Annotated in this window: 118 protein-coding genes and 1 tRNA gene (2 of these 119 running past the window's edge); 55 read left to right on the plus strand and 64 right to left on the minus strand. The window is 60.9% G+C overall.

Features of this window, described 5'->3' with window-relative positions:
• The 9 genes from OIS53_RS08135 to OIS53_RS08175 all read left to right on the plus strand — a co-directional run.
• Positions 1 to 1,100: the 3' portion of a fumarate reductase/succinate dehydrogenase flavoprotein subunit gene (locus tag OIS53_RS08135; protein ID WP_264681899.1), read on the plus strand. Its footprint begins 835 nt before the window's first position; 1,100 of the gene's 1,935 nt are visible here — the last part of the coding sequence; the start codon falls outside the window, past its left edge; its stop codon occupies positions 1,098 to 1,100.
• A 146-nt stretch (positions 1,101 to 1,246) separates the two neighbouring features.
• Positions 1,247 to 2,002 (plus strand): succinate dehydrogenase/fumarate reductase iron-sulfur subunit, encoded by a 756-nt coding sequence (locus OIS53_RS08140; RefSeq protein ID WP_264681900.1) that lies wholly within the window; start codon positions 1,247 to 1,249, stop codon positions 2,000 to 2,002.
• 205 nt (positions 2,003 to 2,207) lie between these two features.
• The gene (locus OIS53_RS08145; protein ID WP_264681901.1) at positions 2,208 to 2,735 is read left to right on the plus strand and encodes an NADPH-dependent FMN reductase; all 528 of its coding nucleotides are present in this window, start codon (positions 2,208 to 2,210) and stop codon (positions 2,733 to 2,735) included.
• A 92-nt stretch (positions 2,736 to 2,827) separates the two neighbouring features.
• Complete coding sequence (locus OIS53_RS08150; RefSeq protein WP_264681902.1) at positions 2,828 to 3,211, plus strand: hypothetical protein; 384 nt, start codon at positions 2,828 to 2,830, stop codon at positions 3,209 to 3,211.
• Positions 3,212 to 3,348: 137 nt separating this feature from the next.
• Positions 3,349 to 4,101 (plus strand): MbnP family protein, encoded by a 753-nt coding sequence (locus OIS53_RS08155; protein WP_264681903.1) that lies wholly within the window; start codon positions 3,349 to 3,351, stop codon positions 4,099 to 4,101.
• A 10-nt stretch (positions 4,102 to 4,111) separates the two neighbouring features.
• On the plus strand, positions 4,112 to 5,167 hold the full coding sequence (locus OIS53_RS08160; protein ID WP_264681904.1) for a cytochrome-c peroxidase: 1,056 nt from the start codon (positions 4,112 to 4,114) through the stop codon (positions 5,165 to 5,167).
• Between the two features lie 41 nt (positions 5,168 to 5,208).
• Entirely contained in the window at positions 5,209 to 6,201 is a 993-nt protein-coding gene (locus OIS53_RS08165) for a hypothetical protein (protein ID WP_264681905.1), read from the plus strand.
• A 116-nt stretch (positions 6,202 to 6,317) separates the two neighbouring features.
• Entirely contained in the window at positions 6,318 to 7,424 is a 1,107-nt protein-coding gene (locus OIS53_RS08170) for a cytochrome-c peroxidase (RefSeq protein ID WP_264681906.1), read from the plus strand.
• A gap of 107 nt (positions 7,425 to 7,531) precedes the next feature.
• A complete protein-coding gene (locus tag OIS53_RS08175; protein WP_264681907.1) occupies positions 7,532 to 7,705 on the plus strand; it encodes a hypothetical protein in 174 nt (57 codons plus the stop codon).
• A gap of 87 nt (positions 7,706 to 7,792) precedes the next feature.
• Here OIS53_RS08175 and ftsZ read toward each other — a convergent pair whose 3' ends face one another.
• The 13 genes from ftsZ to mraZ all read right to left on the minus strand — a co-directional run bounded on the left by ftsZ (position 7,793) and on the right by mraZ (position 24,787).
• Entirely contained in the window at positions 7,793 to 9,301 is a 1,509-nt protein-coding gene (ftsZ, locus tag OIS53_RS08180; RefSeq protein ID WP_264681908.1) for a cell division protein FtsZ, read from the minus strand.
• Between the two features lie 117 nt (positions 9,302 to 9,418).
• A complete protein-coding gene (gene ftsA, locus OIS53_RS08185; protein ID WP_264681909.1) occupies positions 9,419 to 10,792 on the minus strand; it encodes a cell division protein FtsA in 1,374 nt (457 codons plus the stop codon).
• A gap of 83 nt (positions 10,793 to 10,875) precedes the next feature.
• The gene (locus tag OIS53_RS08190) at positions 10,876 to 11,640 is read right to left on the minus strand and encodes a cell division protein FtsQ/DivIB (RefSeq protein WP_264681910.1); all 765 of its coding nucleotides are present in this window, start codon (positions 11,638 to 11,640) and stop codon (positions 10,876 to 10,878) included.
• Complete coding sequence (locus tag OIS53_RS08195; protein ID WP_264681911.1) at positions 11,624 to 13,153, minus strand: UDP-N-acetylmuramate--L-alanine ligase; 1,530 nt, start codon at positions 13,151 to 13,153, stop codon at positions 11,624 to 11,626. Before OIS53_RS08195 ends, OIS53_RS08190 begins: the two co-directional genes overlap by 17 nt.
• A gap of 51 nt (positions 13,154 to 13,204) precedes the next feature.
• The gene (murG, locus tag OIS53_RS08200; RefSeq protein WP_264681912.1) at positions 13,205 to 14,296 is read right to left on the minus strand and encodes an undecaprenyldiphospho-muramoylpentapeptide beta-N-acetylglucosaminyltransferase; all 1,092 of its coding nucleotides are present in this window, start codon (positions 14,294 to 14,296) and stop codon (positions 13,205 to 13,207) included.
• Positions 14,297 to 14,464: 168 nt separating this feature from the next.
• Positions 14,465 to 15,646, minus strand: coding sequence for an FtsW/RodA/SpoVE family cell cycle protein (locus tag OIS53_RS08205; RefSeq protein WP_264681913.1), 1,182 nt, complete (start codon positions 15,644 to 15,646; stop codon positions 14,465 to 14,467).
• Between the two features lie 99 nt (positions 15,647 to 15,745).
• The gene (murD, locus tag OIS53_RS08210; protein ID WP_264681914.1) at positions 15,746 to 17,086 is read right to left on the minus strand and encodes a UDP-N-acetylmuramoyl-L-alanine--D-glutamate ligase; all 1,341 of its coding nucleotides are present in this window, start codon (positions 17,084 to 17,086) and stop codon (positions 15,746 to 15,748) included.
• A gap of 120 nt (positions 17,087 to 17,206) precedes the next feature.
• Positions 17,207 to 18,427 carry a phospho-N-acetylmuramoyl-pentapeptide-transferase gene (mraY, locus tag OIS53_RS08215; RefSeq protein WP_264681915.1) on the minus strand — a complete coding sequence of 407 codons (1,221 nt, stop codon included), beginning with the start codon at positions 18,425 to 18,427 and terminating at the stop codon, positions 17,207 to 17,209.
• Between the two features lie 223 nt (positions 18,428 to 18,650).
• Positions 18,651 to 20,120, minus strand: coding sequence for a UDP-N-acetylmuramoyl-L-alanyl-D-glutamate--2,6-diaminopimelate ligase (locus tag OIS53_RS08220; protein ID WP_413775191.1), 1,470 nt, complete (start codon positions 20,118 to 20,120; stop codon positions 18,651 to 18,653).
• A 66-nt stretch (positions 20,121 to 20,186) separates the two neighbouring features.
• Positions 20,187 to 22,499 carry a penicillin-binding protein gene (locus OIS53_RS08225; RefSeq protein ID WP_264681916.1) on the minus strand — a complete coding sequence of 771 codons (2,313 nt, stop codon included), beginning with the start codon at positions 22,497 to 22,499 and terminating at the stop codon, positions 20,187 to 20,189.
• Positions 22,483 to 23,223: an FtsL-like putative cell division protein gene (locus OIS53_RS08230; RefSeq protein WP_264681917.1), complete on the minus strand. Its 741-nt coding sequence runs from the start codon at positions 23,221 to 23,223 to the stop codon at positions 22,483 to 22,485. The genes OIS53_RS08225 and OIS53_RS08230 overlap by 17 nt, the downstream gene beginning before the upstream one ends.
• Positions 23,224 to 23,378: 155 nt before the next feature.
• Entirely contained in the window at positions 23,379 to 24,314 is a 936-nt protein-coding gene (gene rsmH / locus OIS53_RS08235) for a 16S rRNA (cytosine(1402)-N(4))-methyltransferase RsmH (protein ID WP_264681918.1), read from the minus strand.
• Positions 24,311 to 24,787, minus strand: a complete 477-nt coding sequence (mraZ, locus tag OIS53_RS08240; protein ID WP_264681919.1) for a division/cell wall cluster transcriptional repressor MraZ — start codon at positions 24,785 to 24,787, stop codon at positions 24,311 to 24,313. The genes rsmH and mraZ overlap by 4 nt, the downstream gene beginning before the upstream one ends.
• A 525-nt stretch (positions 24,788 to 25,312) precedes the next feature.
• Between mraZ and OIS53_RS08245 the strand changes: the two genes are divergently transcribed.
• The 5 genes from OIS53_RS08245 to OIS53_RS08265 all read left to right on the plus strand — a co-directional run bounded on the left by OIS53_RS08245 (position 25,313) and on the right by OIS53_RS08265 (position 30,798).
• Positions 25,313 to 25,909, plus strand: a complete 597-nt coding sequence (locus OIS53_RS08245; protein WP_264681920.1) for a TetR/AcrR family transcriptional regulator — start codon at positions 25,313 to 25,315, stop codon at positions 25,907 to 25,909.
• 54 nt (positions 25,910 to 25,963) lie between these two features.
• Positions 25,964 to 27,193, plus strand: coding sequence for an FAD-dependent monooxygenase (locus OIS53_RS08250; RefSeq protein ID WP_264681921.1), 1,230 nt, complete (start codon positions 25,964 to 25,966; stop codon positions 27,191 to 27,193).
• Between the two features lie 282 nt (positions 27,194 to 27,475).
• On the plus strand, positions 27,476 to 27,931 hold the full coding sequence (locus OIS53_RS08255; RefSeq protein ID WP_264681922.1) for a hypothetical protein: 456 nt from the start codon (positions 27,476 to 27,478) through the stop codon (positions 27,929 to 27,931).
• 92 nt (positions 27,932 to 28,023) lie between these two features.
• Positions 28,024 to 30,327, plus strand: a complete 2,304-nt coding sequence (locus OIS53_RS08260; protein WP_264681923.1) for a TonB-dependent receptor — start codon at positions 28,024 to 28,026, stop codon at positions 30,325 to 30,327.
• Positions 30,328 to 30,429: 102 nt separating this feature from the next.
• Positions 30,430 to 30,798, plus strand: a complete 369-nt coding sequence (locus OIS53_RS08265) for a heavy-metal-associated domain-containing protein (protein WP_264681924.1) — start codon at positions 30,430 to 30,432, stop codon at positions 30,796 to 30,798.
• Positions 30,799 to 31,032: 234 nt separating this feature from the next.
• On the opposite strand, the gene OIS53_RS08270 is transcribed toward OIS53_RS08265, so the two are convergent.
• Positions 31,033 to 31,617 (minus strand): hypothetical protein, encoded by a 585-nt coding sequence (locus tag OIS53_RS08270; protein ID WP_264681925.1) that lies wholly within the window; start codon positions 31,615 to 31,617, stop codon positions 31,033 to 31,035.
• A gap of 266 nt (positions 31,618 to 31,883) precedes the next feature.
• Between OIS53_RS08270 and OIS53_RS08275 the strand changes: the two genes are divergently transcribed.
• Positions 31,884 to 32,621: a LytR/AlgR family response regulator transcription factor gene (locus tag OIS53_RS08275; protein WP_264681926.1), complete on the plus strand. Its 738-nt coding sequence runs from the start codon at positions 31,884 to 31,886 to the stop codon at positions 32,619 to 32,621.
• 92 nt (positions 32,622 to 32,713) lie between these two features.
• On the opposite strand, the gene OIS53_RS08280 is transcribed toward OIS53_RS08275, so the two are convergent.
• The 13 genes from OIS53_RS08280 to OIS53_RS08340 all read right to left on the minus strand — a co-directional run bounded on the left by OIS53_RS08280 (position 32,714) and on the right by OIS53_RS08340 (position 47,726).
• Entirely contained in the window at positions 32,714 to 34,810 is a 2,097-nt protein-coding gene (locus OIS53_RS08280) for an ATP-binding protein (RefSeq protein WP_264681927.1), read from the minus strand.
• A gap of 157 nt (positions 34,811 to 34,967) precedes the next feature.
• Entirely contained in the window at positions 34,968 to 35,723 is a 756-nt protein-coding gene (locus OIS53_RS08285) for a fatty acid desaturase (RefSeq protein WP_264681928.1), read from the minus strand.
• An 82-nt stretch (positions 35,724 to 35,805) separates the two neighbouring features.
• A complete protein-coding gene (locus tag OIS53_RS08290) occupies positions 35,806 to 36,654 on the minus strand; it encodes a 4-hydroxy-3-methylbut-2-enyl diphosphate reductase (RefSeq protein WP_264681929.1) in 849 nt (282 codons plus the stop codon).
• A gap of 179 nt (positions 36,655 to 36,833) precedes the next feature.
• Positions 36,834 to 37,307 (minus strand): hypothetical protein, encoded by a 474-nt coding sequence (locus OIS53_RS08295; protein WP_264681930.1) that lies wholly within the window; start codon positions 37,305 to 37,307, stop codon positions 36,834 to 36,836.
• A gap of 146 nt (positions 37,308 to 37,453) precedes the next feature.
• Positions 37,454 to 38,296, minus strand: a complete 843-nt coding sequence (locus OIS53_RS08300) for a phytoene/squalene synthase family protein (protein WP_264681931.1) — start codon at positions 38,294 to 38,296, stop codon at positions 37,454 to 37,456.
• A gap of 108 nt (positions 38,297 to 38,404) precedes the next feature.
• Complete coding sequence (locus OIS53_RS08305; protein ID WP_264681932.1) at positions 38,405 to 39,874, minus strand: phytoene desaturase family protein; 1,470 nt, start codon at positions 39,872 to 39,874, stop codon at positions 38,405 to 38,407.
• A 389-nt stretch (positions 39,875 to 40,263) separates the two neighbouring features.
• Positions 40,264 to 40,779 carry a sigma-70 family RNA polymerase sigma factor gene (locus OIS53_RS08310; protein ID WP_264681933.1) on the minus strand — a complete coding sequence of 172 codons (516 nt, stop codon included), beginning with the start codon at positions 40,777 to 40,779 and terminating at the stop codon, positions 40,264 to 40,266.
• Between the two features lie 275 nt (positions 40,780 to 41,054).
• The gene (locus OIS53_RS08315) at positions 41,055 to 41,969 is read right to left on the minus strand and encodes a MerR family transcriptional regulator (protein ID WP_264681934.1); all 915 of its coding nucleotides are present in this window, start codon (positions 41,967 to 41,969) and stop codon (positions 41,055 to 41,057) included.
• A gap of 24 nt (positions 41,970 to 41,993) precedes the next feature.
• Positions 41,994 to 42,497, minus strand: coding sequence for a sterol desaturase family protein (locus OIS53_RS08320; protein ID WP_264681935.1), 504 nt, complete (start codon positions 42,495 to 42,497; stop codon positions 41,994 to 41,996).
• Positions 42,498 to 42,687: 190 nt separating this feature from the next.
• On the minus strand, positions 42,688 to 43,500 hold the full coding sequence (locus tag OIS53_RS08325; RefSeq protein ID WP_264681936.1) for an enoyl-CoA hydratase/isomerase family protein: 813 nt from the start codon (positions 43,498 to 43,500) through the stop codon (positions 42,688 to 42,690).
• Between the two features lie 176 nt (positions 43,501 to 43,676).
• Positions 43,677 to 45,914, minus strand: coding sequence for a ComEC/Rec2 family competence protein (locus OIS53_RS08330; RefSeq protein ID WP_264681937.1), 2,238 nt, complete (start codon positions 45,912 to 45,914; stop codon positions 43,677 to 43,679).
• 180 nt (positions 45,915 to 46,094) lie between these two features.
• Positions 46,095 to 46,535 (minus strand): GNAT family N-acetyltransferase, encoded by a 441-nt coding sequence (locus OIS53_RS08335; protein ID WP_264681938.1) that lies wholly within the window; start codon positions 46,533 to 46,535, stop codon positions 46,095 to 46,097.
• 84 nt (positions 46,536 to 46,619) lie between these two features.
• Positions 46,620 to 47,726 carry a PhoH family protein gene (locus tag OIS53_RS08340; RefSeq protein ID WP_264681939.1) on the minus strand — a complete coding sequence of 369 codons (1,107 nt, stop codon included), beginning with the start codon at positions 47,724 to 47,726 and terminating at the stop codon, positions 46,620 to 46,622.
• Positions 47,727 to 47,900: 174 nt separating this feature from the next.
• On the opposite strand from OIS53_RS08340, the gene OIS53_RS08345 reads away from it, so the two are divergent.
• The 8 genes from OIS53_RS08345 to OIS53_RS08380 all read left to right on the plus strand — a co-directional run bounded on the left by OIS53_RS08345 (position 47,901) and on the right by OIS53_RS08380 (position 53,926).
• Positions 47,901 to 48,680, plus strand: a complete 780-nt coding sequence (locus OIS53_RS08345) for an SAM hydrolase/SAM-dependent halogenase family protein (protein WP_264681940.1) — start codon at positions 47,901 to 47,903, stop codon at positions 48,678 to 48,680.
• Between the two features lie 94 nt (positions 48,681 to 48,774).
• The gene (locus OIS53_RS20380) at positions 48,775 to 49,248 is read left to right on the plus strand and encodes a putative quinol monooxygenase (protein ID WP_319805484.1); all 474 of its coding nucleotides are present in this window, start codon (positions 48,775 to 48,777) and stop codon (positions 49,246 to 49,248) included.
• 18 nt (positions 49,249 to 49,266) lie between these two features.
• Positions 49,267 to 49,809 carry a Fe-S protein assembly co-chaperone HscB gene (hscB, locus tag OIS53_RS08355; RefSeq protein WP_264681941.1) on the plus strand — a complete coding sequence of 181 codons (543 nt, stop codon included), beginning with the start codon at positions 49,267 to 49,269 and terminating at the stop codon, positions 49,807 to 49,809.
• A 25-nt stretch (positions 49,810 to 49,834) separates the two neighbouring features.
• Positions 49,835 to 49,916: transfer RNA gene (locus tag OIS53_RS08360), tRNA-Leu, on the plus strand.
• Between the two features lie 167 nt (positions 49,917 to 50,083).
• Positions 50,084 to 51,376 carry a site-specific integrase gene (locus tag OIS53_RS08365; protein ID WP_264681942.1) on the plus strand — a complete coding sequence of 431 codons (1,293 nt, stop codon included), beginning with the start codon at positions 50,084 to 50,086 and terminating at the stop codon, positions 51,374 to 51,376.
• 478 nt (positions 51,377 to 51,854) lie between these two features.
• Positions 51,855 to 52,373 carry a thermonuclease family protein gene (locus tag OIS53_RS08370; RefSeq protein ID WP_264681943.1) on the plus strand — a complete coding sequence of 173 codons (519 nt, stop codon included), beginning with the start codon at positions 51,855 to 51,857 and terminating at the stop codon, positions 52,371 to 52,373.
• A gap of 55 nt (positions 52,374 to 52,428) precedes the next feature.
• Positions 52,429 to 53,064: a DUF6266 family protein gene (locus tag OIS53_RS08375; protein WP_264681944.1), complete on the plus strand. Its 636-nt coding sequence runs from the start codon at positions 52,429 to 52,431 to the stop codon at positions 53,062 to 53,064.
• A 184-nt stretch (positions 53,065 to 53,248) separates the two neighbouring features.
• Positions 53,249 to 53,926 carry a hypothetical protein gene (locus tag OIS53_RS08380; protein ID WP_264681945.1) on the plus strand — a complete coding sequence of 226 codons (678 nt, stop codon included), beginning with the start codon at positions 53,249 to 53,251 and terminating at the stop codon, positions 53,924 to 53,926.
• A 110-nt stretch (positions 53,927 to 54,036) separates the two neighbouring features.
• Here OIS53_RS08380 and OIS53_RS08385 read toward each other — a convergent pair whose 3' ends face one another.
• From OIS53_RS08385 to OIS53_RS08420, 8 genes are all read right to left on the minus strand, one after another.
• Positions 54,037 to 54,693 (minus strand): PD-(D/E)XK nuclease-like domain-containing protein, encoded by a 657-nt coding sequence (locus tag OIS53_RS08385; RefSeq protein ID WP_264681946.1) that lies wholly within the window; start codon positions 54,691 to 54,693, stop codon positions 54,037 to 54,039.
• Positions 54,694 to 54,726: 33 nt separating this feature from the next.
• A complete protein-coding gene (locus OIS53_RS08390; protein WP_264681947.1) occupies positions 54,727 to 54,972 on the minus strand; it encodes a hypothetical protein in 246 nt (81 codons plus the stop codon).
• A 51-nt stretch (positions 54,973 to 55,023) separates the two neighbouring features.
• Complete coding sequence (locus tag OIS53_RS08395; RefSeq protein ID WP_264681948.1) at positions 55,024 to 55,725, minus strand: hypothetical protein; 702 nt, start codon at positions 55,723 to 55,725, stop codon at positions 55,024 to 55,026.
• A 66-nt stretch (positions 55,726 to 55,791) separates the two neighbouring features.
• Complete coding sequence (locus tag OIS53_RS08400) at positions 55,792 to 56,046, minus strand: hypothetical protein (RefSeq protein WP_264681949.1); 255 nt, start codon at positions 56,044 to 56,046, stop codon at positions 55,792 to 55,794.
• Between the two features lie 3 nt (positions 56,047 to 56,049).
• Complete coding sequence (locus tag OIS53_RS08405; protein WP_264681950.1) at positions 56,050 to 56,364, minus strand: DUF3846 domain-containing protein; 315 nt, start codon at positions 56,362 to 56,364, stop codon at positions 56,050 to 56,052.
• 50 nt (positions 56,365 to 56,414) lie between these two features.
• Complete coding sequence (locus OIS53_RS08410; RefSeq protein WP_264681951.1) at positions 56,415 to 56,714, minus strand: hypothetical protein; 300 nt, start codon at positions 56,712 to 56,714, stop codon at positions 56,415 to 56,417.
• The gene (locus OIS53_RS08415) at positions 56,701 to 56,991 is read right to left on the minus strand and encodes a hypothetical protein (RefSeq protein WP_264681952.1); all 291 of its coding nucleotides are present in this window, start codon (positions 56,989 to 56,991) and stop codon (positions 56,701 to 56,703) included. Before OIS53_RS08415 ends, OIS53_RS08410 begins: the two co-directional genes overlap by 14 nt.
• Positions 56,984 to 57,307, minus strand: coding sequence for a hypothetical protein (locus OIS53_RS08420; RefSeq protein ID WP_264681953.1), 324 nt, complete (start codon positions 57,305 to 57,307; stop codon positions 56,984 to 56,986). The genes OIS53_RS08415 and OIS53_RS08420 overlap by 8 nt, the downstream gene beginning before the upstream one ends.
• Before the next feature lie 181 nt (positions 57,308 to 57,488).
• On the opposite strand from OIS53_RS08420, the gene OIS53_RS08425 reads away from it, so the two are divergent.
• The gene (locus OIS53_RS08425; RefSeq protein WP_264681954.1) at positions 57,489 to 57,908 is read left to right on the plus strand and encodes an SLOG family protein; all 420 of its coding nucleotides are present in this window, start codon (positions 57,489 to 57,491) and stop codon (positions 57,906 to 57,908) included.
• Between the two features lie 243 nt (positions 57,909 to 58,151).
• Here OIS53_RS08425 and OIS53_RS08430 read toward each other — a convergent pair whose 3' ends face one another.
• The gene (locus OIS53_RS08430) at positions 58,152 to 59,270 is read right to left on the minus strand and encodes an IS110 family RNA-guided transposase (RefSeq protein WP_264681955.1); all 1,119 of its coding nucleotides are present in this window, start codon (positions 59,268 to 59,270) and stop codon (positions 58,152 to 58,154) included.
• A gap of 1,058 nt (positions 59,271 to 60,328) precedes the next feature.
• Positions 60,329 to 61,447, minus strand: coding sequence for an IS110 family RNA-guided transposase (locus OIS53_RS08435; protein WP_264681956.1), 1,119 nt, complete (start codon positions 61,445 to 61,447; stop codon positions 60,329 to 60,331).
• Positions 61,448 to 61,904: 457 nt separating this feature from the next.
• Here OIS53_RS08435 and OIS53_RS08440 point away from each other — a divergent pair, with 457 nt between their 5' ends.
• The 4 genes from OIS53_RS08440 to OIS53_RS08455 are packed head-to-tail and all read left to right on the plus strand — an operon-like array spanning position 61,905 to position 63,412.
• Positions 61,905 to 62,393: a M15 family metallopeptidase gene (locus OIS53_RS08440; protein WP_264681957.1), complete on the plus strand. Its 489-nt coding sequence runs from the start codon at positions 61,905 to 61,907 to the stop codon at positions 62,391 to 62,393.
• 4 nt (positions 62,394 to 62,397) lie between these two features.
• Complete coding sequence (locus OIS53_RS08445) at positions 62,398 to 62,844, plus strand: hypothetical protein (protein WP_264681958.1); 447 nt, start codon at positions 62,398 to 62,400, stop codon at positions 62,842 to 62,844.
• A 53-nt stretch (positions 62,845 to 62,897) separates the two neighbouring features.
• Positions 62,898 to 63,194, plus strand: a complete 297-nt coding sequence (locus OIS53_RS08450) for a hypothetical protein (RefSeq protein ID WP_264681959.1) — start codon at positions 62,898 to 62,900, stop codon at positions 63,192 to 63,194.
• Between the two features lie 23 nt (positions 63,195 to 63,217).
• Complete coding sequence (locus OIS53_RS08455; RefSeq protein ID WP_264681960.1) at positions 63,218 to 63,412, plus strand: hypothetical protein; 195 nt, start codon at positions 63,218 to 63,220, stop codon at positions 63,410 to 63,412.
• A gap of 68 nt (positions 63,413 to 63,480) precedes the next feature.
• Here the strand turns inward: OIS53_RS08455 and OIS53_RS08460 are convergent, their stop codons facing one another.
• The 3 genes from OIS53_RS08460 to OIS53_RS08470 all read right to left on the minus strand — a co-directional run bounded on the left by OIS53_RS08460 (position 63,481) and on the right by OIS53_RS08470 (position 65,846).
• Positions 63,481 to 64,062, minus strand: a complete 582-nt coding sequence (locus tag OIS53_RS08460) for a TlpA family protein disulfide reductase (RefSeq protein ID WP_264681961.1) — start codon at positions 64,060 to 64,062, stop codon at positions 63,481 to 63,483.
• A 294-nt stretch (positions 64,063 to 64,356) separates the two neighbouring features.
• On the minus strand, positions 64,357 to 65,136 hold the full coding sequence (locus OIS53_RS08465; RefSeq protein WP_264681962.1) for a DUF6122 family protein: 780 nt from the start codon (positions 65,134 to 65,136) through the stop codon (positions 64,357 to 64,359).
• A gap of 98 nt (positions 65,137 to 65,234) precedes the next feature.
• Positions 65,235 to 65,846, minus strand: a complete 612-nt coding sequence (locus OIS53_RS08470; RefSeq protein ID WP_264681963.1) for a DUF305 domain-containing protein — start codon at positions 65,844 to 65,846, stop codon at positions 65,235 to 65,237.
• Between the two features lie 190 nt (positions 65,847 to 66,036).
• On the opposite strand from OIS53_RS08470, the gene OIS53_RS08475 reads away from it, so the two are divergent.
• A complete protein-coding gene (locus OIS53_RS08475) occupies positions 66,037 to 66,690 on the plus strand; it encodes a hypothetical protein (RefSeq protein ID WP_264681964.1) in 654 nt (217 codons plus the stop codon).
• An 18-nt stretch (positions 66,691 to 66,708) separates the two neighbouring features.
• On the opposite strand, the gene OIS53_RS08480 is transcribed toward OIS53_RS08475, so the two are convergent.
• From OIS53_RS08480 to OIS53_RS08490, 3 genes are read right to left on the minus strand one after another with little or no spacing between them, the layout of a single operon-like run.
• Positions 66,709 to 67,353 carry a helix-turn-helix domain-containing protein gene (locus OIS53_RS08480; protein WP_264681965.1) on the minus strand — a complete coding sequence of 215 codons (645 nt, stop codon included), beginning with the start codon at positions 67,351 to 67,353 and terminating at the stop codon, positions 66,709 to 66,711.
• Positions 67,350 to 67,727 carry a cupredoxin domain-containing protein gene (locus OIS53_RS08485; protein WP_264681966.1) on the minus strand — a complete coding sequence of 126 codons (378 nt, stop codon included), beginning with the start codon at positions 67,725 to 67,727 and terminating at the stop codon, positions 67,350 to 67,352. Before OIS53_RS08485 ends, OIS53_RS08480 begins: the two co-directional genes overlap by 4 nt.
• Before the next feature lie 11 nt (positions 67,728 to 67,738).
• Positions 67,739 to 70,054 carry a heavy metal translocating P-type ATPase gene (locus tag OIS53_RS08490; protein WP_264681967.1) on the minus strand — a complete coding sequence of 772 codons (2,316 nt, stop codon included), beginning with the start codon at positions 70,052 to 70,054 and terminating at the stop codon, positions 67,739 to 67,741.
• A 368-nt stretch (positions 70,055 to 70,422) separates the two neighbouring features.
• Between OIS53_RS08490 and OIS53_RS08495 the strand changes: the two genes are divergently transcribed.
• The 16 genes from OIS53_RS08495 (at position 70,423) to OIS53_RS08570 (ending at position 85,530) form a co-directional block, all read left to right on the plus strand.
• On the plus strand, positions 70,423 to 70,875 hold the full coding sequence (locus tag OIS53_RS08495) for a hypothetical protein (protein WP_264681968.1): 453 nt from the start codon (positions 70,423 to 70,425) through the stop codon (positions 70,873 to 70,875).
• 214 nt (positions 70,876 to 71,089) lie between these two features.
• Complete coding sequence (locus tag OIS53_RS08500; protein WP_264681969.1) at positions 71,090 to 71,218, plus strand: hypothetical protein; 129 nt, start codon at positions 71,090 to 71,092, stop codon at positions 71,216 to 71,218.
• Positions 71,219 to 71,254: 36 nt separating this feature from the next.
• The gene (locus tag OIS53_RS08505) at positions 71,255 to 72,196 is read left to right on the plus strand and encodes a heavy metal-binding domain-containing protein (protein WP_264681970.1); all 942 of its coding nucleotides are present in this window, start codon (positions 71,255 to 71,257) and stop codon (positions 72,194 to 72,196) included.
• 111 nt (positions 72,197 to 72,307) lie between these two features.
• Positions 72,308 to 73,123, plus strand: coding sequence for a DUF305 domain-containing protein (locus tag OIS53_RS08510; RefSeq protein ID WP_264681971.1), 816 nt, complete (start codon positions 72,308 to 72,310; stop codon positions 73,121 to 73,123).
• A 121-nt stretch (positions 73,124 to 73,244) separates the two neighbouring features.
• Positions 73,245 to 74,468, plus strand: coding sequence for a TolC family protein (locus OIS53_RS08515; protein ID WP_264681972.1), 1,224 nt, complete (start codon positions 73,245 to 73,247; stop codon positions 74,466 to 74,468).
• Positions 74,465 to 75,100 (plus strand): hypothetical protein, encoded by a 636-nt coding sequence (locus tag OIS53_RS08520; protein ID WP_264681973.1) that lies wholly within the window; start codon positions 74,465 to 74,467, stop codon positions 75,098 to 75,100. The genes OIS53_RS08515 and OIS53_RS08520 overlap by 4 nt, the downstream gene beginning before the upstream one ends.
• The gene (locus OIS53_RS08525) at positions 75,084 to 76,220 is read left to right on the plus strand and encodes an efflux RND transporter periplasmic adaptor subunit (RefSeq protein WP_264681974.1); all 1,137 of its coding nucleotides are present in this window, start codon (positions 75,084 to 75,086) and stop codon (positions 76,218 to 76,220) included. The genes OIS53_RS08520 and OIS53_RS08525 overlap by 17 nt, the downstream gene beginning before the upstream one ends.
• 16 nt (positions 76,221 to 76,236) lie before the next feature.
• Entirely contained in the window at positions 76,237 to 76,962 is a 726-nt protein-coding gene (locus OIS53_RS08530; RefSeq protein WP_264681975.1) for a hypothetical protein, read from the plus strand.
• 48 nt (positions 76,963 to 77,010) lie between these two features.
• Positions 77,011 to 80,214: an efflux RND transporter permease subunit gene (locus tag OIS53_RS08535; RefSeq protein WP_264681976.1), complete on the plus strand. Its 3,204-nt coding sequence runs from the start codon at positions 77,011 to 77,013 to the stop codon at positions 80,212 to 80,214.
• Between the two features lie 12 nt (positions 80,215 to 80,226).
• The gene (locus OIS53_RS08540; RefSeq protein ID WP_264681977.1) at positions 80,227 to 80,850 is read left to right on the plus strand and encodes a helix-turn-helix domain-containing protein; all 624 of its coding nucleotides are present in this window, start codon (positions 80,227 to 80,229) and stop codon (positions 80,848 to 80,850) included.
• 82 nt (positions 80,851 to 80,932) lie between these two features.
• Complete coding sequence (locus OIS53_RS08545; protein WP_264681978.1) at positions 80,933 to 81,277, plus strand: four-helix bundle copper-binding protein; 345 nt, start codon at positions 80,933 to 80,935, stop codon at positions 81,275 to 81,277.
• A 179-nt stretch (positions 81,278 to 81,456) separates the two neighbouring features.
• Positions 81,457 to 81,666, plus strand: coding sequence for a heavy-metal-associated domain-containing protein (locus OIS53_RS08550; RefSeq protein WP_264681979.1), 210 nt, complete (start codon positions 81,457 to 81,459; stop codon positions 81,664 to 81,666).
• A 274-nt stretch (positions 81,667 to 81,940) separates the two neighbouring features.
• Positions 81,941 to 82,813, plus strand: a complete 873-nt coding sequence (locus OIS53_RS08555) for a hypothetical protein (protein ID WP_264681980.1) — start codon at positions 81,941 to 81,943, stop codon at positions 82,811 to 82,813.
• A 4-nt stretch (positions 82,814 to 82,817) separates the two neighbouring features.
• A complete protein-coding gene (locus OIS53_RS08560) occupies positions 82,818 to 84,179 on the plus strand; it encodes a DUF4280 domain-containing protein (protein WP_264681981.1) in 1,362 nt (453 codons plus the stop codon).
• Position 84,180: 1 nt separating this feature from the next.
• The gene (locus OIS53_RS08565; protein WP_264681982.1) at positions 84,181 to 84,840 is read left to right on the plus strand and encodes a hypothetical protein; all 660 of its coding nucleotides are present in this window, start codon (positions 84,181 to 84,183) and stop codon (positions 84,838 to 84,840) included.
• Positions 84,841 to 84,945: 105 nt separating this feature from the next.
• Entirely contained in the window at positions 84,946 to 85,530 is a 585-nt protein-coding gene (locus OIS53_RS08570) for a suppressor of fused domain protein (protein ID WP_264681983.1), read from the plus strand.
• A 267-nt stretch (positions 85,531 to 85,797) separates the two neighbouring features.
• Here OIS53_RS08570 and OIS53_RS08575 read toward each other — a convergent pair whose 3' ends face one another.
• A complete protein-coding gene (locus OIS53_RS08575; RefSeq protein WP_264681984.1) occupies positions 85,798 to 86,220 on the minus strand; it encodes a hypothetical protein in 423 nt (140 codons plus the stop codon).
• Between the two features lie 248 nt (positions 86,221 to 86,468).
• Here OIS53_RS08575 and OIS53_RS08580 point away from each other — a divergent pair, with 248 nt between their 5' ends.
• A complete protein-coding gene (locus OIS53_RS08580) occupies positions 86,469 to 86,729 on the plus strand; it encodes a hypothetical protein (RefSeq protein ID WP_264681985.1) in 261 nt (86 codons plus the stop codon).
• Between the two features lie 159 nt (positions 86,730 to 86,888).
• On the opposite strand, the gene OIS53_RS08585 is transcribed toward OIS53_RS08580, so the two are convergent.
• The 13 genes from OIS53_RS08585 to OIS53_RS08645 form a co-directional block, all read right to left on the minus strand.
• Entirely contained in the window at positions 86,889 to 87,566 is a 678-nt protein-coding gene (locus tag OIS53_RS08585; RefSeq protein ID WP_264681986.1) for an adenylate/guanylate cyclase domain-containing protein, read from the minus strand.
• A gap of 29 nt (positions 87,567 to 87,595) precedes the next feature.
• Entirely contained in the window at positions 87,596 to 88,507 is a 912-nt protein-coding gene (locus tag OIS53_RS08590) for a TIR domain-containing protein (RefSeq protein WP_264681987.1), read from the minus strand.
• Positions 88,508 to 88,562: 55 nt separating this feature from the next.
• Positions 88,563 to 91,133, minus strand: a complete 2,571-nt coding sequence (locus OIS53_RS08595) for a BsuBI/PstI family type II restriction endonuclease (protein ID WP_264681988.1) — start codon at positions 91,131 to 91,133, stop codon at positions 88,563 to 88,565.
• A 429-nt stretch (positions 91,134 to 91,562) separates the two neighbouring features.
• On the minus strand, positions 91,563 to 91,685 hold the full coding sequence (locus OIS53_RS08600; protein ID WP_264681989.1) for a hypothetical protein: 123 nt from the start codon (positions 91,683 to 91,685) through the stop codon (positions 91,563 to 91,565).
• Between the two features lie 52 nt (positions 91,686 to 91,737).
• Positions 91,738 to 92,493, minus strand: a complete 756-nt coding sequence (locus OIS53_RS08605; protein WP_264681990.1) for a DNA adenine methylase — start codon at positions 92,491 to 92,493, stop codon at positions 91,738 to 91,740.
• Positions 92,487 to 92,810, minus strand: coding sequence for a hypothetical protein (locus tag OIS53_RS08610; protein WP_264681991.1), 324 nt, complete (start codon positions 92,808 to 92,810; stop codon positions 92,487 to 92,489). The genes OIS53_RS08605 and OIS53_RS08610 overlap by 7 nt, the downstream gene beginning before the upstream one ends.
• Complete coding sequence (locus OIS53_RS08615) at positions 92,807 to 93,307, minus strand: VRR-NUC domain-containing protein (protein WP_264681992.1); 501 nt, start codon at positions 93,305 to 93,307, stop codon at positions 92,807 to 92,809. The genes OIS53_RS08610 and OIS53_RS08615 overlap by 4 nt, the downstream gene beginning before the upstream one ends.
• Positions 93,304 to 93,519, minus strand: a complete 216-nt coding sequence (locus OIS53_RS08620; RefSeq protein WP_264681993.1) for a hypothetical protein — start codon at positions 93,517 to 93,519, stop codon at positions 93,304 to 93,306. Before OIS53_RS08620 ends, OIS53_RS08615 begins: the two co-directional genes overlap by 4 nt.
• Positions 93,516 to 94,271, minus strand: a complete 756-nt coding sequence (locus OIS53_RS08625; protein ID WP_264681994.1) for a hypothetical protein — start codon at positions 94,269 to 94,271, stop codon at positions 93,516 to 93,518. Before OIS53_RS08625 ends, OIS53_RS08620 begins: the two co-directional genes overlap by 4 nt.
• A complete protein-coding gene (locus tag OIS53_RS08630; RefSeq protein ID WP_264681995.1) occupies positions 94,264 to 95,277 on the minus strand; it encodes a hypothetical protein in 1,014 nt (337 codons plus the stop codon). Before OIS53_RS08630 ends, OIS53_RS08625 begins: the two co-directional genes overlap by 8 nt.
• 12 nt (positions 95,278 to 95,289) lie before the next feature.
• Positions 95,290 to 95,910: a hypothetical protein gene (locus OIS53_RS08635; protein ID WP_264681996.1), complete on the minus strand. Its 621-nt coding sequence runs from the start codon at positions 95,908 to 95,910 to the stop codon at positions 95,290 to 95,292.
• Positions 95,907 to 96,206 (minus strand): helix-turn-helix transcriptional regulator, encoded by a 300-nt coding sequence (locus OIS53_RS08640; RefSeq protein WP_264681997.1) that lies wholly within the window; start codon positions 96,204 to 96,206, stop codon positions 95,907 to 95,909. Before OIS53_RS08640 ends, OIS53_RS08635 begins: the two co-directional genes overlap by 4 nt.
• Positions 96,206 to 96,466 (minus strand): hypothetical protein, encoded by a 261-nt coding sequence (locus OIS53_RS08645; RefSeq protein ID WP_264681998.1) that lies wholly within the window; start codon positions 96,464 to 96,466, stop codon positions 96,206 to 96,208. The genes OIS53_RS08640 and OIS53_RS08645 overlap by 1 nt, the downstream gene beginning before the upstream one ends.
• Before the next feature lie 196 nt (positions 96,467 to 96,662).
• Here OIS53_RS08645 and OIS53_RS08650 point away from each other — a divergent pair, with 196 nt between their 5' ends.
• Both OIS53_RS08650 and OIS53_RS08655 read left to right on the plus strand, forming a co-directional pair.
• Positions 96,663 to 97,430, plus strand: a complete 768-nt coding sequence (locus OIS53_RS08650) for a S24 family peptidase (RefSeq protein WP_264681999.1) — start codon at positions 96,663 to 96,665, stop codon at positions 97,428 to 97,430.
• Between the two features lie 203 nt (positions 97,431 to 97,633).
• Positions 97,634 to 98,932, plus strand: a complete 1,299-nt coding sequence (locus OIS53_RS08655; RefSeq protein WP_264682000.1) for a site-specific integrase — start codon at positions 97,634 to 97,636, stop codon at positions 98,930 to 98,932.
• A 52-nt stretch (positions 98,933 to 98,984) separates the two neighbouring features.
• Here OIS53_RS08655 and OIS53_RS08660 read toward each other — a convergent pair whose 3' ends face one another.
• Both OIS53_RS08660 and OIS53_RS08665 read right to left on the minus strand, forming a co-directional pair.
• A complete protein-coding gene (locus tag OIS53_RS08660; protein WP_264682001.1) occupies positions 98,985 to 100,106 on the minus strand; it encodes a PD-(D/E)XK nuclease family protein in 1,122 nt (373 codons plus the stop codon).
• 51 nt (positions 100,107 to 100,157) lie between these two features.
• Positions 100,158 to 101,087 carry a S24 family peptidase gene (locus OIS53_RS08665; protein ID WP_264682002.1) on the minus strand — a complete coding sequence of 310 codons (930 nt, stop codon included), beginning with the start codon at positions 101,085 to 101,087 and terminating at the stop codon, positions 100,158 to 100,160.
• Positions 101,088 to 101,189: 102 nt separating this feature from the next.
• Here OIS53_RS08665 and OIS53_RS08670 point away from each other — a divergent pair, with 102 nt between their 5' ends.
• From OIS53_RS08670 to OIS53_RS20460, 7 genes are all read left to right on the plus strand, one after another.
• Entirely contained in the window at positions 101,190 to 101,450 is a 261-nt protein-coding gene (locus tag OIS53_RS08670) for a hypothetical protein (protein WP_264682003.1), read from the plus strand.
• Positions 101,450 to 101,758, plus strand: a complete 309-nt coding sequence (locus OIS53_RS08675; protein ID WP_264682004.1) for a helix-turn-helix domain-containing protein — start codon at positions 101,450 to 101,452, stop codon at positions 101,756 to 101,758. Before OIS53_RS08670 ends, OIS53_RS08675 begins: the two co-directional genes overlap by 1 nt.
• A gap of 186 nt (positions 101,759 to 101,944) precedes the next feature.
• Positions 101,945 to 102,154 carry a hypothetical protein gene (locus tag OIS53_RS08680; RefSeq protein ID WP_264682005.1) on the plus strand — a complete coding sequence of 70 codons (210 nt, stop codon included), beginning with the start codon at positions 101,945 to 101,947 and terminating at the stop codon, positions 102,152 to 102,154.
• Entirely contained in the window at positions 102,151 to 102,750 is a 600-nt protein-coding gene (locus OIS53_RS08685; RefSeq protein ID WP_264682006.1) for a hypothetical protein, read from the plus strand. The genes OIS53_RS08680 and OIS53_RS08685 overlap by 4 nt, the downstream gene beginning before the upstream one ends.
• Positions 102,747 to 103,811: a hypothetical protein gene (locus OIS53_RS08690; RefSeq protein WP_264682007.1), complete on the plus strand. Its 1,065-nt coding sequence runs from the start codon at positions 102,747 to 102,749 to the stop codon at positions 103,809 to 103,811. The genes OIS53_RS08685 and OIS53_RS08690 overlap by 4 nt, the downstream gene beginning before the upstream one ends.
• Complete coding sequence (locus OIS53_RS08695) at positions 103,771 to 104,541, plus strand: hypothetical protein (RefSeq protein ID WP_264682008.1); 771 nt, start codon at positions 103,771 to 103,773, stop codon at positions 104,539 to 104,541. The genes OIS53_RS08690 and OIS53_RS08695 overlap by 41 nt, the downstream gene beginning before the upstream one ends.
• Before the next feature lie 2 nt (positions 104,542 to 104,543).
• Positions 104,544 to 105,335 (plus strand): DNA cytosine methyltransferase, encoded by a 792-nt coding sequence (locus tag OIS53_RS20460; RefSeq protein WP_413775183.1) that lies wholly within the window; start codon positions 104,544 to 104,546, stop codon positions 105,333 to 105,335.
• A 64-nt stretch (positions 105,336 to 105,399) separates the two neighbouring features.
• On the opposite strand, the gene OIS53_RS08705 is transcribed toward OIS53_RS20460, so the two are convergent.
• From OIS53_RS08705 to OIS53_RS08725, 5 genes are all read right to left on the minus strand, one after another.
• Positions 105,400 to 107,265 carry a DUF262 domain-containing protein gene (locus tag OIS53_RS08705; protein WP_264682010.1) on the minus strand — a complete coding sequence of 622 codons (1,866 nt, stop codon included), beginning with the start codon at positions 107,263 to 107,265 and terminating at the stop codon, positions 105,400 to 105,402.
• A gap of 50 nt (positions 107,266 to 107,315) precedes the next feature.
• Positions 107,316 to 107,615, minus strand: coding sequence for a hypothetical protein (locus OIS53_RS08710; protein WP_264682011.1), 300 nt, complete (start codon positions 107,613 to 107,615; stop codon positions 107,316 to 107,318).
• A 7-nt stretch (positions 107,616 to 107,622) separates the two neighbouring features.
• Positions 107,623 to 108,336 (minus strand): hypothetical protein, encoded by a 714-nt coding sequence (locus OIS53_RS08715; protein ID WP_264682012.1) that lies wholly within the window; start codon positions 108,334 to 108,336, stop codon positions 107,623 to 107,625.
• Between the two features lies 1 nt (position 108,337).
• Positions 108,338 to 108,784, minus strand: a complete 447-nt coding sequence (locus OIS53_RS08720; protein WP_264682013.1) for a hypothetical protein — start codon at positions 108,782 to 108,784, stop codon at positions 108,338 to 108,340.
• Positions 108,785 to 109,116: 332 nt separating this feature from the next.
• On the minus strand, positions 109,117 to 109,548 hold the 3' portion of the coding sequence (locus OIS53_RS08725; protein WP_264682014.1) for a hypothetical protein. Its footprint extends 204 nt past the window's final position; only the last 432 of its 636 coding nucleotides appear in the window; its start codon lies off the right edge, out of view; the stop codon is at positions 109,117 to 109,119.

Consider the following 109,548-nt stretch of genomic DNA (forward strand, 5'->3'; position numbering starts at 1 on the left):
AGCTGACGCTGATGTCGGAGTCTTTGCGCAACGACGGGCGCGTGTGGGTGCCCAAGACCCAGGAAATGGCTGAGCGCCTGCGCGCCGGACAAATCCGGGTGAATGATATTCCGGAAGAGGAGCGTGACTACTTCTTGGAGCGCAAGTATCCGGCCTTCGGCAACCTGGTGCCCCGCGACGTGGCGTCGCGCAATGCCAAGCAGATGTGCGACGAAGGCCGCGGCGTGGGCGGTTCGGGCCTGGCGGTGTACCTCGACTTCGAGGACGCCATCAAGCGCAATGGCGCCGAGTGGGTAAGCCAGAAGTACGGCAACCTGTTTGCCATGTACGAGAAGATTACCGGCGAAGACCCCTACCAGCAGCCCATGCGCATCTACCCGGCCGTGCACTACACCATGGGCGGCCTGTGGGTGGATTACAACCTGCAAACCACGATTCCGGGCCTGTACGCCACCGGAGAGTGCAACTTCTCCGACCACGGCGCCAACCGCCTTGGAGCTTCGGCGCTGATGCAGGGCCTGGCCGACGGCTACTTCGTGATTCCCTACACCATTGGGGATTACCTGGCCCAGACGGCTCCCACACCGGTGACCACCCAGCACCCGGCTTTCCAGCAGGCAGAGGCCGAAGTGCACGCCCGCGTGCAGCAGCTGATGAGCATCAACGGCAAGCGCACCCCGGCCGAGTTCCACAAGGCTCTGGGCCACATTATGTGGGAGTACTGCGGCATGGCTCGCAACGCCCAAGGCTTGCAGCACGCCAAGCAGGAGATTCAGAAGCTGCGCCGCGAGTTCTGGACCGACCTCAAGCTCAGCGGCACCGACCAGGAAATGAACCAGATGCTGGAAAGCGCCGGCCGCGTGGCTGACTTCCTAGAGCTGGGTGAGCTGATGATTGACGATGCCCTGCAACGCAACGAAAGCTGCGGCGGCCACTTCCGCGAGGAGTACCAGACGCCGGAAGGCGAAGCCCTGCGCGACGACGATAATTTTGCCTACGTGGCCGCCTGGGAATACCAGGGTGACAACCAGGCCGAAGCCTTGCACCGCGAAGAGTTGGTCTTTGAAAACGTGAAGCTCACGCAGCGGAGTTATAAGTAAATTTTAGACATAAGATGATGAGACATGAGAAGTGAGACGATGTTCTGACTTCCAAGAAAACATACTAGAACAACGTCTCACTTCTCACTTCTCACCGTCTCACTTCTCTCAATACAATGGCTGGAAGTAACCCCAATGCCAAACCCATGAATCTGACTTTGCGCGTGTGGCGGCAGAAAAACCGCAACACCGAAGGTCGTATCGTTGACTATCAGGTAAAGGACATTTCGCCCGACATGTCCTTTCTGGAGATGCTCGACGTGCTGAACGAAGACCTATTGCGCCGGGGCGACGACCCGGTAGTCTTCGACCACGACTGCCGCGAAGGCATCTGCGGGTCCTGCAACCTGTTCATCAACGGCCGCGCCCACGGCCCGGAGGCGGGCACTACCACCTGCCAGCTGCACATGCGCAAGTTTTCCGATGGCGACACCATCACCATCGAGCCTTGGCGCGCCAACGCCTTCCCCGTCAACAAAGACCTGAGCGTGGACCGCTCGGCCTTCGACCGGATTATCCAGGCGGGCGGCTACGTGAGCGTAAACACCGGTGGCGCCCCCGACGCCAACGAAATTCCGATTCCGAAGGAAATTGCGGACCGGGCTTTTGAGGCGGCTACCTGCATTGCCTGCGGGGCCTGCGTGGCTTCGTGCAAAAACGCTTCGGCCATGCTGTTTGTCTCGGCCAAGGTAAGCCAGCTGGCGTTGCTGCCGCAAGGCCACGTGGAGCGCAAAACCCGCGTGGAGAACATGGTAGCTCAAATGGATAAGGAAGGCTTCGGGGCCTGCACCAACATCGGCTCCTGCGCCGCGGAGTGCCCGGTGGGTATTTCCCTGGAAAACATTGCCATCCTGAACCAGGAGTTTATCCTGGCCAAGGCTACTTCCAATAACCTTGCATAAAGGAGGCTTGTTGTAGAGCTTAGAAAGGCGAAACGGCTACCCGTTTCGCCTTTTTTTATTGTCTTCTCCTTCTTCCAAGAAGCCCTACCGTACATCATCCGTTGCCGTGGCTTGGCGCCCAACATTTCCTAAGCTTCTATTTTTCTGTGCTTCGTCTGGTTGTCGAGGTCTTACTTTTCCCTTCTCTGTACTCACTTCTGCTTAGATGATAACCATCATTTCCGGCACCAACCGGCCTCGCTCCCGCGCCCGGCGCGTAGCCGACTACTATTACTCCTTGCTGGCCCAGCAGGGCGCTCCGGCCCAGGTTCTGGACTTAACCGAACTGCCCCCTGACTTCACCGCCACGGCCCTTTACGCCGACACCGGCCGCCACGACGGCTTCAACCAGCTGGCGCGTCTGGCCGAAGAAGCCGACAAGCTGGTGTTTGTGGTGCCGGAGTACAACTGCTCGTTTCCGGGGGTGCTGAAGGCTTTTATCGACGGCCTCCCCTACTCCGGCGGCATCCGCGGCAAAAAAGCGGCGCTGGTGGGTCTGGGCAGCGGCAACCAGGGTGGCATCCTGGCCCTCAATCACCTTACCGACGTGCTGATGTACCTGGGCACGGCCGTGTTGCCCCAGCGCGTGCGCCTGCCTTTCATCGACCAGCACCTCACCGAAGACGGCGACATAACTGATGCCTTGTACCGGGACTTGCTCCGGGAGCAAGCTGGGCAGCTGGTGCGGTTTTAGGCGTAAACAGGTAGATAGTTATCTGAAGCAGCCGTAGATTATATCAGATAAGCCATATCTTGCCGCGTATTTGCTTTGTTCGTGCTGTTGGTATGGCTCGCTTTACCGCTCTGTTTTTATGCCTGCTTCTGCTGCTCCAGACGTTTAGTCGGGAGCTGCTGGTGCTGCATTACCAAGCGCGGAAGGTGGAAATTACGCGGCTGTTCTGCGTCAACCAGGACAAGCCGCGGCTGCACTGCAACGGCAAGTGCCACCTGCGCAAGCAGCTGAAGAAGGCCGCTACGTCTGAAAATGGCTCCCCGGATGCCGGGCTGGCCAAGGTCAAGTACGAGGTGCTGCCTCCGGGGCCGCGCTTCGAGCCCCAGCCCATGTGGCGGCTAGGCTCCGGCCGGGCTTCTTACGCGCCCAGCGTGCAGCCGTGCTACGCCTTTTCGCCTGTGCACGGCGTTTTTCATCCTCCCGCGTCGCGGGTCTGATTCGTGCCAGAGGCGCCGCCCCGACTGAGTGGCGCCTCCTACCCCTGTGCTTCATCTGGTGCAGCAGGGTTGTCGCCTTTTCAGTACCCATTCGACTCGTTTTCAAGATGAAACTCCGCACGTTTCTTACTCAATTTTTGAGCTTCACGCTTTCCGCTGCTGCGCTTACCGCGTGTAGCGACGACAAAGACGCCACCTCCGCTACGCCCGCACCCGGCACCCTCGACATTGAGGTAAGCCACGTGGTGGGTTCGGCCCCGCTCACGCTCAACAGCAGCACGTTCTACACTACCGCCAGCGGACAGCAATTCAAGGTTTCAACCTTCAACTACTACCTGTCCAACTTCAAGCTGAAAAAGGCCGATGGCACCGAGTACGCCGCGCCGGAAAGCTACTTCCTGATCAGGGAGTCGGACCCGGCAACGAAAGCCTTCACGCTGAAAGACGTGCCGGCCGGCGACTATACCTCGCTCACGTTTACGCTGGGCGTGGACAGTGTGCGCAACGTGTCGGGGGCGCAGACCGGCGCCCTGGACCCCAGCAACGGCATGTTCTGGACCTGGAACTCCGGCTACATCTACACCAAGCTGGAAGGCTCCTCGCCCCAGGCCGGCGGCAACCAGCAGCTCGTTTTTCACATTGGCGGCTTCAAAAAGCCCAACAACACCATCCGCACCCTGTCGCCCTCGCTGAACGGGGCCGTGGTGCAGGTGCGTAATGGCCGAACGCCCACCGTTCACTTGCAGGCCGATGTGCTGAAGATGTTTACCGGCGTTACTACCATCGACTTCGCCAAGCTCTCGAACACGATGGGCGGGCCCAGTTCCGTGCTGGTAGCTGATAACCAGGCTGCTGGTATGCTCCGCGTCGACCACGTGCACGGTAACTAGCTCGGGCCGGATGTTTCGGAACCGATTGGTCTGGCTGGCCCTAGTGGGGCTGGCTGGGCCGCTGCTGGCCGCCTGCACGCCGGATGCCGACGTGGCGCCGGCCTGGGAAGTGCCGGGCGCTACTGTGCCGGTCAACTTCCCGGCGCCCGTGTACCCGGTGGATCAAAACCCGCCCACTCGGGAAGCGTTTGAGCTGGGGCGCACCTTGTTCTACGACCCGCGCCTCTCGCGCACCGGCGACATTTCGTGCGGGAGCTGTCATCAGCAGTTTGTGGCCTTTGCCCACCAGGACCACCGCCTCAGCCACGGCGTCGACAACCGCCTGAGCACCCGCAACGCACCGGCCCTGCAAAACCTGCGCTGGCGCCGGGAGCTGCTCTGGGATGGCGGTGCCAAACACCTGGAAACCATGCCGCTGGCGCCCATCACCAACCCCGTGGAGATGGATGAAACCTTGGACGGGGTGCTGGCCAAGCTCAACGCCGACCCCACGTATCAGCGCCGGTTTGAACAGGTGTTTGGCCGCAAGCCCATCGACTCGCAGCAACTGCTTAAAGCCCTGGCGCAGTTTACGGCAGCCCTCACCAGCAGCAACTCCCGCTACGACAAGCACGCCCGCCGCGAAGCCGGCGGCGAGCTGTCGGCGGCCGAGCTGCGGGGCCTAGCGGTGCTGCGCCAAAAATGCGCCTCCTGCCACGCAGGCGAGCTGTTCACCGACGAATCGTACCGCAACAACGGCCTGGACGCCGCCTTCGCGGCCGATTCGGGGCGGGCCGGCATTACGGGCCGGCCCCAGGATGTGGGGCGGTTCAAAGTACCGAGCCTGCGCAACGTGGCCCTTACGGCTCCCTACATGCACGACGGCCGCTTCCGAAACCTGCGCGAGGTGCTCGACCACTACGCGGGCGGCATGGTGGAGTCGGCGACGCTGGACGCGCAGCTGCGGCAGTCTGGTTCCCAGCCGGGCATTGCCCTGACCGAAGCCGAAAAAACTGATTTGCTGGCTTTCCTGGCCACCCTCACCGATGAGGCCTTTGTGCGCGACCCGCGCCTGGCGGAGCAGTAAGCTGCGCTAAGTGACTGGACCTCAACTACCTTCTTTTCCTCATGACTCGACTTTTCCTTACGGCGCTGCTGCTACTGGCTGGCAGCGCCGGCCGGGCCTGTGACATCTGCGGCTGCTTTATGGGCATCACGCCCTACGACAACCAGAGCAGCCTGAGCCTGATGCACCGCTACCGGGTGTTCAACGGCTACCAGCAGCACGGCCAAAGCCCGCAGTTCTTCCCCGCCGGCAGCCGCCCCTTTTTTCCGGCCCACCCTAACCGCACCGACGCCGACTTCCGCCACGCCCACAACGGCAACGCCGGCGACTTTGAAGTGTTTCGGGTGGTAGAGCTGCGGGGCAAGTATTTCCTGAGTAAGCGCGTGGAGCTGAACGCCTTCGTGCCCTACGCCATGAACTCGGCCCAGACCCACGGCCAGCAGCTGAACCTGGCCGGCCTGGGCGACGTGACCGTGTTTGGGGGCTACCACCTGATTCGGCAGATTGAGACGGCCGGGGTGCAGAGCCGCCTGGTGGTGGGCGGGGGCGTGAAGCTGCCCACTGGTGCTTACCAGCGCCGCAACGCCCTGGGCCGCCGCTACCCTACCCTTCAGCAGCCCGGTACCGGCACCACCGACGGCTTCGTGTACGCCACCTACATCGGCAGCTACCGCAGCCTGGGCCTGAGCGTGAGTTCCAGCTACCGCCGGGCCAGCCGCAACGCGCTGGAAGAAAGCCTGGCCCCCAGCACCACCACGTTTGCCAATCTGTTTTACCGCGTGGCGCTGGGTACCAACTGGCAGGTGTACCCGTCGGCGCAGTTTTTCTACGAGAAAACCAGGGGCGAAACCTTCGAGGGCCGCCTCACCGGGCAGCACGCCATGCACAACGCCCTGCTGGGTCCGGGGCTGGACCTGTACTGTAAAAACGTTTCGCTGAACACCAGCTTTCAGTTGCCCGTGTACACGGCTAGTACCAACCATCCGGCCAGCGCCGGCCGGCTGGTGCTGGCTGTCGGCTACAGCTTCAAGCAAACCAAGTACTTGTTGCATTAACCCTACCATGCCAAGCGGAACCGGGGCCTACTCCGCGGCGTTTGGCCGAAAGTACGTACCTTACCTCTGTGCTTTTCCGCAGTTTTTCTTCTCTTGCACGCCCTTGGTTCACGGCTTTGAAGCTGCTGGGAATGGCGTGCGGCGGTATGTACCTGGCGGCTTGCAACCCCAATGACCCGGACGAGCCGCAGCCAGGCCCCGATGTGGTGGCTACCACGCCCTACACGCTGACGCTGCCGGCCAATCTGCCGCAGAACGTGCAGGTGCCCGCCAACAACTCGCTGACGCAGGAAGGCGTGCAGCTGGGCCGCATGTTGTTCTACGAGCCCCTGCTGTCCCGCACCGGCACCCAGTCGTGCGGCACCTGCCACCAGCAAAGCAAGGCTTTTACTGATGGCCGGGCCCGAGCCTTGGGCGTGGACGGAGCCGAGCACCCGCGCAATACCATGTCGCTGGCCAACGTGCTGTGGGAGAAAACGCTGAACTGGGACGGCGCAGCTACCAGCCTAGAACAGCAGGCCCGCCTGCCCATCGAAAACCCGCTCGAAATGCATCAGTCGCTGGCCGAAGGGGTGCGTAAGCTCCAGCAAACCGAGCGGTATCCGCCCCTGTTCCGTAAGGCGTTCGGCTCTGCCAGTATTACAGAAGACAATGTGCTCAAAGCGCTGGCGCAGTTTGAACGCACGCTGATTTCAGCCAACTCCCGCTTCGACAAGTACATCCGCAAGGAAGGCTCCCTGACTCCCACCGAGCGGGCCGGAGCGGCGCTGTTCAACAATCATCCGGGCGAAAACGGGCTTTTCATTCGGGGCGGGGCCTGCCACCACTGTCACATCAGCGAAAACGGCTTGTTCAACTCCGACAGTTTCTTCAACAACGGACTGGACGTGAGCTTCACCGACCTGGGCCGGGCGGCCGTAACCAAGCAGGCCGCCGACCGGGGCAAGTTTCGGGCGCCCAGCTTGCGCAACATTGCCCTCACGGCCCCCTACATGCACGACGGCCGCTTTCAGACCCTGGAGCAGGTGCTCGACCACTACAACGAGCACGTGCGAACCACCAGCCCTGGCGTCGACCCCAACGTGCTGCTCTCCAACACCCCCGGCGGCACCCGGCTCGACCTCACCGCCACCGAGAAGCGTCAGCTCCTTGCTTTTCTGCACACGCTCACCGATTCTACTTTCATCACCGATAAGCGGTTTTCGGACCCGTTTAAGGAGTAGCTGATAGCGTACGGCAACGCCAGCAAAGCCATTGCGCGGCTACTGTTGCATCTTCGCAGCTCCGTTACGCAGCTGAGCGTCAAGTTGGCCGAACCTCTTCTTCTCTCATGAAACTTTCTTCTTCTCTCTGGAAGCTGCTCGTAGCCGGCCTGCTCACGGCGTGCACGGCCGCGCCTCCTGCCTCTCGCGGCCGTACTCTCAGCCCCGACCACGAAGTCGGTGAGCCCCGAAACATGCCGCCCGGCGCGCTGGATACCACTGCCGCCGATACCGTGCGCTAACAGCATAAGCCTGAAAAGCAACAAGCCGCTTCTATGACCAGAAGCGGCTTGTTTGTTGATGCGGCCAGCCTAGCTCAGTGGCTAGTGCTAGTCCACGTTGTCGTGCAGGAAGCGGTTGTCGCCCAGCAGCTCGTTGTCGTCCGAGAGGTTGAAACGGCTGATGTTCTGCTCCGACGACGGCACCACGTTTTCCAGCTTCACCTGGCGGCGCAGGTAGGCCGGGGTTTCCAGCTGGTCCTTGATGGCGTCGTTGGTCAGGCCGTTGCTCAGCTCCTGTAAGCGGCGGCGGCGCTCCTCGGCCCGGGCATCCAGGGAGGGGCGGCCCAGCGAATGGTGCGTAACGGGCGGCGTGGGCTGGGGCGCAGGCTGCTGGTACAGCACCGGGTCCGGAGCCGGCGTGGAAGGCGCCGACACCACCGGCGGCACGTAGCCCACCGGCGCCGGCGACGTTTCGAGGTCGAAGCGTACGGGCTGGGGCTCGGGTGCGGGGGGCGGGCCGAATGTGGGCACTGCGGGCGCGGCCGGCGTAGGCGGGGCATCCTGCCGGTCTTTGTCGAAGAGGTTGATTTGCGGCTCCGGGGCGGCGGGTGCCTCGGCTTCGCGGGCCACTACATTGGTAATGTTGTGCGCCTCGCGGGCAAAGCCGGTGGCAATAACCGTGACGCGGATGCTCTGGCCCAAAGTGGGGTCGATGCCGTGGCCGAAAATCACCTCGGCGTTCTGGCCAGCCTTGTCCTGGATGTACTCCGTAATTTCAGTCAGCTCATCCATCTCCAGCTCGGCCTGGTCGCCCGACATAATGCTGAGCAGGATTTTCTGAGCCCCGTGGATGTCGGTGTTGTTGAGCAGCGGCGAGGCCAGGGCCTCTTCGGCGGCCCGCTGGGCGCGGTTTTCGCCCTCGGTAATGCTGCTGCCCATTACGGCCGCGCCCGAGTCTTTCATGACGGTTTTCACGTCTTCAAAGTCCACGTTCACGTCGGCCGTTACCGTAATAATTTCGGCAATGGACTTGGCGGCCGTGCTTAGCACGTTGTCGGCTTTGGCGAAGGCCGAGCGGATGGGCAGGTTGCCGTAAATCTCGCGCAGCTTGTCGTTGAGGATGACCAGCACCGTGTCGCAGTTGTCGCTCAGCTCCTTGATGCCTTGCTCGGCCTGCTGGCGCTTTTTCTTGCCCTCGAACAGGAAAGGCGCCGTCACGATGCCTACCGTCAGGATGCCCAGCTCTTTGGCTACTTTGGCAATAACCGGGGCCGCCCCCGTACCGGTACCGCCGCCCATGCCGGCCGTGATGAACACCATCTTGGTGCCATTGCTCAGCAGCTCCCGGATTTGCTCCCGGCTTTCAATGGCCGCTTGCTTGCCCCGCTCCGGATTGGCACCGGCGCCCAGCCCTTCGGTCAGGTCGGCCCCGATTTGCAGGCGGTTGGGCACGGTGGATGAAGCCAGGGCCTGCTTGTCGGTATTGCAGATGACGAACTCCACGTCCTTGATGCCTTGGCTGAACATGTGGTTCACGGCATTGGAGCCGCCCCCACCTACGCCAATTACTTTAATGATGGACCTGGACTGCGCCGGAATATCGAAAGTAAAATTCATGAGGAGAGTCAATTAAAAATTAAAAATTGAGAATTAAAAATTGAGCAGAACCCGCTTTGCAACCCTTCCAAACCCATGCTCATTTTTTAATTTTTAATTCCCAACTTTCAATTGACGTTAATATTGTTTGTCGTCAAAGTCATCAATCAGCAACCCTTTGGTACGGCTGATAATGTCTTGGAAAAACTTGCCGGCTCCCGATGGTTTTTTAGGCTCCGGCTGCTGCGCAGGTTGTTGCGCGGTAGGCTGAGCCGGCGTGGCAGGCGTAGCGGTCCGCGCCTCGGGCGCCGGGCGGTATTGCTGCTCCGGCTCGTCCTGGCGCGGGGCCAGCCGGTCGTCGATGGAGCGGTAGCCGGCCAGCACCAGGCCCACCGTGGTAGCGTACATGGGCGACTTTACCGCTTCAATCTTGCTCTTGCCCAGGTGCTCGTTGGGGTAGCCGATGCGGGTGTCCATGCCCGTCACGTACTCGGTGAGCTGCACCAGGTTTTGCAGCTGGGAGCCGCCGCCGGTCAGCACAATACCGGCCGCCAGCTTGTCCTGGAAGCCCAGGCGCTGAATTTCGGCGTATACCAGCTCCACGATTTCCTCCATCCGGGCCTCGATAATGTAAGCCAAGTTCTTGAGGCTGATTTCCTTGGGCGCCCGGTCGCGCAGGCCTGGAATGCTCACGATTTCGTACTCGGAGGCTTCCTCGGCAATGGCCTTGCCGAACTTTACCTTGAGTTGTTCGGCCTGGTTTTGCATCACCAGGCAGCCCTGTTTAATGTCGGAGGTCACGATGTTGCCGCCGAAAGGCAGCACGGCCGCGTGCCGGATAATGCCGTCCTTGAAAATGGCTAGATCCGTAGTGCCGCCCCCAATATCAATTAGCGCAACGCCAGCCTCTTTTTCCTCCTCGCTTAGCACCGACATGCTGGAAGCCAGGGGCTCCAGAATCAGGTTGTCGATTTCCAGCCCGGCTTTCATCACGCACTTGTGAATGTTGTTGATAGCCGTGCTCTGGGCGGTGATGATGTGAAAATTGCCCTCCAGCCGCACTCCCGACATGCCCACCGGGTCCATGATACCCTCCTCGTAGTCCACCTTATAGTCCTGGGGCATGACGTGGATGATCTGGGAGCCGGGCGGCGTCACGAGGCGGTACATGTCGCTGGTGAGGCGCTCCACGTCGGCCTGGGTAATTTCGTTATCGGCCGACGCGCGCGTAATGCTGCCGTTGTGTTGCAGGCTCTTGATGTGCTGGCCGGCAATGCCCACGTTCACCACCCCGATGTTGATGCCCGACTGCTCCTCGGCCTGGCGAATGGCCTTTTTGATGGCGTCCACCGTCTTGTCGATGTTGGATACAATCCCCCGCACTACGCCCTCCGACACAGCTTTGCCCATGCCCAGAATTTCGAGTTTGCCAAACTCGTTTTTGCGCCCGACCAGCGCGCAGATTTTGGTGGTACCGATGTCGAGGCCGACTACAATTTTATCGTGTTGCATGGGAGGAGAGGAAGCGAGGGTTGCGGGTTGTTGCAGGAAGGTGAGCTTAATGCGCTATAAGGTAGCGTTTTATGCCTATAATTTTATTCGCAAATGATTTGATCTTTAAACTCTACGTTAACGCGGTGGTACGTGTCCCAGCCCAGTACTGGGGGAATTTGACGGTAAAATACCATCAGTTTTGCAAATTTTTCCGGAATATTCTCTGGAAAGCCAAATTCTACTCGTTGGTCGCCGACTTGCTGGGTAAAAGAAATTTTGCCGTTGGGCCCAATAAAAATTTCCGCTACCTGCCCGCGCCAAAACGTATTTTCGTCTACGTAGCGCAAAAATTCCAGATAGCGCCGCCCGGTGCTGTCCTGAAAAAACGCGGCCGGCAGCGGCTGCCCACCCAGCCGCGACACCGGCACCACCCGCGCCGTGAACAGCGGCGACAAGGGCAGGCGCTGCCCATCGGCGTCGAGGTAGCTGTCCTGGCGGGAGTCGGCGTGGACGAGGCGGGCAATGGGGCGGTTCTGGCGCACGTCGGCGTGCAGGTTGCCGGCCAGGTCGCGGTACACCTGGGCGTCCTTCACGAAGCTGTGCGCTTTGAGGCGGGCTTCCAGGGCTTTCAGGTTCAGGCTGGCGGGGTCGGCGCCTTCGAGGCGGTCTTCGCCCTGGCGAGTCAGCAGGGCGGTTACTTCCCGCTCGCCGATGAAGAAGTTGTTGAACTCGTTGCTGATGCGCACGATAACCCCACCCACCGGGCGGCGGGCCTGCTGCACGGCGGCAAACGCCCCCAGGCCCACTAGCAGCAGCAGGCAGGCGGTGGCAAACAGCAGGTTATTGGCTTTACGCTTCAGCTCCATTCCAGCGAATATCCAGAATATTCTTTAAACGAGGCACCAACTGGTCGATGTCTCCCGCCCCTACCGTGGCTAATACGTCAAAATTCGTATCGGTTTGGGCATTCTGCAAAATTTCTTCGCGCGTCTGTAACGACTTTTGGGGGGCAGTTATTTGGGATAAAATCAACTCCGACGTGACGCCGGGCATGGGCAGCTCCCGCGCCGGGTAGATGTCCATGAGCACCACTTCATCGGCAAGGCTCAGACTCTCAGCGAATCCGGGGGCAAAGTCGCGGGTGCGGCTGAACAGGTGGGGCTGGAAAATCACGCGCAGGCGGCGGCCCGGATACAACGCCCGCAACGACCGGAGAAAGGCCTCAATTTCGCGCGGGTGGTGGGCGTAGTCGTCCACGTACACGCGGGGCTGCTCGGGCGTGCCGGCCGTCAGGATAAACTCGAAGCGCCGCTTCACGCCGCGGTATGCCGCTACGGCCGCCCGCAGTTGCTTGGGTGTGAGGTCGTGGAGCTGGGCCACGCAGGCGGCGGCCAGCATGTTTTCCACGTTGTGGTAGCCGGGCACGGCCAGCTCCAGACCATCGACACTACCGCGCGGGCCGTGCAGGGCAAACCGGAACTGGTGGCCCTGGGCCGTGATGCCGGAAGCGTACAGCTCGGGGCCTTGCTCGGGCGTGAGGCCGTAGCGAATGACTTGCACGCCAGCCGGTGCGGCCTGAGCCACGCTGGGGTCGGCGGTGTGGTTGATGATGAGCGTACCACCGGGCTTGATCTGCTCCACAAACTGCCGAAACGACTCCACTAGCGCGTCTTTGTCGCCGTAAATGTCGAGGTGGTCGGCGTCGGTGCTCGTGACAATAGCCACGTCCGGGAACAGGGTCAGAAAGCTCCGGTCGTACTCGTCGGCTTCGACAACGACGGGGACTTGGCTGGTGGTTGGTGGTTGGTAGTTGGTGGTTGGCTGCTGATTCCGTTCAGTCAGTGAGGCTGAATTTTTAATTTTTACTTGGCTCGCGCCTTCCTGCGGCTCTTCATTTCTAATTCCCTCCTTCGGCAAAAGCAGGTTTGAGCCCAGATTTACCGAAATGCCGCCTAGGAAGGCGGCGCAGGGCACGCCGGCGTGGTGAAGCAGGTGGGCCACCATGCTGCTGGTGGTGGTTTTGCCGTGGGTGCCGGCCACGGCAATGGTGGGCCGGCCCTGCGTGAGCACGCCCAGCACCTGGCTCCGTTTGCGAATGTCGTAGCCCTGCTCCCGCAGCCAGGCCCACTCCTGGTGGTCTTTGGGAATGGCGGGCGTGAGTACCACCAGCGTATCGTCGCGGTTTTCGCGCACCTCCCGTGGAATATTCTCCACGGCATCCTCATAGTGCACGGCAATGCCTTCGGCGGCCAGCGCTTCAGTCAAGGGCGTAGGCGTTTTGTCGTAGCCGCTCACCGAGTGGCCGTTGGCCCGGAACCACCGCGCCAGCGCCGACATACCAATGCCGCCAATGCCCAGGAAGAAGACGTGCTTTTTCACCTTGTGGTAGATGTGAGAAATGGAGAGGTGAGAAACTGGAAACCGGGCGTGCTAGCTTTTTCTGATAAGAGCCAGCAGCTCGTCGACAATCGTAGCCGTGGCCTGAGGTCGGGCCAGCTGGCGGATGTTGGCGGAAAGCTGCTGCTGGCGGGCGGGGTTGCTGAGCAGGGCCAAGGCTTCGTCGTAGAGGCGAGCCGGGGCCTCCGCGTCGCGGACGAGCAGGGCGGCGTCCTGGCTGGTCAGGGCCAGGGCGTTCTTGGTTTGGTGGTCTTCGGCTACGTTGGGCGAGGGCACCAGGATGCTGGGCTTGCCCGTGAGGCACAGCTCCGACACTGACAAGGCCCCGGCCCGGCTAATCACCACGTCGGCAGCGGCGTAGGCCAGGTCCATGCGGCGCACAAACTCCAGGGCTTTCAGGTTGTCAGTGGCGAAGGGTGCGGCCTGTTTCTCAGCTTCCGGGAAGTAGGTTTTGCCGGTTTGCCAGAGCAGTTGCACGCCGGCCTCGCGAAGATGGGGCAGCGCGGCGGCCGTGGCCTGGTTGAGGGTGCGCGCCCCCAGGCTGCCCCCAATGACCAGCAGCACCGATTGGTCAGCATTCAGCCCGAAAAACGCCAGGGCTTCGGCCCGCTGCCCGTCGGCAATTTCGGTGCGCACGGGGTTGCCGGTCAGCACCAGCTTGTCGGCAGGGAAAAACTTGTCCATGCCCTCGTAGGCCACGCAGATGCGCTGCACGCGCCGGGCCAGCAGCTTATTTACCAGGCCGGCGTAGGAGTTTTGCTCCTGAATCAGGGACGGAATGCCGCGCGACGTGGCGGCCAGCAGCACCGGCGCCGAGGCGTAGCCGCCCACGCCCACCACGGCGTCGGGCCGAAACTTCTCCAGCAGCTTGCCCGCCTTGCGCACGGCCCGCATCACCTTCACCGGAAACAGCAGGTTGCGGGGCGTCAGGCTGCGTTGCAGGCCCGCTATGTCCAGGCCCACAATTGGGTAGCCGGCCTCGGGCACGCGGGTCATTTCCATGCGGCCGTTGGCGCCCACAAACAGGATGTCGGCTTCGGGGTGGCGGCGGCGGACTTCGTTAGCAATGGCCACGGCCGGAAAAATGTGCCCGCCGGTGCCCCCGCCGCTGATGATGAGTTTCATGTGGTAGTGGACCTCACCCCCTAGCCCCCTCTCCAAAAGAGAGGGGGAACTAGTTTTTAGCTTTCTAGAGCTAGAAACCGGACTTGGTGATGCGGATAGAAGAAAAGTGAGCTAGAAACTAGGAAACTAGTTCCCCCTCTCTTCTGGAGAGGGGGCTAGGGGGTGAGGTCAGGCGTATTGCGACACGCGCGGGATGCGGGGCGTGTCGTCTGGCTCCCCGGCCATGGGGCGGATTTCCCGCTCGCCACGGCTCACGGCCAGGATGATGCCGATGCTGATGCCGGTGAAGATAAGCGAGGTGCCGCCCATGCTCAGCAAAGGCAGCGGCAAGCCCGTAATCGGGCCCAGGCCCACGGCTACGCCCATGTTTACCATGGCTTGCAAGACCAAACTAAAGCTCAGCCCCGCCGACAGCAGCCCGCCGAAGGCCCCGTAGCTATTCATTACCGTTTTCAGCCCCCGGTACAAAAAGGCCAGGTACAGAAACAACACGAATACGCCGCCCACCAGGCCGTATTCTTCGATGATGATGGCGTAGATGAAGTCGGAGTACGGGTGGGGCATGATGTTGCGCTCCGTGCTCTTGCCGGGGCCTTTGCCGAACAGGCCACCGGTGGCCTCGGCAATGTAGGCGTGCTCCAGCTGAAACGGCACCGGCTTGCTTTTGTCGGTGAAGCTTTCCAGGCGCGACTGTACCGTTTTCAGGCGCTGCCCCGAGGCCAGCCCGATGCCCCCCACCACCACGCCAATGACCACCATCACGGCCATCTGCTTCAGCGGTACGCGGCCGATAAACATCAGCAGCAGGCAGGTGGCAAACAGCAGCAGAGCCGTGGAGGCGTTCGACAGGATAATCAGTCCGCAGATAATGCCCACCCAAATCATTACCGGCAGCAGCGTGGTCTTGAAGTCGTTGACGTTTTGCTGGCGGCGGCTGAGCATGGAAGCCAGGTGCGCAATCAGGGCCAGCTTGGCCAGGTCGGAGGGCTGAAAGGTTTGGTTGATGATGGGAATGGTCAGCCAGCGCGACGCATCGTTGAACGTAGTGCCCCCGAAGAAATAGGTGAACAACAGCAGCGGCACCGAGGCCAGCAGGGCGTAGAGCGAGATGCGCGAGTAGTAGCGGTAATCGATGCGGTGGGCCAGCCACATGAACAGCAGCCCCACGAAAATCAGGCCCGTGTGCTTGATGAGGAAGTACTCGGTGTTGCCGCCCATCTTCTTGTAGGCCAGCGTGCCCGTAGCCGAGTACACCACCGCAATAGAGATAAACGAAAACAGCAACACGATGCCCCACAGCACCGGGTCGCCCTTCAGGTTCTGCCGCAGCCAGTTGGTAATGGTTTCCATGAGCAGTAGGGGCGCGTTGCACGCGCCCGTAACGTTGGAGTGTACACTCAGAACGACAAATGCCGGTCGTTCTACCCGGCGGGCGCGTGCGACGCGCCCCTACAACTCAGCAACGGCCGCCGCGAATTGCCGGCCGCGGTCCTCGTAGTTTTTGAACAGGTCGAAGGAGGCGCAGGCCGGGGACAGGAGCACGACGTCGCCGGGCTGGGCCAGGGTGGCGGCGCGCTGCACGGCCTCGGTTATGCTGTGGGTTTCTTCCAGGTGCGGCACTACCGGGCCAAAGCTGGCCTTGAGTTTTTCGTTGTCGAGGCCCAGGCAAATCAGGGCTTTTACTTTCTGCTGGGCCAGGGGCAGCAGCGAGGCGTAGTCGTTGCCCTTATCGGTGCCGCCGGCTATCCAGACGATGGGCTGGCGCACGCCGTCGAGGGCAAACCAGGCCGCCTCTACGTTCGTGGCTTTGGAGTCGTTGATAAACTTGGCCCCATTCACTTCGCCCACGAGTTGCAGGCGGTGGTCGGCGTTGCGGAAGGTGCCCAGGCTCTGCTCAATCTGCTCCTTGCTCACGCCGGCCAGCCGGGCGCAGAGCACGGCGGCCAGGGTGTTCTGGCGGTTGTGCTGGCCGATGAGCACCGAGCGGGCCGTGCTGATTTCTTCCGGCGGGCAGCCCGGCAGCTCTACACGCAGCAGGTCTTCGGCGGAATAGAAGGCGCTGAGTCCGGCCCGCTCCTGGAGGCCAAAAGGCAGCCGCCGCACTAACTGGTTATCGGCCCGGAAGTAGCGCCCTATCATCTCATCATCGGCGTTGTAGACGAAGAAATTGCTGCCGTTCTGGCGGCGCATGATGCGCAGCTTGGCTTCGGCGTACTTCTGCATGGAATACTCGTACCGGTCGAGGTGGTCGGGGGTGATGTTGAGCAGCACCGACACCCAGGGTTGGAACTCGTAGGTATCGTCGAGCTGGAAAGAGCTTAGCTCCAGCACGTAGTACTCGTGCTGGTCTTCGATAATCTGCTCGGCCAGGGAGTAACCCACGTTGCCGGCCAGGCCTACGTTCAGGCCGGCTTCCTTCAGCAAATGGTAGGTGAGCAGCGTAGTGGTGGTTTTGCCGTTGGTGCCCGTAATGCCGATGCACTTGGCCTGGGTGTAGCGCCCCGCCAGCTCGATTTCGGAAATGATGGGCGTGCCTTTCTCGCGCAGGGCTTGAATCACCGGCGCCTTCTCCGGGATGCCAGGGCTTTTCACTACCTCATCGGCTTGCAGGATTTCGGCCAGCGTGTGCTGGTTTTCCTCGAAGCGGATGCCGGCAGCTTGCAGTTTCTGCTGGTATCTCTCCTGAATTGGGCTCTTGTCGGAAACGAAGACGGTGTGGCCCTTGGCCTGGGCCAGCAGCGCCGCCCCTACCCCACTCTCTGCTGCTCCTAAGATGACTATTTTAGACATGAGATTGTGAGACGTGAGAAGTGAGACAGACGACTGAAGATGAGAACAAAGAGTGGCCGACGGTCAGGCACGAACGACATTCGTCTCACTTCTCATGTCTCACAATCTCATGTCTCAGATTTAGCGCAGTTTCAAGGTTACAAGTGTCAACACTGCCAGCATAATGCCTACAATCCAGAACCGCGACACGATTTTGGACTCGTGGTAGCCGAGCTTCTGGTAGTGATGGTGCAAAGGCGACATGCGCAGCAACCGGCGGCCTTCGCCATACTTGCGCCTGGTGTATTTAAAGTATCCCACCTGCACCATCACCGAGAGGTTTTCAACTACAAAAACCCCGCATAATATCGGTATCAATAGCTCCTTGCGTACAATGAGAGCCAGCACAGTAATGATGCCGCCCAGCGCCAACGACCCCGTGTCGCCCATGAACACCTGGGCGGGATAGGAATTGTACCACAGAAAGCCCACGCAGGCCCCCACGAAGGCCGTGCAGAAAATAACCAGCTCCCCGGAATTCGGGATAAACATGATATCAAGGTAATCGGCCAGTAGGGCATTGCCGCTTACGAAGGCGAAAATGGCCAGCGTGCTGCCGATAATGGCCGAGGTGCCCGCCGCCAGCCCGTCGAGGCCATCGGTGATGTTGGCCCCATTGCTGATGGCCGTGACGAGAAAAATGACGATGGGGATGTAGAAGAAGGCGTAGTACTCATTAAAAAACTCGCCGGCCGTGGCAAACAGGTCGCCGTAGTTCAACTCGTTGTTTTTGAGGAAGGGCACTGTCGTAATCATCAGCTTCACATCCTGATACACGGTGCTGGCGTCCACGGCTGAGAATGTACCGTCGGCTAGGGCGTACTGACGCACGGTTACGTCGTTGGAGAAGAACAGCACCCAGCCCACCGTGAGGCCCAGGCCCACCTGGCCCAGCACCTTGAAGCGGCCGGCCAGCCCCTCCTTGTCCTTCTTTACTACTTTGATGTAGTCATCAATAAAGCCAATCAGTCCCAGCCACACGGTGCTAAGCAGCATGAGCACAATGTAGATGTTGTCGAGCTTGGCAAACAGCAGCACCGGCACCAGGATGGCCAGCAGAATAATCAGCCCGCCCATGGTGGGCGTGCCCTTCTTCTCCAGCTGCCCCTGCAAGCCCAGGTCGCGCACCGTCTCCCCGATTTGCAGGCGCTGGAGCTTCTGAATCAGGGGCTTGCCGAAGAACTGGGCAATGATGAGCGAGGTAACTACTGCCAGCGCCGCCCGAAACGAAATGTACTGGAACACCCCCGTGCCCGGTACATGATGTACTTTATCGAGGTAATTAAAAATGTAATACAGCATGTTGCAAGGGTCAGCAGTTGGAGGTCAGCAGGTGTCCAGGCTGCAAAGGTTTAGGATTTTTGGGGGAGGTCCAAGGTTATGTTTATGCAGATTTTGTGTATTCGGCTGAGAATCGCGGATTAAACGGATTATTCAGATTTCGCGGATTTTGGTAATTAAAGCAGCGTTATGGGATGCCGTAATCGAAATCCGCGAAATCTGAGTAATCCGTTTAATCCGCGATTCACTTACCCAGCATGTCGAACATTTCCTGTACTACCTGCTTGTCGTCAAAATCAGTTTTCACGCCCTTGATTTCCTGGTAGGCTTCGTGGCCTTTGCCGGCTACCAGCACAATGTCGCCGGGCTGGGCCAAGGCAATGGCAGTTTTGATGGCCTCGCGCCGGTCGGGGATAGTAAGCACCTTGCCCTGGTCGGCGGCGGGCACGCCGGCCTGCATCTGGGCCAGAATGTCGGTGGGGTCCTCGAAGCGGGGGTTGTCGGAAGTCAGCACGGCGCGGCTGGACAGCTGGGCGGCTAGCTTGGCCATAACCGGGCGCTTGGCGGCGTCGCGGTTGCCGCCGCAGCCCACCACGGTAATCACCTGCTGGCTGGGCTGGCGAATGTCGGCAATGGTCTGGAGCACGTTTTCGAGGGCGTCGGGGGTGTGGGCGTAGTCCACGATGCCCGTAATGCGGCCCTTCCCGGACACCACCGGCTCAAACCGACCGGGGGCCGACGTGAGGCCCGACAGCACGGTGAGCACCTCGGTGGGGTCTTCACCCAGTAGCACGGCTGCCCCGTAGATGGCCAGCAGGTTGTAGGCGTTGAACACCCCGATGAGCCGAAACTGCACCTCGCGGCCGTCTACCTCCAGGTGCAGGCCGTGCACGGCATTTTCGATGAGGCGGGCCCGGAACGTGGCCGCTCCGCGCAGGGAGTAGGTTTCGCGGCGGCCCACCACGTTTTGCAGCATCACCTGCCCGCGCTTATCGTCGGCGTTGGTGAGGGCAAAGGCCGACTTCGGCAGCTGGTCGAAGAAGCCTTTTTTGGCCTTGATGTACGCATCAAAAGTGCCGTGGTAGTCGAGGTGGTCGTGGGAAAGGTTGGTGAAGATGCCGCCCGCAAAGTGCAGGCCCGTAATGCGGTGCTGCACCACCGAGTGGGAGCTGACTTCCATAAACACGTGGGTGCAACCGGCCTTGAGCATGCGAGCCAGCAACTCGTTCAGCCGAATGGCGTCGGGCGTGGTGTGGGTGGCCGGCAGTACCTCCTCGTCAATCTGGTTCTGCACCGTGCTCAGCAGCCCGCACCGGTAGCCCAGCTCCCGGAACAGCTTGTGCAGCATGGTGGCGCAGGTGGTTTTGCCGTTGGTGCCCGTCACGCCCACCAGCCGGAGGCGGCGGGAAGGCTGGCCGTAGAACTCCGCCGCCATGCGGGCCATGGCCTCGGCCGAGTCGGGCACCTGCACATAGGTGGTGGCGGGGCTCAGCTCGGCGGGCAGGTCTTCGCAGACCACCGCGGCGGCGCCCTGCTCCACCGCCTTCGGAATGAACTGATGGCCGTCGGTGGCGGTGCCGCGCAGGGCGAAGAACACGGCGCCCGGCCCAGCCTGCCGGGAATCCAGCGTGAGGCTGGTAATGGACGCGTCGGCGGGGCCGTGCTGAGCCCGCACGGCAATGGCAGTGGTGAGGGCGGAGAGGGGAAACTGGATGTCCAAGGTGGGTTTCTCGCAGTGTTGCGCAGTGAAAAGGCGCAGTGTTTCGCAGTGTTCTAACGGTCAGGCTTTGGGCTTGGCCTTGGTTACGACGGCAGCCGAGTTGGGCGCGGCAGCTTTGGCAGCTGGCTTTTTGGGGCCGGAAGCCCCGGTTTCGGCCGGGGCTGGCGGGCCAGCGGGCTTCGGAGTGCGGCCATCAGCCAGGGTGGCCAGGCCGGGCGCGGGTGGGGCAGCCGGCACGGGGGCGGCGAGGCGGCCGCCGATGGGCTCCAGCTGCAACACCACCGTAGTGCCGCGCCGCACGGCCGAGCCGGCGGCTACCGATTGGGTTTTGACCCGGCCCGTACCCAGGGCGCGCACCCGCAGGCCGCGGTTTTCGAGCAGGAACAAGGCGTCGCGCAGGGTGAGGCCCTGCACGTTGGGCACCCGGCCGGGGCGCACGGGCATGGGGCGCAGGTTCAGGCTTTCGGCGTCGGAGTCGGCGGGCTGGGTGCGCACCCAGTCATCGGTGCCGGTGGCGCCGGTGTGGGTCACGCCCAGCTTGCTGAACACCAGGCTCAGCTCGTCCTGCATCCCGGCCTGCACCCGCGGCACCCTGGACTTGCGCACCGGGGCGCGGGCCAGCAGGGGGCGCTGCGAGGCGGCGTCGCGGGCCATGGCTTTGTCGGCCAGCTCCCGGAACACGGGCGCGGCCACGTCGGCGCCGTAGATGCGGCCATTCTTGGGCGAGTCTACCACCACAATGCAGGAGTACTTGGGGTTGTCGGCCGGGAAGTAGCCGCAGAAGCTGGTGGAATACACCTTGGTATAGGCGCCGTTCTTGAACTTCCAGGCCGTGCCGGTTTTGCCCGCCATCAGGTAGTCGGTGGTGCGGATGCCGCGGGCCGTGCCGTGCTCCACCACGCCCTCCATCATGGCTTTTACCTTGCGCAGCGTCTCGTCGGAGCAGATTTTGGGGTTGAGTACCTGGGCCTCAAACCGCTCCAGCACCTTGTCGGCCTGCTTGATTTCCTTCACGATGATGGGCTGAATCTTTACTCCGTTGTTGGCCACGGCGTTGTAGAAAGCCAGGGTTTGCAGGGGCGCCAGCTTCAGCTCGTAGCCGATGCTCATGGTGGTGAGCGAAGTGCGGCTCCAGCTTCGGTCGGTGGGGTCTTTGATGTAGGGCCGCGCCTCCCCGGCCATCTGGAAGCCCAGGGGTTTGTCGAGCCCAAACTTCTTCAGATAATCAGTGTACTTCTCGGGCGCCTTGTTGAACACCCGGTCCGTGAGCTTGGCCACCCCAATGTTCGACGACTTCTCGAACACTTGCTGCAAGGTAATACGCCCGTACGGGTGCGAGTCGGTCTTGACGGCCCCGCCGATGCGCATGGAGCCGGTGTTGCCGGTGTTGATGGTGTCGGTCAGCTCCAGGTCGGGGTCTTCCTCAAACGCCGCCATCATGGAGGCCAGCTTGAAGGTAGAGCCCGGCTCGGTGCGGCCCTGGTCGGCAATGGCGTAGTTGTAGTCTTCGCGGTACACGCCCTCGGCTACCTTGCCCAGGTTGGCCACGGCCTTGATTTCGCCGGTTTTCACCTCCATCAGAATCACTGTGCCGTACTGGGCGTTGTTGTCCAGCAGCGACTTGTACAAGGCGTTTTCGGCCACGTCCTGGAGGTTGATGTCGAGAGTGGTTTTGATGTCGTAGCCCGGCTGGGGCTTGACCTCGGTGCCGTCGTAGATGGGCTTGTTGCCGCCGGGCAGGCGCTCAAACAGGGCCTCGCCGTCCTTGCCGGCCAGGTGGCGGTTGAAGGTAAATTCCAGCCCCGCCCCGTTCTTGTCCTCATTCACGAAGCCAATGGTGCGCTGGGCTAGCCCCCCGAAGGGCCGGAACCGCTTATCTACTTTCTCGAAGATGACCCCGCCCTTGTTCTTACCGGCCCGGAAGATGGGCCACTGGGCCAGCTCCTTCTTCTCCTGATAATTGATTTGCCGGGAGTTTAGGCGAACATAGCGTGATTTTTTTTCTCTTGCCTCGTTAAGTCTGGTGAGATAGTCTAGCTTGGTCCGGTCACCGAAAAAACGGGACAGCATTAGCGCCAATGAATCAGCTTTCTGCTCAAATAGAGCTTCACTCACCACGCTCGGGTCCCAGGCCACCCGGTAGAAGGGCAGCGAGGTGGCCATGATGCTTTCGTTGTCGGAGAAGATGTTGCCGCGGGTAGCAAACACCGGCTGGTACACGATGCGGCGCTCCTGCTCCAGGGCGCTCCACTTGGCGCCTTCCTTGAACTGGATGTGGGCAATGCGCCACACCACGGCGCACGAAAACAGGCACACGCCCAGAAACGCCAGGCGGACGCGGGTAACAATGCTCTTTTTAACGTTTCCTTTCATTGCGGCGCGGGGCTGAACGATTGGAAGATGCGGCTTGCGTGGTTTCGGGTACGGCTGGCTCCCCGTTCACGTCGGTGCCGATGGGCACGGGCGGAGCGCCCACCTCAATGGAGTCGGACAGGGCCGGGCCGGCGGCGCGGCGCAGGGAGTCGGCTTTAGCGCGGGCTATCATGGCCGCCACCGAGTCGGCGGTCAGCACGGGCATGCGGTCCAGCTCGGCCTCGTCGAGGCGGCCGGCGGGCACCGTAATGCGGAAGGGCGGCGAGGAGCTTTCCACCAACCCGTAGGCCGCCACCTTGCGGGCCACCTCGCTCTGCTTGCTAGCCTCCATGTAGTCCGATTTCAGGGTGGTATAGTCGGCGCGCAGGTCTTCGGTTTCCAGCTTCAGCTTCTGAATGCTGCGGTTCATGCGCGTGGCGTAGTGCGTGTTGCCGATGTAGACCAGCGTCAGAAACATGATAAACAGCAGGTAGGGCAGAAACCGCACCGGCAGCCCCTCCCGAAACAGCCCATCTACCCGCGTGGCCCGCTCCAGCACCGAAAACACGCTCCAGGTGCTGCGCTTCGGCGGGGCCTGCCGGGGCTCCCGCGGTGGCTTGGGCGCCGGCTGCGGGGCTGGTTCCGGCTGGGGCGCGGCTACGGGCTCCACGGCTACGGGCGCAGCTTCGCGGGGCACGTTGGCGCGGGGCGGGTTGGCAGCTGGTTTTACTGTATTGAGAGCCACTGTCTTTGAATTAATAAGTAGTAATTGATAATTAATAATGAGGTGCTGACCGCCCCAGCACGGATTCTGGCAGCACACGGCCGCGTCGTCCGGCTTGGGGCCGGGCGCTGGCACTGCTGAACACAGGAGAGGCCGTAGTTCTTCATTACTAATTATTAATTCTTCATTGCGATGCGCAGCTTCGCCGAACGGGCGCGGCTGTTCAGGGCTACTTCCTCGGCCGTGGCTTCGATGGGCTTGCGAGTAAGCACCTCGAAGGGCAGGCTGGTGCGGCCAAACAGGTCTTTTTCGGCCTCGCCGTAGAACTTGCCCTTGGCCAGGAAGTTCTTCACCAGCCGGTCCTCCAGGGAGTGGTAGCTCATCACCACCAGTCGCCCACCGGGGCGCAGCACCTGGGCCGTCTGCTCCAGCATCTGCTGCAAGGCCGCCATTTCATCGTTGGCCTCAATGCGCAGGGCCTGGAATACCTGGGCCAGATACTTGTTTTCCTTGCCGCGGGGCGTGCACGGAGCAATGGCCTTTTTCAGGGCCGCAATAGTGGTAATGTTCTGCCCGCGCCGGCTAGAAACTACCGTAGCGGCTAGGGTGCGGGCATTGGTTACTTCCCCGTACATGCCGAAAATGCGGTGCAAATCGGCTTCGGAATATTCGTTGATGATGTCGGCGGCCGAGGTACCGCCCTCGTCCGGGTTCATGCGCATGTCCAGGGGCCCGTCGAAGCGGGTGCTGAAGCCGCGCTCCGGCGTATCAAACTGGTGCGAGGAAACTCCCAAATCAGCCAGCAGCCCGTCTACGGGCAGGGCGCCGCGGCGGTCCAGCTCCTGGTGCAGGTTTCGGAAGTTGCTGCGGATGAAGGTAAACTCCGGCCGGGCCAGCTTGTGGGCCTCCCGCTCGGCGTCGGCATCCTGGTCGAAGCTGTAGAGGTGGCCCTGCGGCCCCAGCCGCTCCAGAATGCGGGCCGAGTGCCCGCCCCCACCGAAGGTGACGTCCACGTAGCGGCCGTCGGGGCGCAGGTCCAGGGCCTCCAGACACTCCCGTAGCATTACGGGGCGGTGGTAGGCGGTGTCGTTGTCGTAGCTGGGGGCACTCATGCGGCCAGGGGGCTGCCGGGCCCAGGTTCGGTGGTCAGGAATTTTTGGGCCAGCTTCGAGAAGCTTTGCTGGTCTTTGATAAGGAAGTCGTCGTAGCGGGCGGGGTCCCAGATTTCGCAGCGGTTGCCCAGCCCCACGATAATGGCTTCCTTCTCGATGCCGGCGTAGCGGCGCATGGAGCCCGGCAGCATAAACCGCCCGATGGTATCCAGCTCCACCTCCGTCATGCCCCGGAAAAAGTTGCGCTGAAACTGTCGATACTCCTCATTAAACTCGTCCAGCGCCATTACCTTCTCATGAATCACCCGCCACGCAGCCCGCGGGTACAGCACCAGGCAGGGCTCAAACCCGCGCACCAGCACCAGCTGGTTGCCCGAAGCTTCGGGCAGGTTGGCCTTCACCTTCACCGGCAGCACCAGCCGACCTTTGGGGTCGAGCTTGCACTCGTATTCGCCGGAGAGCAGCAGGTTCATGGCAGGTGTGGAAAAGACAAGGCAACGGGATATAGCAAAAGTACGCATTGCTACAGAAAAGGCAACCACCTTTTACCATTTTCTACCACCTCACAAAAAGCCGTTTTTGAGCAGAGAAAAGGGTTTTTTGGAAATTCGCCTCCCGTGTAAAGGGGCAGATTGACAGAATGTCAGTTGACAATGGAATACAAGCTAAAGGCTAGTTCCTTTGCTTGGAAAGTGCGAGTTGATGGCGGTTAACTTATATATCTGGTTTCCAACTCTAGGTCGCCTCATCCCTACCCCTCTCCAAAAAAGAGAGGGACTTTAACTTTAGTATTCTAAAATTTAGAAACGGTTTTGCGGTTGCCGTAAGCACTTAAAGACACAAAGTGCCGCGTCTCTTAGCCCGGATCGTTCAGATTAACAACCAGTGTCGTCCAATGCTAAGACGTGGAATATTGCGTTTCTATACCAGCTCGAAATATTTTACTTGATCAATTAGAATAACGTAGTACATTTACATACCAAACGGTCGGTATATCAATGGATACACGAAATCATATCCTCCAGACAGCGTTGGCTCTTTTCCTTCAAAGAGGCTTTCGGGACGTGACTATGAAGGAGATGGTCGAAAGCAGTGGCCTGTCGAAAGGAGCATTTTATCACTACTTTGATAGTAAGGAGAAGGTGTTTGAAGAAGGAGTACGTGCTTTTTTCAATGCCTTCCAAATCGAGAATTACGACGCTCTCTCGGCAACCTCGCTGCAAGCGTTTTACCGCAACTGGGCCGAACGGATTGGTAAACCCGCCCGGCTGGCAACCATAGTAGGTCAGGACGACTTCAACTTTGAGGTCAACCACTACTATCTCATATTCGACGCCCTCAGACTCCTGCCTGACTTTAAGGCCGAGTTTAGCCAGCAGCAGGACCACGAACTGGCCGCATGGATAAAAATTATCCAGGTAGCGCAACGCACAGGCGAAATAAAAAGCGACATCAGCCCCCAGTGCCTCGCCAAGCTTTTCATCAGTACCGCTGACGGGGTCATTCTTCATTTACTAATCCAAAAAGGCTTGTCCAAGGTACAAAGCGAAGTATTAAAGCTCTGGGATGCTATCTACGCGCTTGTCAAAACATAATTTTTTTCTCAACTACATACCAAACGGTCGGTATGTCTCATAAACAGGTATCTCATGAACCAATCAGTTGTTATTTCGGGCGGCGGAATTGCCGGACTGGCAGCCGCCAACATGCTGCACAAGGCCGGCTATGCCGTCACCGTTCTCGAAAAAGCCCACGCATTCACGAATGCCGGCTACCTGCTCTCGCTGAAAAGCTTCGGCATTGATATCATGGGTGAGCTAGGACTGGAGGCCAATCTGGTGGCCGCTCAGGTTCCGGCAAGCTCGCTAAGCTTCCTGGATGCGAAGGGAAGACCTATCCGTAAGCTGAACATTGCCAGGCTACATCAGGAGGGGGGGCGCTCCATTCTCGTCCCCAGGGCGGGTGGTGAAGTCGATTCGCTGCACGGCTACTTCCTCGGGGTGCGCTCCATTCTCATCCCCAGGGCGACCCTTCACCGGGTGATGTACGAAGCGGTGCAAGACAAGGTGCGCGTCATTTTTGGGGCCACCGTGGAAACGGTGCAGCAAACGGCGACTTCGGTTGCCGTGACGCTTTCCAACGGCGAAACCCTCGATGCGGATTTCTTCATCATTGCCGAAGGGCTGCGGTCCGCAACCCGGAACCGATACGTTGCGAATGCCCAGGTAGAAGACTTCAACGTGTTCTACATGGGAGGCAAGCTGGCTGGCAGACACCAATTCACCCCCGGCGTAAACCGTATTTTCATGGGCGTAGGAAAAATGCTCTTTGTCTTTCCCGTAGCCGAAGATGAACTCGCCATTCAGTGCTACATCCAGAACACAGACGATGTGGCGCAGCTTCAGGCCAATGCAAAGCACCTTTTGCGGTACTCTTTCGCCGGATTTCCGGACGAGGTACGAACGCTTGTGGAGGAAATAGCAACGAGGGGCATTCTGTACGCCGATAAGATGGGCATGGTACATGCCCCGGAGCTGGCCCAGGGCCGAATCGTGCTGCTTGGCGATGCTGCCTACTGCCCCACGGCTCTGTCAGGTATGGGGGCTTCTCTATCAATCTACGGCGCCAGAGTCCTGACGCATTTTGTTGGGCAATTGCCCCATGATCTGCCCTTGGCTTTCACTCGATACAGCGCGTGGATGCAGCCGATAGTTCAGAAATTTCAGGACAACGCAAAGCAGAACGCCCGGTCGTTGCTGCCGAAGAACAATCTGCAGCTACAAGCATTCAAGTTGTTTCTGAGGCTGGCTCCTGAAGCTGTTCTGCTTAAGAAGGTGAATAATCAACTCGTGCTCAGCGACGAACAAATGCGTTTTTAGAGCAGTTTCGGGCCCGACGTACACGGAGCCCGAAATTGCTCTAGTAGCTACTTCCTCTACTTAGCACAACTGTCGCGCATTGATGGTTGATGACGGTAGAGTATCAACTATGAACTGAAGCCCTTCTCTCCCGTTTCGCGCATCAGATGGCGTAGGGGGGTGAGGCGAATCACTGCTAGAGCCGATTGAAGCACCCGGAGCTAGCAGCCAATATTCCGCACCTTTCCCCGCCGTATCCTGCACCTTCTAACGGCGGTTGGCGTTGTATCTTTGCTTCAGAAAATGAAACGCCCCTTGCTTCATCGGCTCTTTAGCGCTTGGCTGGCGCTGCTCGTCCTCACCGCCTCGGTGGGCCTGACGGTGCAGCAGCATACCTGCAGGGTAAGCGGGCGGCACACGGCGTCCATCGTGTTTGCGCCGCACGAGCACGGCTGCCCGCCGGCCCAGGCCGCTGCGTCGCACGCCACTGCGGCCGCTGGCAAAACCCAGGTAGCGGGGGCCTGCTGCGAGTTTGGGGCGCACTTCCATAAGCTGGACGCCCCCTCGGCGGAGTTGCACTGGGTGAAAGCGCCGGTACCGGTGCTGGCGCCGGTCTGGCTCGACCACACTGCCTGGCCCCAGGCTCCGGAGCCGCTGCGGCTCCTCAGCGGGGCGGCCCGCTGGCACGCCGCCGATTCCTCCCCACCGCCGCGGGCGGGCCGGGCCTTGCTCACGTTCGTGGGCGTACTCATCGTCTAGGCGGGTTCTTGTTTTCGGGCGGTTTTTCTGACCGCCGCAGGGCAGTTTGTGCTCTGCTTTCTCCCGACAAGAACCCGTAACTTTCTGACGATATGAACCTTGTATCCGGGCCCGTGCAGTGGCTGACGGCTGCCAGCCTGGTGCTGGCCAGTGCCGGCGCCGCTACGGCCCAAACCATTGACCCCTCGGTGGCGCCCGTGCGCGGGCAAGTGCTCGATGCCGCTACCAACGCGCCCGTGCCCGGCGCCGTAGTGCGCTGGCTGGGCGCCACTACTGAGGCCGTAACCACCGACAAGCAAGGCGCCTTTTCCCTGGTGCGCCCGGCAGGCACCGACCAGCGCCTCGTTGTCAACTTTCTCGGCTACCGCCCCGACACCGTGCAGGCCGCCGGCGCGGGCTACTTGCGCATCGGCCTGCAACGCTCGGCTGAGCTGAACGAGGTGAAAGTGGAGGGCCGGGCTCCCTCCTACTCCGGCCTCACGCCCACCAACACCCAGGTCATTACCAGCCGCGACCTGACCAAATCGGCCTGCTGCAACCTGGCCGAGAGCTTCGAGACCAATGCCTCGGTGGAAGTATCCACCACCGACGCCGTGTCGGGGGCCAAGCAGATTCAGCTGCTGGGCCTTGATGGGGCGTATTCTCTGCTAACCGTGGACAACCTGCCGGCTCTGCGCGGGTTGGCCACACCCTACCGCCTGGGCTACCTGGCCGGGCCCTGGATTGAGAGCATCGACATCATCAAGGGCATGGGCTCGGTGGTGAATGGCTACGAAAGCATTTCGGGCCAGGTGAACGTGCGCCTCAAGGAGCCCGACAAGGCCGACCGGCTGCTGTTCAACGCCTACGCCAACGACCTGGGCAAGTTCGACCTCAACCTGAACCTGGCTTCGCCCCTGAGCAAGAAGCTAAGCACGGCCCTGCTCCTGCACACCGACCACCTCGGCCAGCGCGTCGACCGAAACAAGGACGGCTTCCTGGACCTGCCCCTGGCCACCCAGTACAACGTGTTCAATAAGTGGAAATACGTGTCGGGCAAGAGCTTGGTGATGGAAGCCGGCCTGGGCGCCCTGCGCGAAACGCGCCAGGGCGGGCAGATGTACTACCGGGAAGGCCAGCCCCAACCGGGCCCATTCTACGGCACCACCCAGGAAACGGACCGCTACACCGGCTACGCCAAAACCTCCTACACCTGGCCCGGCCGGCCCTACCAGAGCCTGGGTTTGCTGCTCTCGGGCACCAGCCACGACTTCACTTCCCGCTACGGCCAGCGCACCTACGACGGCACCCAGCGCACGGGCCTGACTACGCTGCTGTTTCAGAGCATTCTGGGCACTACGGCCCACACCTACCGCGCCGGCCTGAGCTACCTGCACGACGACTACCGGGAGGTGTACCGCTCGGGCTTCGCGCCCGTGAACGAGACGCCGGAGCAGCGCCGGGCCCGCGAAAACCGCACCCGCCTGGAGCGCGTGCCAGGCGCCTTCGCTGAGTACACTTACCAGAACGCCCGCAACCTGACCGTGGTGGGCGGCCTGCGCCTCGACCGGCATAACCTGTACGGCTGGTTTCTGACTCCGCGCCTCAACGTGAAGTACGACCCGGCCAAGAACACCGTGCTGCGCCTGGCGGCCGGCCGCGGATTCCGCACGGCCAACCCCATTGCCGAAAACTCCGGTATGCTGGTTAGCTCCCGGCAGTTCGTCATCAGCCCCAACCTGCGGCCCGAAACGGCCTGGAACGTGGGCGGCTCGTTTACGCAGTACTTCACGGTGCTGGGCCGCCCGGCCACGTTCGTAACCGACTACTACCACACCGAGTTTCAGAACCAGGTGGTAGCCGACCCCTATTCCGAGGCCTCAGAGCTGCTGATTGACAACCTGGAGCCAGGAGGACGGTCGTTTTCGCGCAGCTTCCAGGCCGAGGTGCAGGCCGAGCCGCTGAAGGGCCTGCAAGCCAAGGCGGCCTACAAGTACCTGGACGTGCGCACCAGCTACGGCGGCGACCTGCTGCCCCGCCCGCTTACGCCCCGCCACCGCCTGTTCCTGAACCTGGCCTACGCCTCGGCCTTCGACAAGTGGCGGGCCGACCTTACGGTGCAGGGCTTCGGCGAGCGGCTTCTGGCACCCATGCCGGGCAGTAGTGGGCACCAGCACGGCACCGGCGAAAGCACCTTGCCCACGGCCCCGCGCTACGCTTTGCTCAATGCCCAGCTTACCCGCGCCTTCAAGCGGCTGGAGCTGTACGCCGGGGTCGAAAACCTGCTCAACTACCGCCAGCCTAACCCCATCATGGGCGCTTCCGACGCGTTTGGCCCCCACTTCGACGCCGCCATGGTGTGGGGCCCCACCTACGGCCGCCTCACCTACGCCGGCCTGCGCCTCACACTGCAATAAGCCGCCTGACGCTGTTGGCCCTTTAGAAACGGCACAATTCTTTCAGGCAGGCTGTTTTCGGCTTCTCTCCCTTTTCAAGTTTCCTCTTTCCTTTTTTGATTTATGAAAACCCTGTTGTCATTCCTAGCCGCGCTCTGCTTACTGCTGCCTGCTTCCGGCGCCTTTGCGCAAGGCACGCCCGCCAAAACGGGCAAGGGCACGGCGCAAGTGCAGGTGAAGACCTCGGCCGTGTGCGACATGTGCAAGGCCCGCCTCGAAAAAAGCCTGGCTTATGAAAAAGGCGTGCAGGCCGCCGTGCTCGACGTTCCCAGCCAGATGCTGACCGTCACTTTCCGCCCCGACAAAACCACGCCCGAAGCCCTGCGTACCGCCGTGCAGCGCACCGGCTACGACGCCGACACCCAGCCCGCCGACGCCCGCGCCTACGACCGGCTGCCCGAGTGCTGCAAAAAGACCAACGCCGTGCACTAAGCCTTGCCGCGCCTCGAAGCGCAGTTGGCGTTTCAGCGCCGTATACTCAGAAAGCCCGCCTCCCGGTACCAGGAGGCGGGCTTTTGAATGTCTGGCCGTTTCATGTTCAGAGTCGCACCTCCACCCCGGTTTCTTGTTACCGAAACTGCTGCAAGAAACTCCGTGAGCAGGCAGGCGCACCCGCGCAAGCCTTACGACGAGCCCTAGCTTCCGCCTATCAGCCCCTTTTCACCTCTACTCCTGAGCTGCCACTTGGCGGCCGTCCTGAGTCTGGATGGCGAATTCCAGGCTGGCGCGGAAGGTCAGGGGGCGCGACAAGCGCCGCCGGTTGGTGCCCGAAATTTCCAGCGTAAACCACTCGGCCCGCAGAAACTCCAGCAAGTTGGTGCTGCCCTGTATCTGCATAGGCACCTGAGCAGGCTGCACCTGCCGGGGTCCGAACGATGCCACGTGAATCTTGCGGCTGTTGGCTGTCAGAAAGCAGTTACCGCTTTCCAGGGCTCCTAGCGTGGGAGTGCCGCGCCCAACGCTGCGCCCTGGCTCGGGTAGCCATTCCAGTTGGGCCGAGCGGAGCAGTACGGCCGCTACATCGGGGGCGGTAAGTGCCGCCAGGCAGGGCAGCGTGCCCGGCAGCGTGGCTTCGCACAAAAAAATCAGGTCCATGCCAGGGTCGATGCGCAAATTGATGGCGCGCGTGCTTACCCCAAACGCAGTTTGTGCTGCACGGCCCAGTCCCTCGTGCTGGCTAATCGTAAGCGCCACCCCCAGTACCACCGGGGGCCGCGCTACGCTTGCCGAAGCTACGACTGGACGTTTCATGACAACCACGACAACTAAGTGAGCGAGCAGCGAAGCGCATAAGCCAGTAGAAAGTAACGGCAGCAAGGACAATACGAAGCGCTAACCCCTAGTTACAGAAGATACTTCGGGTTAAATTATCCTGTTATTAAAGTAGAGCAACCAGGGGAAAAAGTAGACCATTGGGGGCTGTAGGCTGCCGAGCATTGATTTCTTCTTATAAATAATAGCACAAATCAATTTCATCCCCTTATATTCACGCCGGCCACCTGGAACTTGTCCCCCGCATGAAGATTACGTGTCTGCTTCTCGATGACGATCCGCTAGTGCTAGACCTGCTACAGGCGTACGTAGCCATGACGGATATTTTGGACGTGAAAGCTGCTTTCACCGACCCGCTGGATGCGCATAAGTACCTGCTGGAAAACCGCGTTCAGGTGCTTTTCTCGGACGTTACCATGCCCCATCTCAGTGGCATCGACCTGGTACGCTCCCTGCAACACCCGCCGCTGGTGGTGCTGATGACGTCCTTCCCGCAGTACGCCATGGAAGGCTTCAACCTCGACGTCATCGACTTCCTGCTCAAGCCGATTTCCCTCGACCGTTTCCTGAAAGCCGTCAACAAGGTGGCGGGCATTCTGCGCACCAGCACCACCGAGCCCGACGCCCAAGCCGACGCTCTAACCGGCCGCGGCTCCTTTTTTATCCGCACCGACGCGCAGTTTGTGCGCCTGCACTACCGCGAAGTGCTCTACATTGAGGCACTGAAGGACTTCACCAAAATCAACACCGCCGACGGCCGGACTCACCTTACGCTGGTGAACCTCAAAAACCTGGAGGAGCAGTTGCCGCCGGGCCTGTTTGTGCGCACCCACCGTTCCTACCTCGTCAATGCCGCCCGCATCGAATCGGTGAGCAACTTGGAAGTGAAAGTGGGTGGGCACGCCCTGCCACTGGGCCAGACCTACCGTGAGCGGGTTACGGAGCGCATCGTCAACCGCTCCCTCATTCGGCGCCAGCACTAGCCAGCAGCCCGCGTCATCGTGAGCCTGGCTGCTGATAATGGACCGCCCTGCTGAGCTGCTATAGCCGTGGCAAGTGGTTGTTGCACATAGGCTTAGGCTCGCAGCTGCACCGGCACAGCAGCTGCCGCAGGCTCGGCAGCGGTACTGGCTGGATGTACGGCAGTTTCGGGGGCAGCCATAGGGAGGGTGAAGTGAAACGTGGTGCCTCGGCCCAGCTCACTTTCAAACCAAAGCTGCCCGCCGTTGCGGTCCACAAAGTCGCGGCAGAGGCGCAGCCCCAGGCCCGTTCCTTTTTCGCTGGCCGTGCCCAGGGTGGTATGGGGACCGGTTAGGCCCGATATGTTATCGTAGTAGGCGGGGTCAATGCCCACGCCCGTGTCGCGCACGGTTACTTGCCAGCTGCTTCCCTGCGGGGCAGCGGTTACGGTAACGGTGCCGCCGGGCGGCGTAAACTTGAGGGCATTGCTGAGCAGATTGCGCAGCACCAGGCGGGCCATGTTCACGTCGGCGCGGGCCAGCAGCGGCGTCTGCACCTGGTTGATGAGCTGAATTTCCTTGCGCTCGGCGTCGCCCAGCAGTAGCAGCAGCGTCTCTTCAATAAGCGAGTCCAGACGCACGCGCTCGGGGCGGGCCGCTCCCTCGCCCTGCATCTGCGCCGCCGACCAGTTCAGCAGGTTATCCAGCAGGTGCAGCGTGCCGTCGAGCATGCGCGTCAGCCGGGCCGAGTGCACCGCCAGTTTCTCGGGCGGCAGCGTGCCCAGGTTGAGCAAAGACAGCAGCGAGTACAGGGAGCTAAGCGGACTGCGCAAATCGTGGGAAATAATCGAAAACAGCGTGTTTTTGGTCTGATTAAGCCGGTCCAGCTCTTCCTTCTGGCGGCTGATGGCCGTGTTCTTGTGCTGGAGCAGGCGGTTGGCTCGCTGCTGCTGCTGCCGACCTCGGTACAACGCCGCCACTGCCGCCAGCAGCAGCAATGAGCCCACAGCCAGCAGATTACGCAGCTGCTTCTGCCGGTGCAAAGTGGCTTCTTGTAGCTGCCGGTCTTTCGTCAGCAGTTGTATTTCACGCTCTTTTTTCTCGGTTTCGTAGCGCGTGCGCAAATCGGCAATCTGCACGGCCCGTTGCTCGGCAAAGGCACTGTCTTGCAGGGCCGCGTGGTACGAGAGGGCCGCCAGCGCCTCATCGGGGCGGCCCTGGCGGCGGTACACGCTGGCCAGCGAGTAGTACAGGGTACTGCGCTGGGTAGGCGAAGCCGGCCGGACTTCCTCCGTAGCCTGGCGCAAATACCGCTCGGCCAACTCCGGCTGCTGCAGCGAGTCGTGCATGGCAGCTACCACGCCCAAGGTGGCGGCCCGCACCGAGGCTGGAGCAGTGTCTGGCAGCCGGCGCAACGCCCTGGTGAAGTAGCTCAGGGCGACTTCGTGGTTGCCCAGCTCCTGATACAGCTCACCAATACCGTGCAGCAGCTGGCTGGTTTGGGCATCGTCGTGCAGCTCTTCGGCTTTGGCCAGGCCCAGCTGCCGGTAGTACAGGGCCCGGCTGTGGTGGCGCTGGCGCTGGTGCGCCCGCCCAATGTAGTTGAGGGAGCCAATGGCGTTGCGCTGGTCGCCGGCAGCCTGCCACAGGGCCAAGGCCTGCTCGTGGCTGGTCTGGGCCCGCCGCCACCGATCCTGGCCGCCGTACAGCAGCCCTAGCTGCTCGTGCAGGCGCGCCTGCCCGCCGCGGTTTTGCTGAAGCCGGTACAGCTGCAAAGCCTGCTGGTATTTGCTGCGCGCCTGGCCCGTGTCGCCCTGCTGCTGCAGGGTGTGCCCAAGCCGGGCCAGCACGCCCGCCGCCGCTGCCGACGAGGGCCTGGTGAGCAACAGGGCCTGGCGGTAGTGCTTCAGGGCGGCGTGGTAGCGGCGCAAAGCCTGAGCGGCCTGCCCGGCGGCCACGTGGACCTGGTAGCGGCCGGTTGTGTCGGCAAGCGGCAGCAGGCTCAGTTGCTGCTCGGCCTGCTGCAACGCTGCCGCCGCTTGCCGGGGCGGCAACTCGGCGGGCCGTAGCATCTCGCCGAGGTAAACTGCCGGCGAGGTGCTTTTTTCCTGAGCCAGTAAAATGTTCTCCGAGCTAACTGCCCACAGCAAAGCCACCCAGAACCAACCGGGAAGCTGCCGATAAAGCCCAATTCGCAGGGGTTTTTGCCTCATTTCCAGTACAAGTATAACTTGGCTAAGTTGCCTGCATTTTTGCACTGCACATTCGTACCAATATACAAAGGTATGGATAGTCGTAAGCTAATCAGCCTCTTATACTTTATAGATTTTGGCACTGCCCCCAGAGCCGCAGCCACTTATCCGGCTATACCTAGCGGGCGGCTTGCTCGGCCAACTCCTTGGCCCGCCACAAGCGCCACCACGGCACGTAGGGCTGGTCATGGTGCTCATAGTGGTAGCCGAAAAAGTAGCAGCTACAGAATGCCCACAGATGATGCCGCAGCTGACTGCGCGACTTATACGGGTTGTGCGCCTCATGCTCGCCGCGGTGGGGCAGGTAGGTACCAAAGTAGAACAGCTGCAGGGTAGCCAGCACGGCTGGCACCATCCAGAAAGCAATGACATTGGCCTGCGGAAACCAGAGCTTCAGCAAGTTATACGTCAGGGCCATGAGCAGCACCTGGCTCACGGTCACGTAGTTCCAGGCGAAGCGCAGAAACCAGCGCAGAAAGCCAGGGTGGCGGCCGTCGTGGAAGTCGGGGTCGTCCTCGGTGCCTACGTGGCGGTGGTGGGCGTGGTGCTTGGGCAGCATCCGCGGAAACCAGTTGAAGGCAAACAGCCCGGCCGTCAGGGTGCCGATGGCGTTGTTGAGGCGCTTGTTGGCGCTGACCACGCCGTGCATGGCGTCGTGGGCCGTGATGAACAGGCCAGTGTAGAGGTGGGTTTGCAGCAGCACCAGCAAGTAGGGCCCCGGCGTGCGCCAGTCGGGCTGGTACTCAGCCAGTAAAAAGCCCAACAGTCCCGCCCAAGCCGTCAAGATAATCAGCGCCATGGCTACGCCTCTGTAGCCCAGCGGCGCGGGCTTCAGGCGTACAGAATCAGGAGCAGGCTGGGCGACTGGCCTCATGTTGTCGAATAGTCTACGAAAGGTCTGGTCGGAAGGTGGGACTGGGCGGCTGGCCTCAGCTCATCAGCTCATCAGCTCTTGGCTACAGCATCAGCAGTGCATCGCGCACCTGCTCCATCAGCCACATTGGGGTGCTGGTGGCCCCGCAGATGCCCACCGTCTGCCCCGGCTGAAACCACTCGGGCCGTAGCTCTTCTACCTTGGAAATAAAATGAGTGGCGGGGTTGGTTTCCTTGCACACCTGGTAAAGCACCTTGCCGTTGGAGCTTTTCGTGCCCGATACAAATACAATCTGGTCGAACTGGGCGGCAAACTTGCGTAGGTCTTTGTCCCGGTTGCTTACCTGGCGGCAGATGGTGTCGTTGGCATTCACCTGAAAGCCGCGCTGCTCCAGCTCGTCCTTGATGCGGTAAAACGAATCGGTGCTCTTGGTGGTCTGGCTGTAGAGGGTGATGTTGGCGGGCAGCTCGTGGCGCAGCAACTCGTCCAGGTTTTCAAACACCACGGCCTGCCCGCTGGTCTGGCCCAGCAGGCCGCGCACCTCGGCGTGCCCGTGCTTGCCGTAGATAAAAATCTGCTCCTGCTTGTCGTAGGAGGTTTTAATGCGGTTCTGGAGCTTTAGCACCACCGGGCACGAGGCGTCCACCAGCGTGAGGTTGTTTTCCAGGGCGGTTTGGTAGGTGCTGGGCGGCTCGCCGTGGGCCCGGATGAGCACGGCCTCGTTGCGCAGGCTGGCAAACTGCTCGTAGCCGATGATGCGCAGCCCCCGCTGCTCCAGGCGCTCTACCTCCTCGTCGTTGTGCACTATGTCGCCGAGGCAATACAGGTACCCCTGCTCATCGAGCAGATCCTCAGCCATTTGGATGGCATAGATAACGCCAAAGCAAAAGCCGGAATTGGGGTCGATACGGACGCTCAGGTGGTGCGGCATAACTAAGGATAAAACCGCAAACGCGGGCAGAAGGTTGTCTTCTTGACCGTCTGGCTTCAGCAAAAAGTACAGGATTTTGCGCAAACTGCCCGAACTACTGAGCTAGCCGCCGTCACAAAAAAGGCGCCTTCGTGGTCAGAAGCCGCCTCTTCAGATCAACAGAACCGCTGCGCAGTGGCCTACAGCTGCATCAGGCGCTGAGCATCGGCCTCCGACACGTGGCCGTGGTCAATCATAAACCTGCGCACCAACTGAAACGCCTCCATATCCAGGCCCGACTTAGGGTGCTTCAGTAGCGAGTTCACCAGAAACTCCCGGTCCTCCTCCACGTGCTGGCTCAGGCCCAGAAAGCTGGGAATATTGCTTTCCACGCTCAGACGCAAAAACCGGATTTCCGGGTTGTCGGCGTCCAGCTGCCCGGCTTGGTCGAACTGCTTACCGGCGTTCTGAATGTAGGCGAGCTTGTTGAACATGGAAGCGTCGCGGGCCCGGATGGCTTCGGCGGCGGCTTTGTAGGCCAGCACCACGGCATCCTGCTGCTGGTAGGCCGCCATGAGCTGGTAAAACTTTTCGCCGGCTTCTTTGCTGGCCGCCGCTTCCTGGTAGGAACGGCGCAGGTTGGCTAAGGTGTAGGGGCTAGCTTCGGCGGACACGGCAGCGAAAAAAAGGAGGTAGAAGAAAGGAGCTTCAGGCGGCGCAAGATTCGTGGACGGATACCCCCAGCCTTAAGGGGCGAGGCTGACTGGAAGAAGGTTGTTGTCCAACAGCCAGTTAGCAGGCTCCATTCCGGCCCGCCGCGTCAAATAGCCCGCAGGCGGTAGCGAAAGTACGAACCCATCAGCAAAAGCAGCTTGGTGTTATCGGGTACGCGCACCCGCTCGCCCAGGATGCGGCTGGCCGGCAGCTGCCGGATTTTGTGGAAGAGCTTAAGGTAGTACACGTAGGCCAGGTACACGCCCAGCCGCGCGGCGCGGGGCAGCTGCACAATGCCGGCGTACCCGGCCTCAAAGTCGGCCCGGATGTCGGCCTCCACCTGGCGTTTCACCGCGTCGTCGAACCGCTCGTACTGCACGCCGGGGAAGTACACGCGGCCCCGGTCTTCGTAGTCGGAGCGGATGTCGCGCAGGAAGTTGACTTTCTGGAACGCGGCCCCCAGGCGCCGGGCCGGCTCCCGCAGGCGCTGAAACAAGGCTTCGTCGCCCTCGCAAAACACGCGCAGGCACATCAGCCCCACCACTTCGGCCGAGCCGTAGATGTACTTTTCGTACAGACTCTGGTTGTAGCTCCGGTCGTCGAGGTCCATTTCCATGCTGTACAAAAAGGCGTCGATAAACTCCCGGTCGATGCGGTACAGGCGCACCACGTGCTGAAACGCGTGCAGCACGGGGTTCAGGCTAAAGCCCGTGGCCAAGGCCTCGTCGGTCTGGCGGCGGAAGTCCCGGAACAGAGCGGCCTTGTCGAGGTCGTGAAACGTGTCCACAATCTCATCGGCCCAGCGCACCCAGCCATACACGGCGTACACGGGCAGGTGAAACCGCCGGTCGAGCGTGCGGATGCCCAGCGTAAACGACGTGCTGTACCGCTTGGTAATCAGCTTGCTGCACGCCAGGCTGGTATCAGTAAAAAGGGCAACGTGGTCCATTTTTTTGAATTACTAATTAGGAATTAGTAATTAAGAATTACGTCATGCTCACGTTACAGAACAATTGACCTACTCTCTTACCAACTCTTAATTCTTAATTACTAATTATTAATTCTCCTTTTCAACCTCACTCGCTACTACCTGGCCCGAAATTAGGGAGGGCGGTACGCCGGGGCCGGGTACGGTGAGTTGGCCCGTAAAGTACAGATTTGCTACTTTCTTACTCTTCAGGGAAGGTTTCAGAATGGCAGTTTGGCGCAGGGTGTTGGCCAGGCCGTAGGCGTTGCCCTTGTAGCTGTTGTAATCCTGCACGAAGTCGTGGTGGGCGTAGCTGCGCCGGTACACCACCGCGTCGCGGATGCTGGTGCCGCAGTGCCGCTCCAGCCGGTCCATGAGCAGGTGGTAGTACCGCTCCCGCGTTTCCTCCGTATCGGGCAGGTCGGGGGCCACCGGAATCAGCAGAAACAGGTTTTCGCAGCCTTCGGGCGCCACCGAAGGATCGGTTTGGCTGGGGGCCGAGGCGTAGAACAGCGGGCGACTGGGCCACTGGGGCTGCTCATAAATCTCCTGGGCGTGCCGGGCAAAGTCCTCGTCGAAGAACAGGTTGTGGTGGCGCAGCTTGGGCAGGCGCTTGCTGATGCCCAGGTAAAACAGCAGGGACGAGGGAGCCATCGTGCGCTTGTCCCAGTAAGCTTCGTTGTAGTGGCGCCACTCGGGGGCTAGCAGGTGCTGCTCGGCGTGGTGGTAGTCGGCGCCGGCCACCACGATGTCGACGGCCCGGAAGCCCTCGGCGGTTTGCACACCGGTGGCCCGGCCGTTTTCGACCACAATCTGCTGCACGGGCACGTTGTACTCCAGCGTCACGCCTTGCTCCTGGGCCAGTGCCACCATGCCCTGCACAATGCGGTGCATGCCGCCCATAGGGTACCAGGTGCCCAGGGCCAGGTCGGCGTAGGTCATCAGGGAATACAAGGCCGGCGTGTTCTGTGGAATGGCTCCCAGAAACAAAGTCGGAAATTCGACCAGCTCCAGCAGGCGCGGGTCCTGGAAGTAGCGGCGTACGTGGGTGTGCATGCTTTGCAACACGTCGAGGCGCAGGGCATCGAGGGCCAAGCGCGGGTCGGCAAACTCCAGCAGGGAGCGGCCGGGCATGTACACGAATTTGTTGATGCCGACCTCGTACTTATAAGCCGCCTGCCGCAGAAACGCGTCGAGGCGGGCGGCGCTGCCGGGCTCGTATCGTTCAAACAGGCCGCGCAGCTCCTCCATCCGGGCCGGAATGTCCACGGCTTCGGGCCCGCGGAAAATTACCTGGTACGAGGGGTCGAGGCGCACCAGGTCGTAGTAATCGGCGACGCGCTTGCCGAAGCGGGCGAAGTACTTCTCAAACACGTCGGGCATCCAGTACCAGCTCGGGCCCATGTCGAAGGTGAAGCCCTCGGCCCGAAACACCCGCGCCCGGCCACCGGGGCCTTCATTTTTTTCCAGAATCGTGACGTGGTAGCCGCGCTGGGCCAGGCTGGTAGCCGCCGCCAGGCCGGCAAAGCCAGCCCCAATAACAAGGACGTGTTTAGGCACAGAAAAACGGTAGAAAAATGAATGTCAGCTGCTTACTCAATTTTGCTTCGGCGCCGCAGCCAGTTGCTTTACCTAGTGCAGCCCTTCCCTGCCTAGCTTTCCGAATAACATACCGTCAAACCAGCCAGAGGTTCAACAAATGAAGCGCAGATTGGGCAGATTAACTGGCTTTCACGGATGCCGACCAGTGCACGCGCGCCTCTGCTAAGGCGGTTGTAGTTGTCAGCAGTATGCACTACCCGTTTGCAACGCTAAATAATTCGTGAAATCCAGGTAATCTGCACAAGCTGTGATGAAAGACATACGGGCCGCGAACCACGCAGCCGGGTGGCTAACGTCGTCCGCGGCCCGCGATACGCCCGGGGCGGTCTGTACTCTCTCCCTATTCCCTACACGCCGGGGGCGTATGTCTGCAGCGCCTGCTTAAGCTCTTTGCGGGCGATATGAATGCGGTTTTTGACGGTGCCAATCGGAATTTGCAGCTTCTCCGCAATTTCCAGGTACTTGTAGCCGATGTAGTACATCATGAACGGTGTACGGTAGTCGGCCGACAAGCCCGCAATGGCTTCGTTGATATCGGCTACTACGAAATCCGAAGACGCTCCGTTGTGGGTAATGTAGTTTTCATCGGTATTAAAATATTGGAAATACTCAGTGCTATCAATATTACTGTTGCGCTTAGTAATCTTGTTGTAGTTGTTAATGAAGGTGTTGCGCATGATGGTGTACAACCACGCCTTCAAATTGGTGCCCGCCTTGAACTTGTCCTTGTTCAGCAGTGCCTTCAGCAAGGTTTCCTGCACCAGGTCCTTAGCATCGTCGGCGTCGCGGGTCAGGTTCATCGCCACGGGCTTCAGTGAATAGGAAATCTTTTGTACTTGGTTGGTGAATTCCAAAGAGGTCATACTGTTTAGCTTTTCGTGGCAAAAAGTTAAACAAATATACGAGGGAATCTGAAAGTCAAATAGCTGCTCACAATTTTTTTTTCAGAAAAATTTTATGGCTTCTGAACGCCCACTCGTTTATCATATAACTACTTAACCAGCAACTATTTACCAGTTGCTAGCAGGCTCATTTTAGGCTTACTTTTTGGTAGGTAGTTCACCCCGATTCAACGGCTAAGCCGGCTACCTTCCTTACGGGTGGCGGCCGGCTTAGTTAAACAAATCTGGTTACGAATTTATGAGCCGCCGGCAGTGGCCCGCGCTACAGGCCCCAGCTGGTCCAAAAGGGTCAGGAAATCAGTCATCAGCCGCATCCGCACTGCATTGGCAGGCAGCGTCAGTCCTTCCTGCTGCACCAGCGGCCCGTACAGCAGCTGCAACGGCACGGGGCAGAGCTGGTTAAGCTCAGCAATAAACTCCTGTACCCGGTCGCGCTCCGGCACGGCGGTCATCACGGTGCACAGGGCGTAGGGCTGGTAGGTTGCGCACACGCTGACCAGCTCCTGGGTAGGCAGGTTCTGGCCCAGGTACAGCACGTGGTGGCCGCGGGCGCGCAGGGCGTAGTTCATGAACAGCAAAGCCAGCTCGTGCATTTCGCCTTCGGGCAGGAACAGCACCCAGCGCCGGGCCTCCGCAGGCTGCACGGGGTCCAGGGCGTCGGTGGCGGCCAGCAGCTTCTGGCGCAGCAGGTTTGTAACCAGGTGCTCCTGAGCCGGGTTGACAGTGCCCGCCTGCCACATAATGCCGATGCGCTGTAAGAACGGGTAGGCTACGTGCAGAATGGCTGGCTCGAACCCCAGCTGCCGGATGGCCCGGCTGAGCAAGGCGCTGAGTTGCAGCTCGTTCATTTCGAGCATGGCGGCCAGCAGGCCGTTTACCTGCTGGCTGTAGTCGTGGGCATCGTCGCAGCAGGAAATAACGGCCTTCGACAGCTCCTGCTCGGTGAGGCGGGCCACCTGCGAAATCCGGTAGCCGCGGCCGCAGAGCGTAGCCACGTTGAGCAGGCGGCGCAGGTCGTCGTCGCAGTAGGTGCGGATGTTGGTGGCAGTGCGCACGGGCCGCAAGATGCCGTACCGCTGCTCCCAAATGCGAATGGTGTGTGCCTTAATCCCGGACAGCTGCTCCAGGTCGCTTATAGAAAAATTTCCCACGATAGTGCCCTTTCTCTGCTATAGTTATGGGTTGGAAGCGGTGCGGCGGGTGGGCAGCACGCGCGTGGGAGCGGGTTTACGCAGAGCCAGCGTAAAATATTTGGGCGACACCCACAGCAGCCCAAACTCCTCGGAGCCGTCGCGGCCGGTGGTGCGGTGGTGAATTTTGTGGGCCATGTTTAACGCCCGCAGGTAGGTGTTGCGCGACTTGCGCCAGAAGCGCAGCCGGCCGTGGATGAGCACGTCGTGCACAAAAAAATACACCGTACCGTAAGCAGCAATGCCGATGCCTATCCAGAAGCGGTAGTCTTTGGCGTCGGAGCCGAAGTGGATGAGCAGCATGGACAACGAGCCGTAAAACAGGAAGAAGAAGTCGTTGCGCTCGAAGTGGTGCGGGTGCCGCACGTGGTGGGAGCGGTGCAGAAACCACAGTGGCCCGTGCAGCACAAACCGGTGCATAAACCAGGCTACAAACTCCATTCCCAGAAAAGTGGCCGTCGTTACGGCTACGGCTGCCAGCGTTGTCATAGGGCTCAAACCAGCGGAGAGTTGAGAAGGTTTGGATAGGTAACGGGAGGAAAAATAAAAAAGAACGGACCTCTTCGGCGAGACGGTGCCGTTAAAACCAGCACCCCGAAGGTGGGCTTCGGCCCGCCAGAACGATTCGTGTGCTGTCGTTCTGGCGGGCCGAAGTCCACCTTCGGGGTACTGGCTCAGCTTAGTTGTCCCAGGTCAGCTTTTCCTTGTTGAGAAAAGCGGCAATGCCGCGGCGGCAGTCCTGGGAGCCGCGGGCTTCGGCATTCATGCGAGCAGCGTAGCGCAGGCTTTCTTCCAGGGGCATTTCAGGAATGCGGGCCAGCATTTCCTTGGTGGTTTCCATGCTCTGCGCCGAGTTTTCGACGCACAGGCGGCGGGCAAAGCGGTACACGTTGTCGGCCAGCTCCTCGCGGGGCACCAGGAAGTTGACCAGGCCGAAGTCGAGGGCGGTTTGGGCCGGCACCACGTCGCCGGTAAGCAGGAGCTGCTTGGTGCGGGCCTCCCCTATTTTGCGCAGCAGAAACACGCTCACAATGGCCGGCAGAAACCCGATTTTCACCTCGGTGTAACCAAACTTGGCTTCGGGCACGGCAAAGGCAAAGTCGCAGATGGTGGCCAGGCCGCAGCCGCCGGCCAGGGCGTGGCCCTGCACCTGCCCGATTACCACCTTCTTGAGGGTGTAAATCTGGTGAAAGAGCTGCATGAGGTGGGTGGAGTCGGCCAGGTTATCGGTGTAGCCAAAGTTTTGCAGCTCCTGAATGTAGCCCAGGTCGGCACCGGCGCAAAATACGTCTCCCTCGGCCCGCAGCACGACTACTTTGCAGGCTTCGTCGTTTTCGGCAAACTCAAAAGCCTGCTTCAGCTCGGTTACCACGTCGGCGCTGAGGGCGTTGCGCTTGTCGGGGCGGTTGAGGGTGATATAGCCGATGGCGTCCTGGGCCTCGTAGCGAATGTAGCGCAGGGCCTCCAGTTCCTGAGTGGGCATGTCTTCCATGGGTCGTGGACGTTGCGGTCGGTGGTCGGTTTAGGGTGCGGCCCGCGGCCTGTAGCTTGTCGGCAGCAAGAAATACGCTGGGCGCAAAGCCAAACCTAGCAAAATTGATGCTACTACTACCTGCTATAGCGCAAGCCCGCCGCCAAAGGTTCGGTGAGGCCACGTGCCGCGCTACCCTAGGGCCGGGGCCGCAGGATAAAGGCACCGCGCAGGGTTACGTCATGCGTCTGAAAACCAGCCTGCTGTAGCAGAGAATCCTGCCGGGCCACGTACCAGCTCTTGCACGAAGAATCGAACACCACCGGCGCCGCCGTGCCGAACCGGGCTGCCAGCTCCGGGGGCCGCACGCGGGCGTTGCGGCGCAGCACTACGAGGTCGGCGCCAAGGGGCTGGCGCGCGTCGTACTGAAGGCGGCCACTCACGAAGGCCACGCGCAGCCCGCGCCAGGCGGCCAGCGTGAGGCCCGGCTCCACGGGGCGCACCGGCACCGGGCTGCCGCGCCAGCCGGGGTGGTAGCCCACGCGCCGCGCCTGCCGCCGAATCAGGCCCGGCACAATGCGGTAGGTGCGCTCCGTCTCGGTGAGAGGCAGGGAATCGACGGGCACAATGTCGACGGCCGCGCCTTGCCAGAAGCCCACCACCGAGCGGCGCGGAATGCTGTAGACGATGAGCTGCTCGTCGGGGGCGAGGCGGTAGGCGGCCCACACGCGGCTGCCGGCAAACACGCCCAGCAGCGTGCACGCCACGCCCAGCCACGCCAACCGCCGCAGGGCCAGAAACGCCAGTCCGGTCACAATACACCCGAACAGCAGCCAGGTTTGCGGAGCCGTGACGTGGATGCCGGAAAGCAAGGCTCCGGGCAGGGCTTCCCCAATCCAGAAGATGTACTCATTGAACAGCAGAATCATCTTCTCAAACACCCACGCCACCCCGCGGGGTGCCCAGTCGAGCACGGAGGCCACGCCGGGCGCCCCCAGCCCTGCCAGCGCCACCACACCTTTCAGCACCAGCAGGGTTAGCCCCACATACACGGCCCCACTGGAAATAGGCACGGCCACGAGGTTGGACAGCAGAAAGCTGAGCGGGAACTGGTGAAAGTAGAACAACCCCAGCGGCAGCGTGGCTACCTGGGCCGCCAACGACAGGGCCGTAGCCTGCCAGGTTTTATCGAGGAAGACGCCGGTCCACTTCCACAAGTGCTGCACCAGCGCGGGCTGCCAGGGCCGGCGCTGGTCGAAGAAATAGTCTTTGGGGGCCAGCCAGCCGGCAATGCGGGGCTGGAGGTAGAGGATGCTGAGCACGGCCAGAAACGAGAGCTGAAACCCAACGTCGCAGAGCAGATACGGGTCGTAGCAGAGCAAGGCGAAAGCCGCGGCGGCCAGCAGGTTGAACATGGACACCTGCCGCCCCAGGGCCCGGCCCACGCTCACAAACGAAAACAGCACGGCCGCCCGTAGCACCGACGCCGACAGCCCCGTCACGAAGGCGTAGCTCCAGATAACAGCCAGCCCCAGCAACGCCGCCACCAGCCGAAACAGCCGCCCGCGCCGGCCCGGCAGCAGCCCCAGCAGCCACGTCACGGCCCCAAACAGCAGCCCCACCTGCAACCCCGACACGGCCATGATGTGAGTGGTGCCGGTGTTGGCGTAGGCCTGCCGGGTTTGCTGGTCCACGTCGTCTTTGATGCCCAGCACCAGGGCCGAGGCCAGGGCGTACTCGCGCGGAGCGCGCACGTACTCCCGAAACACACCGTCGAGCACCCAGGCGGCGCGCATGGCCACGGCCCGCAAGCGGTTGGGCGGCGCCACCGCCACCCGCCGGTACTGGTCAGGGTGCACAAACTGCTGGTGGTACACCTGATGGTACTGCAGGTAGCGGCGGTAGTCGAACTCGCCGGGGTTGAGCGGGGCCTTGCTGGGAGCCGGCGCTCCGCGCACCACCCACACGTCGCCGTACTGCGGAGCCGTCACGCCCGTTTCCCGCGGCACCGACACCCGGATACCGCCCACGGCCGGCACCCAGCGCCCCGCCACCCGCACCGCCGACACCCGCACGGTGGTGGCGTAGGTAGCGGGCCGGGTTACGGTGTAGTCGTCCACCACGGCGCGGTAAAACTCGATGCGGCTGCCGAAACGGTAGAGGTGATTAGGGGCGCGGCTTTCGGTGGCTTGCTGGGTGAGGGCAGCCCCCGCCACCAGCAACGCTAGCACCGCCAGCAGCCCGGCCGCATCGGTGGGACCGGGCGTGAGCTGCCGCGCGGCCCACAGCTGCACCCCAATAAAGACGGCTATGGCGCCCACCAGCCACGGCAGCAAGGGCGGCAACAGCTCACCAAAATACAGATGCAGCAGAATACCGCCCATGAGCGGCAGCACCAGTCGAATAAAGGCGTTAGGCGCCCACTTAATCACCATAGAAACAAGCCATGCGCAATTGGTACACTGCTATTCTTCACCCTAACCTCTCACTCGAGCAAAATAGATAAAAAATAGTACGCCGTAGCGCAAACTTCGTAGTTCGCGGGTTCTCGCATTGTTGGCGCGTCACCGTTTTAATAAACCGCCCAGGCGCAACCTATAAAGTTGTGCTACACCTCACGCCGGGCGCTGCCAGGTCATCTTGTAGTGCTGAATACCGGCCTCTTCAAACATCTCCCCTACTTTCTCAAAGCCATGCCGCTCGTAAAAGCGCACGGCGGGCAGTTGGGCGTTCAGGTACACGGTAGCGGCGGGGTGGGCGGCTTGCACGTCGTGCAGCACCGCCCGGAGCAAGGCGGCACCTGCTTGCTGGTTTCGGTACTGTTCCAGTACGGCAAACCGCTCCAGCTTTACGCCGCCGGCCGTCAGGCGCCAACGGGCAGCGCCGCAGGGCGTGCCATCGGTGGTGTGGGCCAGGTAGTGCGTGGCTCCTTCCCGGTCGAAAGCGTCATGCTCCAGTTCGGGCGGCACGTTTTGGCCTTCTACAAACACCTTCTTACGAATGGCAAAAGCCTGCTCCAGCTCGGCGGGCGTGGTGATGCGGTGGGCGGTAATCATAGCAAGAGCGGTTTTTTTGGAAAGCAAACGGCGCGGCAGCAAAGCTACCGCGCCGTTGTAAAACAGGAATGCCTAAGTCCTGACTTATTGCTCGTGGTTGACGGGCAGGGCGGACCGGCCATCGTCCTCGCGGCGGGCATCGGGGTGGCGGGCCGGGTCGTGGTAGGCCACTTCCTCCTGGCGCCGCCGGTACGAGGGTTGGTAGTCGCGGGGTGGCCGGCCAGCCTGCTCCCGCTGCTGCTGCACGTCGAACTGGTCGTAGGCCTGCACAATCTGCTTTACGAGGCGGTGGCGCACCACGTCGTCGGAGTTCATTTCCACGAAGCCAATGCCGCTGACGTTTTGCAGAATATCAAGCGCCTGAATCAGCCCCGACTTCTGCTTGGTGGGCAGGTCAATCTGGCTTCGGTCCCCGTTCACCATTACCTTGGCCGACGGTCCCATGCGAGTCAGAAACATCTTTAGCTGCGAAGGCGTGGTGTTCTGGGCCTCATCCAGCAGCACAAACGCGTTGTTAAGCGTACGGCCGCGCATGTACGCCAGCGGGGCTATTTCGATAGTTTTGTTTTCCAGGTAAAACTTGAACTTCTCCGGGGGCAGCATGTCCTCCAGAGCGTCATAAATCGGCCGCAGATAGGGGTCTACCTTTTCCTTCATGTCGCCGGGCAGGAAGCCCAGGCTTTCGCCAGCCTCCACCACGGGGCGCGAAATGATGATTTTTTTGACCTCCTTGTTCTTGAGGGCCCGCACCGCCAGCGCCACCGAAATGTAGGTTTTGCCCGTGCCGGCCGGCCCCAGGGCAAACACCAAATCGTTTTTCAGTACGGCATCCACCAGGCGCTGCTGGTTGGCGGTTTTGGCTTTGATGACGCCGCCCTTGGCCCCGAACAGAATAACGTCGGGTGAGGCCGCCATGCGCGCCTCGTCCAGCTCCTCGTCGGCCGAGGTTAGGTACTGGCTGATGGTTTTATCGGTGATTTGCCCGTACTGGTGATAGTGCTCCAGCAAGGCCGACAAGATATCGTTGATACGGCTGATGACGGGCGTCTGGCCCTGAATCTTGATTTCGTTGCCGCGCGAAATGATTTTACTGCCGGGAAAAGCCGCGGCCAGCTGGCGGATGTTCTGATTATCGGGGCCCAGGAACTCAACCAGGGACACGTTTTCTAGCGTGATGACTTTCTCGACCAATCTGTGGGAAGTTAGAGCAAAACAGAAAATGGAAGGCGCCGGGGCGTCGCCGTTGCAACCCAGAACAACAAACAACGCAAGAACGTTGCTGTTCCCGTTTCGCAGCAAAACGCCTACTTTTGCCGCCCCCACCGGGGCACTGGCAATAGTACGAAGAACTCCGAATTTCCGGCCATGGGCTTGATTACGTTTCTGTCCGACTTTGGCTACCGCGACCATTACGTGGCGGCCGTGAAGGCGCGGATTCTGCAACTGGCCCCCGCGGTGCCCGTGCTCGACATTTCCCACGGCATTGAGCCCTTTAACATTGCCCACGCCGTGCACGTGCTGGCCTCGGTGTACCAGGATTTTCCGGCCGGTACGGTGCATCTGGTGGGCGTCAACGACCTGGGCGCCCCCCGGGCGGCGTGGCTGGCGGCCGCTTTTCAGGGCCACTACTTCGTGACGGCCGACAACGGCCTGCTGCCGCTACTCTGCGACGGCCGCCCCGAGCAAGTGGTAGTGCTGGGCGCGGGCCAGGCGCCTACCTCCTCCCCTACCCGCGACCTGCTGGCTCCCGCTGCCGTGCGCCTGGCCCAGGGCGAACTCCTACCGGAACTGGGCGCCGCCGCCACCGACGTGTACCAGCTGCTGAACCGGCAACTGCGCCTGCAAGACCACCGCATTACGGGCCACGTGGTGCACGTCGACCACTACGGCAACCTTATTACCAACATCACCCGCACCGCTGTGGAAGTGCTGGGCCGCAGCCGCCCTTGCACCATTCACTTCGCCCGCGAAACCGTGCGCGACATTCTTCCCCATTTCCAGGCCGCCGACCCTGGCGAGGCCGTGTGCATCTTCAACAGCCAGGATCAGCTGTGCATTGGCATCAACCAAGGCAACGCTTCGGAACTGCTGGGCCTTCACTTCGACTCCCAGGTTGATGTGCGGTTTCCAGCGGAAACCACCTAGTTTTACAACTATCTCCAATACAGAAACTTATATTTGTTTATAAGTTATGTTAAGCAATTTATGACATCCTGACACACGCCTTTTTCATACTTCTATGCTGATTAGAATCGTGCGCATGACGTTCGTGCCGGAGCGAGTAGCTGAGTTTCTACAACTCTTTCATAGCTCAGAAAACCAGATCCGGCAAATGCCGGGCTGCCAGTTGCTGGAGTTGTGGCAGGATGCCGACCAGCCCCATGTTTTTTGCACCCACAGTAAGTGGGAGTCGGCCGAAGCTCTCAATGCCTACCGTCGCTCTGAGTTATTCGGGCGGGTGTGGCCAGCTACCAAGGCGCTGTTCGCCGCGCCGCCCCTGGTGTTTTCGGCGCAGCAAGTACCACCTGCCGTGCGCCGGGCCAACATTACCGACAAGGAACTGGACCGGGACATTATCAACCTGTACCTGCCTGAGCCTGACAGCTACTTTGGAACCGAAGCAGAGCTGCGCAAGCTCTATGGCAGCGACTACGATGAAATAATACGGATGGCGCAGGAGGATGATGAACCATCTTCCCCTCCTTCCGCGTAAGCCTGCTTTTCTGCCCTCATGGCCGCCTTGCCCGACTACTTCGCCTTCTACAACCTACCCGAAAGCTTTTTACTTGACGAAAAAGCCCTCAAGCAAAAATACTACGCCCTAAGTCGCGAGTACCACCCCGACTTTCACGCCACGGCCAGTCCCGAGCGGCAACAGGAAATTCTCCAATTGGCGACGGTAAATACCAACGCCTACCGCACTCTCTCCGACCCGGAGCAGCGGATGGCTTACATTCTCGGCCGCCACGGCCTGCTGGAAGAAGGCAGGCAGGAGTTGCCCGCTGACTTTCTAATGGAAGTCATGGAGCTGAACGAACAACTCATGGAGCTGGAATTTGAGCCCGACCCAGCCACAGTAAAACAGGTAGAAGAAGAAGTCAACGCGCTGACAGACACCCTCGACGCCGGCATTGAACCTGTGCTGGCCGGCTACGAGGGCTTGCCCACTGCTACCCGCCCTCAGGCTCTGCAGCAAATTCGGACCTATTACCTGAAAAAGCGCTACCTATTGCGCATTCACGAAAGTCTGGCTAAGTTTGCTGCCCGTTCCTGAGTTACCGACAGGCACGGCATAAAATGCCCAGATGGCGGAATCGGTAGACGCGTTGGTCTCAAACACCAATACCGCAAGGTGTGCCGGTTCGACCCCGGCTCTGGGTACGACCTCGCAAGACGTGAGGTAAAGAATAAGCCCCTAAAAAGCCGTGAATCAGCTAGATACACGGCTTTTTAGGGGCTTTCTCGTTTTAGACTCCAGATGTTTTCCGGCGACTCTAGGCGTAGGATCTGTCCCCAATCCTGCCCCCACACTTGCCCCCATCTGTATCATGAACATTTGCTTTGAAAGACGCGCTGAGCGGCCGGATTCGGCCGGGCGCTGTGTCATCCGGTTGGTAGCTACGTTTGAAAACCAGCGGCTGCGGCTAGGGTCCAAGGAGAAATGCCTGGCCTCGGAGTGGAACGACAAAACCGGCTGGTTCCGCAAGTCCTTCGCCGATATTGACAACGCCACTACCCGGTTGAAAGACTTTCGGAACCGGGTGGAGACGACGTATAGCGACCTGCGCACGAAGCATGGCATCGTGACGGTGGCCCAGCTTAAGGCGGCGTTGTCAGTGGATGCGGACGCGCCCGCGCCGGGCCTCGTAGAACTGCTGGACGAGCACCGGGCAGGCCTGCTGGGGCGCGGATTTCGCCGTAACACGGTGAAAGGCTACAAGACGACGCGCAACGCGGTAGCGGAATGGGTAGCCACTCTGCCAGGTGGAATGACGGTACCCGAGTACAACACGGTGGCTCATGACGCGCTAATCGGATGGCTGCGGGAGGAGAAAGGCCACGGTCAGAATACCATTGCTGGCATGGTCAAGCACCTAAAGCCGTTCCTCACGTGGGCCCAGGAAAGCCGCGGGCAGACGCTGGCCGTGGACCCGTCGAAACTGCCCGTGGAATGGGAGGACGTGGAAAAGTGCTGGCTCACGGCCGACGAACTGACGGCGGTGGCTTCGGCCATGCTGCCGAGCAATCTGGCGCTGGTGCGGGATGCTTTCGTGTTCTGTTGCTATACGGGGCTGCGGTACTCGGACTTGTCCGATCTGCATCCGGGCAATCTGGCCGACTGGAAAGGTGGCAAGGTGCTGCGGCTGACGCAGACCAAGACCCGAACGGGCGTGAGCATCTACTTGACCGCGCCGGCGTTGGCGCTGCTAGGCAAGTATGATGGGACACGGGCGCGGCTGATGCCGGTAATGGCTAACGCAGTGATGAACCGCTACCTGAAGCGCATTGCCCGGCTTGCGGGACTGGAGCAGCCAGTGGAACTGGTGGAAACGGTGGACGGGCGGGTGTTCAAGCGCGCCGTGCCGAAATGGGAATTGGTGACCATGCACACGGCGCGGCACACCTTCGCCACGCAAAGCCTAATGCGCGGAATGCCAGTAGAGGTGCTGCAAAAAGTTCTGGGTCACGCCAACATCAAAACCACCCTTATTTACGCTAAAATCGTGGAAGACTTCCAGCATCACACCATGCAGCGCATCTGGGAAGGTCAGGGCTCGGTTTCCGTCAGCGCGGGGGCTCTGGACAACCAGATTTGCGCCGTGGAGCCCTCGGCAGCCTGAACGTATCCTTCGGCTTCTACCATGCGGCCCGCCAGATTGGCGGGCCGTTTTTGTAGGTGACGGGTGAGGTTGGGTAACAGGTCGGGGCGAATGACGACTTCCAGCGGGCAACCTAGACGTGGACGGTCAAGATTCAGGAAAGTGTAACCGGCTTTCGTGGTATAGACGCGGGCCACGAGGGCACGGACATGGACATATTCACCGGGCCGTTTAGCAGCCTCTGCGGCAGTTATCGTTGCGGATGGCGGTGTCGTCGAGCAGCATAGCAGCAGCACCGCGAAACATCGAAAGAGCATGGTAGCAATATAGCAGCCTCGGACGCAACAGCACGAACACTACAGTAAACTGTCATTTCATACATTATTCTGTAAAATTCTACATATTTGTGAGCATGAAGGCTCTCATCATTGTGGCATCGTGGATTCTGGTCACGCACCTGGCATCGGGACAAGTACGGGCCTCAACCCTTCGCAAGCTGATGTCTGTCCCACCGAAGCCGGTGGCAGCAGCCCGGAGAGGTACGGGGCCAGAATACGGGGCGGTGCGCCGGGTGCTGGATGGAGATACTTACGAGGTGCTGCTCCCAGCTGGGCTGGTGCGGGTGCGGCTGCTGGGCGTGGACGCACCAGAGCTGGGCCAGCCTTTCGGCCAACAGGCAGCTGATTCGGTAGCGCGGCTGCTGCGGGGCCGGCTGCTGGAAGTGAACCGGGGCGCGGCCGATGTGTACGGGCGCACTCTGGCCGGGCTGCGGGTAGCGGTGGAGGGCGGTACCGGCCGGAAATGGCTACGGGTAGACAGCTCGGCGGTGGTTCGGGGCTGGGCCTGGGCTTACGAGCCAGGGCATACTACGCCGCGCTGGGCTCTGCTGCAACAGCTCGCCCAACTCCGGCACTGGGGACTGTGGAAATGCGGCAACGCTGCGCCGGTACGGCCGGCGGTGTGGCGGGCCTATACCAAACAAGAAAAATTAGCCTGCTGGGGTGGCTGCTCCTGGTAGGTGATGCGCGCAAACAGGCAGCAACATCTTTTCTCTCACTTCAACTTTTTTAACGATGGCACGCATTTACAGCCCGTTGGGCAACATCAAAGGCAGCATCGGCAACATCACCTTCTCGGGTGGAGCCGGCAACAACCAGCTGCGCCAGAAAATTGCCAGCAACGGCAGCAACACGCCCGCGCAACAGAACACGCGCAGCCGCTTCAAGCTGCTGGCCGACCTGTTTCGCAAGTTCGCGGGAGCGGCCCAGCTGGGTTTGAAGCCGCAGGGCGGCAAGTCGGCCTACAACCGTTTCGTGCAGCAAAACTTCGTCAACACCCAGTCGGACGCGCAGAACGTGGCCTCGGTAGATTACCTGAAGCTGGTGCTGTCGGGCGGTTCGGTAGAGCCGCTGTCGGGCGTGTCGGCCGTGCTGGACGCGGTGGCTGGCAAGGTGACGGTGAGCTTCGCCGACAACTCGAACGGCAACACGGCCCTGGAAACGGACCGGGTGAAGGCCGTGCTGGTGAACAAGCAGACCGGCCGCGTGGTGTCGCAGGCCGACGAGGACGTGAGCCGCGCTGATGGCTCGGTGGAGCTGGACGACGACGCGCTGACGGGCGCGCAGGCCGCCGACCTAGTAGCCTACGCCTTCGCCTACCGCGCCGATGGCTCGGACGCCTCGACTACTTTGGCCGCTCAGGTAGCCTAACGTAGGCAATGAAAGCCGCTTCGGTCCGCTCAGGACCGGAGCGGCTTTTTTGCATTCGGGCCGGATGGTGGGGTCGCCGGGCACCTGGGAGCAGCCTAGTAGAAAGCTAGGAGGAGGCTAGGAGAAGCCTGGGCCCGCTAACTGGCATTTTCGATTGGATTTTTTCACTTCAACTGTTCGCATCATGGCAAAGAGGACGGAGTATCAGAAACAGGCCGATAAGCGCACGAAGGATGCGCTGCGGCTGCGGGCCCGGTTTGACGGGCGCATCCGCAAGGCGGCGCAGCAGTTGATAACTGCGGCGGCCGGGGCGCTGGACGCCCGCAACCGCCTGAATAGAATCAACCAGCTGTACGGCGTGGACATCAGCACGGAAACGCTGTTAGCGCACAGCGTGCGGACAGGCGACCTGGGCGGGCAGCTAGCGACGCTGCTGGGGGAAAGCACCCCCGGCGAGGAGGTGCAGCTGTTCAACCCCACGCCGGACGGTAACGGCGGGGTGGTGCTGGCATTGGAAGCCGTGTTCGGCGAAGTACTTACCCCCCAGGCTTCCCCGCTTGGTCCTGGCCCGCTGGTGCCTGCCGCCCCGGCGCTGACCTTGACCAGCTTCACGCATTCGTACTCGGCGCCTTATGACAACATCACCTTGCAGGTGGCCTCGCCGGTGCCGACGGATATGGGCTACGATTTGTCGTTTGACGTGCCCGGCTCGTATCAATACCCAAATCTGGCCCTCAACAACGCCATTACCTTGTCTCTGTCGCCCGTCATGCCGGGGCAGGTGGTGACGATGACGGCGGTAGCGGCCTCCGGGGCGCGGCTTACTCACACATTTACTGTGGGGCAAGAACCGGAAATATAGGTTTTAGGATGGCGTAACGCCGTTTGCCTTTTCTTTAGAAACAGAAAACCCCGGCCGAATTGGTCCGGGTTTTCTGTTTCAGTTGTGTTGGTTTTATCTACACAATTCTATCAAGCTGCTAAAGCGCCTTCGCGCTGTTGAACCAATGCGGTCAGTAAGCGCAGATACTTCTTGCGGCCCTGGGCCATCGTGTCGGCGTCGGCGGATAACTCGACCAGCCAGATTTCATGCGGGGTCTTCTTCTGCACCCCTACAATCAGGAAGCGGTCAGCACCCAGCACGTCGGAGTAGAAAGCGGCCTGGCGGTCGTAATCGTACTGCTCGACGGTGGCGACGAAGCGGGCATAGTCCTGGCAGCTGGTAGTTTTGAAGTCTACGAGCACCCGGCGACCGAGGCGGGGCGTGGTCAGCAGCAGGTCGGGGCGGATTTTGACGGTCAGGCCAGTTTCCTGGTGGGTGGCCGTGTGCGTCAACTCGGGGGTGCCGCGGTAGAGTAGGTCGCGGCAGTAGCGGTGGCGGCGCACGGCGGCGGCCAGGCCGTCGAGCAGGCGCAGCTGAGCCGGGGGCAATTGGGGAGCGGCGTACTGGTGAGGCTCCAGCACGGCCTCGTGGAAGGAAGCGCCGAAGGTCAGGGCCTGTGGGTTGGGGGTGCGGAGCTGGCCCAGCAATTCGGCTTTGAGGGTACTCAGGTCGGTGTTGCTGACGTGGGGCAGGGCGCGGTGCTGGGCCTGGGTCAGGCCGGGGTGAGCTTGCAGGTTGGAAAACATGGGGCTGGGCGTTAAATGGTAAAAGGTCAGCATTCAGCTGATGAAGGCCAGGCGCTGAGACTCGCCGTGGCGGTGGAGCCAGATGTGGGCGCCGCCGCAACCGACTTCGTAGGCCGGGGGCGGGAACAGGCCGCGCACGGCTGGGGCCAGGTCGCGTAGGTCGGGTAAGGGCTCAGCGGCCTCGATGAGTTGGGCCAGTTGGGTGAGGCGGGCGGCCTCGGCTTCGTCGCGGGCGGGCAGGTGCACCACCAGCTGCGGTACTTCCAGAGAGGTAGGCATACGGGAAAGGCGTAGGTGGCCCCCTACCCTGCCGGGCAGGGGGCCGATGAACTACTCGGCTTCGGCGGTGGTGGCCAGCTCGGCGGCCTCGGGGAGTTGGGCAACTTCGGCCTTCGGATTCTGGTAGCCGTGCTGGATGCGCACATCGGCCGCGCCGGTGTGGGTTTCCTCGCGCCAGATAGGAAAGTCCTGGGCAAACTCGCGGCGGGCCTGCACCTCGGCCGGGTCAGCTACCTCGTAGCTGAATTCGGCAATGTAGTAGGTGGCCTTCTTGCCCTCTTTGGTTGTTTCCTTCTTACTGGCCTGCACTTTCACTACCACATCGGCCAGCGTCAAATCATCATAAAACAGCGGTTCGATGAGACGGTACAGGTTCTCGACGCTGTAGCCGTGGAACAATACGGCGCAGATAGCGCCCTTTTCGTCGGCGTAGAACAACTCAGCCCAGAGCTTGCGGCCCATGTTCAGGATGTCGTCCTGGAAGATGCGCCAGGCCAGCGGAATGAAACTTAATGAGCTGCCCAGCGGCGTGGTGCCGTTGATGTTGAACTGGCCGGCTTTGGCGTCGAAGCGGATTTGGCGCGGGTGACCGGGTAGGTAGCGGAAGCGGCTGGTTTCTACGACCTCGCCGGATTCTTCGTCTACAGCGGCCGTGAGGTAGGCCCGGCTGGGGGTGGCGACGGGGGCCAGTTCGGCGGCCGGAGCGGCGGGCGTGGCGGTTGCAGTTTGGGCGGTGGCGGATTGTTTTGCCATTGCGGGTAAGGGGTTGATGGTGAGAAATGATTGGGGGCCGGTTAGCGGCCCGGCCCCCGGTAGCCGTTAATAATCGGTGTCATCATAGTAGCCCTCGGGCGCCCAGGGGGGCGGTGGCTCGTGGAAAACCTCGCCGCCTTCCTCCGGCTCGGCGTGGCAGGTCTGGAAGTGGCGGGCGTCGCGGATGGCTTCACGCATGGCGGCGGCCCTGGTGGGCCGCTCGCCGTTAGCAGTGGTCGAGTAGAAAGGCTGGCGCAGCTGCCAGACAAAGCCGAAGCGCGGGCAGGGCCGCACCCAGGCGCGGAACGTGGGGGCCTGCATGGCTTAGCGGAATTGCTTGTCGTGGCAGAGAATGACGCGGCCCACAATGCTGTCCACGCCGCGGGCGTCGGGTTGGTACTGGTACCACAGATAAGTAGCCAGCAGATTCAGGTAAGCCGGGTTACGGAATTTGCCTTCGTCGTCGATTATCAGAATGAGGTCTTTGGAAAGGCGCACCACGTCCACCGTTTGGCAGTCGAGCAGTTCGTACAGCTCGGCCAGCTTAAAGCTGTGGCCGTTGCGGGGACGGATGGGTTGAGGCTCGGCGCTGTGCGGGTCGAGCAGGTGGGGTTGGTATGTCGTAGCGGTTGCGGGCATGATGCGGGCAGTAAGGGCCCGCGCCGGGCGGGGCGCAGGCCGGTGGTTGGTTATTTGAGGTCCCAGGGGTGGGGATGGTAATCGTCGGCCGGGGTGGGCAGCAATCCGTAGCAGTCGGCCGGGCGTAGGCGGATGACGGGCGGCGGGGCGGCGTTCAGCGCATCGGCGGCGGCCTGGGCCTGCTCGTGGGTGGCGTAGGCGCCGGGGGCAGCCTCCTGCTGATAGTGGCCGGGGCCTCCGGGCGTAGTGCCGGGTTGGGCCACGTCGCGCACCACGGCCCAGCCCAGGTTGCCGGCGTACAGGCAGGCCGTATGCCAACGGCCTGCCTGCGGAGCATTACCAGCGGGCATACTGCTGGCGGAAGCGTTGTAGCTGCGTCCCTTCCGGGCTGGCGTGGAAAGCCTCAGCCGCGGCTTTGTAGGCGGCGCGGGCCTGCTGGTGGCGGATGATGGCGGCGCGGATGCGAGCGAAGCGGGCGGGCTGGCGCGGGTACTCGTCACGCAGACCGTAGAGTGCCTGGCGGGCATCGTGCAGCACGGCCTGGGTGCGAGCTAGCTGCTGGCGCACGGTGGGCGCCGGAGCCGCCCCCACCGATGCGGCGGGAGCAGCCAATACGGCGCTATACATGGGCGGACACCCCGGCGTATTCGTCCTCGGCTTTCACAACCTCGCAAACGGCTACAAAAGCGTAGGCGGGAGCCACGGCGCGCAAGGCGCGAAAAGCAGATTTCAGGGCCTCGAACGGGTTGCGGCCGGAGCCGGCGAAGCCCCCGGCAGGCTGGCTGGCCGGGCGCTCGGCCAGCGAGAAGCTGACGTACCAGCGCGGGCCGATGCCCTGGTCATAGGTGGCGGCAGACTGCGAGACGTAGATGCCCTGGAACGGGCAGAAAGCAGGGCCCTGCCAAACGGCGGCGGCAAGCTGAAGCAACTGAGTGGGTAGCATGGCTGTAGATGTTAGCCGGTGGGGTGCGCTCCTGGCGGGCCGGGCCCTGCCTGCCTGTGCGCGGACGCCGGGGGCCTCTCCCCCGACTTTCTATACAATTATACGGAAAACTGTAATTAAAAGCAAAGAAAACAGTAAATAATAATTTACAGAATTAAGAAAATAATTACTATCTTTCTGTATGGATAATGTACAAAAAGAGGCAACCACAGAGAGTGGACTGGCAGTGGCGGTAGTAGGTAGCCGGAGCGTGCAGGGTGGCCCTACGGCTAAGCGCCTAGCTTGCTACCTAGCGCACCTGCGGCCGGCGCTGGTGATAAGCGGGGGCGCGGCGGGAGCCGACCAACTAGCGGCCAGCTGGGCGCGAGCCAACGGGGTGCCGCTGCTGGAACTGCGGCCCGACTACGCTGCCCACGGTGCCGGCGCGCCTCATGTGCGCAATGCGGAAATAGTGCGCCGGGCCGACCTTGTACTGGTGCTGTGGGACGGGCAAAGCCGGGGCACGCTGAGCGCCGCCCGCGCCGCCGCCCGGCTGGGCCGCCGCTGCGAGTGGCTGCTACACGCCCCGCCCGCCGGGCCAGCCGGTGGCCTGGAACTGTGAGGCCTGCACCGCTGCGCCTGGGGGTGGTGGCCAGCACCGCCGTCCCGGACGGTGGCAGCTGAGGTACTAACTGAGGCCTGAAAATGCGCGGCACCGGCTGCTGGAACGGCGCGGCCGACCTGACCAACCGCTAAAAGCCTCGGCTGGGGGGCTTGGGGGGCGGCCTGAGCACCCCCAATAGACCGGCCCGAAGGGCACCTTATGAGATACTGTGATGGAAAGCAAAAAATCCGGGGCGCTTTTTTATCTTTGGGTGTCCTGAAGGAGAACCTTTTGGGGTTCATCCTGCGTAGCCTCGACTGCTTCGGTAGCCGGGGCTACTTCTTTTTCAGCGGGCGGGGCCAGGCGATACTGCGGGTCGTAGGGCCGGTCATTCGTCCAGAGCGAATAACAGAGCAGCAAGAGCTTGCGCATAACGGCAATCACGCCCGGCTTGCCGTTGGGCTGGCGGGCCCGCAACTGGGTATAGAAGGCCTTCTGCTGGGGATTGCAGCGCAGGCTGCTCAGGGCGGGTAGGTAAAGAGCCGTGCGCAGGCGCACGTTGCCCCGCCGGGAAATGCGGGCGGCCCGCGCCGCCAGCCCGCTTTGGTGCTGCACCACGTCCAGGCCGGCGTAGGAGGCAAGCTGCCGCTCGTTCTCGATGAGGGCGAAGCCGTTGGTTTCGGCCACTACGAGGATGGCCGACGTCAGGCCCATGCCGGGGATGCTGGTCACATGCGCCAGCCTGCGGGCCAGGTCCGGCTCGGTTTCCAGCAGGGCCTTCAGGTCCTGGTCGACGGCGCGGACCTGGCGCGCCAGCAGCTGCAAGTGGTCGGCCAGGCGTGCCAGGGTGCGGGCGTCGGGCCGGTAGCTGTGCTGGTAGGCGTGGCGCTGCAGCTTGAGTTTGGCCGCCTGCTGCGTCAGGCTCTGCCGTTCGCGGGCCAGGACCCGCAGCTGGCGCAGGGCGGGCGTGGGCGGCTGCCAAGCGGGCAAGACCCGTTCCAGGCCCAGGCGGCAGAGCAAGCGGGCGTCGAGCTGGTCGGTCTTGCTTTTTTGCTCAGTACTGTGGGCGAAGTGCTTGACTTTGTTGGGCAACAGCACGCTCAGCGCCTGGGTGTTATCGGCCAGAAAATAGGCCAGCTCCTCGTAATACACGCCCGTGGCCTCGACCACGAACCAGAGCGGGGCGGCAGCCGTCCGCTGCTGGCCCGTCCACGCCAGCAAGGCGGTAAAGCCGGCCAGCGTGTTGTCGAAGGTGGCTTCTTTGCCGAAGCGCAACTGCTGGCTGGCCTCGATGCGGCCGAAGCAGGCCACGAACGTGTCTTTGGCAATGTCAATGCCCACGACGTATTTGAGCGGGGCGGCAGCAGCAGGCGAGGCCATAAATAAAGAAAAAAGGGTGAAACAACGCGACCAGACAGGTTTTTACCGCAACTTTCCTTGTGCAAATGCGGGATGCCACTGCCGGGGCGGGCTCCCTCCATACTGTGCAGTCTTCGGGCAAAAACGGGAAACGGGCACGTTTTCTCACAAACAAGGTCAGCGCCAAGGCCCCGCCTTTGGGGAGTAGGGTGTCTCCGTTTCCTTTTCTGGCTACCTCTCAACTTAAGGCATTGCAATCATACAAGGGTGTAGCGGCCGACCAACGGAAGGCGGCGGAACCCGAGGCAGATGACCGGGCGTCAGCCAGGGCATGGACGCTGGGGTTTGGGGTGCCCCCAATGAAACCGGCCGCGGAGCGGCACCTTATTGTCGGAACCACCGATGGGCGCGTAGGCAAAGGCCAGGCAGCCCGCTTGGGAGGTGGCGACCCAAGGAGCCGCTGACCTTGCGAATTGGCGGCCTGGGCCGTGCGGTGGGCTGGCGTCAGAGTCAGTCGGGGTGGCAGGCAGAGGCTGGCCGACCAACGAGAGGCGGGCCGGGGCGTGGGTTTTCGGTAGCAGAGGCTGGCTGCCGTGCGGTGAGCTAGTGGGGAGGCAAGGCAGCGGGCCGGAGCGTGGGGCGGTCGGCAGCAGCGGCAGAGTCGGGCGGCGGGCAGGCGGAGGCCGGCTGACCGGAGCAACCGGAGCCCTGCAAGCATAGCGAATGAGGAGCGCAGAGCAGCGGAGCGACGAATGAGCGGAGCGCAGCGTGGGCGGAGGGCACGGAGGGAAGCGGGCCGGGCGGGGCCTCGGTAGCGGAGGCCGGGCACCGGCGCGGTGGGTTTTGCGGGAGGGTAGCGGTGCTGGGCCGGAGCGTGGAACGAGTGGTGAGCGGGACGACGGGCGGCGCTTTTTGGGGCGCGGCCCGGCGGCCTGCGTGGGGGCGGTAGCCGACTGCCGGGGCCCTTTTTCAGGGCTTGGGCAAGCGGCGTTGGGCGGTTAGCATCACCAGAGACGAACAGCAGCGGGAGAAATGCGCAAGATACTGTGATGGAAAGCAACCCGATGGGCGGATTATTTTTAGCTTAAGGCTTCCAAAGGAGTGCCTGTGGGTACATCCTGCGTAGCCTCAGCTCCTTCGGGCGTTGGGGCTACTTTTTGGGCTGGTGCCGTCGCCGGATGATACGCCGGGTCATACGACTGGTCGTTTTTCCAGAGCGAATACGTCAGCAGCAGCAGTTTGCGCATCACGGCCACTACGCCCACCTTGCCATTGGGAGAGCGGGCCCGCAGCCGGGCGTAAAACGCTTTTTGCTGCTCGTTGTAGCGCAGGCTGCTCACGGCCGGCAGGTAGAGGGCCGTGCGCAAGCGAGCGTTGCCACGTTTGGAGATGGCCGTCGGGCGGGCCAGGTTGCCGCTTTGCCGCTGCACTACGTCCAAGCCGGCATACGACGCTAACTGCCGCTCATTCTCGACCAGGGCGAAGCCGCTGGTTTCGGCCACGATGGTCACGGCCGTCAGCAGGGCAATACCCGGTACACTCGTGAGCTGGGCCAGCTTGCGGGCTAACTCCGGGGTGGCCGCCACCACTTGCGCCGTCTGTTCGTCAATGGCCTGCATCTGCTCCTCGAACAGCGCCTGCCGCTGCTGCAAGCGGGTCAGGGCCAGCGGATCGGGCTCGTAGCTATGGGCGTAGGCATGGGCGCGGGTTTTGGTCTGCGCGGCCTGCGTGCGCAAGGCGGCCCGCTCGCGGCTGAGCGAGCGAAGCTGCCGCATGGCCGGGGTGAGCGGCTGCCAGGCCGGTAGCTGGCGCTCCAGCCCCAGGCGGCAGAGCAGGCGCGCATCCAACGCGTCGGTTTTGCTTTTCTGCTCGGTGCTACGGGCAAAGTGCTTGACTTTGTTGGGCAACAGTACGCTTAAGGCCTGCTGGCGGGCGCTCAGGTAGTAGGCCAATTCTTCGTAGTACACGCCCGTGGCTTCGACCACGTACCAGAGCGGACAGGCGGGCACCGTTTGCCCCGAGGCCACCCAGCGTTGCAGCGCCTCGAAGCCGGCGGCATCGTTGGCAAACACAGCCACTTTGCCCAGACGCAGGCGTTGGGTGGTGTCGATGCTGCCCAGGCAGGCGGCAAACGTGGCCTTGGCAATGTCGATGCCGACGACATACTTGAGCAACACGGGTGGGGAAGAGGCGGCCATACGCACGGAATAAAAGGTGAAACAACCGCTACCCGCCGGGTTTTCACCGCAGCTTTCCTCGTGACATGCGGGATGCCGCCACGTCGGGGCTCCCTCTATACTGTACAGTCTTCAGGCGAAAACAGAAGGCGGGGCACAGTCTCTAGCGCCCAGCATCACGGCGGGCCCGCCGCGTGCTTAAGGATGGGTGGTGACCCCGCCTTCCTTGCCGGTAGCACCGATAAAATACGGCACTGCAATCATACGAGGGATGGGAGCCAAGCCGACGCAGGAGGCTGCCCGCAGGGCCGCAGCGAAGCGGAGTGGCGGACAGCCCGACCCGAAGGGATGTGCCCAAAAAAATACAATCTAAGATAACAGCTATTCACTCTATAATGAATAATCCTGAGCAAATATTTCTTACATATTTATGTAAATTATTGCAACTTTACCGCATTAACTTACATCAAACTAAAATATGTTTCGCTCCACTCTCTCACCTTCAAGATTGCCGCCGGAGCTGACGCCGAAGCAGGCGGCGGTACAAGCCGTGCGGTTGGCACAGGCGGTTCCGGCGCTGGCGGCGGCTTATGATGAGGCATTGCGGCGTTGGCTATCGGACCCTACGTTGCGGCTAGTGGGGCGGCCGATAGTGACGGAGTGCTTTCGCTCGGTGGAGCGCCAGAACGAGTTGTACGCGCAGGGGCGTACCCGGCCAGGCATTATTGTGACCTACAAGCGGGGTGGTGAGTCCAAGCATAACCTCTCTCCTACCCCGGCGCTGGACGTAGCCTTTCTGCTGGCGGATAGGTCGGTGTCGTGGTCGGGGCTCTTACTGAGCAAGTTTGCGCGGTTGATGAAGGCGGCCGATACGCGGGTGGTGTGGGGCGGGGATTGGGCCGCGTTCAAAGACCGGCCCCACTTCGAGCTGCTGACCGCGCAGAAAGGAGGGCCGGGCCGTGGCTAATCCGGTGCTGGACAATTGGGGCGTGGTAACGTCGGTGGTGGGCGGGGCGGTGGCCGTGCTGCTCTACTTCGTGAAGAACTGGCGAGCCGTCGAGGAGCTGAAGGCCACCTGCCGGACGAACGAGCAGAAGTCGGAGGCGCTGACGTTGCGGGTGGACGAGTACCACGTGTCGGCGGTAGCGCGGGAAGCGAAGCTGCGCGACGAAATGCGGCTGGACATCGAGCGGCTGCGCACCGAAAGCCTGGAGCAGCGCGAGGCCCTGCGCCAGCAGATGACCGAGCTAGTGCTCAAGCTCACCGAGCGGCTGGGCCACATCGACAAGACGATGGCGCTGGTGGAGGAACGCACGCGCAATCTGTCGGACGCCTACAAGGAGCAGGTGGAGCGCAACCGGTGGGCCGACCGGATTCTGGCCCGCTTGGAACAATACAATGGCTCCGCGGGGGCCTAGCATATCCGGGCCGCCGGGTGGCGGCTCGTTTTTCACTAAACCCTTTTTCAACTATGGACAAGAAACTAACGGTTCTGGACCGAGTGACGCTGCCCACACCTCGGTTCTTTCGCAAGGTGCGCACCATCGGGGCGGCCCTGGCAACGGTAGGCGGCATCATTGCCACGGCGCCGGTGGCGCTGCCGGCGGCCATCGTAACGCTGGGTGGCTACCTGGTGCTGGCCGGGTCGGTGGCGGCGGCCGTGTCGTCGGTGGCCGTGGACCCAGACGCGGACCTGAAAGGTCCCGATGGTCGCACGGCGGCCGAGGTACGGGACATCGTGGAGCGCGGGGACGCGGCTTCATTGTAGCTCACTTTAACGCTGCCTGCATCATGGCCAAGAACCCACCTACTGGCGACAATGCCCGCAAAGGGGCCGTGCGTAAACGGTCCCAGACCTACAATCCGACTACCCAGCAGTACGTGAAGCGCGACGCCGATTCGGGCCGCTTCATGGATGTGAAAGAGGACGGCAAGCCATTTAAAGGGGTGCGACGCGAGAAGAAACGGCCGCGCACCAAAATTTAGGCGCTAGAAAGCAACGAAAAGGGCGCCTACATGCTAGGTGCCCTTTTCGTTGTTAGGTGCTGCATTGACTAACGGGCCAGTTGTTGCAGAAACTGTAGCATTTCCGGACTGTTGTAGTTAGCCATGCCCTCGTGGCGGGCCACAATAGTGCCAGTGGGTGAAATGATATATGTGGTGGGAATAGATTCGGTGTTGAACACGGCGGGCACGTCGCCGGCCAGGGTGTAGATGGGCATAGTGAAGCCGCGGCGGACCGCGAAGCGGCGGGCTTTCTCGGGATTTTCGTCCATCGATAACAGAACCAACGCTATTTTCTGGCCCCGTAACTTGTCGTGCAGGCGTTGCAGGCCGGGCATTTCGGCCACGCAGGGCGGGCACCAAGTGGCCCAGAGGTTGAGCAGGATGGGCTGGCCGCGCAGTTCGGCCAGTGTGGTCAGGCGGCCATCGAGGGTGCGCAGGGGCAAGCTGTAGTCGGCCTGTGGTTGCGTGGAGGCAGGGGCCAGCTGCGGCTGAAACAGCCCGGTGGCCAGTAGTGCCTGCTGGGCGCAGCCCAGCACTTCGGTGTGCCAGCCTGTGAGGTAGAGCGTGAGGGGAACGAGGACGTAGAGGGCGGGGCCAAACCCGCGCCGCAGCAAACCGGATACTTTCATAAGCAAACGCAAAGGCAGCCGATGGGGCTGCCTTTGTCGGTGGTGGTAAAGCTACCAGCCAATTCAGTACTTCTTGTGCACCAGCAGCCACTCTTGCAACTCTTATTCAGTAGCCTATCCTGCTCCTACTGAGTCAGGCCCAGGCTGGCAAACCAAGTGCAGTTGTCGGCGGGCAAGATGCTGGGGGCCGGGTAGCCAGGCGGTGCTCATCGGCTTCCAATGGCTTTGTCCCTACTGCATTGGAAAAGGTATGACTGCCGGAGCCTTCCATTCAACACTTGCTTTTGCCTCTATCTACTCGACCGCCTCACGGCCTAGTAGCTTTCGCACCCGGTTGCGCAAAGCATACAGACGGGAGTTGAGGTAGCACTCGCGGCAGTGGCTGAAGTTCCACAGGCAGTCTACCGTGTCCGTGACCAAGTGGAACAGCAGGCCCACGGCAACAATTCGCGTTGCTGGCAGCAGAAGCAGCGCCATATACACCGGGATGGCGTAAAAAGAGTGCAGTGGGTGATATCCCACGCTACAGCGTAGCGGGTCGAAGATGGGTTTGGCCAGCAGGTGGTCCAGGTCAATAAGCATTGTGGCCAGCATAATAAGGTAAGCGGTCTGCCACATCACGGAAAAAAATACCAGCGCCAACACGACCGGGAACACAAAGTGCAGGCTGTAATGCACCAGCGTTTGGGCGCTTAAGAACTTGGGCGAGGATTGCTGGCGCGGCTTGCGCGGAGCCACTGGCTGGGTGCTGCTGCTCGCGGTGTCCCCGGTGGTTGCTGTTGCATACCTGCGAGGCTCGCTCGCCAACTCTTGCTTCCTGGGCGCGAGGTCCGGCGTGCCCGCGACCGGAGGCCGCACTTGCGTTTTTACCCGTCTCGGCGGAGTGGGGGGCTCATGGGCAGTGTCGGCCGTTGCCGTGTCGACGCGCAGTGCCGGCCGCAAGGGATGGGACCAGGCGGCGGCTGAAAACATAGGGACTATAGCGGATGACCGGCAACCGACCAATAGCAGGCCGGCGGCGATGCATAAAATGAGGCGGAAAACAGGCAACGAAAGCACGGTGAACACTTCCATGAAATAAGCTGATTGGTAGCTTACTTGGCTACCACCGCTTGCTAATAGCAAAAAGGCAGCTCTTACGGAGCTGCCTTTTTCGTGCGTAAACACCGGCCTTAGCGGTTGCGGGCCAGCCAGTCTTGTAAGGCGGCGATTTCCTGGCGCTGGTCGTCAATGATAGCCTGGGCCATGGTGCGGGTAGTGGTGTTGCGGCCGTATTGCAGTAATGCCTGAGAATTGTCGATGGCGGCTTGGTGGTGGTCTACCATGAGCTGGGCAAAGTCGTAGTCGGCTTGGTTGCGCAGGTTACGGGCCTCACTGGCTTGCATCATCTTGTCCATGTTGGTTTTCTGGGCCTGGTTGAAAGCCGGCACGGCCGGCTGCTGAGCCTGGTGGCCGCTCAGGAAGCTGTTGAACTGGGTGATTTCGGCTTGCTGCTTGGTGATGATGCTCTGCGCGGTGGTTTTCATCTCTTGATTAGTGCCGCTTCGTAGCTCTTCCTGGGCCATTTTGATGGCGGCGTCGTGGTGCAGCACCATTTGAGCGGCAAAGTCGTGGTCGGGGTCCTGGGTTTTCGGCTGGGCGTCCATCTGGGTCATCATGTCCATCATGATTTTCATGTAGGGACTGTCCATGTTCATGGAACCGTGGTCTTTTTTGCAAGACGCACCAAGCAGGCTTAGCAGTAGCAAGGAAGCCAGGAGGGGAAGGTGGAAGAGTCGTTTCATGGGGCAGAAAAGCACAGGGTTGGGTTTCTGCTAGTAACGGTAGGTGGCCAGGGCTATTTTGGGCTAATTGCTGGTGTGAGCTTACAAGATTTGGAGGCGACACGTTAACACTAACACTGGGAAACTATTCTCGTGTTTATTGACTCAACCATGAACGGGTTGAGACGCCCAGCATACGTAAACAGTCCTTATGAATCAGGAAACAGCCCTCGAGTATTTGCTCGAAAAAATCAGGCAGGCCAATGACGGAAACCATGTAGATTTTGCTTTACCTGGCTATGCAGCCAAAAATCTGCTTGCCTATCATGGCATTCGAGAAGATTTGCTGTTGTGCCTAGATGCCACAGAGGAGCTATTAGCCACTACTCACAACAAGACTATAACAGCCTCTTTGTGGTATACAGTTATTGCCTTGCACGGGAAGTGTTTTACAGACGCTTCAGCGGCGGGCCTACCCAAGCTAGAAAAAGACTGTTTCGATAGTACGCAAACAGACCTGCTGGCCACTCACGAGCGGCTAATGGATTTGCGGCACCGGTTTCTGGCTCACCGTGGCATTACTGATAACGAATTTGGGGTAGCCTACCTGACCATGAACCTGCAAACCTATGCCAGACAAGCTCAAATCAAATCGGTTAAACGCAACATGCCAGATAGAGCGGAACTCCTCAATTACCGCGCACTCTTAGTTCACCTTATTGCCAAGGTGGAGCAAAAGTTTGAGAAGACGGCACGCAAGGCTTGGCGGCACATGCTAGATACATATACGCCCCAGGAGTTGGCGCATCTTAAGCTAGCCGGACCAGTAACTGACTCTGCTCAGTTGAGTGAAGGCGCAGATTAATCTGCTCATTGCAATTCTCTACCTCACCACATCGTCCAGGCTGCGGCGGCCGGCAGAGCCAGGGCCGAGGGCCTGGAACTGGGTGGGCGTGAGGCCGGTGACCTGGCGGAACTGGGTGGAGAGGTGGGCGGCGCTGCTGTAGCCGAGCTGGCGGGCCACGTCGGCCACGGTGGCCTCTTGGTAGCTGAGCAGCTCTTTGGCCCGCTCTACTTTCTGGCGGATGATGTATTTCTCCAGGGTCAGGCCCTCGCGCTGGGAAAATAGGTGCGAGAGGTAAGCGTAGTCGCGGCCGAGGCGCTGGCTGAGGTAGTGCGAGTAGTTGAGCAGGGGCTGCTGGTCGGCGGGCGTGTAGTGAATCAGCTCGACTACCAGGGCCTTGGTCTGCTCCACCAACTGGTCGCGTGGGTCGTCCACCAGCTCGAAGCCCACGGCGTGCAGGGCCGCTTGCAGCTGCTCGGGGGGCGGCAGCGGCTGGCCGGGGGTGGTGGGGCGTACGTCGGCGGCCCCCAGGGCAATGGCCTCGACGTGCAGGCCGGCCTGCTCTAACTCGCGGCGGGCCACGCGCAGGCACTGCGGACACACCATGTTGCGGATGTACAGGCGGGTGGTGCCCGGCGCGGCCGGGGGCAGGGCGGCGGTGGGAATGGGCAGGGCAGCACTCATTTCACTACCAGCTTGCCCCGCAGCATGTGCATGCCGCAAGTGAATTCGTAAGTGCCGGCTTGGCGGGGCAGCAGCTCCACGGCCGTGGTTTGGAACGGGGGCAACTCGCGGCGCAGGTTGAAATCGGGCAGCAGCAGTTCTTCCGAGCAGCTGTTGTCCTCGTCGCGGTAGAAGTTGAGCTGCACGGGCTTGTCCTTCTCCACCTCGATAACGTCGGGCGAGTAGCCACCCTTCACGGTGATGTCCACCTGCTGCACGCCGGTGCTGGACGACACGGCCGCCGCTACCTGGTGGGGCGCCAGAAAGAAAAACCAGCCAACAAAGCCCATCAGGGCCACGCCGCCAAGGGTTACGAGCAATTGGGCAGTATCCATAACGAAGAGCATTAAACCTTGGCCGCGCGTAGACGCAACGAATTAGTGAGCACCGATACCGAACTGAGAGCCATAGCCGCGGCGGCCAGCATGGGCGAGAGCAGCCAGCCCGTGAACGGGTAGAGCAGGCCGGCCGCTACCGGAATGCCCAGCGTGTTATAGACGAAGGCGAAAAACAGGTTCTGCTTGATGGTGCGCATGGTCTGGCGCGACAGGGCTATGGCCGTGACGACGCCTTGCAGGTCGGAGCGCATGAGCGTGATGCCGGCCGCTTCCATGGCCACGTCGGTACCCGAGCCGATGGCCAGGCCCAGGTCGGCTTGCGCCAGGGCGGGCGCGTCGTTGATGCCGTCGCCGACCATGGCTACCGTGCGGCCTTCGGCTTGCAGCTCCTTTACTTTGGCAGCCTTGTCGGCGGGCAGCACCTCGGCAAAGTAGCGGGCGATGCCGACCTGGCGGGCCACTTCGGCGGCGGTTTGGGCGTTGTCGCCGGTCATCATCACTACCTCGATGCCCTCCTGTTGCAAGTGCCGAATGGCGGCCACGGACGTGTCGCGCACGGTGTCGGCCACGCCCAGCACGGCGGCGGGCTGGCCAGCTACAGCTACGTACAACACGGTTTTGGCCTGGGCCAGCAGCTGCGCGGCAGCGTGTTCGAGGTCGGCCGGAAGGGAAATGGCGTGCTCGGTGAGCAGGCGGCGGTTGCCAACCAGCACGGGTTGGCCGGCGACGGTGGCCCCGGCCCCGCGGCCCTCGTGCGCCGCGAAGCCGGCGGCGTCGAGGCGCGCGGCGCCCTGAGCGTCGGCGTAGCGCACCACGGCGGCGGCCAGCGGGTGCTCCGACTGCCGTTCGACGGCGGCGAGCTGGGCCAGGGTGTCGGCAGGGGCCGTGGCAGCGGGTACGAAATCTGTTACGGCCGGCTCGCCGCGGGTGATGGTGCCGGTTTTGTCGAGCAGCACGGTGTTGACCTGGTAGGCTTTTTCCAGGGCTTCGGCGTTGCGGATGAGCACGCCTTTTTCGGCGCCTTTGCCCGTGCCCACCATGATGGCCGTGGGCGTGGCCAGGCCCAACGCGCAGGGACAGGCAATGATGAGCACCGCCACGAAGTTGACCAGGGCCAGCGAGAAACGGGTATTTTCGGGGGCAAAGTTGAACCAGAGCACGAACGTGGCCAGGGCAATGATGACCACCACGGGTACAAATACGGCACTCACTTTATCGGCCAGGCGCTGGATGGGGGCCCGGCTGCCCTGGGCCTCTTCCACCAGCCGCACAATCTGGGCCAGCATGGTGTCGGCGCCCAGCTTGGTGACGCGGAAGCGGAACGCGCCGGTTTTGTTGAGCGTGGCGCCAAACACGGCGTCGCCCTCCGTTTTGTCCACGGGCAGGCTTTCGCCGGTGAGCATGGATTCGTCGAGGGCCGAGCGGCCGGCAAGGATTATGCCGTCGGTAGCCACTTTTTCGCCGGGGCGCACCAGCACTTCGTCGCCGAGGCGCAGCTCTTCCACGGGAATATCTACTTCCTGGCCGTGGCGGATGACGCGGGCGGTTTTGGCTTGCAGGCCCATCAAGGCCTTGATGGCGGCCGAGGTGCGCTGCTTGGCCCGGCTTTCCAGCACCTTGCCCAGCAGAATCAGGGCAATAATGGTGGCGGTGGTGTCGTAGTACACCTCGGGCATGAGGCCCTGGCGCATAAAGACGTGCGGCGCCACGGTGGCAGCCAGGCTATACAGAAACGCGGCGCCCGTGCCCAGGGCAATGAGCGTGTCCATGCTGGCGGTGCGGTGCCGGAGCCCGTTCCAGGCCGACACGAAAAACTCCCGGCCGCTGTAGAGCAGCACCGGCAGCGTGAGGCCCAGCAGCACGTAATTCAGCACCGGCATGGAAACGCGCGCCATCAAGGAAGGCCAGAGCATGAGCATACTCAGGGGCATGATGATGACGGCCAGGACCACGGCCACCCCGAAGCGGCGCTTGAGCTGGGCGTAGGCCTGGGCTTTGCGCTGGTCCAGCTCGTCGGAGGAGGCCAGGGGGCTGGCGGCCGGCGTGGCGGGCTCGTGTACCTGGTAGCCAGCCTGTTCGACGGCGGCTTTGAGGCCGGCGCGGTCTATCTGGGCGGGTACAAATTCGACGGTGGCCTTTTCGCTGGCCAAGTTGACGGTGGCCCGCTGCACGCCGGGCGTGCGGCTGAGGGCCCGCTCTACGAAGTTGGAGCAGGAAGCGCAGGTCATGCCCTCGATGTTGAGCACGGCCGTTTCGGTGGGGCCGGCCGGGGCACCGCTGGCAGCGGGCGGGGCGGCGGGGGAAGAATGAGCGGAATGATGCATAAGAAAAACGGCGTTAACATCAGGCCGGAAGGAACCTAGAATGGCCACTACAAATAAACCGGACGGCCGGCACGAAGAATGTGCAGGATTCGCGTTTGGACTTGCAACATTCCGAGGGTAATCGGGCGTTTGGACGGGGCGTGCACAATTCGGTTTTCGACTTACATAATTTGTGGGCACCGGGACGAAACGAAGCAGAGGCCAAGCAGCCGTGCAGCTTGAAAAACCGGGCTAACGGTTTGCCAGTGGCTGTTTTTCACTGGGCGGTAGGGGGAATTGTTTGGGTGGTGGGTCTGTTAGGCGGCAGTAAATGGCAGTACCTTTTCTGCTCGGTGCCCGTATTTTTGCGGCTAGATAGTCTCTGCTTGATGTTTCTGCTGTCCAACCTTACGAAGCGCGTTACGGCGGCCTCCTTGCTGGTGGTCTTCCTCCATGTGTTCGTGGGGCAGTGTTTGTGCGCGGCCATTATGCCGGGGGCCCGCGCCGAGCGGGCAGCCGTGGCCGCGCCGGTCAAGCCGAAGCACCCCGGCTGCCACGGGCACACCAAGAAAGCCGCCACCGGCCACCAGGCTCCGGCCAAGCAAAGCCACGAGTGCTGCAAAGACAAATCGGCGGCGGTGCTGAAGGGCCTGACGACGCCGCCCGTAGAGAAGCCGGCCGTAGCCGGGCCGCTGTGGGTAGCCCTGCCGCCCATGCAGGACTTCACGTTTGCCTCGGTTGGTGCGTGGGACGCGACGCAGGCCGTGCGCCTGGTGCCGCCGCAGCACTTGCCGCCCAAGATTCCCGACATCCGCATTTTCGTCGGTTCCCTCACGATTTAGGTTTTCGCGCCCTGTAAGGTCCGCGCCTGCCCGGCTATGCCGTGGTGTGGCCGGACCTTTTTGTGTGGCCTGTTCGCTAGGCTTGCTGGCTGGTCGCTACTTCCCTACTCTGGGCCTCGCTTCGCAAAAGAAGCAAGGAGCCCAACGCCGCCGGTTGCGCGGCGTGCTACCGCCGTGGGCGGCTGCTTTTCCTTTCACTTCCTGGCTTTTGGCAATGAAGAGTTGCTGTCAACCCGATGGGCCGCCGCCGGCTTCGCCGTGGCGTCGGGCTTTGCGGTTTGGGCTGTACGCCCTGCTGGCTGCGGTGCTGGGGTTCGTGCTCTGGCAGCAGTTCGGGGCCTAGCCTTTCTCTCTTTTCTTCTCTTTTTCCCTGTTTCCGATGAAACGTACCCTGTTGCCAGCCTTGGCGCTGGCTTCGCTGACGTGGGCGGCTATTGGCTGCTCGTCCAACCCTACTACACCTACGGAGGCAACGGCTACCGCCGACGCCAGCGGCACCGAGCACGCCGGCGGGCACATCTACTCCTGCCCCATGCACCCGGAAGTGACCAGCACCAAGGCCGGCGACAACTGCCCCAAGTGCGGCATGAAGCTGGAGCACACCGACAAGCCGGCCGGGGACGGCAAAACCTACCAGATGAACCTGAGCACCCAGCCGGCGCAGCTGGCGGCCGGGCAGGCGGCTACGCTCTCCTTCTTGCCCCAAGTGGTGGGCCAGGAGCAAGCGCCGGTACCGCTGGCGGTGGTGCACGAAAAGAAAATGCACCTCATCATCGTGAGCCGGGACTTGTCGGAGTTCTACCACGAGCACCCGGAGTTTACGGCTGCGGGGCGCTACGACGTGCCCTTTACCTTCAAGACTGGCGGCGACTACGTGCTGTTTCAGGACTACACGCCCAGCGGCAGCAGCCACCAGCTGGGCCGGCAGCAGGTGTCGGTGACGGGCCCAAAAAAGGCGCCGGTGAAGTTCAGCCAAGACCAGATGCAGTGGCGCCAGGACGGCTACCAGGCCACGCTTTCATTTGACAAGCCGGTGCAGGCCGGGCAGCTGCTGGGCATGCGCATTGACGTGCAGCAAGACGGCCAGCCGGTGACGGACCTCGACAACTACCTGGGGGCGCTGGGCCACGTGGTGGTCATCAGCAAAGACACGCAGGACTACCTGCACGTGCACCCCAACGACCAGGCCGACCGGGGGCCGCGCATCGGCTTCAACACCACCTTCGACAAGCCCGGTCTGTACCGCGTGTTCCTGCAATTCAACCACGGCGGCAAGATTCACACGGGCGACTTCACGGTGAACGTGCAGCCGGCGGCATAGGCGCCTCACCACCCGGCTCCCTCTCCTCAGCCGGAGAGAAGGAGCCGGCCGATTACCCACCTGATTCAGTTTTCGCGCTTTTCCATTTCCTCAACCAAACCTTTCGTTCTCATGAAACTCAACCTGCTTTTCTCCGCTGCGGTGGCTGCTATGCTGCTGGGCGCTTGCAACAACCAAAACCCAACCGACAACGCCACGGCCGAAGCGTCAGCCACTACGGCTTCGACCGATGAGCACGCCGGGCACGCAGATATGGCGGCTGACGGCGCCGGCAGCGGCGCTACGGCGTCGTTGACGGGGGCTATGGCCAAGATGATGCAGCAGATGCACGCCTTCAAGCCGGCCGGCAACAAGGACCACGACTTTGCGCACCACATGATGGTCCATCACCAAGGCGCGGTAGACATGGCGGAGGTGCTGCTGAAAGAGGGCAAGGATGCCACCCTGCGGCAGATGGCCGAGAAGATACTAGCCGATCAGAAAAAGGAAATCGGGCAGCTGGAGGCCGTAGCCACGCGCCTGGATAGGGCCGCCAAAAACTACGACCCCAGCAACCCGCAGGACCCGTTTCAGGCGGCCATGACGGCCTCCATGAAGCCCATGATGGCGCCTATGACGCCGAGTGGCGACGTGGACCGGGACTTTGCCATGATGATGACTGTGCATCACCAGAGCGCCGTGGATATGGCCCAGCTGGAAGTAGCCCAGGGCACCGACGCCGAGCTGAAGAAAATGGCGCAGCAGATGATTACGGAGCAGCAGAAAGAAATTCAGCAGTTCAACGACTGGCTGAAGCAGCACGGCGGCGCGGGCATGAGTAAGGCCACCAGCGCCGTGTACGAGTGCCCGATGGGCTGCGAAGGCAGCCGCAGCACCAAGCCGGGCAAGTGCCCGGTATGTGAAATGGACCTGGTGAAAAAAAGCTAGGTGCCTCCTGTGGCTCAGAGTTGAAACCCTGGGCTATAGGTGGACTGTGAATGGCCTGCTCTGGCAGGCCGGTAGTGATGGTGTAACGACACGCGGAGCTGCGGCTTCGCGCCCTTACGATATGAGGTTATTGGTAGTGGTGCTGGGCTTATTTGGCTGGCTGGTGAGCCACGGCGCGCAGGCGCAGCGGCTCATCATGGGGCTGGACAGTGCCGAGCAGCAGGCCCTGCGGCGCAGCCCACGGCTGCGGCAGTCGGCGCAGGAAATTGAGGAGCAACGGGCGCTCCGGCGCGGGAGCTTTGCGCCGGCCAACCCAGACTTGCTGTGGTCGGCGCCGACGGGCGAGCGATGGGCGCCGGGCGTGGTGCAAACCATTGATTTTCCGACCGTGTACCAGCGGCAGGCGCGGGTAGCGCAGGCCGGCGTGGCGCTGGCCGAGCGGGGCCGGGCCGTGAGCCAGGCCACCGTGCGCCGCGACGTGCGCCTGGCCTATCTGGCTTTGCAGTTCAGCGAGGCCCAGCTGCGGCAGCTCAGTTACCAGGACAGCTTGTACCAGAGTCTGCTGCAAGCCACCAACCGCCTGTACGCGGCCGGCGAAATCACCTCCTTGCAGCGCATCAGCACCGAAGCAGAGGCCCGGCAGGTGCGCAACCAGCTGGAGCAAGCCGGCGTGGACCGGGTGGCCGCCCAGCGGCGCCTGGGGCTGCTGCTGGGCCAGCCTACGGCCGACTTGGCCACGGCCGAGGACCTGCGCCGCGCCGGCCCCGCGCTGGCGCGCACGGGGGCTGCGCTGCTGCAAGCCCTGCCAGCCGACGACAGCGCCGCCCTGGCGCGCAGCCCCACGCTGGCCTACGCTCAGCAGAACGTGACGCTAAGCCAATCGGGCATCAGCCTGGTGCGGGCGCGGCGGGCCCCGGCCCTCACGCTGGGCTACCAGAACCAAGCATTTGAAGGCTCGCCGCTGCGCTACCGGTTTCAATTTGGCGTGTCGGTGCCGGTGTGGGTGTGGGCCTACCGGGCGCAATTGCAGGCGGCCACGGCCCGCAGCAAAGCCGCCCAGGCCCAGCTGCAAACCCAGCAGCTGGAGCTGAGCGGGCAGTACGAACAGGCCCTGGCCGACACGCGCAAGTTTGCCGCCTCGCTGGCCTATTACGAGCAAACCGGTCTGCCCCAGGCCACGGCCATCATCAGCCAGTCGCAGCGGCTGTTCCGGGCAGGCGAGGCCAGCTATTTGATCTTGATTCAGAGCCTGAACCAAGCCTTTACCATCCAGAATACCTACCTGACGACCATCCGCGACTACCGCCGCGCCATTGTCGAACTCAACTACCTCCAGGGCCAATGAGACACTACCTGCTACATCTACTGCTGCCGCTGACCGTGGGGCTGGTGCTGGGCCTGACGCGCCCGGCCGCGGCCCACGGGGGCGAAGACCACGGCGGAGCCGCCGCGCCATCGGCGGCGGCCGGCGCACAGTACTTCTCGGTGTTTACCGATTCCGATCAGTTTGAAGTGCTGCTGCGCTACGAGCCCTTGAAGCCCGGCGAGCCGGCCCACCTGCGGCTATTTCTGGCCGACTTCGCCACCAACGCCCCGGTGCGCGGGGCCAAGCTCACGCTGACCGCGCCGGAAGACGGCAAGCTGGCCTTTCAGACCACCGAGCAGAACCCCGGCGACTACCGGGTGGAAACCACCTTTCCGAGTGCCAAGACCTACAGCCTGACGGTGCAGGTGGTGGCCCCGGACGGGCGGGCGGATTTGCTGCTGCTGGAAGGCGTGGCCGTGGGCAAGGAGCTGCTGCCGCAGGCGGCGGGGCCGGCCGCGGCGGCTGCGCCCTGGAAAACCTGGCAGCTGGCCTTGCTGCTGGCGGGCGTGTTTCTGGCCGGTGTGGCCGCGGCGGCGCTGGTGCTGCGCCGGCGGCGCGTGGTGTCTTCTTCTAGTACCTCTTCCCCTGTTGTGCATGAACACGTTAGCTAAACCCTTGCTGGGCGGGCTGGCCCTGGCGGGCCTGCTGGCCACCCTGCTGCCCGCCCCGCGCCCGGCCGCGGCCCACGGCGGCGAAGACCACGGCGGGGGCGCCACGCCCGCGGCCGGCGCGACGGGCGCCGCCCCCGATGAGGTGCTGATGCCCAAGGAAAGCCAGTTTCTATTTGACATCCGCACCCAGCGGGCCCGGCTGGATACGCTGCTCACGCGCCGCACCCTGCTGGGGCAGGTGCAGGCCGCGCCGGGCGGGGAAGGCCGCGTGGTGGCCCCGCAGCCGGGGCGCCTGCTGAGCCTGCGCGTGCAAGTGGGCCAGCCGGTGCGGGCCGGGCAGGTGCTGGCTGTGCTCGACCAGACTTTGGACGCAACCCAGCAACTCGGGCTGGCCACGGAGCAAGCCAACGCCCAGGCCGAGCTGCGCGCCGCCCAGCAGGACTACGCCCGCCTGAAAAGCATCGAGGATATTGCCGCCCGCAAAGACGTGGTGGCCGCCGAGCTGCGCCTGCGCCAGGCCCGGCAGAACGCCGCCATTCAGAATAACCAGGCAAGCCGCCAGCGCATCACCCTGACGGCCCCCGTCAGCGGCACCGTGGACGTGTTCAGCCTGGCCGCCGGACAGCAGGTAAATGCCGGCGACGAGCTGCTGCGCATCATCAACCCCGCGCGGCTGACCGTGCAGGCCCAGGTGTTTGCCCCGGACCTGGCGCAAGTGGCCGCGGCCGATGGCTTCGTGGTGGAAGGCTTGCAGGGCGAGGCCACGGCGCCGGCCCGGCTGGTGTCGTTCAGCAACGTGGTGAACCCCGTGAACCAGGCCCGGCAGCTGGTGCTGGCCGTGGACGGCGCCACTGGGCTGCGGCCGGGCCAGAGCGTGAACGTGCGCGTGCAGAGCCGCGGCGCCAAGCCCCAGCTGGCCGTGCCCACGGCCGCCGTGACGGACATCAACGGCAAGCCGGCCGTGTTCGTGCACACCACGCCCGAGACATTCAAGCTGCGCTTCGTGCAGCCCGGCGCGGCCGATGAGCAGCGCACTATCATTCAGGGCGGCTTGCAGGAAGGCGAGCGGGTGGTGACGCAGAATACCTATCAGCTCAAATCCGTGTACCTGAACCAGTAAAAAGAACCCAAGACAGATGAGACGGAACCAAATAGTAGGAGCCTGCGGGCTAGTAGTACTGGGCTTGGCGGCGGCAATGGGGCCACTGACCCAGCCCGCAGTGCGGGTGTATGGCGCCAAGCGCACCTTCATGATGCAGGGCAAGCTAGGGGCGACCGTGGCGCTGGATTCGTTGCTGCCGCGGCCCCACCTGTACGCGCTGGGCGTGGCCGAGGGCCTGCACGGGGAGCTGCTGGTATGGGATGGGGCGGGCGCGCTGACGCGCACGGCGGCCAATCAGCGCACCACTACCCGCTCGGCGGCGCACAGCAAGGCGGCCTTGCTGGTGGCCAGCCAAGTGCCGCGCTGGCAGGCCGTGCCGCTGCCGGCCGCGGTGCGCAGCTACCCAGCGCTGGAAAAGCTGGTGGCTCGGCACGCCGCTCGGCTGGGCCTGGACACCACCCGCGCGCTGCCGTTTCGGCTGGAGGGCCGGGCCGTGGCCGTGCGGTGGCACGTGATGGAGTGGCCGCGCCCGGCCGCCGAGCACACCATGCAAAACCATAAGCAGTACGCCGTGCAAGGCCGCTTCGCCAACCAGCCGGTGGAAGTGCTAGGCTTCTTCTCGCGCCAGCACCAAACCATCTTCACGCACCATACCACCTTCGTGCACATGCACGTGCGGCCTGCCGGGCAGGCGTTTGCCGCCCACGTGGACAGCCTGCACTTCGCGCCGGGTACGGCCACGCTGTACCTGCCGCGCTAACTCCTGCTGCCGCGGCAACGCCCGGCTGCGTCCTTCTTGCCTACCCGTATGCTTGATAGAATCATTCGTTTTGCCCTGGAAAACCGCCTGCTCACGCTGGCGTTTGCGCTGGCGTTGCTGGTGGGCGGGTTTTCGACGTTACGCGGGCTGCCCGTGGACGTGCTGCCCGACCTGGACCGGCCGCGCGTGACCGTGTTCCTGGAAGCGCCGGGCATGGCGCCCGAGGAAGTGGAAGCCCTGGTGACGCGGCCCGTGGAAACGGCCCTGAACGGGGCCACGGCCGTGGAAGCGGTGCGCTCCAACTCGGCCATTGGGCTGGGCATGGTGTTCGTGGAGTTCAACTACGGCACCAACATCTTCACGGCCCGGCAGGTGGTGAGCGAGAAGCTGCAAACTGTGCAGGGCCAGCTCCCGCCCGGCATCACGCCCGTGCTGGGGCCGATTTCCTCGGTGATGGGGCAGATTATGATGGTCGGGATGACCAGCACGGGCCCGACCACCCCGGCCGACCTGCGCACCCTGGCCGACTATACCGTGCGCCAGCGGCTGCTGAGCATTCCGGGCGTGGCGCAGGTAATTCCCATCGGCGGCGACTCGCGGCAGTATCAGGTACTGGTGGATTTGGCCCGGCTGAATGCTACCGGACTTACCATCAACCAGCTGGAAGAAGCCCTGCGCCGCTCCAACCTGAACACCACCGGCAACTTCTTCGACCGCAACGGCTCGGAGGTGCTGATTCGCAACCTGGGGCGGCTGCGCTCGGTGGCAGATATCGAAGGCATCGTGGTGGGCCACCGGGATGGGTCGCCGGTGACGGTGAAACAGGTGGCCGACGTGCGGTTCGGGGCGCGCTTCAAGCGCGGCGACGGCAGCGTGAATGGGCGCCCCGCTGTGATTCTAAGTATCGAGAAGCAGCCCGGCACGAGCACCCTGGATTTGACCAAGGCCGTGGAAGCGGCTTTGCGCGACTTGCAGCCCTCGTTGCCCAAGGATGTGCAGTTTAATACCCGGCTGTTTCAGCAGGCCGAGTTCATCGAGGCCTCGCTCACCAACGTGGAAGAGGCGTTGCGCGACGGGGCCATTTTGGTCGTCATCGTGCTGTTTGCCTTCCTGCTGAATGTGCGCACCACGGTTATTTCGCTCACGGCCATTCCGCTGTCGTTGCTGGTGACGGCGCTGGTATTTAAGGCGGCCGGCATCAGCATCAACACGCTCACGCTGGGCGGGCTGGCCATTGCCATCGGCGAGCTGGTGGACGACGCCATCGTGGACGTGGAAAACGTGTACCGGCGCCTGCGCGAAAACCGGCAGCTGCCCCAGCCCCGCCCGGCCTTGCAGGTCATTTACGAGGCCAGCTCCGAAGTGCGCAACTCCATCGTGTACGCCACCATTATTGTGGTGCTGGTGTTCGTGCCGCTGTTTGCCTTGTCGGGCATGGAAGGGCGGATTTTCGCGCCCCTGGGCGTGGCCTACATCACCAGCATCGTGGCCTCGCTGTTCGTGTCGCTCACGGTGACGCCGGTGCTGTGCTACTACCTGCTACCCAACATGAAGCTGCACGCCGAGCACGACAGCCGGCTGGTGCGCTGGCTGAAGGCCAAGGATACGCGGCTGCTGCATTTCGGCTTCCGGCACCCCCGACTGATACTGGGCACCACGGGGCTGCTGTTTGTGCTGGCGGCGGCCACGGTGCCGTTTTTCGGGACGGAATTTCTGCCGCCCTTCAACGAAGGCTCTCTGACGGTGAACTTTTCGGCCCCGGCCGGCACCTCGCTCACCGAGTCGAACCGGCTGGGTACGCTGGCCGAGCAACAGATGCTGCAACTGCCGGAAGTGGCCTACACCGCCCGCCGCACCGGCCGGGCCGAACTGGACGAGCACGCGGAGTCGGTGAACAACTCGGAAATCGAAGTAGCTTTCAAGACCGACGAGGAGCTGGAGAAAGCCGGTATCGAGCGGCGCAGCAAAGATGAAATCCTGGCCGATTTGCGCCAGCGCCTGGCCGTGCTGCGGGGCGTGACGGTGAACATCGGGCAACCCATTTCGCACCGGCTCGACCACCTCTTGTCAGGCGTGCGGGCGCAGGTGGCTATCAAGCTGTTCGGCAACGACTTACTGGAGCTGCGCCGCTATGCCGCCCAGGTGCGTGACGCGGCGGCCACCGTGCCGGGCGTGGTGGACTTGCAGGTGGAAAAGCAGGTGCAGGTGCCGCAACTGCTCATTAAGCCGCGCGAAGACGCCATTCGGGCCCTGGGGCTGGAGCGGGGCAACGTGGTGCAGGATTTGGAAACCTTGTTTCAGGGCGCCGTGGTATCGAGCATTCTGCAAGGGCAGCAGCGGTTTGACCTGATTGTGAAGCTGCCCGACTCGCTGCGCGCCGACATTTCGCGCATTGCCGAAACGCGCATCGAGACGCCGGGCGGGGGCTTTGTGCCGGTGAAGGCCGTGGCCGACGTGAGCTACGAGCCCGGCCCGAACACCATCAACCACGAAAACACCCAGCGCCGCATCACCATCTCGCTGAACGTGGCCGGCCGCGACCTGGGCTCCACGGTGCGGGAGGTGCAGCAGCGCGTGCGCGAGCGGGTGCCGCTGCCCACGGGCTACTACCTCACCTACGGCGGGCAGTTCGAGAGCCAACAGGCGGCCAGCAGCCGGATTTTGTGGCTGAGCCTGTTCTCCTTCCTGGGCATTTTCCTGGTGCTGTATTCGCACTTTCGGTCGGGGCTGATGGTGGCGCAAATCATGCTCAACATCCCCTTGGCCCTGATTGGCTCGGTGGCGGCGGTGCTGCTCACGGGCGGCACGCTGAGCATTGCCTCGCTGGTGGGCTTTATCACCCTCACCGGCATTGCCTCGCGCAACGGCATCATGATGATTTCGCACTACATCCACCTAGTGGAGAAAGAAGGCGAAACCTTCTCCGACCATATGATTGTGCGCGGCTCGCTGGAGCGGCTGGTGCCGGTGCTAATGACGGCCCTGGTGGCGGCGCTGGCCTTGATTCCGCTGACGCTGGCCAAGGACGCGCCCGGTAAGGAAATCCTTTACCCGGTGGCTGTGGTGATTCTGGGCGGGCTGCTGTCGAGCACCCTGCTGGACATCGTGGTGACGCCGGTAGTGTTTCGGCTGCTGGGCCGCCGGGCGCTGGCGCAGTACCGGGCCAGCCACGCCGCCCCAGCCCTGACGCCCACGTTGGACGCTCAGCCATTTACACCGCCCACCGACCAAAGCGCCGTGTCGCCCACGTAACCGCCGCGCCGCATGACGAGCCCCGCTACAACGGTTTTCTACGTGAAGCACATGGTATGTCCGCGCTGCCTGCTGGTGATGCGGGAGCTGCTGGCGGCCCTGGGCCTGCCGGCCGTGCGCGTAGAGCTGGGCGAAGTGGAAGTAGGCCGGCCGCTGGACACCGCCGAGCAGGCCGCTCTGCGGGCCGGGCTGGTGGCAGAAGGATTCGAGCTGCTGGAGCTGCGGGCCCCGCGGGAGCGGCTGGTGGCGGCCGTAAAGCAGGCGGTGGCGGAGCTGCTGTGCACCGCGCCGCGGCAGCTGGGCAGCGGGCGGTGCTCCGGGGAGCTGACCCGGCGGCTGGGCCGGCCGTTTGCGTACCTGAGCGACGCTTTTTCGGCGGTGGAGGGCGTGGGGCTGGAGCAGTACGTGATTGGGCAGCGGGTGGCGGCGGCCGAGGAGCTGCTGAAGGCCGGCACGCTCCCCGTGGGCCGCATTGCCCAGCAGCTGGGCTACAGCAGTCTGGGGCATTTGTCAAGGCAGTTTCGGCGGGTTACGGGCGTGTCGCCGACGGAGTACCGGCGGGCCCGCGCGGCTGGGGTGGTGCATTCGTCGGCCCGGCTGGAAGCAGGGTCGGAACCTTGGCCACAAATCTTGTAGCTGGCGGGCGGGAATCGTGCATAACAACCGGGCAGGGCGGCAGTACAATAAGTATAGTTTTCACCCTCAATCTGTTTCACTCATGCACCAACAACACCAACAGCTCCTGCAAGCACTGAACGAATGTATTGCCGCCTGTGAGCATTGCGCCACCGCCTGCCTACAGGAAGACGACGTGAAGATGATGGTCCGCTGCATCAGCCTGGACCGGGACTGCGCCGACATCTGCGCCCTGACGGCCCGCTTCCTGGCCCGCGGCTCGGAGCACGCCCAGCACCTGCTGCGCGAATGTGCCGAAATCTGCCGGGCCTGCGGCCAGGAGTGCGAGCAGCACGCGGCCCATGCGGAACACTGCCGTATGTGTGCTGAGGCGTGCCGTCGCTGTGAAGAAGCCTGTATGCAGGCCGCTGGCGCGTCGGCGCGCTAAGCGACTTCCTTACCAATAAAGCCCGGCTGACGGACGTTAGCCGGGTTTTTTGCGGCCTGCTCGGCTACGAATCTTGCAAGCCGAGAGGGTAAATCCTGTACGTGTAGGGCGGCACGGCGGGGCTAGGTTTGCGTGTTGTACGATTGGCTGGCGTGCCCAGCCCTAACCCGTTGAAACCCATGCAAACGTTAAAATTCAAAACCAACATCAACTGCGGTGGCTGCATCAAGGCCGTGACGCCCACGCTGAACCAGGAACTGGGCGCTGGCAACTGGCAAGTAGATACGGCCGACCCGGACAAGATTCTGACCGTGAGCTGTGCCCTGCCCCAGCAGCAGGTAGTAGCCCTGGTGGAAGAGGCGGGCTTCAAGGCCGAGCCAGTAGGCTAAGCTACCTCCCGTGTCGTAGTTTTGGGCCGGCGGCCTGTAAAGTGTGTGCGGGTCGCCAGAGCAGGTAACTTGGTTACTGGCTAGACGACACCTATTGCAACGAAGAAGCCCAGCCTCATGGCTGGGCTTCTTGAGTTTAAGCCAGACACCCCAGTTAGTATCGGGAAAGGCGCACCTGATTGCTCAAGGCATTTTACCTTACCTTCGTCGCTCGCTCTGCTCCCTACACACCTGTTGCTCCAACGCGTTTTTTCGTCTCTTCAGTTGGCAGCACATGACTTTTTCTACTACGGCGTTACCCGATAAGCCGCTGACGTTGGCCCCGGAAGCGGCCAGTTATACGTACCGCGTAGCCACTGTCTCCACGGTGCAGGTGCGTCAGCAAGTGGCTTTGAGCGAAAACACCGTCACCTTGCGCCACGCCCTGCTTGGCCAGAACGAGGCGGGCGGGTACGTGTTCCGCACCCAGCAATTGCACACACAGCTCAAAAACGCCGACCCCGGCAGCCAGCTGCTGGCCGAGTTCAACGCGCTGAACGAAGACCTGCTGCTGGCCACCGACGCCCACGGCCATTTGCTGGAGCTGCTCAACCTGCCCGACGTGGTGGCCCGGTGGCGGGAGCTACGCCAGTACCTGAGCCAGACCTACCGTCGCCTGCCGTCCTTGCCGCAGCTGCTGGCCCTGATGGACCAGCAGCTGGCCGACCCAGCCGGATTGCTGGCCGGTATGCAGCATAAAGGGGCATTCGGGGTGCTGTACGCCGGCGTGCTGGGCTACCCGGTGCAAGCGGATGCCCTGGTGGACACGCGGCAGGTCATCCAAAACTACTTGGGCAAGCTGGACCTGCCACTGCGACTGCTCACCACTGTAGCGCCGCACCCCATGGCGCCCGAAGAAGTGCTGGTCACGCGCACCGGAACGCTGGACGACGCAGCCTTTGACCGGCTGGCGTTTACGCGGATGATGGAGGTCATCACCGACGATTTCACGTTCCAGGAAGAGCTGCGGCTGACCTGCCGCCAGGAATACCGCCTGGACGCCCGCACCGGCTGGCTGCTAGGCGCCACGCAGCACCTGCGCGCCGAGGTGCCGGGGGCCTACGTGAACGACGTGCGGCACGAACTGACTGAAACCGACACCCGCTGACCCGATGGCCGACATTCAATACGTGCCAGGCGGAGCGTACCTGCTCTGCGACAAAGGCAGCAAGCCCGGCCAGCTCACGGCCCGCGAAAAAGGCGTGTCACTAAAGGGCAAGCCCTGGGCCACGGAGTTCGACGCGCTGCCGGTGCTAAACGTGCCGGACTTCGCCACCTGCCTAATTTTGAAAAAGTGCGTGCCTGCTACCATGCAGTGGCAGCAGACTTTAGCGGGCGCGGTGACTGTGGATGGGGAAAAACCGTTGCTGGAGCATTCGGTTCTTCCTTGCACTGTGGGCGGCACCATCCGCATCTTCATGAGCCTGAGCGCCGCCACCGCCGCGGCCACGCAAGCCGCCACCAACCACAAAATGGCGGAGGAGGCCAAGCAGGAAGCCCGAGAAGCCAAGGAAAATGCCAACCTGCTGTTTTGGGCGGGCGTGGGCGTGGCAGCAGTGGTCGGCGTGGCGGCCATTGCGTTAACGGGCGGCGCGGCAGCCCCGCTGGTGGCCCTGGCCGCGGAGGTGGCGCTCGAAGCGGCCGTGGTGGGCGCGGTGGCCGGCGGCGCAGCCGGGGCCGTGGCCGGCGGCATAGAAGGCTACAACCGCGATGGGCTGGACGGCGCCGCGGAAGGCATTGTGCCGGGCGCTGCGATGGGCGCACTCATGGGCAGCGTCGGCGGGGTGGTGTCGGCCCTCGGGGGCGGCATCTTCCTGCTGCCGTCTCTGTTTGAGTTCGGGCACGGCGTGTACGCGGACGTGAAGGTGATGCACTACGAGCCGTCGGTGGGCAATGGGCTGGTGGTGTTTTCGGACATAGCCACTATAGCAGCCGGTGCCCTCGCCGCAAAGGGGGCCGACCTGACCAAGCCGGCGCCGGGCCGTTACTTGTACCGCGAGGACAGTTTTCCGTACTCGCAAGAAGGCAAGCTGCCCGGTCGCTTGAAATCATACGTTGACGAAGAAGGCAACCTTAATCCGGCTAACGCTAACGGTGCGGCAACCGTGCAGGACCACGTGCGCGGGTCGGAACCACGCAAGAGTGACAGCCCCTACACGTCCACTTCCGCCGAACTGGAGGCCGGTAAATCCTACGGCGACCATGAAATTCGTGTGGATAAGCGCCAATTGGAGCGTGACATCCAAAAGGGTAAAGTCAAGGATGTTGAAATCCTGGAACACGATAAAGTAGTCGGCGAATTGGAGGCGAAGCGTGTGGAAGCCCAGGAGCGCTACGACCGAAGTCCCACAGCTAGGAACCTAGGTAAGGTTAGGGATGCTGAACGAGATTTATTTAATGCCAAGCGAGACAAAGAAATTTTAGTAAAGGGTAAAGTGCCCGCCAAGTATGTTCGCGTTAGAAAAAAGCCTTGATATGAATCCGTCTCAATATCCCAAAGAGGTTTACAACCTGCTGTACGCCGATGAAAACGGCGAAATTGTGGGCTTGGATGAGGTTCAATACATGGACCCCGTTCCGGCCGAACGCATACCGGCGCTGGTAGCCTTGTTGCAGAGCGACGATATTTACGTAGCTTACCAATGCGGCCTTATTTTAGCTGCTTGGGGGGTGAAGGAAGGCATTGAACACCTTCGCATGCTGGTGGAAACCCGCATCGACAAAACCGCCGATTTTGAGCCGCACCGACTGTGGGGAGAAGATAATGTGTATGACGTTATTGCGCGGGCGCTGTCGATGGCGATGCAATACACGGATTATAACAAAGCTGAAATCACAGCTTTGTTAGCAAGAATCCTCGAATTGTACGGCGAATGCTACTTTGAAAGCAAGCTGAAATATGCGTTGCTCGATGTTAGGGTGCCCGAGCTGATGCCCAACATCAAACAGGCCCTGCAAGTGGCGCTGGACCACGGACGCTACTACCAAGCCAGTCAGCTGCTACCCGTGTTGGCCGTGTACGACCGAGCCTTTGCGCAAGCACAGATTCCCGTGTTTGAAAGGTTGACGAGCCAAGACCAACGCATCAAATACAACCTGGAGGAAATGCAGCAATACTTAATAGGTGGTCATTAGCTTTCTACAGTTAATCCTTGCGGAATTAGTAAACAGAACAGAGAATGGCGGTTTACATTGAAGATTCAACGCAATGCCAGCGGTTTGAAGTTAATGTTCCCTAACATGCGTGAGGCCGTAACACAGGAGAATAAAATCATTGCCAAGACGCTGGCTACGGCATTCGGGGTAAAGCCAACCGTTCGTAAGTATTGGGACGACAACCGCGAATTGAGCGTGGATGTGTTGACTTGCGCTAATCCGGTTGACCCAGCCTGGGTCAACTACGGTACCATCGGTTTGTCGGACCACCCCCTGATGCAAGATGGCAAGGAGTTCCCCGTGCGCGTTGAAATCACCGGCGCTGCATATGAGCAATTTGTGGATTTTCCTAACATCTTGTCTACTGCCGCCTTCTATACCATGCGCAACAACTGGTTTTGCTCGCCGGGCGCCGTGTTGCGCAACGGCGTGGAAATGTACCTGTCCAACAGCGACATGAAGCACCTGCTGTTTACAGCGCCTTCGTTGTGGGAAGACAATTTGACAACCCTCCCGTTGGACACCAAAAAGGTAGCTTGGCTGATGGCGGTGCCCATATCAGAAGCCGAGCGAGTTTACAAAGAAGCCAACGGCACCGAGGCATTGGAAGACTTACTGGAAAAGCATCAGGTAGATGTGTTAGACCTGAAAAGAAAGTCGGTTGTGTAGTTGTTACTCTGGGCTACGGCCACTGTAGCAAAGCCGGGTCGCCAAGCACGCTGTTACGCCTCGAAACCCCTTCCCATTATCTGCCATTAAAGAGGGTATGTCAGCGACGCTGGCCCACGGCCGCTACTATCAAGCCAGCCAACTATTGCCCGTGTTGGCCGTGTACGACCAAGCACTTGCGCAAGCACAGATTCCCGTGTTACGCTGGCGCTGGTTAGTCTGAAGCAAGCCAAAACGAATGCTGCTAGCTTGTAGGCTGTGGTAATTTTATGCGGCTTGCAGTTCAGCTTCGTAGTAGCAGTCCCAGTAGCCATTGTCGAGGCGGTAGACGTTGACACGGTGCACTAGGCCCGTGCGAGGGTGGCGGGCTTTAAGCTGACCGCGCCAGATGATGGGACAGGCCAAAGCATCGGGAGTGGGTTGGACGGGCTGGCCGAGGGCATAGGCAAAGGGAGTGGGTGCTAGGTTAGGGGCCGCATCGGGCAGTGGGGCGGGCCCCTCGCCTACTGTTTCGGGCTTAGCCTGTGATGGTGTACAGTCTTGGTCGTGCCAAGCCAGCAACTCGCCACAGTTAGGGCACAAGAAAGCACCTGTGTCGCCAAAGTGGTCGAGGGTAATAAGGTCCTCGGCGACTTCCGGCAAGTTAGAGTCGAGTACGAGGGTTTGCGGGGCTCTTTTACGAGTAGGCATACGGTCTTCGATTAGTTCGATGCTGGCCATAAGGCGTGCGCAAGGCATCGGGCAAGACAAGTATACTAAATTAATTAGTAAATTGTTTGTATAATAGCGTATTCTTGCAATCTGAAGCACGCGCCCATTGGTGGCTACCGTCTCTGAAAAACCACGCCTGTGAGCTGTTTTCACACATATCTTACCTAATACTTGTATAGACCAGGTAGGCACACACCATTTTCACTAAAATAAATAGCAAAAACAGTATGAAGTATTTTCTTCCAGATGAGGAGTCCTTGCGGGAGATATTTGGGGCCTACATGGACAAGGGCTTGCGGTTTGAAATGAAACCGGATTCCTACTTCGGGTGCTACGCGCTGAAGGTGCGGTTTGCCGAGGGTAGCAACGCCTCGCCGGTGCTGCCGCTGTACCCGGACAAGATGCAGACGCCGGAGGCGGCCCAGCAGTGGTTGGAGCACCTGCGGGATGAGCAGCTAGCGATGATAACGCGAGGGCTGGTGGGGTAAGTCGCGTTGCTCACCAAAAATGGAACAGCCCCGACCAATGGCCGGGGCTGTATACTGGCAGTAGTAGGTTAGCTACTTCTGTTGAATCCTCGGTTGCACAAATGCTATTCTGCTGCGGTATGCATAGCATAATGACATTTGTATTTGAAATAATTTATATCACAATGACCACCAATATGCAGATTTGTATATTGTCCTTCCTTTCCATGTTTCACTAATCCACATATTGTTACTTCCACTAAATTTTACTTCGTCATTCATATTATCGTAAACCTCTTTCGATATACGAGTAGGATATACCGGTGTCAATGCAGCCATTTTTGCAGCATGGTTAGCCGCCCTCCCTACCCATACTAAATCATTAGATCCTCTAATGCCAGTTCCCGAAACTAATAGTTTGCAAGTGTCTATTCCTACTACTTGCTTGACTACATATTGAGAACTGGTATATACTTTTTTTAGGCCGGGATTTACAATGTTTTCAACCGCATAATTTATCTTAAGCCCAGTCCTCACCGCGTTTGTATTCTTGCTTTCTCCTATAAAAACGGCCATTATTCTATCACCATCATATGCGGTGATTGTTCCACCTTCTGCACGTATGATTTTAGCTGCGCAATATAGATAGGATTTGTAAATCTCTGCTGCGAACGTTGCTGTATTGGTGTCAACCAAGTCAGTCGAGCCATCCAAATCGGCATAAAGAACTGTTCCCTCTACTTCTACTCCAACATTCCCCAATCCCACTGTTTCAGGTACAACTAGTCCATTTCTTACGTCCCAACGTGAAACAAAAATTTTATTAACTTCCGCTACGAGGTCATCTTTCAGTGCCATATTAAAAGCATGTGGTTGTGTTTTATTTATTATTTAGTCCCAAGCTTTCTTACAATCTTTCTTATATCCTCACACATAGGAGCTACTAAAGTGGGTAGATCATCTGGCTCACCGACCGTATACTGTAAAGGAGTTATTCCCAGAAGGTCACTTGGTATCTTCAAATCTTTCTTTCCACGTGGCACAGCCAAAAATGTACGATGTCGAGTCAAAGCCCCCATGAACAGTCCCAGCTCAAATATCACGTTGTCCCTCGGAGCATCGGCCTCTTCTTTTCTGCTTACCACTTTGTCATCAGGGCTTATGATTAGGATAGCAAAATCTGATGTTTTAAGCTGGTGTTCTAAATCCTCTATTGTAGCATTACCGGCACCAAATATCTTGTCTACCCATACTCTAACTAGATAATCGTCATGCTGAAAGTTTGCTTGTACTGCACGTGCAATAGATAAAGCCTCAGAGGATGAGCCTATAAAAATGGTAGGGTTAGCATTTGGAGTCTCAACCAATTCGTTGCGCTGTATAAGCCTCTCTGCTAGTCCCTCTGCTATTCTGCGCCACAGTTCTGGATGTTGCTCAGCTATGGGAGTAAACTGCTTTTCAGAAACCTTTACCACGACAGTGTTTTCTTCAGCAATGACTGATGCGGATCGTCTCAATGACGGGTCTATCAATGCCATTTCACCAACATGTTGCCCTGGATTTCTATAAGCAACTTCTCTTCCGTTCACCGTTATTACTACTCTGCCTGTCAATATGAATATTACGTCATCATCAGTATTATCCTGAACAATAATAGTATCTCCCTTATCAAATTCAATTAGCTCGCCCTGTTGTGCAATTGCCAGGGCAACATCTTTATCTCCGTTAATTATAGCCTGCTTTTTGAGTGAATTAATGAGTTTTGGCAGGTTGTCATCACCTGCGAATTTCTGTTTCATATACATCATTTTTTTGCCTGTGCGTATGTGCCTGTCGTACAAACGACTTTGTATTCTATTGTGCTGCTCCTTCTTCTGGTTTGTAAGGACCTAGAAATCTTTTGCCATTGAAATGCAGCATGTGCGTAGGCGCGTCAGCAAACCAGACTTCGGTTTCCCATGAAATATCGACGCGGTACTTGCTCATGGATTTGCGGTCAGGGAAGGCGCTAACGAAAACCAGCTTGTCTTTCACGGTGGCGAAAAGGTGGCTTAGTTCCTCGTGGCGTTTGTTGTCGACGGGACCGTGGCTGGTGACGGATTCGATGAGCAGCAGCCAATCTTTTTCGCCGTAGTACAGTACCACGTCGGGCATCTTGCCGTGCTTGTCGACGGTTACGCCCAACTCAGCCAGCCGGTCCCGGTCAAAGAATTCGTTTTGGGGCTTCGTATCACCGATATAAATGATTTCGGCACCTGGCGCGTAATAGGGACCGAACACTTCGATGATGTCCCGGATGAGTTGGCTGTGTTTGCCGGCACTCAGCTTGACTTCCTTTCCGCTGGCCGTGACGAGTGGAATACGCATCATGTCACGCGCTTTCTCGTTTTTCTGAATCAGGGTGGGCCGGTTCTGCAAGTAGGCTTCGAGGGCTGCCTTCCACTCCGGGGTGCCGAACGTGGCTAGTAAGTTGGTCACCTCGTCGTAAACCTGGTAACACGCCTTTGGGGAATTGACGGCGCGGGAACGGTCGTCGGGGTTGTAGTCAGCAATACCAGCGCTGACGAATTGGTGTAGGGTCTGGCGACGGAACGTTTCGCGGGAGTTGGGTGCGTAGGTCGTCTGGTAGTGCTCCTTGCACCAATCCATAATCGGTGTTACACCAATAACGGGCTGCTTTAACTGCTGCCAGGAGCCCTCAGGCTTGAGGTCGAGCAGGGCCAATAAGGTGAGGGCGGAGCGGTCGTTGAGTTGGGCGCGGGGCATGCCCAGGGCTTTCAGAATCTGGGTGCTTTCTAGAATTTTCTGCTGCTTCGGGGTGAGCGTGGGCTCTAGGGTAAACTCGGCGGCCGTCATTCGATATTGTTTGATGATTTGTTGTACTATGTCGTCGGCCTCATCGAGGGTCTTGCCCTGGGTCTGTCGGCCAATTTCCTCAATAGTTGCCAGGGAGGGCATAGGCAAGGCGCGGGCCTCGGTGGCGCTTACCTGTGTATTACCGTTGAAGACGCGAAAAAAAGCGTCGTAGGGGGCGCTGTTGAGCAACGCCGTGAGGCCGGCTACCTGCTCTCGGGTCAGCTCGCCTTTGAGGGCATAGAAGTAGTTCAGCTTATTCTCGATGCCTACGCCGTCGTACTGTGCCCAGTCTTCGCGGTAGTAGGGCGCGGCAATAAGGCGGTGCTTGTCGTCTTTAGCGCTGAATCGGCGCAGCAGCACGTAGTTGCGGTTGGGCAGCAGCCCGGCCCGCTTGCCACCGACCAGGGCTATGTACTGCTGCCGGCCGCGGTTGTTGGGCCAGTGGATGGCGCCACGGCGCACGTGGTCAATCCAGAGCAGGGGCACGTAGCCGGGTGCGGGCTGCTCGGCCAAGTGCTCGGTGACTCGGAAGGCAACGACGGGACCGGTGGATACTTCGATGCCGAAATCACGCAGGCGGTGGCGCCACAGTTTGAAGTCGGCAATGAGGGCCCGCTCAGCGTCGTTGGTGGGCAGAAACAGTACTTTTTCCTGGCTGCCTAGGTCCACCAGCTCGTCGAGGGTGCAAACCTGCACGGTGGTTTCGTGCATGTCGTGGCCGGCTTCGGAGGCCAGCACTTGCACAGGATAATCTTCTTCGCCGGCGTGGTCGAGGCGAGTGGCCTGGAAAATCATGTTTTCCTGCAGCACGGCGTCTTTCTCAAATGCCTTGCTGCGGGAATGAAACAGGTGGAATACGTCGAGCCGGAGGTGTTGGTAAAGAAAGGCGCGGAACCGCTCGAAGTAGGGCCCAGAGCAGAAGCTGCGCGGGATGATGAAAATGAGCTGGCCGCCCTGCTTGGTGAGCAGCGCCGCTTGCACGATGAACAGGGCGTAGATGTTGGGCTGTTCCTGCTCGTGCTGACGGGCCAGCGTGTTGCGGTCGTCGTCGCGGCCTAGCTTGAAGTAGGGCGGGTTGGAAATTACCACGTCGTACAGCGGGCAGGCCTCGGCAGGCGGGGCATTCCAGAGCTGGCGGTGTTCGAGGATAAAATCCTGCATCACCAGCCGGGGGCGTAGCGCAATGCCTTGGTTTGTCAGCCAGTTGGCCAGATATGACAGTGAGGCTTGGGCGTAGGGCTCCACGCCAGGGTCTACATCGTAAGCGTCGAGGTATACTGTGGTGAGCTGGGGGCTGGTTTCGACCAACCTTTCCACCAAGGCACAGGCTAGAACGCCGGTACCAAATCCAGGGTCAAGCAGATGAACTTCGGAGCTGCTGACGGTGCAGAGGCTGGCTAAGTAGGCGCCTATTTCTTGGGGCGTGAAGAACTGGCCCAACTCCTTTTTGTGGGCATCGGTGGCGGTTGAGGCGTACCCAGAGGCAAGATTGGAAGCGTGTTTACTCGGTAAGACTTTGCAGTCGGAAGAGCCAAATAAGACTAATTGTTGAGAAGATTCTTCGAGCATACTTACAAAGCTATAGCGTCTGTTGGCAAAAGCAACGGCCCCAACCTAGGAGGCTGGGGCCGTTGTCTGGTGCTATTTCGCTGCACTCTTTTATCCGTTAGTCTGCGCACAGACTACCATTTTCCATCGAACAGGAGTGCTGTTTGGATGTTGGTGGTGGTTCTGAGGCGGTAGAGCTACATTAGCGTTGTGCGAAATCTCCTTGCCACAACCTGTGCAACGATAGATACCTGAGTCAGCTGGTCTGTCGCCTGGCGAATGCTCGGTATCGAAATTTGCGTGCGAAATCTGTGTGAGGTTGTTTGTGTACTTGTACCAGGCCATAATGCGGGTTTAGGTTTAGTTTCCGAGATACTTCGGTTTTCCTCCAACCTCATCTGTAATCCCAATAGTTTCTTGTATCGTTCTTTTTACTGGTACATGCCGGTGTTACTGCATCAGGAACGTTAGGTAGTTGTTAGCAGACCTGACGCCAACCACGAGGTACCGCCCATTGAATGCGGTGCTGTCGTAGCTTAGGCGGCTGTCGTGGTCGATGTAGAAATTACTCATGCTCTGCAGAAACGTTATGGGCTGCGGTAGGTAGTGGCCACCATCGGTAGAGTTAACGGTGTTCGATCTGCGGCGTGGTTGGCGGTAGTAGCTGCTGCAACAGGCTGAGCGGGGTTTGATCGAGGAGTTGGCGTAGGATGGTTTGCTGCTCGTGCGGGAGCATCCTGTTGAAGTTGCGGACCCAGCGGCTGGCTTTGCGCTTAATGTACTCTCGCTGGCGGTACCCCTGGCCGCTAAAACTGTCGTCGTGGAGTACTTGGGGCGTGGGGTAGTTATAGAACAGCCACTCGGTGGCGGGGCCTTGGCGGGTCTGGCCCTGGAATTCGGTGCGGTTCCAGTGGCTCAGTTGGTCAGCGTAGAGGTCGTTGGGGTAGGTGCTGATGAGGCAGTCCACGCGGAGCCAGCGGATGGTGTCCAGAAATTGGCGGTGCTGCAGGTCGCTCATCTCGTGGCGGTACACCTGGCGGCGGCTTCGGCGGCTGCCGAGCGGATAGGGCGGGTCGCAGTACACGACGATGCGGCCCAACTCGGGGCGCTGCAAGGCGGCGCGGAGAAAGGCCAGGGCGTCGTTGTTGCTGATTTCAACCTGGGGCCCCAGCTGCGCCGCCTGCCATGCCTGGACTATCTGCGGGTCAAGGTCGTTGAGCAGCACGCGGCCAGGCCAGCGGATAGCGCGGGTTACGGCGCAATTGCCCAGATACGGAATCATGAGCGTGTTGTGGGGGCGGATGTGGTTGATGATGCGCTGGTAGGTGCCGCTGCTGCCCTTGCCGCCGAAGTATGTAGCTAGGCCCGGTATCTTTAGCATGGCTCGGCGGTGTAGTCCGTGAGCGTGAAGCGGGCATAGAGCAGGGTGAGCTGGCCGGCCTCGGCGTGGGCTTCGATGTGAAAGCCACCCGTACCGATGAAGCCGCGGCCGGATTGGTAGCCGGTCCCGGTGGTGGCCTGGCGGATGGCTTGGCGGGCGTAGTTGCGCACGGTGGCGCGGATACAGGCTTCGTCGGGCACGGCGAAGCCTTCGGCAGACACCCAGTGCCATTTCAGCAGACGCATGGTACGGGCCACGCGGTGAAAGTCGAAGTTGTCCATCAGGTTGTCGAGCTGCTGCTGTTCGTGCGGGGTCATGGTCGGCAGGCGTAAGCTGGTTGGGGGTCATCTGTGGCGGCGGGAGTTGGTGGGCTCGTCGGGTAGGGCGGTGCTGGAGCTGCGTCGTGGGTGGCGGTGGTGGCCACCACGTGCAGGCCGCGCCGCTCGAACGACTGCACGAAACCGGCAAAGTCGTAGGCCACGAAAGCCAGGCCCCCCGCGGCCTTCAGTTCGCGGAGAAACGTCATCTGCTCAGGGCGCAGCCGGTCGGTGCCGGCCTTGACTTCGATGCCCAGGAAACGCCCGTCTGCACGCCGGAAACCCAGGATGTCGGGCACGCCCCTACGGCTGTTCGGGTGTGGCCGCCAGCGGCCGGTTTTGGGGTCGTACTCGCCCCGGTTGGGCTGGGCCCAGGCGGTGAAGCCGTGGGCTTCCAGGTAGCCCAGGATGGCGGCGGTTATCTGCTCGGCGGTAAGGGTGCCGAAGTCGAGCGGGGTTTGGGCCTGGGGTTTAGCTGGTGCTTTCCTTCGGTTCATGGAGCGGGCACTTCGAGGAAGAGGCCCAGGTCGACGAGACGGGCCACTTCGGCGGGCGTGGTGGGGTACTCGGGGCTGAACCCGGCCTCGGGGCAACGGACGGAGCGACGGGCCTGCCAAGTGCCGGCCGGTTGGGCGCGGGTGGCCGGGCTGGTGCGGACGCGGTAGAGGCTGCCGCAGGTGATGGAGCGGTAGTAGCGGGTCTGGCTCATGCGCCCAGGTGCTTGGGGTTTTCAATGCCCAGCTTCTCGGCAAAGCGGCGGGTGGCTTGCTGATGACGGCGCAGGATGGCGTGCTGGGCGGCCTCGTCGGGCTGCCAGTCGGGGCGGGGGTGGCGCTGGATGGCCTGCTGCACCTGGTGGCGCTGCTCGTGGGCCTGCTCGTCGGTGAGCAGGCCGCGGCGGTGCTTCTGGTTGATGAGCGTGAGCTTCTGCCGCAGGTGCTGGGCGTTAGGGTGGTCGGCGGGAATCATCAAGGCCACCGCCTGTACGGCGGCTGGGGCCAGCTGCTGGAGCTGGCGGAGGGCGGCGGCCTCTTGGCCCACGGCCTGGGCTTTGTGGTCGAGGTGGCGATTTTCGAGGAAGCGGGCCTTGCGGTCGAAGTAGGCCTTCAGCAGCTCGTAAATTTTGGCCGGGTCGAGGGCGTTGAAGAAGCGCGTGCCCTGGGTGCGGGCCTCTTTCAGGGCCAGGATAATGTCTTTGAGGCTGTCGTGGGTGTAGGTGTGAGCCAGCGTATCGGCCAGCTCCAGGATGTCGGCCGCGTCGGGCTTGTCGGCCACCCGGACGCTATCCACGAAGGCGCGCAGGATGACGATGAGCAGCTTGATAAGGGCCTCCTCCCCTACTTTGATTTTGAGCTGGAACAGCTTGGGAGCCTGCGCGGCCTGCGCTATGGTCAGGCCCACTGACAGCTCGGCCAGCAGGGCGCGAGCCTCGGGGCTGGGGGTGCTGGCCAGCTCACGCATCGTACTTGGAGCGGTAGCCAGTGCGAGCAAAGAGTGTTCCGGCGTCGGGGGCCGTAGCGCCGGGCTGGTGGTGCTGCACGCCGGGGGCGAGCTTGAGGCGGTTATCGTGCGCATCGTTGAGGAAGAATTGAATGGCGGTGGCGCGCCAGTCGCGGCGGCGGGGTGGTTCGCCTTTCTGGCGCCAGGCGCTGATTTTGGCGTGGTAGAACCGCAGATCAGCCAGGGCGTAATCGGTGCCCTCGAAGGCCGCGGCGAAATCCTCGTAGCGGGCTAGCTCGGATTGGTCGAAAGGCACCTCGGGGAGTCGCGGCTGGCTTCGGCGTGGGGTGGCGGCAGCTGCGCGGATGGCAGCTTGCTCTACCCCCTTTTTCTTTGGCGCAACTTTCTTTTTGGGGGCCTCGCCTGGGGTCAGCTGCTTACCGTCGTGGGTGGCGGTGTCGTCGAACAACTCCACCCCTGAATGCCCTTCGTCCGAAAGCCCCTCTCCTATTTTTTTTTCGGTGCCGCCGCTGTTTACCATCAGGTGGTTTACACTACCTTCTGTTTTACCTAATAAGGAGTGTTGTTGCACTTCTGCACCTGGTAAGGCCGGTTTACCTGTTGCAGAAGTGGTACCGGTAGCGCCATTTACCGGGTGCACTTCTGCAACAGGTAACGCGGTTTCACTTGGTGCAGAACTGCACCTGGTAGCCTCGTTTACTTGTTGCATTTCTGCACCTGGTAAGACTGTGAGGAAACAGCGGCTGGGCTGGTGTTTGGAGTGGCTGGGCTGGTAGCGCAACAGGCCCCAGACGGCGAGGTCGTAAAGCTTCTCGGTGTAGGTGCTCTTGTTGCCGATGCGGGCGGCCTGCATCGTGGCCTGGGGGTCGAGGTCGAGGGCAGCAGGAAACCGCTCGGCGTTCCACTGGTAAAACAGCGCCCAGTACAAGCTGACGTGGTGGGGCGTGGCGGCCGGCTGGCGCGTCAGCAGCTCGTGGGCAGCGCGGGTGTGGAGGATGTAATTCACGCGGCCGGGTCATCAGGAAACGGGGTGGTGAGTGTGGAATACCGCGGCGGCGAAGCCGCGGGGCGTGAGGCTGCGCAGGTTGGCGCGGTTCTTCGAGCCGGGCACTTTGTCTACCATCGAGCCCATGACGGGAAAGACGGGGCGCTTTTCGGGCATCTGGAAGCCGTGGCCGGTCCAGAGGCAGGTGCGCTTGGTGTAGGCCTCGGGCTCGGGGTCAGTGAGCCAACCGGCGTACTCACAGGGGTCAAACTGGTGGTCAGGCTCGCGCCAATAGTGGCGGAGCTGACCGCGGGGGTTCTCGATGAAGTAGGGCGCCCCTACCCGCTCGCAGAAGTCGGCGGCGGCCCCTACCAGGTCGAGGGCGGCGGCTAGTCGGCGCAGGCCCTTGACGCGGAACAGGTGGGCCCCCGCGTTGCTCAGGTCGGTACAGGGCGGGAAGGCGGCTACGAAGGCCAACGGGCCGGGCGGGGGCACGAAGCGGCGCATGTCGCCGCCGACCAGGCACACGTTGCCCTGCCACGTTTCGCCGGGCGGGTGCTGCTCGTCCACGCAGTAGCAGGTGTAGCCAGCGGCGGCCCAGGGTGCGGTGAAGCGGCCGGAGTGGTCGAACAGGGAAACAACGGTCCGGCTCATGCGGCGTGGGCTTGCATAGTGGGCCGATGGAAGCGGCGAGGGTAGGCGTCGAGGGCGGAGCGGCGAAAACCCCAGTCCCGCTCGTTGAGTCGCACGCCAGGCAGACGCCCTTTCCGTCGGGCGCGTAGCAGGGCATCTACGGACAAGCCGATGTAGGCCGCGGCCTGGGCCGTGGTCATCACCTGATCGGGCGGGGGTTGCGGGGTCCGGCGGGCAGCTTCGGCCTGCTCCAGCTTGTCGAGGCGCGCGGTGAGGCTCTGGTACTCGGCCGCGCTGAGAATCACGGCAGCTTGCATCAGGCGTCGGCAAGAAGTTGGCGGGCCCGGTCTTCGAGCTGGCGGCGGCGGTTTAGTTCCTGCTCGGCCACTTCGATGAAGGTTTCAGCCACATCGTGGCGCAGCACCTCGCCGTTTATCGTTTTGTACACCAGCGACATGCTAGCCTTGATGCCGCGCTCGTGGAGACGGGCTAGGGTGGCCTGCACCACGGAGCTTCGTTGCCCCAACTTTTCCAGTAATTGCCGGAGTGGTGTAATTTCTTTCTCCTTTTCTTTCATGTTTGTTGTAAGTTTGCTGTATATTAGTGGAGCAAAGGCGCGCCTACCTACACCAAACTTACAAACATATTTCTGTAATTTTTACTGAGATATGTAAACAAACATGAAAGAAACTGAGAAACAGACCATAAAAGTGCCAGCGGTGGTTTCCAGACTACAGGAAATGATGGCGTACTACGGGCTTAATGCCAACAGCATGACCAAGCAACTCGGGTACGCCGCTACCAGCAAGCTCTATGGCATTCTGCAAGGCTCGGCCCCGTCGTTCGGTACGCTCACGGACATTCTGGAGCAATGGCCGGAGGTGTCGGCGGATTGGCTGGTGCTGGGCAAAGGCCCGATGCTGCGGGGCGGCGCGACGGACGCGGCTTCGCCGGTGTTGGTGCAGCAAGTGCGCGGTGATAAGGTGGTTGTGGTGACGGTAGACGACAAAGGCAAGGAAAACACGGTGTTCGTGCCGATTCCGGCCCAGGCAGGCTACATCATTCAGCACAACGAGGCCGTGTACTTCCAGCACCTCGACAATTACCGGCTGCCAGGCTTCGAGCGGGGCGAGTACCGGGCGTTTGAGGTGGCCGGCGACTCGATGGAACCGACCATCAATCACCGCGACGTGGTGGTGTGCAGCCGGGTAGATGAGCTTCGGTTCGTGGAACCGGGCGAGGTGTACGTGGTGGTCACGCCGGAGTCGGTGATGCTCAAGCGCATCAAAGCGCGGGTGCGGAGCACTGACCCGGAGGTAACACTGTACTCGGACAATCCGCACCGACAGCCCTACGCGATGGAAACGCGGGACATCGTGGAGCTGTGGCGGGTACGGGGCTACGTATCGAGCTACATTCCAAGCGCGCCCGACGTGACGGTAGAACGGCTGTGGGAAGTGATTGAGGCGCTGGGCTTCGACAAAGGCGAGGTACGGCGGCACCTGCTGGAAAATGGCCCCAATTCTGCCCCCACTCTCTGACATCAATCTTTTAACCTACTGAAATAAAGGACATTATCACGACTGGATTTATCCCGGCTCTGGGTACTAGAATGCAATTCCAAAAAGCCTGAAAAGCTGCAGTTCTGGCCCCAGAAGCAGTTTTACAGGCTTTTTGCATTCTAGCCCAATCGGGATTAATTCCTATATGTGGCCGGATTTGCGCTACCAAATCCGCTACCAAAATGAAGGTCACCTTCACCCTCCGGGAAGACAAGACGGACCGCGCCGGCCTGGCCCCCGTCTTCGTGTGCGCCAGCTTCGACGGGCTGCGCCTGCAAACCACCACCAAAGAAAAATGCCGGCCTGCCGACTGGAACCGCGACAAGCAGCAGTTCCGCCGCTCCCTGCCCGGCTACCAGGACGCCAACGCCTACCTGGACAACCTCACCCTGCGCCTGCAGGCCCGCTACCGGGAGCTGCGCGCCGCTGGCACCGCCCCTACCCCGGCCCTCATGCGCGAAGCCGTGCACCCCGTGGCCCAGGTAGCGCCGCCGGCCGAACCCACTTTGCTGGAGCTGTTCGATCAGTACCGAGAGGTGCTGCGCGGCCGGGGCTTCGCCTTCAACACCCTGCGCCACTACGGTACGGCCCGCAACTGGCTGCAAAAGTTTGAGCAGGACCGTAACAAGAAAATCGTCTATCTGGCCGACTATACCTTGGCTTACCACGACGCATTCATCCACTTCCTCCGCCTCAAACACGGCCTTGGCCCCAACGGCATTTTCACCATCCTCAAGGACGTGAAAACCTTCCTCCGCCACCTCCAGCGCGAGCGAGGCCTCCCGCTCGGCTTAGACCTCGACCGGATGCAGGTGCGTTGGACGGAAGCCCCCAAACACTTCCTCTCCGCCGCCGACCTCACCGCCCTGGCAGCCGCGGCCATCCCCGATACGTTGGTGCCCGTGCGCGACGTGTTCCTGTTCTGCTGCTACACCGGCCTGCGCTACTCCGACGTGCAGCAGCTCCAACCGGCCAACCTGCACACTTGGAACGGCCACCGCATCCTCAAGCTAGTCCAGATCAAAACCCGCCGCCCGGTAAGCATCTACCTCACGGCCGCCGCTGAAGCCATCCTCGACAAGTACGCCAACACCGAGCGGCTACGGCTGCTCCCCGTTTACGTCAACCAAGTCATGAACCGCGGCCTCAAGCGGCTTGGGCAGTTGGCGGGGCTTACCACACCAGTTGAAACGATGGACGTTGTAAACGGACAGGTACTTAAAAAGTCGGTGTCGGCCTACGAGCTGCTGACCATGCACACCGCGCGCCACACGTTCGCCACGCAAAGCCTGCTGCGCGGCGTGTCGCCGGCCGTACTGCAACGGGTGATGGGCCACAGCAAGCTGCAGACTACCATGCACTACGCTAAAATGGTTGAAGACTTCCAGCACCAAGCCCTACAACTGGCGTGGGACGGCCCAAGCACCACAGCTGCGCCTTTGGTATCGGGCGAAGTCTGCGTAGCAGCAACAGCTGCTTAGCAGTTCAACACCTCGGTAAAGGCCAGTCAACTGCAGTTGGATGGCCTTTGCTCTAAGATTCGACCGTTGTAGTGCCCAAGTCTGGGTGCTCACGGAAAGCAAGCAATTCCACCATTTGAGCCAACTGCTGCTCTACCGTTTGAGCAATTGTCTCATCTTGGTCTTCTAGGTCGAATTCCTTTGCTATGATCTGATGCTCGCTGAAAATCTGCTCGTAATGCTGATTCTGGCGGCCGTCCACCCAGTAGTGAGCATATAATTTATGTTTCCAATTCACTCCCAACTGATAGAATACAGATACGCCATTTAGCTGAAGGTTATATTTCACCAGCGCATCACCCTGCCAAGTAAAGCGGCCAGAACGCTTGTTCGCTGCCTGCCCTTGTAACCGACCACCGAGACCGGCCAAGCGCTGCGCCAGCGTGCTATTGTCGAACAAACATTCAACAAGAAGCCTATCAATGTTCTCGAGCTTCAGCACCATTTCCTTCTGCAAACCATTGTAGTAGGACATTAAGCGGCCCACCTCCTCTGCATTATTGCGTAGGAAATTGACCACGTCCATATTATCGGTCATGTACGAGCTTTTGTAACTGTTCTCTATCGTTTTGAGGAAGTCCAGGAAGAAGACTAAGTATTTCGAGTCGGCATAATCCGTGTATCCTCCGAGGTTTCGGCGCAATGTCTGCATCAAGTTGGTGTACAACAGATTTTCAAAACCATTGCTGACCAGCGCTGGATGCTTCGATAGCACTACTTTATACACTGGCACCTTGCCCGCCGCACAACCAGTTAGGGCTCGGGAGTAGTCTGCCAAATCGTTGTATAAGCCAGCGTCAACCTTGTTTTCTATTCCTAGCACGAACGTGTCTGCCGTAATCACCAGATCAATACGGTTTCCTACGGCAGTCATGTACTCTGTTTCGACGCTAACGGACCGCAAATTGGGCGAAGGCACTTCTTTGCCTAAAGCTTCAAAAAGAGACTTGAGCAACAAGTCATACAACCCGTGCTCAAGGTTCGGATTCAGGTAGAAGGCCAGAATATTACTCCAAACGGTTTCCCTGCCTGGGCACCGCGCAATTTCCAATAACGTCGGCCCTTTGCGCTCCTTGATATTTAGATTTTTAAAACCACTAAGCAGTTTGTGTAACTGCATTAGCTCTTCATCCATAACCATAGCATGATCGAGTTAGGCCTCTAGTCTTAGCATCGGTCTTCCTATTCAAATATTCAGCGGCCGGGCCTCATTTTTATCGTACGAGCTAGCCCCCACACCCGCGGCGTTTTCCTGCAAGTACCGCTTCACCTCGCCCCGGTCGTGGCCTAGCAGCTCAATCACCTCCCACAGCCGTTCCACCGTCACGTTAGGTCGGCTTGGGATATAAGTTGAAATGTAGCCCAGCACCATCCAGAGTTCTACTATATCCGCCGCTGGCAGGTCATAGGGCTTCACCGTTGTGTTGTCCGACAGCAAATCCACCATCCCTTTGCGGTCCGTTATGCGGCGCGGAATCCTCTTGAGCAGGATGTTTTCGTGGGTTACCACCACGTAAATCTCCCCCGGTTTGAGCAGGTCCCACCGGTCCACGTAGCTACATACCACAATATCCCGGTGATTAATAGTCGGCTCCATGCTGTCCCCGTTCACCTCAAAGGCCCGGTACGAGCCGTGCTCAAACCCCGGAATCTGGTAAGGCCGCATTTGCTCCAGATAAGCTGCCTCATTGTACGAACGAGTATAGCCCGCCTGCGCCCGCGCAGGAATCAGGATGGTGTTGTCATTGCCAAGCTTGTCCACCGTCACGGCCAGCACCCGCAACCCATTGGCCAATGCCCGCTCACCGGTCTTATTCTCCTCTGCCCCCCGCTTAGTCGACGAAGGCGCCTCATCCGTGGCTTTGCCCCCAAACATTCCTCCCCGGCCCATCAACAGCCACTCGGCAGATACTTCCGGCCACATAGCCAAAAAGTCTACCAAAGTAGGATAACTAGGCTCAGCCCCCTTCAGAATTTTGTAGAGCTTACTAGTAGTGCTATAACCCAGTTTCTGAGTTGCTTTATTGACGTTCAGACCATAATAATCCAGCAATTGCTGAATCCGGTCTGATACGTTGGAAGGTGTGGCGGAGGAGTCAGCAGGCGCGTGTTCCATAAATTTTTAGCACTTGAGTGTATTATTAGCACTCAAAGAGTTTTATGTTTGTGTGCTAAGGTAGTGAATAAACTTCACTTGTACACTTAAATACACAAGTTCATGGAACAAAATACCAACGAGCCCACCGAGTTCCAGCAAATCCTGCAGCGGTTGGGCACCGGCAACACAGTCGTCCGCGACACCATCGCGCTTTTGGCCGAGCGCGGGCTTAAGGTCAGCCGCTCCGCCATGTACCAGGCCCTCGACGGCCGTAGCAACCGCCGCGAGCTAATAGAGGCCTTCCTCGAAACAGCCGAAGCCGAGTTTGAACGCCGCCGGCAAGTTCGGCAGCGAGCCGCCCGCCTAATCAACAATGCCTGATGCAAACCGTCGTCCTCATCCCCGAACCCGAGTGGCGCCAGATTCTTGGCCGCCTCGAAAAGCTCGAATCGGCCGAGCAGCAACGTACTACAGCCGCTCCCGAGCCCGATGCAGTACTCTGCGTCCGCGAGGCCGCTGCTTTTCTCGGCATGAAGCCCGAGAACATCCGCAAGGCCCGCCGCCAAGGCCGCCTCAAAGGCGTGCGCATCAACGAAAAAGAGTGGGGCTTTTACCGCTCTGAGCTGAAGCGCTACCAAAACCGCTACGTGCGCTACCTCAACGCAGAGGGTTCTTCCCAAGCCGCCTAAAGCAGAGAGAGCTGCCACCACTACCTGCATTGTCTACTGGATATGGTTCAACCCTTAACGTCCAGTCCTATGCAGCTTGTAGTGCTTGTTTCCGAGCAAGAATGGCTCGCGCTTCAGGTTGAGGTTGATCGGTTAGGCAAGGCTCTTGCCCAGCTCATTTCCCCACCTGCCCCTCCTGACGAAGTATTGACCACGCGCCAAGCTGCAGCCTACATCGGCCTGAGCATTGGTGCTCTGCTGCGCGCCCGCCGTGCCGGCCGAGTTAAGGGTGTCCGCCTCAACGAAAAGGATTGGGGCTTCTACCGCTCCGTCCTCGACAAATACCCGCGCCGCTACTTCCGCGCCAACCTCTTACCTCCATCTTCTCCCAACTCACCCGACTCCATTCCCCAATGACCACGCCCCTCCTACCCATCGTCGGCCCCGACGCGCCCGCCCCGCGCTCCATCATCCGCATCCAGAAGGCCCGCGTTAAAAACCAGCAGCTCACCTGCGAATTCACCGAACAGCGCACCGACGACGCCCCACCCCGCGCTTTCACCCTGGCAGCCCAGGAGCAAGTTCACCCCGACCTCCTCCACTGGCTAGCCCAGCTCGTGCCTCACCTCTGCCTGCTCACCGAGCAGCTGACCGAAACTCCCACGTACTGGCCCGACGACGACACCGGTACCCTCCCGCCCCACTTCGAGGCCTTCACCCTCACCGGCTTCAGCGTCGGCAACGGTGGCCGCGGCGTTACCCTCATCGGCCAACGGCAACTCGCCGGCGGCAAGGTCCTTAACCTCACCAGCCCCTACGTCTCCTTCGACGACGAGCAGCCCGCCTACGCTTACGCCGGCCTCCTGGAGGCAGCTCTCGACGCCGCCCTTGCCGAAGTCGAAGCCGCCCTACGCGGCAAGTGCACCGAGTACCGCCAGCTCGACCTGTTCGAGCCGACCACCGAGCCCAGCGCCGCTCTCATCCCCCTGATTCCCGTGCCGGCCCATGCATGAATTACGTCCAGCACACCCGCGCAGCCCACCAGCAGCTGGTCATGCAGCCCGCGGCTACTCCGCACCACGTCAGCTTGTATTGGGCCCTCTTCTTCGAGTGGAACGCCGCCCGTTTCCCCGCCGAGCTACCCCTCGACCACGCCGCCTTGATGCGGGCCGCCCACATCGGCAACGAGAAAACCTACCGCGCCGCCCTGCGCGACCTCACCGCCTGGAAGCTGCTCACCTACCAGCCCAGCCACACCCGCTACCAACCCAGCACCTGCCGGCTGGCCGACCTCTCTTCCTTCCTAAGCATCGGGAGCAAACCTGCCCCTAGTGCGCCCTTGTCATCGGGGGCAGAAGTGCCCGCACTGCCAGGCACCGGGGGCACTTCTGCCCCCGTAACGCCTGCCGCATCGGAGGCACAAGTGCCCGAACCAGCACGGGTAGAACTGCCCCCCATGCCACCGACATCGGGGTCAGAAGTGCCCCAACACTCCTTGTATAGTAAAACAGGAGATAGTGGTAAACGCTCTACTACAAAACCTACTCCCTTCGGTCGTAGTGATGCGCCGCACCCCGAAAAAAAAATAGGTCAGCCTGCGGCGCCCGAGGACGACGAGCTTTCAGCGGTGGAAATTCTGCCAGCCGATAACCAGCCCGCCAACTCTCCCCGGCCACGCGGCCGGGGCACCCACGCCGCCACTATCCGCCAGGCCGCGGCGGCACCTCGGCCCAGCCGACCACCACGCCCGGAAATCACCTTTGCCGAGTCCGAGTACGCCGACGTGAAGAAATTCATCCAGGCTTTTGAGGGCACCGATTACGCCCTGGCCGATTTACGCCTCTACCACGAGAAAGTACGCCTGTGGCGCGACCGAAAAACCGGAGAGCCGCCCCGCCGCCGCGACTGGCTGGCTACCGCCCAGCGCTTCATGCTCAACGACGCCCATGACAACCGCCTCAAACTCGCTCCCCCAACCCCGCCCCACGGGGCACCTGCCGGCCCCGGCGGGCCACAGCCCGGCAGCACAATTGATGCGCTTTACGAGCAGTTCTACCCTCGGCGCCCTGGTTAGCCAACCCACCTCCGAGGCCACGGCCATCCTCGTTGCCCAACTGAGCGCAGGCCTCACCATGGAGCAGGCTGCCGCTGCCCCTAAGCTATTCAAGCTGGTGCGCGACTACGGCGAGGACGAAATCCGCAAGCTGCTGGCCGTCATCCTCCGCGCCTTCGTCGACTCCGTGCGCGTGCCCGACAAGCCCACTCCCGCCGACGTCCTGGACCTGGCCGACACCCTGCTGCAAACATACTCCCACGATTCCCTGCGCGACATCGTGCTAGCCCTCAAACAAGCCCGCACCGGCGGCACGATCTTCTACCAAGCCCTCGACCCCGCCACCATCTACGGCCTGGTCCGCGCCTACTTCGAGCGTAAAGCCGCATTCCTCGAACAACGCCACCTCGACCAGAAAGCCCGCAGCACCAGCGCCGAGCAGAGCGCCGTCGCCCACCTGCAGCAAGCCGCCCCTCACCTATTGGCCGGCATCGGCCGCCAGCTCCCGCCCGACCACCCCAATGTCGAGCACCTGCGCCAGCGCCTCACCGTCATCAACCTCAAGGAAAAGCGCGGCCTCCTCACGCCTGACCAGGCCCAGCAGCTACGCGAAGAAACCCACGCCGCCGCCCAGCGCCGCCCCCGCCCCGACTGGCAACCCAGTCCCGAAGCCCAAAAGCTCATCGACGCCCGCCACCGCGCCGAAGACCGCCGCCTGGCAGAGAAATACCGCCCCAACCCCGCCGCCTAACCATGCCGCGCCCGCTCACCCACGCCTCCCTCTTCACCGGCCTTGGCGCCTTCGACCTAGCCGCCGAGTGGCTAGGCTGGCCCACCGTCTTCCAGGTCGAACAAAACCCATTCTGCCTCAATGTCCTCACCCGCCATTTCCCCCATGCCCACCGCCACTCCGACATCCGCACCTTCGACGCTACCCCCTACGCCGGCACAGTTGACGTGCTTACCGGCGGCTTCCCCTGCCAATCCTTCTCCCTTGCTGGAAAAGGCCAAATGGACCTCACGCTCTGGCGCCAAATGCTTCGCTGCGTGGTCGCGTGTCGTCCCGCTTGGGTCGTGGCAGAGAATGTTCGGGGCCTGCTTGCTCGTAGCCACGGGCTGGTACTCGAAGAAATCTGCGCTGACCTGGAAAATGCGGGCTATTCCGTCTTCCCGCCGCTGCTACTTCCAGCTGCTGCCGCAGACGCCGACCACCGCCGCGAACGGCTTTGGCTGGTTGCCCACACCCGTAGCCAACGACAGCCGCAACAGCACCCTGCCCCCGTCCCAGAAGAACCGGAGCCGGGGCCAATTCTGCTCCATTCCCTCGTTCCTGCTCAACCACAGCTACGCCCCCGGTACGCCTCTCTCCGTGACGTTCTACGAGAAGCTAATGGGCTTTCCGAAGGGCTGGATTCTGCCACCCGCAACGCCGCCCTCTACGCCCTAGGCAACAGCATCCACCCCGTCATTGCCTTCAACATTCTCCGCAGTATTGCCTATATACAATGCCGAACTTTGCCAAAAACAGCGTTGAATTACCCATAAACTAAAAGAGAGCAACCTGTTGGCTGCTCTTCTTCGGTAGGGTTAGGTTTAAATGCAAGATTACTCAGCCTTTCGGCCATACCTGCGCCGCTATTTTAGCCAGTTCTTTTCCTCTTTGCTGAATGTCGTCAACGCCCCATTCATAGTCGTTGTCGAAGTCCTGGAAATAGCTGTTCAACCGCAGTTTACTCTGCTTAGCAATAGCTGGCCGTTTTTTTGAAAAAGGCCCATTGCTTACGGAAGAATTCAACTGCGTGGTCAGCAAGGTTAAGTTACCAAGCTGGTGGCGTACCTCCTCTGCTTCCTCATCATCAATGTGGTCCCAATGCCCTTGTGCTGGCTTTTGCGGAAATACATGCTCTATGGTAAGGTCCGTTGGGAGGTGCAGACGTTCCTGGCGGTTGGTTTCCATCTGCAAATCCAGAGCTTGCAGGAACATTTGTAGCCGTGGATTATTGAGCAGCGCATATAAAGGGGCCGTCCGGCAGGCTTCTTTAAATTCTGCGTTTTCAGGCCAGCGCCCACTATCACCCGTCAGGCTGTTCAGAAACGTCTGAACAGTGCTTCTGTTAATCGCCGCTGCTGCTTCCAAAGCCTGGAGCAGATCCAAGGCAATGCGGTTGTAGTTCTTTGGCGTTAGCTCGCACACCAGCCGGCGCACGATGTACGATTCGAGGTCCGTGAAAATGCCAGCCAACGCTTTTGCATCCGTTTTATCTTTCCAACGGGTGAGCAAGCCCAACAGCACTGGGTAAAAAACGCTGGTATCCAGTACCTGCAGTCTATGTACCAGTAAGCGCAGGCGGGTAGTCTTAGGCCCCTCGAACAGCTCACGATAAGTGTCGCTGTACACACGGAGCTTCTGCAGTTCGGCCGCCACGTCTTCTCCCGCCTCGTCCAGCCACCAACGCCGAAATTCCGTGTAAAGCTGCGTAATGGGAATCTGTTCTTGGCGGCTGAGCGTCAGAAAATGGAAGAAGAACAGGTCCAGACGAGGGCGCCGTAGACGACCTTGGCGAACTTCTGCCTGCCAAAAGTCACTATGATCCGAATCATCAAACTCCCGCCAGTATTTCTTGTGCAGCCCTTCAAGAGGTAGCTGCTGCTTGCTGGCCTCTAGAAAGACGAAGTTTCTGATTAAATCTGACGGCAACAGCGGTTCACCTCGGCCGTTCAGCGACTCAAATATTACTTGCGGGTCATCGTCGGCTTCCAGCTCCACCATCACCACCTCCAGGCGTTTGGTGATGCTTTCCAGCAACGCATCAACGCGCATGGCTATCAGTTCCTCGCTAGGCTCCGTCGGCTCATCGGCTTCCGGATCATCGGCTAGCATGTACTCTTGAAATTTGCGCGCGAAGAACAAGTAAGCTTCTACCAGATTGGCCCGCGGGTCAAATTTTCGTTTGCGGTAGCCGCGCACCAACGGGAACAGGGCATTCACCTGCGCCGCCGAGCCGGCCGTCATTACCTTCTCGAAGTCTTCCTGGTCGCCCGACGTCGGCCATACCTTGAATTGCTCGAATGTTTGGTCAGTCCGGTAGTTATTGCGCGTAAGCCGCTCAAACGTTTTTTCCACTCCCTCTACTCCCTGCCCCGCAGCTTCATCCCGCAGTGCTGTCAGTACTACCTGTAGCGTAGTGAGCCGCTGCTGGCCGTCGATAACGCTACGCGCCGGCACAGCGCGGCCCCACGTGTCCAGTGGCGCCAACACCACTGCCCCGATGAAATGATTTGGCATTTTCTTCCGCGCCCGTGCCGCTCCGCCCATAGCTCGCGCCAATTCTTCATCGGCCAGCTGCACGATATCGTCCCATAACGGCCGCCACTGTTTGCTCTCAGTCCATACATACCGGCGCTGAAACAAGGGTACTACATGGCGGCGTTCTTGTTCAAAGATTTCCGCGACGGTTAACTTACTGGGACGCATAAAAGGGAAGGAAGGAGGAGGCAGTAAAAAATCAGTTGGTGCAGAAAAATCTAAATCTGTTCGGGCGCACTGGGTCCGAAGCATTTGGCAAAGCATGCGCGGCACTCAGCAGCAATATGCTCAGGTAGTTCAGGCTCAATACTTATGCTGCTGCTATGCGCATTGTATTGATGAATATAGAACTCGCCCAGCGTGGCTGGCTGGTCGTCTCCATCAGGGGCATACTTAGATTGCGTAGTGCGGAAGAAGGCCTCATGTCGTGCTTCCACGGCGGCCATACATTCTTCGAAAGCTGCCAGTTGGCGGGCTACTTCAGGGCCATAAACCAGCTCTGCAAAGGTCTTATCCATACTAGAGTTACGCGGCTTTTTCGGCTTCTGCTTGCTCTACTACTTGTTTGTATACACCCTCTACTATATCCATGTCCCGGTGTCCTTCTTCCAGGAAATCAGTCATCACCTTCACATACTCCGGAAAAGTCAGCTTCTCAAACCGCAGTTTGTAGCGGCCGCAGAACTCTTCCTTCCGATTTAGGAAAATCTGGTAGAGCATATGCACATAATCGGCACCCGGTAGCGGCTCTTCGTCAGCAGGAATACGCACGCTCAGCCAGTCTCGCACGCAGCTAATAATTCCTTCCACCGTGTCGCCGTGGGCACTTGGGTCTTCCCCGCCCAGGTCGGTCAGATACTTCTTGTATTCGTGTGCTTTCGTGTCGAGCACCAAGTATTCCTTTTCCAGGTCGTAGGGTTTGCCAAAATACTGGCAGCCGATAAACACCCCTAGCTCCAACGGCATGTTATTGCGCGGCTCCTGTCCCGATACGCTGCGCGATACATCGTGAATGCCGTAGCGGCACTCCCCTATGATGTCCAGGATGCGCGGAAATCGGTAGTTCTGGGTACTGGCTTCTAAAGCGCAGCGGGCAATAAATCCGGCATGGTGAATGGTAAACACCATGGCATAAAACAGAGGCTTGTACTTGTCGTCGAAGGGACAGTTGATGAATACGTTGTAATCGTATTGCTCATGCTTCTGACGTCTGGGCGGAGCGGGACGGTGCGTTTTCATCCTACTTCTTCTGGCTAGTAGCCCCTGTTGATTTCTTCGCAGGTTTGGCAGCCGCTGGCTTGGAGGCAGCTTTCTTAGGAGCAGCACTCTTTTTCACTGCCGTACTGGCCGTAGCTTTCTTAGCGGGGGTAGCCGGTTTAGAAATTGCACCGGTCGCTTTCTTTTTGCTAGCTGTGCTCCCAGTAGCAGCCGACGCTGCCGCTTTCTTGACGGCGGGCTTTTTGGTGCCTGCTGCCCCAGAAGCCGACGTAGTAGCCGCCGCGATGATGGTGGCATTTTTCCGCACGGGCCGACTGCCATACAGCGCCCGATACTCTTCCCGCAGGGTGCCCAGCTTTTTGTCGCTGCGTGCATCCGTCCCATCCGGGTTGCGGATGGCGCCTTTGGCAAGGCCTAGCTTTTTCTCCAGGTTTCCGATTTTAATATCGGAACGGTCTTTACGTGGCATATATCGAACGGATCAGCTGATAGCACAGGGGAATAAATGTAGTGAATAAAGCAGTTCATGTTAGCTGCTTTGTAGTACTCGGACAGATATGGCGTGCTCGGTATGCGCGACTATTTGCACTTGTATAGCTATACACCGAATAAGAAACGTGTGCTCCTGATGAGCCTGCAGGCTGTGTACCCCAAGCTGCGCCTGTCAGTGCCAAGCCAGCACACGCTACCCCTCCTTCAGCCTGAACAAATTTGCTTAACGAACACTGTCTAAGCTGTCCAGTTTTTGGGGAGTCTTCCATGTAGCCCATGTAGATAATGCCGACGATAACCTATCCAGTGCTACCGCTGACGGCGCTTCATTTCTTCGTATTTGGCTAAAGACTCTTCATTCGCAGTTACGACATTGAGACCACCCACATAGAAGTCACCATCGTGGCTTACCAACCAGAGTCCATGCGCTTTGCAAAACTCAGCGTAGTACTTGTCATTGAAATCAGATTGCTTTCCATAGTTCAGCAGCATAGCAGGAACAATGGAGCTTTCTACTTCGGCCTGTAGGTAAGTAACGAAGTAGGACACTTCGTCCCAGGCAGCCAGAAACTGATTTAAAGCATCCTTATAAGGCTCAGAACCGCGGAAATGCCTTTTGAAATCAATTCGCTGGTTGCCAGTTAAGTCACCTGACGCTTGTAAGGCGGTGAGCGTACCCGGTGCTTCTCGCCATACATCGAAGCGAAGACGAAGAAAACGGTTCATGATTTCGGATACCAG

The sequence above is a fragment of the Hymenobacter sp. YIM 151500-1 genome, from assembly GCF_025979885.1.
GTDB lineage: Bacteria > Bacteroidota > Bacteroidia > Cytophagales > Hymenobacteraceae > Hymenobacter.

Excerpts from the sequence above, each read along its gene's own strand:
- OIS53_RS08140 (WP_264681900.1), top strand. The coding sequence starts at position 1,247 with ATGAATCTGACTTTGCGCGTGTGGCGGCAGAAAAACCGCAACACCGAA.
- OIS53_RS08145 (WP_264681901.1), top strand. The coding sequence starts at position 2,208 with ATGATAACCATCATTTCCGGCACCAACCGGCCTCGCTCCCGCGCCCGG.
- OIS53_RS08150 (WP_264681902.1), top strand. The coding sequence starts at position 2,828 with ATGGCTCGCTTTACCGCTCTGTTTTTATGCCTGCTTCTGCTGCTCCAG.
- OIS53_RS08160 (WP_264681904.1), top strand. The coding sequence starts at position 4,112 with ATGTTTCGGAACCGATTGGTCTGGCTGGCCCTAGTGGGGCTGGCTGGG.
- OIS53_RS08165 (WP_264681905.1), top strand. The coding sequence starts at position 5,209 with ATGACTCGACTTTTCCTTACGGCGCTGCTGCTACTGGCTGGCAGCGCC.
- OIS53_RS08175 (WP_264681907.1), top strand. The coding sequence starts at position 7,532 with ATGAAACTTTCTTCTTCTCTCTGGAAGCTGCTCGTAGCCGGCCTGCTC.
- ftsZ (WP_264681908.1), bottom strand. The coding sequence starts at position 9,301 with ATGAATTTTACTTTCGATATTCCGGCGCAGTCCAGGTCCATCATTAAA.
- ftsA (WP_264681909.1), bottom strand. The coding sequence starts at position 10,792 with ATGCAACACGATAAAATTGTAGTCGGCCTCGACATCGGTACCACCAAA.
- OIS53_RS08190 (WP_264681910.1), bottom strand. The coding sequence starts at position 11,640 with ATGGAGCTGAAGCGTAAAGCCAATAACCTGCTGTTTGCCACCGCCTGC.
- murG (WP_264681912.1), bottom strand. The coding sequence starts at position 14,296 with ATGAAACTCATCATCAGCGGCGGGGGCACCGGCGGGCACATTTTTCCG.
- OIS53_RS08205 (WP_264681913.1), bottom strand. The coding sequence starts at position 15,646 with ATGGAAACCATTACCAACTGGCTGCGGCAGAACCTGAAGGGCGACCCG.
- murD (WP_264681914.1), bottom strand. The coding sequence starts at position 17,086 with ATGTCTAAAATAGTCATCTTAGGAGCAGCAGAGAGTGGGGTAGGGGCG.
- mraY (WP_264681915.1), bottom strand. The coding sequence starts at position 18,427 with ATGCTGTATTACATTTTTAATTACCTCGATAAAGTACATCATGTACCG.
- OIS53_RS08225 (WP_264681916.1), bottom strand. The coding sequence starts at position 22,499 with ATGAAAGGAAACGTTAAAAAGAGCATTGTTACCCGCGTCCGCCTGGCG.
- rsmH (WP_264681918.1), bottom strand. The coding sequence starts at position 24,314 with ATGAGTGCCCCCAGCTACGACAACGACACCGCCTACCACCGCCCCGTA.
- mraZ (WP_264681919.1), bottom strand. The coding sequence starts at position 24,787 with ATGAACCTGCTGCTCTCCGGCGAATACGAGTGCAAGCTCGACCCCAAA.
- OIS53_RS08245 (WP_264681920.1), top strand. The coding sequence starts at position 25,313 with ATGGATACACGAAATCATATCCTCCAGACAGCGTTGGCTCTTTTCCTT.
- OIS53_RS08250 (WP_264681921.1), top strand. The coding sequence starts at position 25,964 with ATGAACCAATCAGTTGTTATTTCGGGCGGCGGAATTGCCGGACTGGCA.
- OIS53_RS08255 (WP_264681922.1), top strand. The coding sequence starts at position 27,476 with ATGAAACGCCCCTTGCTTCATCGGCTCTTTAGCGCTTGGCTGGCGCTG.
- OIS53_RS08260 (WP_264681923.1), top strand. The coding sequence starts at position 28,024 with ATGAACCTTGTATCCGGGCCCGTGCAGTGGCTGACGGCTGCCAGCCTG.
- OIS53_RS08265 (WP_264681924.1), top strand. The coding sequence starts at position 30,430 with ATGAAAACCCTGTTGTCATTCCTAGCCGCGCTCTGCTTACTGCTGCCT.
- OIS53_RS08270 (WP_264681925.1), bottom strand. The coding sequence starts at position 31,617 with ATGAAACGTCCAGTCGTAGCTTCGGCAAGCGTAGCGCGGCCCCCGGTG.
- OIS53_RS08275 (WP_264681926.1), top strand. The coding sequence starts at position 31,884 with ATGAAGATTACGTGTCTGCTTCTCGATGACGATCCGCTAGTGCTAGAC.
- OIS53_RS08280 (WP_264681927.1), bottom strand. The coding sequence starts at position 34,810 with ATGAGGCAAAAACCCCTGCGAATTGGGCTTTATCGGCAGCTTCCCGGT.
- OIS53_RS08285 (WP_264681928.1), bottom strand. The coding sequence starts at position 35,723 with ATGAGGCCAGTCGCCCAGCCTGCTCCTGATTCTGTACGCCTGAAGCCC.
- OIS53_RS08290 (WP_264681929.1), bottom strand. The coding sequence starts at position 36,654 with ATGCCGCACCACCTGAGCGTCCGTATCGACCCCAATTCCGGCTTTTGC.
- OIS53_RS08300 (WP_264681931.1), bottom strand. The coding sequence starts at position 38,296 with ATGGACCACGTTGCCCTTTTTACTGATACCAGCCTGGCGTGCAGCAAG.
- OIS53_RS08310 (WP_264681933.1), bottom strand. The coding sequence starts at position 40,779 with ATGACCTCTTTGGAATTCACCAACCAAGTACAAAAGATTTCCTATTCA.
- OIS53_RS08320 (WP_264681935.1), bottom strand. The coding sequence starts at position 42,497 with ATGACAACGCTGGCAGCCGTAGCCGTAACGACGGCCACTTTTCTGGGA.
- OIS53_RS08325 (WP_264681936.1), bottom strand. The coding sequence starts at position 43,500 with ATGGAAGACATGCCCACTCAGGAACTGGAGGCCCTGCGCTACATTCGC.
- OIS53_RS08330 (WP_264681937.1), bottom strand. The coding sequence starts at position 45,914 with ATGGTGATTAAGTGGGCGCCTAACGCCTTTATTCGACTGGTGCTGCCG.
- OIS53_RS08335 (WP_264681938.1), bottom strand. The coding sequence starts at position 46,535 with ATGATTACCGCCCACCGCATCACCACGCCCGCCGAGCTGGAGCAGGCT.
- OIS53_RS08345 (WP_264681940.1), top strand. The coding sequence starts at position 47,901 with ATGGGCTTGATTACGTTTCTGTCCGACTTTGGCTACCGCGACCATTAC.
- OIS53_RS20380 (WP_319805484.1), top strand. The coding sequence starts at position 48,775 with ATGCTGATTAGAATCGTGCGCATGACGTTCGTGCCGGAGCGAGTAGCT.
- hscB (WP_264681941.1), top strand. The coding sequence starts at position 49,267 with ATGGCCGCCTTGCCCGACTACTTCGCCTTCTACAACCTACCCGAAAGC.
- OIS53_RS08365 (WP_264681942.1), top strand. The coding sequence starts at position 50,084 with ATGAACATTTGCTTTGAAAGACGCGCTGAGCGGCCGGATTCGGCCGGG.
- OIS53_RS08370 (WP_264681943.1), top strand. The coding sequence starts at position 51,855 with ATGTCTGTCCCACCGAAGCCGGTGGCAGCAGCCCGGAGAGGTACGGGG.
- OIS53_RS08375 (WP_264681944.1), top strand. The coding sequence starts at position 52,429 with ATGGCACGCATTTACAGCCCGTTGGGCAACATCAAAGGCAGCATCGGC.
- OIS53_RS08380 (WP_264681945.1), top strand. The coding sequence starts at position 53,249 with ATGGCAAAGAGGACGGAGTATCAGAAACAGGCCGATAAGCGCACGAAG.
- OIS53_RS08385 (WP_264681946.1), bottom strand. The coding sequence starts at position 54,693 with ATGTTTTCCAACCTGCAAGCTCACCCCGGCCTGACCCAGGCCCAGCAC.
- OIS53_RS08390 (WP_264681947.1), bottom strand. The coding sequence starts at position 54,972 with ATGCCTACCTCTCTGGAAGTACCGCAGCTGGTGGTGCACCTGCCCGCC.
- OIS53_RS08395 (WP_264681948.1), bottom strand. The coding sequence starts at position 55,725 with ATGGCAAAACAATCCGCCACCGCCCAAACTGCAACCGCCACGCCCGCC.
- OIS53_RS08400 (WP_264681949.1), bottom strand. The coding sequence starts at position 56,046 with ATGCAGGCCCCCACGTTCCGCGCCTGGGTGCGGCCCTGCCCGCGCTTC.
- OIS53_RS08405 (WP_264681950.1), bottom strand. The coding sequence starts at position 56,364 with ATGCCCGCAACCGCTACGACATACCAACCCCACCTGCTCGACCCGCAC.
- OIS53_RS08410 (WP_264681951.1), bottom strand. The coding sequence starts at position 56,714 with ATGCCCGCTGGTAATGCTCCGCAGGCAGGCCGTTGGCATACGGCCTGC.
- OIS53_RS08415 (WP_264681952.1), bottom strand. The coding sequence starts at position 56,991 with ATGTATAGCGCCGTATTGGCTGCTCCCGCCGCATCGGTGGGGGCGGCT.
- OIS53_RS08420 (WP_264681953.1), bottom strand. The coding sequence starts at position 57,307 with ATGCTACCCACTCAGTTGCTTCAGCTTGCCGCCGCCGTTTGGCAGGGC.
- OIS53_RS08425 (WP_264681954.1), top strand. The coding sequence starts at position 57,489 with ATGGATAATGTACAAAAAGAGGCAACCACAGAGAGTGGACTGGCAGTG.
- OIS53_RS08430 (WP_264681955.1), bottom strand. The coding sequence starts at position 59,270 with ATGGCCTCGCCTGCTGCTGCCGCCCCGCTCAAATACGTCGTGGGCATT.
- OIS53_RS08435 (WP_264681956.1), bottom strand. The coding sequence starts at position 61,447 with ATGGCCGCCTCTTCCCCACCCGTGTTGCTCAAGTATGTCGTCGGCATC.
- OIS53_RS08440 (WP_264681957.1), top strand. The coding sequence starts at position 61,905 with ATGTTTCGCTCCACTCTCTCACCTTCAAGATTGCCGCCGGAGCTGACG.
- OIS53_RS08450 (WP_264681959.1), top strand. The coding sequence starts at position 62,898 with ATGGACAAGAAACTAACGGTTCTGGACCGAGTGACGCTGCCCACACCT.
- OIS53_RS08455 (WP_264681960.1), top strand. The coding sequence starts at position 63,218 with ATGGCCAAGAACCCACCTACTGGCGACAATGCCCGCAAAGGGGCCGTG.
- OIS53_RS08460 (WP_264681961.1), bottom strand. The coding sequence starts at position 64,062 with ATGAAAGTATCCGGTTTGCTGCGGCGCGGGTTTGGCCCCGCCCTCTAC.
- OIS53_RS08465 (WP_264681962.1), bottom strand. The coding sequence starts at position 65,136 with ATGGAAGTGTTCACCGTGCTTTCGTTGCCTGTTTTCCGCCTCATTTTA.
- OIS53_RS08470 (WP_264681963.1), bottom strand. The coding sequence starts at position 65,846 with ATGAAACGACTCTTCCACCTTCCCCTCCTGGCTTCCTTGCTACTGCTA.
- OIS53_RS08475 (WP_264681964.1), top strand. The coding sequence starts at position 66,037 with ATGAATCAGGAAACAGCCCTCGAGTATTTGCTCGAAAAAATCAGGCAG.
- OIS53_RS08480 (WP_264681965.1), bottom strand. The coding sequence starts at position 67,353 with ATGAGTGCTGCCCTGCCCATTCCCACCGCCGCCCTGCCCCCGGCCGCG.
- OIS53_RS08485 (WP_264681966.1), bottom strand. The coding sequence starts at position 67,727 with ATGGATACTGCCCAATTGCTCGTAACCCTTGGCGGCGTGGCCCTGATG.
- OIS53_RS08490 (WP_264681967.1), bottom strand. The coding sequence starts at position 70,054 with ATGCATCATTCCGCTCATTCTTCCCCCGCCGCCCCGCCCGCTGCCAGC.
- OIS53_RS08495 (WP_264681968.1), top strand. The coding sequence starts at position 70,423 with ATGTTTCTGCTGTCCAACCTTACGAAGCGCGTTACGGCGGCCTCCTTG.
- OIS53_RS08500 (WP_264681969.1), top strand. The coding sequence starts at position 71,090 with ATGAAGAGTTGCTGTCAACCCGATGGGCCGCCGCCGGCTTCGCCGTGG.
- OIS53_RS08505 (WP_264681970.1), top strand. The coding sequence starts at position 71,255 with ATGAAACGTACCCTGTTGCCAGCCTTGGCGCTGGCTTCGCTGACGTGG.
- OIS53_RS08510 (WP_264681971.1), top strand. The coding sequence starts at position 72,308 with ATGAAACTCAACCTGCTTTTCTCCGCTGCGGTGGCTGCTATGCTGCTG.
- OIS53_RS08515 (WP_264681972.1), top strand. The coding sequence starts at position 73,245 with ATGAGGTTATTGGTAGTGGTGCTGGGCTTATTTGGCTGGCTGGTGAGC.
- OIS53_RS08520 (WP_264681973.1), top strand. The coding sequence starts at position 74,465 with ATGAGACACTACCTGCTACATCTACTGCTGCCGCTGACCGTGGGGCTG.
- OIS53_RS08525 (WP_264681974.1), top strand. The coding sequence starts at position 75,084 with ATGAACACGTTAGCTAAACCCTTGCTGGGCGGGCTGGCCCTGGCGGGC.
- OIS53_RS08530 (WP_264681975.1), top strand. The coding sequence starts at position 76,237 with ATGAGACGGAACCAAATAGTAGGAGCCTGCGGGCTAGTAGTACTGGGC.
- OIS53_RS08535 (WP_264681976.1), top strand. The coding sequence starts at position 77,011 with ATGCTTGATAGAATCATTCGTTTTGCCCTGGAAAACCGCCTGCTCACG.
- OIS53_RS08540 (WP_264681977.1), top strand. The coding sequence starts at position 80,227 with ATGACGAGCCCCGCTACAACGGTTTTCTACGTGAAGCACATGGTATGT.
- OIS53_RS08545 (WP_264681978.1), top strand. The coding sequence starts at position 80,933 with ATGCACCAACAACACCAACAGCTCCTGCAAGCACTGAACGAATGTATT.
- OIS53_RS08550 (WP_264681979.1), top strand. The coding sequence starts at position 81,457 with ATGCAAACGTTAAAATTCAAAACCAACATCAACTGCGGTGGCTGCATC.
- OIS53_RS08555 (WP_264681980.1), top strand. The coding sequence starts at position 81,941 with ATGACTTTTTCTACTACGGCGTTACCCGATAAGCCGCTGACGTTGGCC.
- OIS53_RS08560 (WP_264681981.1), top strand. The coding sequence starts at position 82,818 with ATGGCCGACATTCAATACGTGCCAGGCGGAGCGTACCTGCTCTGCGAC.
- OIS53_RS08565 (WP_264681982.1), top strand. The coding sequence starts at position 84,181 with ATGAATCCGTCTCAATATCCCAAAGAGGTTTACAACCTGCTGTACGCC.
- OIS53_RS08570 (WP_264681983.1), top strand. The coding sequence starts at position 84,946 with ATGCGTGAGGCCGTAACACAGGAGAATAAAATCATTGCCAAGACGCTG.
- OIS53_RS08575 (WP_264681984.1), bottom strand. The coding sequence starts at position 86,220 with ATGCCTACTCGTAAAAGAGCCCCGCAAACCCTCGTACTCGACTCTAAC.
- OIS53_RS08580 (WP_264681985.1), top strand. The coding sequence starts at position 86,469 with ATGAAGTATTTTCTTCCAGATGAGGAGTCCTTGCGGGAGATATTTGGG.
- OIS53_RS08585 (WP_264681986.1), bottom strand. The coding sequence starts at position 87,566 with ATGGCACTGAAAGATGACCTCGTAGCGGAAGTTAATAAAATTTTTGTT.
- OIS53_RS08590 (WP_264681987.1), bottom strand. The coding sequence starts at position 88,507 with ATGAAACAGAAATTCGCAGGTGATGACAACCTGCCAAAACTCATTAAT.
- OIS53_RS08595 (WP_264681988.1), bottom strand. The coding sequence starts at position 91,133 with ATGCTCGAAGAATCTTCTCAACAATTAGTCTTATTTGGCTCTTCCGAC.
- OIS53_RS08600 (WP_264681989.1), bottom strand. The coding sequence starts at position 91,685 with ATGAGTAATTTCTACATCGACCACGACAGCCGCCTAAGCTACGACAGC.
- OIS53_RS08605 (WP_264681990.1), bottom strand. The coding sequence starts at position 92,493 with ATGCTAAAGATACCGGGCCTAGCTACATACTTCGGCGGCAAGGGCAGC.
- OIS53_RS08610 (WP_264681991.1), bottom strand. The coding sequence starts at position 92,810 with ATGACCCCGCACGAACAGCAGCAGCTCGACAACCTGATGGACAACTTC.
- OIS53_RS08615 (WP_264681992.1), bottom strand. The coding sequence starts at position 93,307 with ATGAACCGAAGGAAAGCACCAGCTAAACCCCAGGCCCAAACCCCGCTC.
- OIS53_RS08620 (WP_264681993.1), bottom strand. The coding sequence starts at position 93,519 with ATGAGCCAGACCCGCTACTACCGCTCCATCACCTGCGGCAGCCTCTAC.
- OIS53_RS08625 (WP_264681994.1), bottom strand. The coding sequence starts at position 94,271 with ATGCGTGAGCTGGCCAGCACCCCCAGCCCCGAGGCTCGCGCCCTGCTG.
- OIS53_RS08635 (WP_264681996.1), bottom strand. The coding sequence starts at position 95,910 with ATGAGCCGGACCGTTGTTTCCCTGTTCGACCACTCCGGCCGCTTCACC.
- OIS53_RS08640 (WP_264681997.1), bottom strand. The coding sequence starts at position 96,206 with ATGCAAGCTGCCGTGATTCTCAGCGCGGCCGAGTACCAGAGCCTCACC.
- OIS53_RS08645 (WP_264681998.1), bottom strand. The coding sequence starts at position 96,466 with ATGAAAGAAAAGGAGAAAGAAATTACACCACTCCGGCAATTACTGGAA.
- OIS53_RS08650 (WP_264681999.1), top strand. The coding sequence starts at position 96,663 with ATGACCAAGCAACTCGGGTACGCCGCTACCAGCAAGCTCTATGGCATT.
- OIS53_RS08655 (WP_264682000.1), top strand. The coding sequence starts at position 97,634 with ATGAAGGTCACCTTCACCCTCCGGGAAGACAAGACGGACCGCGCCGGC.
- OIS53_RS08660 (WP_264682001.1), bottom strand. The coding sequence starts at position 100,106 with ATGGATGAAGAGCTAATGCAGTTACACAAACTGCTTAGTGGTTTTAAA.
- OIS53_RS08665 (WP_264682002.1), bottom strand. The coding sequence starts at position 101,087 with ATGGAACACGCGCCTGCTGACTCCTCCGCCACACCTTCCAACGTATCA.
- OIS53_RS08670 (WP_264682003.1), top strand. The coding sequence starts at position 101,190 with ATGGAACAAAATACCAACGAGCCCACCGAGTTCCAGCAAATCCTGCAG.
- OIS53_RS08675 (WP_264682004.1), top strand. The coding sequence starts at position 101,450 with ATGCAAACCGTCGTCCTCATCCCCGAACCCGAGTGGCGCCAGATTCTT.
- OIS53_RS08685 (WP_264682006.1), top strand. The coding sequence starts at position 102,151 with ATGACCACGCCCCTCCTACCCATCGTCGGCCCCGACGCGCCCGCCCCG.
- OIS53_RS08690 (WP_264682007.1), top strand. The coding sequence starts at position 102,747 with ATGAATTACGTCCAGCACACCCGCGCAGCCCACCAGCAGCTGGTCATG.
- OIS53_RS08695 (WP_264682008.1), top strand. The coding sequence starts at position 103,771 with ATGCGCTTTACGAGCAGTTCTACCCTCGGCGCCCTGGTTAGCCAACCC.
- OIS53_RS20460 (WP_413775183.1), top strand. The coding sequence starts at position 104,544 with ATGCCGCGCCCGCTCACCCACGCCTCCCTCTTCACCGGCCTTGGCGCC.
- OIS53_RS08705 (WP_264682010.1), bottom strand. The coding sequence starts at position 107,265 with ATGCGTCCCAGTAAGTTAACCGTCGCGGAAATCTTTGAACAAGAACGC.
- OIS53_RS08710 (WP_264682011.1), bottom strand. The coding sequence starts at position 107,615 with ATGGATAAGACCTTTGCAGAGCTGGTTTATGGCCCTGAAGTAGCCCGC.
- OIS53_RS08715 (WP_264682012.1), bottom strand. The coding sequence starts at position 108,336 with ATGAAAACGCACCGTCCCGCTCCGCCCAGACGTCAGAAGCATGAGCAA.
- OIS53_RS08720 (WP_264682013.1), bottom strand. The coding sequence starts at position 108,784 with ATGCCACGTAAAGACCGTTCCGATATTAAAATCGGAAACCTGGAGAAA.